Origin of the sequence: Mycolicibacterium sarraceniae, from assembly GCF_010731875.1 — a bacterium.
GTDB classification, from domain to species: domain Bacteria; phylum Actinomycetota; class Actinomycetes; order Mycobacteriales; family Mycobacteriaceae; genus Mycobacterium; species Mycobacterium sarraceniae.
This window is the reverse complement of record NZ_AP022595.1, coordinates 3,524,529-3,639,871: the sequence shown is the minus strand read 5'-3', so window position 1 is coordinate 3,639,871 and position 115,343 is coordinate 3,524,529. Positions and strand designations below refer to the sequence as shown.

107 protein-coding genes, 7 pseudogenes and 1 riboswitch (1 of these 115 only partly in view) are annotated in these 115,343 nt (G+C 65.3%); of the genes and pseudogenes, 48 read left to right on the top strand and 66 right to left on the bottom strand.

The window, feature by feature from the left end; translation table 11 throughout:
- Positions 1-12: 12 nt before the first annotated feature.
- Positions 13-135: pseudogene (locus tag G6N13_RS25340) on the bottom strand (hypothetical protein); the annotation flags it as partial.
- Between the two features lie 361 nt (positions 136-496).
- Between G6N13_RS25340 and istA the strand changes: the two are divergent.
- Both istA and istB read left to right on the top strand, forming a co-directional pair.
- Positions 497-2,030: pseudogene (gene istA, locus G6N13_RS18185) on the top strand (IS21 family transposase).
- Between the two features lie 50 nt (positions 2,031-2,080).
- Entirely contained in the window at positions 2,081-2,836 is a 756-nt protein-coding gene (gene istB / locus G6N13_RS18180; RefSeq protein WP_163699217.1) for an IS21-like element helper ATPase IstB, read from the top strand.
- 431 nt (positions 2,837-3,267) lie between these two features.
- Here istB and G6N13_RS18175 read toward each other — a convergent pair whose 3' ends face one another.
- The 5 genes from G6N13_RS18175 to rpmB are packed head-to-tail and all read right to left on the bottom strand — an operon-like array spanning position 3,268 to position 4,634.
- Positions 3,268-3,657: a hypothetical protein gene (locus tag G6N13_RS18175; RefSeq protein WP_163699215.1), complete on the bottom strand. Its 390-nt coding sequence runs from the start codon at positions 3,655-3,657 to the stop codon at positions 3,268-3,270.
- Entirely contained in the window at positions 3,654-3,920 is a 267-nt protein-coding gene (gene rpsR, locus G6N13_RS18170) for a 30S ribosomal protein S18 (RefSeq protein WP_163699213.1), read from the bottom strand. Before rpsR ends, G6N13_RS18175 begins: the two co-directional genes overlap by 4 nt.
- Before the next feature lie 2 nt (positions 3,921-3,922).
- Positions 3,923-4,228: a 30S ribosomal protein S14 gene (gene rpsN, locus G6N13_RS18165; RefSeq protein WP_094483526.1), complete on the bottom strand. Its 306-nt coding sequence runs from the start codon at positions 4,226-4,228 to the stop codon at positions 3,923-3,925.
- Positions 4,229-4,230: 2 nt separating this feature from the next.
- Positions 4,231-4,398, bottom strand: a complete 168-nt coding sequence (gene rpmG, locus G6N13_RS18160) for a 50S ribosomal protein L33 (protein WP_094483525.1) — start codon at positions 4,396-4,398, stop codon at positions 4,231-4,233.
- A complete protein-coding gene (rpmB, locus tag G6N13_RS18155; RefSeq protein ID WP_094483524.1) occupies positions 4,398-4,634 on the bottom strand; it encodes a 50S ribosomal protein L28 in 237 nt (78 codons plus the stop codon). The genes rpmG and rpmB overlap by 1 nt, the downstream gene beginning before the upstream one ends.
- 114 nt (positions 4,635-4,748) lie before the next feature.
- On the opposite strand from rpmB, the gene mrf reads away from it, so the two are divergent.
- From mrf to G6N13_RS18140, 3 genes are read left to right on the top strand one after another with little or no spacing between them, the layout of a single operon-like run.
- Positions 4,749-5,930 carry a ribosome hibernation factor-recruiting GTPase MRF gene (mrf, locus tag G6N13_RS18150; RefSeq protein ID WP_163699211.1) on the top strand — a complete coding sequence of 394 codons (1,182 nt, stop codon included), beginning with the start codon at positions 4,749-4,751 and terminating at the stop codon, positions 5,928-5,930.
- An 11-nt stretch (positions 5,931-5,941) separates the two neighbouring features.
- Positions 5,942-6,241, top strand: a complete 300-nt coding sequence (locus G6N13_RS18145) for a type B 50S ribosomal protein L31 (RefSeq protein WP_163699210.1) — start codon at positions 5,942-5,944, stop codon at positions 6,239-6,241.
- Positions 6,238-6,516: a WhiB family transcriptional regulator gene (locus G6N13_RS18140; protein ID WP_163699208.1), complete on the top strand. Its 279-nt coding sequence runs from the start codon at positions 6,238-6,240 to the stop codon at positions 6,514-6,516. Before G6N13_RS18145 ends, G6N13_RS18140 begins: the two co-directional genes overlap by 4 nt.
- A 12-nt stretch (positions 6,517-6,528) precedes the next feature.
- Here G6N13_RS18140 and G6N13_RS18135 read toward each other — a convergent pair whose 3' ends face one another.
- Entirely contained in the window at positions 6,529-7,233 is a 705-nt protein-coding gene (locus G6N13_RS18135; RefSeq protein ID WP_163702280.1) for an Rv3717 family N-acetylmuramoyl-L-alanine amidase, read from the bottom strand.
- A gap of 351 nt (positions 7,234-7,584) precedes the next feature.
- Here G6N13_RS18135 and G6N13_RS18130 point away from each other — a divergent pair, with 351 nt between their 5' ends.
- The 5 genes from G6N13_RS18130 (at position 7,585) to G6N13_RS18110 (ending at position 11,890) form a co-directional block, all read left to right on the top strand.
- A complete protein-coding gene (locus G6N13_RS18130) occupies positions 7,585-8,343 on the top strand; it encodes a hypothetical protein (RefSeq protein ID WP_163699206.1) in 759 nt (252 codons plus the stop codon).
- A 403-nt stretch (positions 8,344-8,746) separates the two neighbouring features.
- Entirely contained in the window at positions 8,747-9,742 is a 996-nt protein-coding gene (locus G6N13_RS18125; protein WP_163699204.1) for a metal ABC transporter solute-binding protein, Zn/Mn family, read from the top strand.
- Positions 9,729-10,511 carry a metal ABC transporter ATP-binding protein gene (locus G6N13_RS18120; protein ID WP_163699202.1) on the top strand — a complete coding sequence of 261 codons (783 nt, stop codon included), beginning with the start codon at positions 9,729-9,731 and terminating at the stop codon, positions 10,509-10,511. The genes G6N13_RS18125 and G6N13_RS18120 overlap by 14 nt, the downstream gene beginning before the upstream one ends.
- A 69-nt stretch (positions 10,512-10,580) precedes the next feature.
- Positions 10,581-11,447 (top strand): metal ABC transporter permease, encoded by an 867-nt coding sequence (locus G6N13_RS18115; RefSeq protein ID WP_179965164.1) that lies wholly within the window; start codon positions 10,581-10,583, stop codon positions 11,445-11,447.
- 71 nt (positions 11,448-11,518) lie between these two features.
- Positions 11,519-11,890: a Fur family transcriptional regulator gene (locus tag G6N13_RS18110; protein WP_235678102.1), complete on the top strand. Its 372-nt coding sequence runs from the start codon at positions 11,519-11,521 to the stop codon at positions 11,888-11,890.
- Here the strand turns inward: G6N13_RS18110 and G6N13_RS18105 are convergent, their stop codons facing one another.
- The gene (locus tag G6N13_RS18105) at positions 11,891-12,301 is read right to left on the bottom strand and encodes a Fur family transcriptional regulator (protein ID WP_163699196.1); all 411 of its coding nucleotides are present in this window, start codon (positions 12,299-12,301) and stop codon (positions 11,891-11,893) included.
- A 189-nt stretch (positions 12,302-12,490) separates the two neighbouring features.
- Between G6N13_RS18105 and G6N13_RS18100 the strand changes: the two genes are divergently transcribed.
- From G6N13_RS18100 to G6N13_RS18090, 4 genes and pseudogenes are all read left to right on the top strand, one after another.
- Positions 12,491-13,117 (top strand): class I SAM-dependent methyltransferase, encoded by a 627-nt coding sequence (locus G6N13_RS18100; RefSeq protein ID WP_163699194.1) that lies wholly within the window; start codon positions 12,491-12,493, stop codon positions 13,115-13,117.
- Positions 13,118-13,401: 284 nt separating this feature from the next.
- A pseudogene (locus G6N13_RS25945) lies at positions 13,402-13,467 on the top strand (zf-HC2 domain-containing protein); the annotation flags it as partial.
- Between the two features lie 267 nt (positions 13,468-13,734).
- Positions 13,735-14,130 carry a hypothetical protein gene (locus tag G6N13_RS25940; RefSeq protein ID WP_322789338.1) on the top strand — a complete coding sequence of 132 codons (396 nt, stop codon included), beginning with the start codon at positions 13,735-13,737 and terminating at the stop codon, positions 14,128-14,130.
- Between the two features lie 147 nt (positions 14,131-14,277).
- Positions 14,278-16,239: a cytochrome c oxidase assembly protein gene (locus G6N13_RS18090; RefSeq protein WP_163699192.1), complete on the top strand. Its 1,962-nt coding sequence runs from the start codon at positions 14,278-14,280 to the stop codon at positions 16,237-16,239.
- 23 nt (positions 16,240-16,262) lie between these two features.
- Here G6N13_RS18090 and G6N13_RS18085 read toward each other — a convergent pair whose 3' ends face one another.
- Positions 16,263-16,724 (bottom strand): BlaI/MecI/CopY family transcriptional regulator, encoded by a 462-nt coding sequence (locus G6N13_RS18085; protein ID WP_163699190.1) that lies wholly within the window; start codon positions 16,722-16,724, stop codon positions 16,263-16,265.
- 166 nt (positions 16,725-16,890) lie between these two features.
- Here G6N13_RS18085 and sigC point away from each other — a divergent pair, with 166 nt between their 5' ends.
- Both sigC and G6N13_RS18075 read left to right on the top strand, forming a co-directional pair.
- Positions 16,891-17,442, top strand: coding sequence for an RNA polymerase sigma factor SigC (gene sigC, locus G6N13_RS18080; protein ID WP_163699188.1), 552 nt, complete (start codon positions 16,891-16,893; stop codon positions 17,440-17,442).
- Positions 17,443-17,463: 21 nt separating this feature from the next.
- A complete protein-coding gene (locus G6N13_RS18075) occupies positions 17,464-18,054 on the top strand; it encodes a DJ-1/PfpI family protein (RefSeq protein ID WP_163699186.1) in 591 nt (196 codons plus the stop codon).
- Here G6N13_RS18075 and G6N13_RS18070 read toward each other — a convergent pair.
- A complete protein-coding gene (locus tag G6N13_RS18070; RefSeq protein ID WP_163699184.1) occupies positions 18,051-19,397 on the bottom strand; it encodes a hypothetical protein in 1,347 nt (448 codons plus the stop codon). The genes G6N13_RS18075 and G6N13_RS18070 overlap by 4 nt on opposite strands.
- Positions 19,398-19,680: 283 nt before the next feature.
- Here G6N13_RS18070 and scoE (G6N13_RS18065) point away from each other — a divergent pair, with 283 nt between their 5' ends.
- From scoE (G6N13_RS18065) to G6N13_RS18055, 3 genes are read left to right on the top strand one after another with little or no spacing between them, the layout of a single operon-like run.
- Complete coding sequence (gene scoE, locus G6N13_RS18065; RefSeq protein WP_163699182.1) at positions 19,681-20,568, top strand: (3R)-3-[(carboxymethyl)amino]fatty acid oxygenase/decarboxylase; 888 nt, start codon at positions 19,681-19,683, stop codon at positions 20,566-20,568.
- Complete coding sequence (locus G6N13_RS18060) at positions 20,565-21,107, top strand: FcoT family thioesterase (RefSeq protein WP_163699180.1); 543 nt, start codon at positions 20,565-20,567, stop codon at positions 21,105-21,107. The genes scoE (G6N13_RS18065) and G6N13_RS18060 overlap by 4 nt, the downstream gene beginning before the upstream one ends.
- A complete protein-coding gene (locus G6N13_RS18055; protein ID WP_163699178.1) occupies positions 21,107-22,624 on the top strand; it encodes an AMP-binding protein in 1,518 nt (505 codons plus the stop codon). The genes G6N13_RS18060 and G6N13_RS18055 overlap by 1 nt, the downstream gene beginning before the upstream one ends.
- On the opposite strand, the gene G6N13_RS18050 is transcribed toward G6N13_RS18055, so the two are convergent.
- From G6N13_RS18050 to G6N13_RS18015, 8 genes are read right to left on the bottom strand one after another with little or no spacing between them, the layout of a single operon-like run.
- Positions 22,617-23,576, bottom strand: a complete 960-nt coding sequence (locus tag G6N13_RS18050) for a GlxA family transcriptional regulator (protein ID WP_163699176.1) — start codon at positions 23,574-23,576, stop codon at positions 22,617-22,619. The genes G6N13_RS18055 and G6N13_RS18050 overlap by 8 nt on opposite strands.
- Positions 23,573-23,935: a heavy-metal-associated domain-containing protein gene (locus G6N13_RS25935; RefSeq protein WP_163699174.1), complete on the bottom strand. Its 363-nt coding sequence runs from the start codon at positions 23,933-23,935 to the stop codon at positions 23,573-23,575. The genes G6N13_RS18050 and G6N13_RS25935 overlap by 4 nt, the downstream gene beginning before the upstream one ends.
- Positions 23,932-28,140: an AMP-binding protein gene (locus G6N13_RS18040; RefSeq protein WP_163699172.1), complete on the bottom strand. Its 4,209-nt coding sequence runs from the start codon at positions 28,138-28,140 to the stop codon at positions 23,932-23,934. The genes G6N13_RS25935 and G6N13_RS18040 overlap by 4 nt, the downstream gene beginning before the upstream one ends.
- Positions 28,127-28,360 (bottom strand): phosphopantetheine-binding protein, encoded by a 234-nt coding sequence (locus tag G6N13_RS18035; protein WP_163702276.1) that lies wholly within the window; start codon positions 28,358-28,360, stop codon positions 28,127-28,129. Before G6N13_RS18035 ends, G6N13_RS18040 begins: the two co-directional genes overlap by 14 nt.
- Positions 28,361-28,364: 4 nt before the next feature.
- Positions 28,365-29,951 (bottom strand): fatty acid--CoA ligase FadD10, encoded by a 1,587-nt coding sequence (gene fadD10 / locus G6N13_RS18030; protein WP_163699170.1) that lies wholly within the window; start codon positions 29,949-29,951, stop codon positions 28,365-28,367.
- Positions 29,952-29,977: 26 nt separating this feature from the next.
- Complete coding sequence (locus G6N13_RS18025) at positions 29,978-30,520, bottom strand: FcoT family thioesterase (RefSeq protein WP_163699168.1); 543 nt, start codon at positions 30,518-30,520, stop codon at positions 29,978-29,980.
- A complete protein-coding gene (gene scoE / locus G6N13_RS18020; RefSeq protein ID WP_163699166.1) occupies positions 30,517-31,386 on the bottom strand; it encodes a (3R)-3-[(carboxymethyl)amino]fatty acid oxygenase/decarboxylase in 870 nt (289 codons plus the stop codon). Before scoE (G6N13_RS18020) ends, G6N13_RS18025 begins: the two co-directional genes overlap by 4 nt.
- Positions 31,364-32,839, bottom strand: coding sequence for a PPE family protein (locus G6N13_RS18015; protein WP_163699163.1), 1,476 nt, complete (start codon positions 32,837-32,839; stop codon positions 31,364-31,366). The genes scoE (G6N13_RS18020) and G6N13_RS18015 overlap by 23 nt, the downstream gene beginning before the upstream one ends.
- 117 nt (positions 32,840-32,956) lie before the next feature.
- Here G6N13_RS18015 and G6N13_RS18010 point away from each other — a divergent pair, with 117 nt between their 5' ends.
- A complete protein-coding gene (locus G6N13_RS18010) occupies positions 32,957-33,766 on the top strand; it encodes a class I SAM-dependent methyltransferase (RefSeq protein WP_163699161.1) in 810 nt (269 codons plus the stop codon).
- On the opposite strand, the gene G6N13_RS18005 is transcribed toward G6N13_RS18010, so the two are convergent.
- From G6N13_RS18005 to eccA, 11 genes are read right to left on the bottom strand one after another with little or no spacing between them, the layout of a single operon-like run.
- A complete protein-coding gene (locus G6N13_RS18005) occupies positions 33,683-36,619 on the bottom strand; it encodes an MMPL/RND family transporter (protein ID WP_235677809.1) in 2,937 nt (978 codons plus the stop codon). The two genes, G6N13_RS18010 and G6N13_RS18005, sit on opposite strands and share 84 nt — an antisense overlap.
- On the bottom strand, positions 36,616-37,560 hold the full coding sequence (gene eccE, locus G6N13_RS18000) for a type VII secretion protein EccE (protein WP_220096762.1): 945 nt from the start codon (positions 37,558-37,560) through the stop codon (positions 36,616-36,618). The genes G6N13_RS18005 and eccE overlap by 4 nt, the downstream gene beginning before the upstream one ends.
- On the bottom strand, positions 37,557-38,939 hold the full coding sequence (gene mycP, locus G6N13_RS17995; protein ID WP_163699155.1) for a type VII secretion-associated serine protease mycosin: 1,383 nt from the start codon (positions 38,937-38,939) through the stop codon (positions 37,557-37,559). Before mycP ends, eccE begins: the two co-directional genes overlap by 4 nt.
- A complete protein-coding gene (gene eccD / locus G6N13_RS17990; protein WP_163699153.1) occupies positions 38,936-40,360 on the bottom strand; it encodes a type VII secretion integral membrane protein EccD in 1,425 nt (474 codons plus the stop codon). The genes mycP and eccD overlap by 4 nt, the downstream gene beginning before the upstream one ends.
- A 14-nt stretch (positions 40,361-40,374) precedes the next feature.
- Entirely contained in the window at positions 40,375-41,223 is an 849-nt protein-coding gene (locus G6N13_RS17985; RefSeq protein ID WP_163699151.1) for an ESX secretion-associated protein EspG, read from the bottom strand.
- Between the two features lie 24 nt (positions 41,224-41,247).
- A complete protein-coding gene (locus G6N13_RS17980) occupies positions 41,248-41,535 on the bottom strand; it encodes a WXG100 family type VII secretion target (protein WP_163699149.1) in 288 nt (95 codons plus the stop codon).
- Positions 41,535-41,828, bottom strand: a complete 294-nt coding sequence (locus G6N13_RS17975; protein ID WP_163699147.1) for a type VII secretion protein EsxS — start codon at positions 41,826-41,828, stop codon at positions 41,535-41,537. The genes G6N13_RS17980 and G6N13_RS17975 overlap by 1 nt, the downstream gene beginning before the upstream one ends.
- Positions 41,829-41,881: 53 nt before the next feature.
- Positions 41,882-42,193: a PE family protein gene (locus tag G6N13_RS17970; protein ID WP_163699145.1), complete on the bottom strand. Its 312-nt coding sequence runs from the start codon at positions 42,191-42,193 to the stop codon at positions 41,882-41,884.
- On the bottom strand, positions 42,190-46,134 hold the full coding sequence (gene eccCa, locus G6N13_RS17965; protein ID WP_163702274.1) for a type VII secretion protein EccCa: 3,945 nt from the start codon (positions 46,132-46,134) through the stop codon (positions 42,190-42,192). The genes G6N13_RS17970 and eccCa overlap by 4 nt, the downstream gene beginning before the upstream one ends.
- Positions 46,131-47,630 carry a type VII secretion protein EccB gene (gene eccB, locus G6N13_RS17960; protein WP_163699143.1) on the bottom strand — a complete coding sequence of 500 codons (1,500 nt, stop codon included), beginning with the start codon at positions 47,628-47,630 and terminating at the stop codon, positions 46,131-46,133. Before eccB ends, eccCa begins: the two co-directional genes overlap by 4 nt.
- Positions 47,627-49,459: a type VII secretion AAA-ATPase EccA gene (gene eccA, locus G6N13_RS17955; RefSeq protein ID WP_163699141.1), complete on the bottom strand. Its 1,833-nt coding sequence runs from the start codon at positions 49,457-49,459 to the stop codon at positions 47,627-47,629. Before eccA ends, eccB begins: the two co-directional genes overlap by 4 nt.
- A 225-nt stretch (positions 49,460-49,684) precedes the next feature.
- On the opposite strand from eccA, the gene G6N13_RS17950 reads away from it, so the two are divergent.
- From G6N13_RS17950 to G6N13_RS17935, 4 genes are all read left to right on the top strand, one after another.
- Positions 49,685-50,413, top strand: a complete 729-nt coding sequence (locus tag G6N13_RS17950; protein WP_163699138.1) for a YcnI family copper-binding membrane protein — start codon at positions 49,685-49,687, stop codon at positions 50,411-50,413.
- 2 nt (positions 50,414-50,415) lie between these two features.
- On the top strand, positions 50,416-51,954 hold the full coding sequence (locus G6N13_RS17945) for a copper resistance CopC/CopD family protein (RefSeq protein ID WP_235677808.1): 1,539 nt from the start codon (positions 50,416-50,418) through the stop codon (positions 51,952-51,954).
- A 259-nt stretch (positions 51,955-52,213) separates the two neighbouring features.
- Positions 52,214-52,345, top strand: a riboswitch (cobalamin riboswitch).
- A gap of 26 nt (positions 52,346-52,371) precedes the next feature.
- Positions 52,372-52,605 (top strand): CbtB-domain containing protein, encoded by a 234-nt coding sequence (locus tag G6N13_RS17940; RefSeq protein WP_163699136.1) that lies wholly within the window; start codon positions 52,372-52,374, stop codon positions 52,603-52,605.
- Positions 52,606-52,618: 13 nt separating this feature from the next.
- Positions 52,619-53,380: a CbtA family protein gene (locus tag G6N13_RS17935; RefSeq protein ID WP_163699134.1), complete on the top strand. Its 762-nt coding sequence runs from the start codon at positions 52,619-52,621 to the stop codon at positions 53,378-53,380.
- Between the two features lie 22 nt (positions 53,381-53,402).
- On the opposite strand, the gene G6N13_RS17930 is transcribed toward G6N13_RS17935, so the two are convergent.
- The 3 genes from G6N13_RS17930 to G6N13_RS17920 form a co-directional block, all read right to left on the bottom strand.
- A complete protein-coding gene (locus G6N13_RS17930; protein ID WP_163699132.1) occupies positions 53,403-53,972 on the bottom strand; it encodes a (2Fe-2S)-binding protein in 570 nt (189 codons plus the stop codon).
- A 261-nt stretch (positions 53,973-54,233) separates the two neighbouring features.
- A complete protein-coding gene (locus G6N13_RS17925) occupies positions 54,234-54,497 on the bottom strand; it encodes a hypothetical protein (protein ID WP_163699130.1) in 264 nt (87 codons plus the stop codon).
- A gap of 19 nt (positions 54,498-54,516) precedes the next feature.
- A complete protein-coding gene (locus G6N13_RS17920) occupies positions 54,517-55,137 on the bottom strand; it encodes a superoxide dismutase (protein WP_094483489.1) in 621 nt (206 codons plus the stop codon).
- A gap of 294 nt (positions 55,138-55,431) precedes the next feature.
- Here G6N13_RS17920 and G6N13_RS17915 point away from each other — a divergent pair, with 294 nt between their 5' ends.
- Complete coding sequence (locus G6N13_RS17915; protein ID WP_235678100.1) at positions 55,432-55,749, top strand: ArsR/SmtB family transcription factor; 318 nt, start codon at positions 55,432-55,434, stop codon at positions 55,747-55,749.
- A gap of 70 nt (positions 55,750-55,819) precedes the next feature.
- Positions 55,820-56,959 carry a Nickel transporter NicT gene (gene nicT / locus G6N13_RS17910; protein WP_163699128.1) on the top strand — a complete coding sequence of 380 codons (1,140 nt, stop codon included), beginning with the start codon at positions 55,820-55,822 and terminating at the stop codon, positions 56,957-56,959.
- 151 nt (positions 56,960-57,110) lie between these two features.
- Here the strand turns inward: nicT and G6N13_RS17905 are convergent, their stop codons facing one another.
- From G6N13_RS17905 to G6N13_RS17895, 3 genes are all read right to left on the bottom strand, one after another.
- A complete protein-coding gene (locus G6N13_RS17905) occupies positions 57,111-57,815 on the bottom strand; it encodes an ApeA N-terminal domain 1-containing protein (protein WP_163699127.1) in 705 nt (234 codons plus the stop codon).
- A 62-nt stretch (positions 57,816-57,877) separates the two neighbouring features.
- Positions 57,878-58,141: a hypothetical protein gene (locus G6N13_RS17900; RefSeq protein ID WP_163699125.1), complete on the bottom strand. Its 264-nt coding sequence runs from the start codon at positions 58,139-58,141 to the stop codon at positions 57,878-57,880.
- A gap of 9 nt (positions 58,142-58,150) precedes the next feature.
- On the bottom strand, positions 58,151-58,912 hold the full coding sequence (locus tag G6N13_RS17895) for a hypothetical protein (protein WP_163699123.1): 762 nt from the start codon (positions 58,910-58,912) through the stop codon (positions 58,151-58,153).
- A 222-nt stretch (positions 58,913-59,134) separates the two neighbouring features.
- On the opposite strand from G6N13_RS17895, the gene G6N13_RS17890 reads away from it, so the two are divergent.
- The 14 genes and pseudogenes from G6N13_RS17890 to G6N13_RS25315 all read left to right on the top strand — a co-directional run bounded on the left by G6N13_RS17890 (position 59,135) and on the right by G6N13_RS25315 (position 76,269).
- Entirely contained in the window at positions 59,135-59,920 is a 786-nt protein-coding gene (locus G6N13_RS17890; protein WP_179965010.1) for a P-loop NTPase family protein, read from the top strand.
- Positions 59,921-60,040: 120 nt separating this feature from the next.
- Positions 60,041-60,700, top strand: a pseudogene (locus G6N13_RS17885) (helix-turn-helix domain-containing protein).
- A pseudogene (locus G6N13_RS17880) lies at positions 60,697-62,214 on the top strand (DDE-type integrase/transposase/recombinase). The pseudogenes G6N13_RS17885 and G6N13_RS17880 overlap by 4 nt, the downstream one beginning before the upstream one ends.
- Before the next feature lie 38 nt (positions 62,215-62,252).
- Positions 62,253-63,024: pseudogene (locus G6N13_RS17875) on the top strand (ExeA family protein).
- A gap of 212 nt (positions 63,025-63,236) precedes the next feature.
- A complete protein-coding gene (locus G6N13_RS17870) occupies positions 63,237-63,890 on the top strand; it encodes a nucleotidyl transferase AbiEii/AbiGii toxin family protein (RefSeq protein WP_235677806.1) in 654 nt (217 codons plus the stop codon).
- Positions 63,877-64,170: a hypothetical protein gene (locus tag G6N13_RS25325; RefSeq protein WP_235677805.1), complete on the top strand. Its 294-nt coding sequence runs from the start codon at positions 63,877-63,879 to the stop codon at positions 64,168-64,170. The genes G6N13_RS17870 and G6N13_RS25325 overlap by 14 nt, the downstream gene beginning before the upstream one ends.
- Before the next feature lie 1,143 nt (positions 64,171-65,313).
- Positions 65,314-66,552 carry a PecA family PE domain-processing aspartic protease gene (locus G6N13_RS17865; protein ID WP_163699121.1) on the top strand — a complete coding sequence of 413 codons (1,239 nt, stop codon included), beginning with the start codon at positions 65,314-65,316 and terminating at the stop codon, positions 66,550-66,552.
- A gap of 349 nt (positions 66,553-66,901) precedes the next feature.
- Complete coding sequence (locus tag G6N13_RS17860) at positions 66,902-68,413, top strand: TIGR02677 family protein (RefSeq protein WP_163699119.1); 1,512 nt, start codon at positions 66,902-66,904, stop codon at positions 68,411-68,413.
- Positions 68,410-69,555, top strand: coding sequence for a TIGR02678 family protein (locus G6N13_RS17855; RefSeq protein WP_163699117.1), 1,146 nt, complete (start codon positions 68,410-68,412; stop codon positions 69,553-69,555). Before G6N13_RS17860 ends, G6N13_RS17855 begins: the two co-directional genes overlap by 4 nt.
- Positions 69,552-73,685, top strand: coding sequence for a TIGR02680 family protein (locus G6N13_RS17850; protein ID WP_163699115.1), 4,134 nt, complete (start codon positions 69,552-69,554; stop codon positions 73,683-73,685). The genes G6N13_RS17855 and G6N13_RS17850 overlap by 4 nt, the downstream gene beginning before the upstream one ends.
- Positions 73,682-74,920 carry a TIGR02679 domain-containing protein gene (locus G6N13_RS17845; RefSeq protein ID WP_163699113.1) on the top strand — a complete coding sequence of 413 codons (1,239 nt, stop codon included), beginning with the start codon at positions 73,682-73,684 and terminating at the stop codon, positions 74,918-74,920. Before G6N13_RS17850 ends, G6N13_RS17845 begins: the two co-directional genes overlap by 4 nt.
- 182 nt (positions 74,921-75,102) lie before the next feature.
- Positions 75,103-75,312 carry a type II toxin-antitoxin system RelB family anti-toxin gene (locus G6N13_RS17840; protein ID WP_163699111.1) on the top strand — a complete coding sequence of 70 codons (210 nt, stop codon included), beginning with the start codon at positions 75,103-75,105 and terminating at the stop codon, positions 75,310-75,312.
- Positions 75,309-75,602: pseudogene (locus tag G6N13_RS25320) on the top strand (HipA N-terminal domain-containing protein); the annotation flags it as partial. The gene G6N13_RS17840 and the pseudogene G6N13_RS25320, both read left to right, overlap by 4 nt.
- Before the next feature lie 202 nt (positions 75,603-75,804).
- The gene (locus tag G6N13_RS25315; RefSeq protein ID WP_322789277.1) at positions 75,805-76,269 is read left to right on the top strand and encodes a HipA domain-containing protein; all 465 of its coding nucleotides are present in this window, start codon (positions 75,805-75,807) and stop codon (positions 76,267-76,269) included.
- A gap of 22 nt (positions 76,270-76,291) precedes the next feature.
- Here the strand turns inward: G6N13_RS25315 and G6N13_RS17830 are convergent, their stop codons facing one another.
- Together G6N13_RS17830 and G6N13_RS17825 are read right to left on the bottom strand one after the other, a co-directional pair.
- Positions 76,292-77,275, bottom strand: coding sequence for a TerC family protein (locus G6N13_RS17830; protein WP_163699110.1), 984 nt, complete (start codon positions 77,273-77,275; stop codon positions 76,292-76,294).
- Positions 77,276-77,293: 18 nt separating this feature from the next.
- Positions 77,294-77,497: a universal stress protein gene (locus G6N13_RS17825; RefSeq protein WP_163699108.1), complete on the bottom strand. Its 204-nt coding sequence runs from the start codon at positions 77,495-77,497 to the stop codon at positions 77,294-77,296.
- Positions 77,498-77,562: 65 nt separating this feature from the next.
- On the opposite strand from G6N13_RS17825, the gene G6N13_RS25310 reads away from it, so the two are divergent.
- Together G6N13_RS25310 and G6N13_RS17815 are read left to right on the top strand one after the other, a co-directional pair.
- A complete protein-coding gene (locus G6N13_RS25310) occupies positions 77,563-77,772 on the top strand; it encodes a hypothetical protein (protein WP_235677804.1) in 210 nt (69 codons plus the stop codon).
- 26 nt (positions 77,773-77,798) lie between these two features.
- Positions 77,799-78,512: a type 1 glutamine amidotransferase gene (locus G6N13_RS17815; protein WP_163699105.1), complete on the top strand. Its 714-nt coding sequence runs from the start codon at positions 77,799-77,801 to the stop codon at positions 78,510-78,512.
- 246 nt (positions 78,513-78,758) lie between these two features.
- Here G6N13_RS17815 and G6N13_RS17810 read toward each other — a convergent pair whose 3' ends face one another.
- The 22 genes from G6N13_RS17810 to G6N13_RS17705 form a co-directional block, all read right to left on the bottom strand.
- Positions 78,759-79,586, bottom strand: a complete 828-nt coding sequence (locus tag G6N13_RS17810) for a C39 family peptidase (RefSeq protein WP_163699104.1) — start codon at positions 79,584-79,586, stop codon at positions 78,759-78,761.
- A gap of 243 nt (positions 79,587-79,829) precedes the next feature.
- Positions 79,830-81,185 (bottom strand): TIGR01777 family oxidoreductase, encoded by a 1,356-nt coding sequence (locus G6N13_RS17805; protein ID WP_163699102.1) that lies wholly within the window; start codon positions 81,183-81,185, stop codon positions 79,830-79,832.
- A gap of 31 nt (positions 81,186-81,216) precedes the next feature.
- Positions 81,217-81,684: a hypothetical protein gene (locus G6N13_RS17800; protein WP_163699100.1), complete on the bottom strand. Its 468-nt coding sequence runs from the start codon at positions 81,682-81,684 to the stop codon at positions 81,217-81,219.
- A 25-nt stretch (positions 81,685-81,709) separates the two neighbouring features.
- A complete protein-coding gene (gene wag31, locus G6N13_RS17795; RefSeq protein ID WP_163699098.1) occupies positions 81,710-82,525 on the bottom strand; it encodes a DivIVA-like cell division protein Wag31 in 816 nt (271 codons plus the stop codon).
- A 201-nt stretch (positions 82,526-82,726) separates the two neighbouring features.
- Entirely contained in the window at positions 82,727-83,017 is a 291-nt protein-coding gene (locus tag G6N13_RS17790; protein ID WP_163699096.1) for a YggT family protein, read from the bottom strand.
- Between the two features lie 101 nt (positions 83,018-83,118).
- Entirely contained in the window at positions 83,119-83,790 is a 672-nt protein-coding gene (locus tag G6N13_RS17785; protein ID WP_163699095.1) for a cell division protein SepF, read from the bottom strand.
- Positions 83,791-83,854: 64 nt separating this feature from the next.
- On the bottom strand, positions 83,855-84,601 hold the full coding sequence (locus tag G6N13_RS17780; RefSeq protein ID WP_163699091.1) for a YggS family pyridoxal phosphate-dependent enzyme: 747 nt from the start codon (positions 84,599-84,601) through the stop codon (positions 83,855-83,857).
- The gene (pgeF, locus tag G6N13_RS17775; RefSeq protein WP_179965009.1) at positions 84,598-85,305 is read right to left on the bottom strand and encodes a peptidoglycan editing factor PgeF; all 708 of its coding nucleotides are present in this window, start codon (positions 85,303-85,305) and stop codon (positions 84,598-84,600) included. Before pgeF ends, G6N13_RS17780 begins: the two co-directional genes overlap by 4 nt.
- Before the next feature lie 31 nt (positions 85,306-85,336).
- Positions 85,337-86,494 carry a cell division protein FtsZ gene (gene ftsZ / locus G6N13_RS17770; RefSeq protein ID WP_163699086.1) on the bottom strand — a complete coding sequence of 386 codons (1,158 nt, stop codon included), beginning with the start codon at positions 86,492-86,494 and terminating at the stop codon, positions 85,337-85,339.
- Between the two features lie 249 nt (positions 86,495-86,743).
- Positions 86,744-87,715: a cell division protein FtsQ/DivIB gene (locus G6N13_RS17765; RefSeq protein ID WP_163699084.1), complete on the bottom strand. Its 972-nt coding sequence runs from the start codon at positions 87,713-87,715 to the stop codon at positions 86,744-86,746.
- Entirely contained in the window at positions 87,712-89,172 is a 1,461-nt protein-coding gene (murC, locus tag G6N13_RS17760) for a UDP-N-acetylmuramate--L-alanine ligase (protein WP_163699082.1), read from the bottom strand. The genes G6N13_RS17765 and murC overlap by 4 nt, the downstream gene beginning before the upstream one ends.
- Positions 89,172-90,275, bottom strand: a complete 1,104-nt coding sequence (murG, locus tag G6N13_RS17755; RefSeq protein ID WP_407663747.1) for an undecaprenyldiphospho-muramoylpentapeptide beta-N-acetylglucosaminyltransferase — start codon at positions 90,273-90,275, stop codon at positions 89,172-89,174. Before murG ends, murC begins: the two co-directional genes overlap by 1 nt.
- Entirely contained in the window at positions 90,272-91,951 is a 1,680-nt protein-coding gene (gene ftsW, locus G6N13_RS17750; RefSeq protein ID WP_163699080.1) for a putative lipid II flippase FtsW, read from the bottom strand. The genes murG and ftsW overlap by 4 nt, the downstream gene beginning before the upstream one ends.
- A gap of 5 nt (positions 91,952-91,956) precedes the next feature.
- Entirely contained in the window at positions 91,957-93,411 is a 1,455-nt protein-coding gene (gene murD, locus G6N13_RS17745; RefSeq protein ID WP_163699078.1) for a UDP-N-acetylmuramoyl-L-alanine--D-glutamate ligase, read from the bottom strand.
- Between the two features lies 1 nt (position 93,412).
- Entirely contained in the window at positions 93,413-94,492 is a 1,080-nt protein-coding gene (gene mraY, locus G6N13_RS17740) for a phospho-N-acetylmuramoyl-pentapeptide-transferase (protein ID WP_163699076.1), read from the bottom strand.
- A complete protein-coding gene (locus G6N13_RS17735; protein ID WP_163699074.1) occupies positions 94,489-95,967 on the bottom strand; it encodes a UDP-N-acetylmuramoyl-tripeptide--D-alanyl-D-alanine ligase in 1,479 nt (492 codons plus the stop codon). Before G6N13_RS17735 ends, mraY begins: the two co-directional genes overlap by 4 nt.
- On the bottom strand, positions 95,964-97,505 hold the full coding sequence (locus G6N13_RS17730; RefSeq protein WP_163699072.1) for a UDP-N-acetylmuramoyl-L-alanyl-D-glutamate--2,6-diaminopimelate ligase: 1,542 nt from the start codon (positions 97,503-97,505) through the stop codon (positions 95,964-95,966). The genes G6N13_RS17735 and G6N13_RS17730 overlap by 4 nt, the downstream gene beginning before the upstream one ends.
- Positions 97,506-97,542: 37 nt before the next feature.
- Positions 97,543-99,426 (bottom strand): peptidoglycan D,D-transpeptidase FtsI family protein, encoded by a 1,884-nt coding sequence (locus tag G6N13_RS17725; RefSeq protein WP_163702266.1) that lies wholly within the window; start codon positions 99,424-99,426, stop codon positions 97,543-97,545.
- A 62-nt stretch (positions 99,427-99,488) separates the two neighbouring features.
- Positions 99,489-100,625, bottom strand: a complete 1,137-nt coding sequence (locus G6N13_RS17720) for a cell division protein FtsL (protein WP_163699071.1) — start codon at positions 100,623-100,625, stop codon at positions 99,489-99,491.
- Positions 100,625-101,782 carry a 16S rRNA (cytosine(1402)-N(4))-methyltransferase RsmH gene (gene rsmH / locus G6N13_RS17715; protein ID WP_163699069.1) on the bottom strand — a complete coding sequence of 386 codons (1,158 nt, stop codon included), beginning with the start codon at positions 101,780-101,782 and terminating at the stop codon, positions 100,625-100,627. Before rsmH ends, G6N13_RS17720 begins: the two co-directional genes overlap by 1 nt.
- Positions 101,757-102,188 carry a division/cell wall cluster transcriptional repressor MraZ gene (mraZ, locus tag G6N13_RS17710; RefSeq protein ID WP_163699067.1) on the bottom strand — a complete coding sequence of 144 codons (432 nt, stop codon included), beginning with the start codon at positions 102,186-102,188 and terminating at the stop codon, positions 101,757-101,759. The genes rsmH and mraZ overlap by 26 nt, the downstream gene beginning before the upstream one ends.
- 269 nt (positions 102,189-102,457) lie before the next feature.
- A complete protein-coding gene (locus tag G6N13_RS17705; protein WP_163699065.1) occupies positions 102,458-102,865 on the bottom strand; it encodes an SCO2097 family morphological protein in 408 nt (135 codons plus the stop codon).
- 272 nt (positions 102,866-103,137) lie between these two features.
- Here G6N13_RS17705 and G6N13_RS17700 point away from each other — a divergent pair, with 272 nt between their 5' ends.
- The 4 genes from G6N13_RS17700 to G6N13_RS17685 all read left to right on the top strand — a co-directional run bounded on the left by G6N13_RS17700 (position 103,138) and on the right by G6N13_RS17685 (position 107,176).
- On the top strand, positions 103,138-103,737 hold the full coding sequence (locus tag G6N13_RS17700) for a GNAT family N-acetyltransferase (RefSeq protein WP_163699064.1): 600 nt from the start codon (positions 103,138-103,140) through the stop codon (positions 103,735-103,737).
- 23 nt (positions 103,738-103,760) lie between these two features.
- Positions 103,761-104,447: an LppM family (lipo)protein gene (locus G6N13_RS17695; protein ID WP_163699062.1), complete on the top strand. Its 687-nt coding sequence runs from the start codon at positions 103,761-103,763 to the stop codon at positions 104,445-104,447.
- A gap of 112 nt (positions 104,448-104,559) precedes the next feature.
- Positions 104,560-105,618 (top strand): bifunctional (2E,6E)-farnesyl/geranyl diphosphate synthase, encoded by a 1,059-nt coding sequence (idsA2, locus tag G6N13_RS17690; RefSeq protein ID WP_163702264.1) that lies wholly within the window; start codon positions 104,560-104,562, stop codon positions 105,616-105,618.
- Positions 105,619-105,622: 4 nt separating this feature from the next.
- A complete protein-coding gene (locus G6N13_RS17685) occupies positions 105,623-107,176 on the top strand; it encodes an alpha-(1->6)-mannopyranosyltransferase A (RefSeq protein ID WP_163699059.1) in 1,554 nt (517 codons plus the stop codon).
- Here the strand turns inward: G6N13_RS17685 and G6N13_RS17680 are convergent.
- Positions 107,094-107,498, bottom strand: coding sequence for an Rv2175c family DNA-binding protein (locus G6N13_RS17680; protein ID WP_197746805.1), 405 nt, complete (start codon positions 107,496-107,498; stop codon positions 107,094-107,096). The genes G6N13_RS17685 and G6N13_RS17680 overlap by 83 nt on opposite strands.
- 38 nt (positions 107,499-107,536) lie before the next feature.
- Between G6N13_RS17680 and G6N13_RS17675 the strand changes: the two genes are divergently transcribed.
- Positions 107,537-108,745 carry a protein kinase domain-containing protein gene (locus tag G6N13_RS17675; RefSeq protein ID WP_163699054.1) on the top strand — a complete coding sequence of 403 codons (1,209 nt, stop codon included), beginning with the start codon at positions 107,537-107,539 and terminating at the stop codon, positions 108,743-108,745.
- 60 nt (positions 108,746-108,805) lie between these two features.
- Here G6N13_RS17675 and G6N13_RS17670 read toward each other — a convergent pair whose 3' ends face one another.
- Genes G6N13_RS17670 through G6N13_RS17660 form a run of 3 tightly spaced genes read right to left on the bottom strand, consistent with a single transcriptional unit; the run spans position 108,806 to position 111,608 of the window.
- Entirely contained in the window at positions 108,806-110,203 is a 1,398-nt protein-coding gene (locus G6N13_RS17670) for a class II 3-deoxy-7-phosphoheptulonate synthase (RefSeq protein WP_163699052.1), read from the bottom strand.
- A gap of 33 nt (positions 110,204-110,236) precedes the next feature.
- Positions 110,237-110,767 (bottom strand): polyadenylate-specific 3'-exoribonuclease AS, encoded by a 531-nt coding sequence (locus tag G6N13_RS17665; protein WP_163699051.1) that lies wholly within the window; start codon positions 110,765-110,767, stop codon positions 110,237-110,239.
- A 10-nt stretch (positions 110,768-110,777) separates the two neighbouring features.
- Positions 110,778-111,608 carry a hypothetical protein gene (locus tag G6N13_RS17660; RefSeq protein ID WP_235678097.1) on the bottom strand — a complete coding sequence of 277 codons (831 nt, stop codon included), beginning with the start codon at positions 111,606-111,608 and terminating at the stop codon, positions 110,778-110,780.
- A 146-nt stretch (positions 111,609-111,754) separates the two neighbouring features.
- Between G6N13_RS17660 and G6N13_RS17655 the strand changes: the two genes are divergently transcribed.
- On the top strand, positions 111,755-113,077 hold the full coding sequence (locus G6N13_RS17655) for a glycosyltransferase 87 family protein (RefSeq protein WP_163702261.1): 1,323 nt from the start codon (positions 111,755-111,757) through the stop codon (positions 113,075-113,077).
- Here G6N13_RS17655 and G6N13_RS17650 read toward each other — a convergent pair.
- The 3 genes from G6N13_RS17650 to G6N13_RS17640 form a co-directional block, all read right to left on the bottom strand.
- Positions 113,019-113,750 carry a lysophospholipid acyltransferase family protein gene (locus G6N13_RS17650; protein WP_163699047.1) on the bottom strand — a complete coding sequence of 244 codons (732 nt, stop codon included), beginning with the start codon at positions 113,748-113,750 and terminating at the stop codon, positions 113,019-113,021. The two genes, G6N13_RS17655 and G6N13_RS17650, sit on opposite strands and share 59 nt — an antisense overlap.
- Positions 113,751-113,857: 107 nt before the next feature.
- Positions 113,858-114,268 carry a hypothetical protein gene (locus G6N13_RS17645; protein ID WP_163699045.1) on the bottom strand — a complete coding sequence of 137 codons (411 nt, stop codon included), beginning with the start codon at positions 114,266-114,268 and terminating at the stop codon, positions 113,858-113,860.
- On the bottom strand, positions 114,265-115,343 hold the 3' portion of the coding sequence (locus G6N13_RS17640; protein ID WP_179965008.1) for an ArsA family ATPase. The gene runs 208 nt beyond the window's last position; the window shows 1,079 of its 1,287 coding nt (coding positions 209-1,287); its start codon lies off the right edge, out of view; it ends in the stop codon at positions 114,265-114,267. Before G6N13_RS17640 ends, G6N13_RS17645 begins: the two co-directional genes overlap by 4 nt.

Genomic DNA, 115,343 nt, shown 5'->3' with positions numbered 1-115,343 from the left:
TTGGCCCTTCGCTCATTCCGTACGGTGGTTCGGGCGCACGGGCCGGGCAGCATCGCGCGGTAGTCGTAGTCCATCGATGCCGACGATTATGGTGGAGCCCTCATGGCTGGCTACTCCGAGCGGCAGCGGCAAAGACGTGCAGGCGGTCCTTTGGGCGAGACCACCTACGTTCGCGTTCTCAGCGGCTGAATTGTGCCGGCCGAATCGGGATCACCGGGGATCTGCGCTGTTTGGCGGAGCCGAAAGCACCTATCGTGTCGAGGAATTGCTTGAGATGTCCGAGATCGGTCAGATCGCGCTGGTTGACTGTCAGCGGTCACGTAATTCCCCAGGTCTGAGGGGTTGTCCGTCACGTAATTCCTCACCCTCGGTCACGTAATTCCCCACCCCGTGGGGCGTGTCCGGTGGGGGTTGGGGCGCTGTTCAGGTTCGCTCCGTTCAGGTGCCCCGCCAGGGGTCCTGGAAGGGGCCTTGAGTGGCGAGGAGATCGTGGGACGTGACTGATTTCGTGGAGATGTTCCGGCACTGGAATGCCGGCCGATCCCAGGTGCAGATCAATGAGGCGCTGGGCATCGACCGCAAGACCATCCGCAAGTATCTGGCCCCGGCGCTGGCCGAGGGTCTGGCACCGTGCCCGGAGGAGTTTGACGAGCAGCTATGGCGGGCACGCATCGGGCGTTGGTTTCCCGAGCTCATCGATCCGGTGGCGCGGGCACTGACATGGCCCCAGATCGCCGTGCATCACCAGTGGATCGCCGAGCAGCTGAAGGTTCCGGTGACAGTGGCGACCATCGCGCAGCGCCTCCGCGACGACCATCATGTGGATGTGTCCGAATCGACGGTACGTCGTTACGTGGCAACCGCTTTCGCCGAGGAGCGACTCGAAGGCAAAGTCACGGTACCCCGCGGTGCGGTCGAACCCGGCAGTGAAGCGCAGATCGACTACGGCAAGCTCGGGATGTGGTGGGACCCGCAATCGGGGCGCCGCGTCGCGGTGTGGGTATTCGCGATGATCCTGTCGTGTTCACGGGCGTTGTTCGTCCAACCGGTGTTGCGGATGGATCAAACATCCTGGAATGCCTCGCATGTCGCGGCGTTCGAGTTCTTCGGCGGCGTGCCGGCGCGGCTGGTGTGCGACAACCTCAAGACCGGAGTCGAGCGACCCGACCTCTACGATCCGCTGATCAATCCGGCCTACGGCGAGCTCGCCGCGCACTACGGCACCCTGATCGATCCGGCGCGAGCCCGCAAGCCGAAGGACAAACCTCGCATCGAGCGGCCGATGCCCTACATTCGGGACTCGTTCTTCGCCGCCGCGAGTTCACCTCGCTGGCCCAGATGCAGGCCGAGGCGATCAGGTGGTCCACGCAGGTATACGGGTCCACAAGCACCGCGGTCTGGATGGGCAGACCCCGGCGTCGGTGTTCGCAGCGATCGAACGCGATGCGCTGATGGCGTTGCCGCCCAGAGTGTTTGAGTCGGTTATCTACTCGATCGGGCGGGTCGCCGCGGATTGCCACGTCAAGTCCGGCAAGGCGCTGTACTCGGTGCCGTGGCGGCTGATCGGCCAGCAGGTCACCGCCCGCACCGCCGGTGACGTCGTGCAGATCTTCCACAGCGGGACCGTGGTCGCGACTCACGTGCTGCATCTGGCGGGCCGCTCGACCAATGTCGAGCACTACCCGCCCCACAAGATCGCCCACACCCTGCGCACCGTGACGTGGTGCCGCACCCAGGCCGAGCAGATCGGGCCCGGCGCCGTCGCGGTCGTCGCCGAATTGTCCACGGTCAACGCCATCCACCGGCTCCGCGCCATCCAGGGGATCATCCGCCTGCGCGAGAAGTACGGCGATCGCCGACTGGACGCGGCCTGCACTCGAGCACTGCAGGTCGGGGACCCCGGCTATCGCACCGTCAAAGGCATCCTGGTCGCCGGCACCGAAGCAGACCATGCCTCGCCCGCCGTCGTCCCGCCACCACCGGCGATGCTGCGAGGACCTGACGCGTTCGACACCGACCTCACTGCCTGAGCGCACGAAAACACCTCCACTGCAACCACTTCAACTCCAAGGACATAGTCATGACCATTCACGATCCCAGCCTGCGGGCCGCACTGAAGACCCTCAAACTGACCGGCATGCTCGACACCCTCGATGCCCGCCTGGCTCAAACCCGCGACGGGAAACTCGGACACCTGGAATTCCTCCAAGTACTCTGCGAAGACGAAATCGCCCGCCGGGAGACCGCCGCCCTGGCCCGACGGGTCCGCCGCGCCCGCTTCGAACAGCCCAACACCTTCGAGGACTTCGACTTCACCGTCAGCCCGAAACTGCCCGCTGCGATGCTGCGCGACCTGGCCGCGTTGCGCTGGCTCGAGGCCGGTGAATCAGTGATTCTCTACGGACCCGTCGGAGTCGGGAAAACCCATGTGGCACAGGCACTCGGGCATCAAGTCGCACTCCGCGGCGGCGACATCCGCTTCGTCAAATGCTCCCGCATGCTCGCCGACCTCGCCGGCGGCCACGCCGACCGCACCATCGGACAACGCATGCTCGAATACACCCGCCCCCTGGTCCTGATCGTCGATGACTTCGCGATGCGTGAGCACACCCCCACCCAAAGCGACGACCTCTACGACCTTGTCTCCGACCGCGCCATCGCCGCCAAGCCCCTGATCCTGACCAGCAACCGGGCCCCGAAGGACTGGTACCCGCTGTTTCCGAACCCGGTCGTGGCCGAATCGCTGCTCGACCGACTCATCAACACCAGCCACCAAGTCCTCATGGACGGCCCGTCCTACCGACCCCGGAAACGACCCGGCACCAAGACCACCTGACACCCACTTAGCGGTTCGCTACGCTCACCGCAGCAGCACCTGAACCTGGGGAATTACGTGACGGCAACCCCTGGGGAAATACGTGACCGTGGACAGTTGACCGCGGCATACCAGCCACCGTGCCGTCGTCTCAGCAGCAGCTCCGGAATGGGTTGACGAAAAACGAGCGACACCGCCGACGCGGCGGGCATATCACGTTGACCGAGGATCGCGACTTGCAGAGACCTGCCGTCAGTCCTCTCCACGGTGGCCGCTCCCCGTCGCTTCAAGACGAGCAATGTACCCCGCTGCGGTGTATCGCGGGCCCCGATCTGGATGATGTCGTCACACATTGGAACACTCAGAGTGACAGTGCCACAACATATTTGATCGAATGACTCCGATAATATCGGGATGGTCGGATCACCCCACGACGCCGACACGGCCATGGCTCAATTTGTTGTGACGGCGCGCCTGCTCGCCGGCAGAGCAAAGCACAGCCGCTCGGGTAAGCGGTCGCTTTCCCAGCGGCCTCGCGCCACCCATGAACAGGCGGCGTGAAGATCGTCGAGGTTGTCGATCGGCCCGATCCATCGGGCCGGGCCGAGGGCAACACGGCTGGTCGAGCAGGGCTGAAACATCAGGATCGCACCACCGCCGTCATCGCGGGCCAGGCAGGTGTACTCGCCAAGCGGGCAGCCCGCCGTGACCAGCATCCCGTGTCGCGCTCGCCGAACCGTGGCCCGTAACTGGTCAAGCAGTACCGGACCCAACGATGAGTCGCACGCGGCACAGAGCACCAACGTGAAGGGGCGGGTGGTGAGCCGGGGCGAGCCCGTCATCGACGCTCCTGACCCGGGTACGGCAGCAGCGCCATTTCGCGGGAGTTCTTGATCGCCTGCGTGACGTTGCGTTGCCGCTGAACCGACAGACCGGTCACCCGACGGGAACGAATCTTGCCGCGCTCGGAGATGAACAGTCGCAGCGTCGAGGTGTCCTTGTAGTCCACGGCCTGCAATCCGAGTGACTTCAGCAGATTCTTCTTGGCCGATGCCGGCTTATCGGGCGCACTGCCTTGGCGGCGCCGGTTGGTCTTGCTCGGCATAGTCACCAGCTCGCCTTCCGAATCCCGGGCAGATGGCCGTCGTGAGCCATCTGGCGCACGCGCACACGCGAAAGCCCGAACTTGCGTAAGTGGCCCCGTGGACGCCCGTCAACCACGTCGCGATTCCGCAGCCGCACCGGGCTGGCATCCCGCGGCTGTCTCGCGAGGGCCTGCTGGGCGGCGATGCGCTTTTCAGCGGTACTCGCGGGCGATCTGATGATCTCCTTGAGTTCCGCGCGACGCTGCGCGAAGCGGGCCACGGTTGCCGCACGCTGTTGGTTCTTCACGATCTTGGATTTCTTTGCCACAGTTAGCGTTCCTCACGGAATTCGACGTGCCGCCGCACGATTGGGTCGTACTTGCGCAAGACCAGACGGTCCGGGTCGTTGCGGCGGTTCTTACGGGTGGTGTAGGTGTAGCCGGTACCTGCGGTCGAGCGCAGTTTCACAATCGGCCGGACGTCGGTAGCGCGTGCCATCAGATCTTCTGTCCTTCACGGCGCAGCCGGGTCACGACCGCCTCGATGCCGTCGCGGTCGATGACCTTCATGCCCTTGGTGGACACTCGCAACCGGATGCGTCGCCCCTCCGAAGCCAGGTAATAGGTCCTGCGCTGGATGTTGGGCGTCCACCTGCGGCGGGTGCGCCGGTGCGAGTGCGACACAGAGTTACCGAATCCTGGTGCACGGCCGGTGATTTGGCAGTGAGCAGACATGGAAACCTCTCCTTGAACCGTAGCAAGCTTATTGATAATCGTTTTCGACAAGTCCCGCTTGGCACTGTACCGTCAAGACCGCACTAATGAAAATTGTTATCGATAAGGAGAGCGATGCGCACTGCGGTGATCCTGGTGACGGGACAGGAGGGCACAGCCGCGGTCTCACACGAACTGCTCCAGCGCCCTGGAACGGTGGTGATCGAGCACCATGTCGATGGCAACGTGGTGCTCCGTCGGGTGGTGACGGTGCAGCACGGTGTTGTGACAACAGCACAGGACGCGCTCGAACTGCAGCATGGCTGCCTGTCATGCACCGTTCGCAACGACCTACTGGTGCTACTGCGCCGGATGAGTCGCCGCCGCGACGTCGAGCGTGTCGTGGTCCGCCTGGCGCCGTGGTTGGAGCCCGAACCCATCTGCTGGGCGATCCACCACGTGCGCGTGGCAGCGGCGGGCTTCGAGCCGGGCCCTGCAGCACGGGATGTGGAGATCACGGCAGTGATCACCACCGTCGACGAGATGGTGTGGCTGGCCGAGGCGCTCGGCGACGAGGAACTGCCCGACGGGCGGACCGTGGCTCAGGCGGTGGTCGCCCAAGCGGAATTCGCAGACGTGCTCGTCTGTGGGCAGCCGCCAGCGCAGCTGACCGAGGTGATCGCCCGGCTGAATCCGCGGGCGCGCGTCATCGCGAACGCCGACGCCGTCGAGGACGCATTACGAAGACTGCCCGCAGGCTCCCGACGCGGGCGCAGCGACGACCCGCATGATTCGCTGTTGACGGGACTGCCACCCCTGCATGCAGCTGAGGCAGTGCAGTTGTTCGAGTTTCACGCCCAGCGCCCATTTCATCCCGAGCGGCTCCACGACGTACTGGATACGTTGTTGGACGGTGTGATTCGCTCTCGCGGGCGGCTGTGGCTGGCCAGCAACAGCCGCGACGTCATGTGGCTGGAGTCGGCCGGTGGGGGTTTGAGGGTCAGCTCAGCGGGCCCATGGCTGGCCGCGATGAGCACCTCGGAACTGGCCTACGCCGACGCCGAGCGACGCGCAATGTCCGGTGCGTTCTGGGATGACCGCCACGGCGATCGGCATACCGCACTAGTGGTGCTGGTATGTGGTGCCGACCCGGACGCGATTCGCCAGGCGCTGCGGGGTGCCGTCCTCACCGAGGACGAGATGTCCGATCCGAGTAGGTGGTCGGCGCTGCACGATCCGTTCGGTGATTGGCACCACGATCCCTGCACCGAACCGGTTTCCGCGCAGATCCTCAGCGGCGAGTCGAACGAGAACTAAGGAGAACTCCGATGAAACCTGGCATCCACCCCGACTACCACCCCGTCGTCTTCCAGGACGCGAACACCGGTACTATGTTTCTCACCCGCTCGACTGCCACCAGCAACCGGACCATCGAATGGGACACCCCCAGCGGACCACGCACGTATCCACTGATCGTCGTCGAAGTCAGTTCGGCGTCCCACCCCATGTGGACCGGCCAGCGCCGCATCGTCGACAGTGCTGGACAGGTGGAAAAGTTCAACCGTCGATATGGACGACGCACTCGGGATGCACCGGGATCATCCGGCGGCGATGTCCAGCCGTCATGAGGGCGCCCGTTGGTCACGATCGGGAATGGCACTTGCAGGCGCGCTGCCGTGGGCTGCCTTCGGCGGTCTTCTTCACCGACGACCATCACCGGGGCCGCCGACGGCTTGATCACGAGAACAACGCTAAACGCATCTGTTCCAGCTGCCCCGTGCTCTCCCGGTGTCGCGAGTATGCGCTCGATGCGCAAGAGCCATGTGGAATCTGGGGTGGAATGGCACCCCGGGAGCGGGCTGCCCTGATGCACATGAACCGCGGCGGGAGGTCGTCGGCCTGACCCCGGCAGTGCTCAGGTGCTCGACAGGTAGGCGGCGATGCCGCGGACGACGGCGGTGGCGTACGCGGCCTGCCCCTGCTGGCTGGCCAAGACCTCGGCATCGCCGGCATGCTTCATGTTGCCCATTTCGATCAGGATCGACGGGTAGTCCGCCATGTTGAGCCCGGTCAGATCGGCACGTCCATAGAGCCCGTCACTGCCCATGTAGGTGGACGGTTGCATGCCCGATGCGACGAGTTGATCGCGCATAGTGTGAGCAAAGACCACCGCCGGGCCGGCCTGGGCGGAATTCAACGCTGGGGCAGAGTAATTGACGTGAAAACCGTGACCACTGGCCGGACCGCCGTCGGCGTGGATGCTGACGACCGCGTCGGGGTGAAGCGCGTTGGCCATGGCGGCACGCTGATCGACACATGGCCCCAGGGCGTTGTCGTCACCGCGTGACAACGCGGTGCGCACTCCGAGTTGCGTGAGCTGCTCGCGAATGAGCAGCACGGTGTTCCAGTTGAAGGTGTGTTCGGGATAGCCACTGTCGGTGGCGGTTCCGGTGGTCTGGCAGTCCTTGGTACCCCCTCGACCGGTCGGCACCTGGCGGCTGATCGACGCGTCGTTGGCGCCGTTGTGCCCTGGGTCGAGGAACACGATCTTGCCCGCGATATTCGAGACGCTGTGTGCCCGTGGCGGATTCACCAGGGGCACCGAGAGCAGGCCGAGCATGACGGGGGTGCCGACCGCGTAGCGCAGCACCTCACGCCGAGTGGTGCTGCGCGGCGCGCACGGTTTGTCTTGCACGGCGCGACCGTAACGAATGAAACTGGGAGCAGGCTCACAGACTCGACAAGTGACCAGATCGACGCAAAGGTGTTGCCGTCGCGCAACTGTGTGTTCGCTGTGTCGGTCCCCGCCTGCTCGGACGTGCTCCCCGCGCTATGGCATCGTGACGGGATGCTATCCGAGGAGCCCGCTGGTAGTGCTGCGCCTCGCAGTCGCCGGCGGGCCCTGTTCGACCTGGCCTTGGTGACGACAATGATCGGCTCGCAGATCCCCGTACCCGCAGCTGTGCGAGCAGTGAAAAATTTGCACGAAACCCACTCGTCGACCCCGACACCGATGCCGCTGGCCGATGGACGCACCCTGCACTTCCTGGGATTCGACAGTGCACCAACGACTGGACTGCTCACCCGGGTCGCCGCCGAGATCGACAGCGCCGTCGCGGCCGTGGTGTCGTTTTGGGGAGACGACTGGTCACGCGAGGTCGTGATTGCCGGTGCGGATTCGGCCGCACAGTTCACCGCCTGGACGCGTTGGCCCAGCGGACCGCAATGGGTCGATGTCGCCGCGGCCGCCGTCGCCGACACGGTGGACCCGGCCCGTCGGATCGCCACCGGGCAACGGATGGTCTTCGCCCCCGGGGCGGCCCGCATGAGCGATGCCGCGCTACGAATTGTCTTGCGCCACGAGCTACTCCACTACGCCACCCGGGCAGACACCGCACTGGACGCACCGCGCTGGCTTGCCGAAGGCGTCGCCGACTTCGTGGGACGTCCCGCGGCACCTAAGCCCGGGCCGGCCGCGGCGGACACGCTGGCCCAGCTACCCGCTGAGGCGGACTTCAACGGCGTCGGATCGGCCCAGTCGCTCGCCTACGACCGAGCCTGGTGGTTCGCACGGTTCATCGCAGACCGATACGGCACCGCTACGCTCAAACAGCTGTACATCCGTGCCGGAGGCGCTGCCCACCTGAACAGCGCCGCGGCTCTACGCGATGTGCTCGGCGTCGAAGAAGGACAGCTGTTCTCGGTGTGGCGACGGTGGCTGGCCCGCTGACTGGCATCGTCGCTCAGGCGGGGCGGTCAACGGTGCGCTGCCAATAGGCGATGGTGTCGGAATTGGCGGCGGCCGATGGCCATCCGATCTCGAGTCGCGAGCAATATTCGTCGGCACGCCTGCGGGGTTCCCCATATATGTCATGTGCCATTGCGTATTCGCATCAGGACGTGAAAGATCATCTACAGCAACCACATTCATGGGCACAGCCACCCGCGTCCTCGGCGATGTTGGGCGCGCAGCACCCTTGCCCCTTCCACGCGTTGACGCCCTCGCCCACAGCGATCACCGCGATCAGCAGCGCCGCCGACATTGTGGCGGCAAAGGATCCCGCAACGTTGGTGGATCCCAATTTCCGAACCCGGTGTCGCGGCGTTAAACGATAACGATTATCGTTTGCCTTATGACGCCCACTTCTTACCGCTTTCGCGGCGCAGCCGCGGCCCTCTTCATCGTCCCGCTCGGTCTCGCGGCCTGCAGTTCTCATCCCGCGAGCGCTCCGTCGGCAACCAGTTCGGCGACGTCCGCGTCGAGCTCCGCAACAGCGGCACCAGCCACCGGCGGCACCGCGGCGCCAGCGGCGTGCCCGACCACTCCGGTCAACGTCGTCGTCAGTGTCGATCAGTGGGGCGACATCGCCTCAGAGCTCGCCGGCAAATGCGGCAACGTCAAGACCATCCTGGCCAGCTCCTCGGTCGACCCGCACGACTACGAGCCCTCCCCCTCGGACGGCGCAGCGTTCACCGGCGCGCAACTGGTGGTCGTCAACGGTGCCGATTACGACCCCTGGGCCTCCAAGCTGGCCGCGACATCAGCCCCGAACGCACCGGTGGTCGACGCCGGTAAGGTCACCAACACCGCCGAGGGCGGCAACCCGCATCTGTGGTACAACCCGTCGGCGGTCACCGCGGTCGCCGACGCGGTCACCGCCGCGCTCACCAAACTCGAGCCCAAGGCCAGCGATTACTTCACCACCCAGCGGGCTAGCTTCACCACCGCGATGAAGCCGTACGACGACCTGATCGCCAAGATCAAGGCAGGCGCGTCCGGAAAGTCCTATGCGGCAACCGAAACCGTGTTCGACTACCAGGCTCAAGCGCTGGGATTGGTCAACAAGACCCCCGCCGGCTACATGACCGCCTCGGCCAACGAGACCGACCCCTCGCCTGCCGACATCGCGGCGTTCACCCAAGCGCTGTCCAATCGCCAGATCGACGTGTTGATCTACAACACCCAGACCGAGGGATCGATCCCGCAGCAGCTCCGCGACGCGGCCACGAAGGCCGGGGTGCCGGTCGTCGACGTCACCGAGACCGTTCCGCCCGGCAAGACATCATTCGAGGGATGGCAGGACGGCCAGCTGACCGCCCTGGCCAAGGCGCTCGGTGTCGCGGTCTGATTCTGTCGCCGTCGCGGCGCTGACGTTTCACGACGTCAGCGCCGTGCGCGGTGGCCGGGTGATCTGGTCACAGGGCACCTTCGAGGTTCCCGCCGGTGACATCGTCGCGGTGATCGGCGCCAACGGCGCAGGTAAGACCACGATGCTCCAGATGATCCTCGGACTGATCCCGGTCGGGCACGGCGAACTTCGGGTCTTCGGTCGCCGTCCCGGCACCGACCGCGACCGGATCGGCTACGTCCCACAGAATTACGCGGAAAGCGCTGGCGAAGCGATCCGCGCCCGCGATGCGGTTCTACTCGGACTCAACGGGGGCCGCTGGGCGTTCAGCCGGACCTCGGAGGCTGACCGTCGCCGCGTCGACGGAGCGCTGGCGGCGGTGGACGCCGGCTCCTTCGCCGATGACCGACTCGCGACGCTGTCGGGGGGTCAGCGGCAGCGGGTGGCGATCGCCGAAGCTCTTGTGTCCCAGCCTGATATGATCATCCTCGACGAGCCGTTGGCATCGTTGGATCTACGCAGTCAGCACGAGATCGTCACGTTACTCAAGGACCTGCACCGCGAGCTGTCGGTCACGGTCGTGGTGGTTGCCCACGACCTCAACCCGTTCCTTCCGATCCTCGACGGCGCGATCTATCTCCTCGACGGGCACCCACACTACGCCGGGGTGAACGACGTGATCGAAGACGAGTTGCTCACTCATCTGTACGGCACACCGATCCAAGTCGTCCGCACCCCACAGGGCGATCTCTTCGCCAGGAGCGTCTGACCGATGGCTCAGCACTTCGTAGCCCTTGGCTACCAAGAGAATTGGTGGTCGATTCTCACAGCACCGTTCATGCGCAACGCCGTGCTCGGCGGGACGATCGTTGCCTTGGCCGCCGGACTGATCGGGTACTTCATCGTGGTACGCCGCACGGCGTTCGCCGCACATGCGTTGGCACACATCGGGTTGCCCGGCGCGACAGGCGCTGTGTTGATCGGGCTACCGGTGACCTTTGGCCTCGGGGTGTTCTGCATCGGCGGCGCACTCGTGATTGGCTACCTTGGGAAACGGGCCGCCGAACGAGAAGTCATCACCGGAACCGTGTTGTCATTCGCGATGGGGTTGGGCCTGTTCTTCAATTCGCTGGCCACCAAAAGCTCGTCGACGATGACCAACGTGTTATTCGGCAACCTCCTAGCCATCTCCTACGACCAGCTGCTCACTTTCGGGGCCCTACTGGTCGTGTTGGCACTGTGCATCGGATTCGTTTTTCGGCCGCTACTTTTCAGCTCGGTGAACCCAGCCCTCGCGGAGGCAAAGGGTGTGCCGCTGCGCCCCTTATCGATCATCTTCATGGCGCTTCTAGGGGTAACGGTGATGATGGCGGTACAGGCCGTCGGCACACTGCTGTTGTTCGCTCTTGTCGTCACCCCGGCGGCGAGCGCGATCATGCTCTCTCCGCGCCCTGGGCGCGCGATGTCGATCTCGGGAGTCATCAGCGTTGTATCGGTCTGGGCGGGCTTGGTCGTATCGGCGATGTTCGACGTACCGCCCAGTTTCGTCATCGTGACGATCGCCTGCGCGGTCTGGCTGGTCGTGTGGCTGGGTGATCGCCGCCAGCGCACGATCGCACGCGTACTCGACGACGGTGCACCAGCCATGAGGGGCCCAGCGTTGTCAGATCCCGCGAAGGTGAGCACCTCGACGGCAACACCGTGAGTATGGAAAGCCTGGCAGTGGAATCACATTCGCATCCGCGGCGGCGGGCCACCGAGAACCAGCGAGCCGTACTGCACGTTCTCGGCGAAACCGACCGATTCCGTAGCGCCCAGCAACTGTATGTTCTTCTACACCAACAGTATTCACTACCTGTGGGGCTGACGAGCGTCTACCGGATCCTGCACACACTCGCCGAAGATGGAGTGGCCGAGACTCAGCGCGCGGAGACTGGCGAACATCTGTATCGCATCCGTAACGGGTCAGACCACCGGCACTACCTGTTGTGCCGGCACTGCGGTCGAGCGGTCGCATTCACTGTGCCCGCTCTGGAAGAAAACGCCCACCAGTTGGCCAAGCAGCACCACTACACAGACGTCACGCACTATGTGGATATCTACGGCATCTGCCCTGGTTGCCGCTCCAATTTCGGGGATCGACAGTGATCACTGAACCGAGCATTCAGCGCACACGCCGAAGATTTCGACGGTGTGGGTAGTGTCGGAAAACCCGTGTGTTCTGGCAACATTCGCCGCCCACGCCTCGACTCCTCGAGCTTCCACTTCCACCGTCGCACCGCATGACCGGCAGACAAGATGGTGGTGATGGCGCGGAGAGCAGCGCCGATACAGTGATTCGCCGGTATCGGTACGGACGCTATCCACTAGTCCGGCGACGACCATCGATTGCAATGCGCGATACACCGTCGCCAGACCGATCTCGTCGCCGCGCTGATGCAGTTCCACATGAAGCGCCTGCGCCGAGCGAAACTCTGGAGAATCGTCCAGCAGCGCAGCGATCGCCGCACGCTGACGGGTCGCGCGTACCCCGGGCACGCTCGACTGCCTACTGGGCATTCGAACCTCCAATGCGACCGCACACAGAATGCCCAACGGTACGGCATCACCTCGGACCAACACATTATGCGTAGTGCATACCAAGCTGTACTAACGGGTGAAGCGGGAAGACCCGAGGCTGGTCACGCCGGTTTGCCCGATCGGCAAACATGCTTGCTCATCACACGACGCTGCAGTGATTGTTGATTCATGAGCCAACCATCTGACGCCGCCGCCCTCGCTACTGAATGGGATACGCGTTACGCCAGTTTCGCCGACAGCATTCCCGATCTCGCCCCCAACAAAGTACTGATCGACGAGGTCGGCGCCATGCAGCCAGGACGGGCGCTCGACATCGGATGCCGAGTCGGTGCCGAAGCCATCTGGCTTGCCTCCCGAGGATGGACAGTGATTGCACTGGACGTCTCGGCAGTGGCACTCGAGCACGCGGCCCAGCGCGGCAGGCACGCCGGCGTCGAGGTGCAGTGGGTGCCGGCATCGCTTGAACACTTCGCGATCCCCGTCGGCGGGTTCGATTTGGTCACGACCTTCTACCCCGCACTACGTCACTCGGACACCCAAACCGCACAACGAGCGCTGCTCACCGCGGTCGGCGGGTCGGGGACCCTTCTGGCCGTGCACCATGCCGACGTCGGTGCCGAGAAAGCGAAATCGTACGGTTTCGACCCAGCCGACTATCTCAGCCATGATGACGTCGTCGAACTACTCGACGATAGCTGGGAGGTACGCATGCAGCGGCGACTCCCCCGCGCGATACCGGCCGGCCCGGAAGGTCAGCACACACACGACGATGTCGTGATAGCCCGCCGACGGTGAGGCCGTGGATTGAGACGCTCAATGAGCTTCTCGCACAATGGAATGCGCACACGGACCACCGTCATGGATCGGGCACAGGCCATCACGAGATGGCGATCGCGGGCATAGTCGACGATGCCTCCATCACTGGGCTGCTCGCCTGATCGTGCAACAGACCCGTTCACTTTTCGTGCTTTCGACTGAAGGCAGACCGCTCAGTCGTGCGCGTTCGAGATTCCCAAAGGCCGACATCGCCCCACGTGGCACGTTGGAACAACATGGCCCGAATGCGCGACTATTGAAGCGTGCACTTGGACTGTGACGTCGCCCGCGAGGCGCTGTCGGCTCGGATCGACGGAGAGCGTGAGCCCATTCCAACCCGCCGCGTGGACGAACACCTCGAGTTCTGCGCTGGCTGTAGCGGTTGGTATTCGCGAGTAGTCGAGGAGAGGCGGCAATTGCGCCTGCTCGCCCGCCGATCACAGGTGTCCTCAGTGCCAACGGCATCGGACCGATTGCTCGCGACGACGCGACATCGGCATTGGGCACCTGCGGCGTGGGCACGCTGCACGCTAGCGTTCGTCGGCGGGCTGCAACTTGCCTTGGCCGCCGCCCAAGGGCTCGCTGCTGACGTAGGTATGCCAGCTGGCCATGGCGCGATGATGAGCGGGCATCTGTTGAACGAGTCGACGGCGTGGTCGACCGCGCTGGGTGTGGTGATGGTCATCGCCGCGCTGCGGCCGGCCGCCGCAGTGGGCCTGTCTGGGGTGTTGGCAGTATTCACCGTCATCCTCACCGCCTACGTCATTCATGACGCCACGGCGGGTGCGGTAACACTGACACGCGTCCTGAGCCATTTGCCGGTGTTGATCGGCACCACATTGGCGTTCCTGGTCTGGCGCGGTACGCGGCCCACCGAACCCGATCCACGGTCGGATGACGCGGCAGCGACCGCAAACGTCACGCTGCCTGATAACGCAACCCGAGGACGCCGCCGCGGGCATCTCTATCCGACCGACGGCTCCGCGGCCTGAGCACCGAGGGCATCCGCCCGGATTTCGGATGCTCTACACGAGCCAATCGAGATAGCGAAGCTTGCCGCTGGCGCGACTTCGTTACGACCAACGGTCGTAGACTGGCCCGGCTGGGCATTCGCTGGAGTGCGGAAGACGACGACGAAAATGCGATCGCGCCAAGGCGCGCGGTTGGCGAGACGATGGGTGCTTCTCACCGGCTACCTGGCCATGGCGGCCGCGATCGCAGGCTACGCGATGATCTCAGGCGACCGGCGTTTCCGCGCGACCGGCGACGCGTTCCCGGGACTGCTGACCAGCATCGCAGAGGGGGTCGGCTATTTCACTGCCACGTTGTCCGGTGCGGTAGTTCTCGGCGTGCTGGTCTACATCGTGGCGATGGCGTGCCCTGATGAACTCGGTGTCCTCGACGCCCGCTCGTTCCGGCTGCATCTCCTGGCAGAGCGCGTGTCACAGGTCTGGTTGGCCTCGGCCGCAGCGATGGTGTTAGTCCAGGCGGCAGACGACTCGGGCTTGGCTGTCGCGAGGCTGGTCGCCTCCGGGGCGATCGGCGACGCCATCGGCGCCTCCGAAATGTCCCGGGGATGGATTGCCACAACCATCTTTTCCGCTGTCGTCGCGGTAGCGCTTCGGCTCACCGTGCGCTGGATATGGCACGTTGTACTGCTGATTCCATCGCTCATCGCTGTGGTCGCCGTGCCCGTCACCGGCAACGCCGGGCAGGGTCCACATCACGACTTCGCCACCAGTTCCATGATCGTCTTTATGCTCGCCCTCACCGTTCTCACGGGAGCGAAGGTGTGCGCGGTGCTCGCGCCCCCAAACGCGCAACTGCTGCGGCGAATCGTTGTGATCGAGGTGACGAGCGGTTCCGTGTCGCTGCTGTACGGCGCTCTTCTCCTGTGGCTGATGCTGTCGCCGACTGCGCTCACCGCCTCCGACTACGGGCGGCTCGGCATTGTCGCCTCGGCTGCGCTGATATCGGTTTGGCTGGTCGATTTGACGACCCTCCTCCGATCACGAAACCGCGCTATTCAGCGGGGCAAAAGAATCGCGATGGCAGGCGCGGTGGCGATGATCGCCGCAGTCGCAGCGATCTCCGCGATGGCGATCCAGACCGCACCCGGGCTTCTGGCACATCAGTTCACCGCCTGGGATGTCTTCCTGGGCTATGAGCTTCCCGGTCCGCCAACTGTGTTGCGGTTATTGACCTTCTGGCGGTTCGATACGTTTATCGGCGCGGGAGCATTGGTGCTGACCGCACTTTATGTTGCCGGCGTCATGCGGATGCGACGCCGCGGCGACCGCTGGCCGCCGGGCCGTACCTGCGCCTGGCTGGCCGGCTGTCTGACGCTGTTGTTCGTCACCGGTTCGGGTGTCAGAGCCTACGGTTCAGCGATGTTCAGTGTGCACATGGCCGAACACATGGCGCTGAACATGTTCATCCCGGTGTTCCTCGTCCTCGGCGCACCGCTGACGCTCGCACTGCGCGCGCTACCGGCGGCGGGCGCCGATCAGCCCCCCGGGCCGCGGGAATGGCTGCTGCAGCTAGTGCATTCGCCTGTGACGAGCTTCATCGCGAATCCGATGACCGCCTTCGTGCTGTTCGTCGGCTCTTTGTATGCCGTCTATTTCACCCCGCTGTTCGACACTCTGGTGCGGTATCACTGGGGCCACGAGCTCATGAGTATCCACTTCCTGATCACTGGATACCTGTTCTATTGGGGCATCATCGGCGTCGACCCCGGCCCGCGCCGGTTGCCCTTCGTGGGTCGTCTGGGCCTACTTTTTGCAGTGATGCCGTTCCACGCCTTCTTCGGCATCGCGACGATGACGATGGACACAGCCATCGGCGGCACCTTCTACCATAATGTCGACCTGCCATGGGTCTCTACCCTCACCGATGACCAACACTTGGGTGGTGCAATCGCCTGGGGGTCAAGCGAATTGCCCATCATCGTTGTTGTCGTCGCGTTGGTGGCGCAGTGGGCTCGGCAAGATCGCCGCGCCGCGACTCGCAGCGATCGCCACACGGATGCCGCCTACGGCGATGACGACCTCGACGCGTACAACGCGATGCTCAGAGAGATATCGCGGTCCCGCCGCTGATCGATCGCGAGTTCAGCATCGCATCACCATCCGCTCAGAAGTTGTTGCGGCGCAACGGGACCGCGTTCTCGACCCTGCCCGCGGCGGTGATCGCCGGCATGGCTCGATGGGTTATTGCCGGCCTCGGCGAGTGCGCGGCGCAGCGCATCTACCTCATCGACTCCGACCTGCCCGACGAAATGCATGAGCGCGGCTTGCCGGTCACCGCAGTCGGTGACCTGATCCAAGACGTCGACCATGAGACCGGCCACCAGTTCGTCACGGTTGTGGGTCGGAATGTACTGATACGCGCGATCCTCACGTATTTGGACGACCAGATCCTTATAGGAAAGCCTGTGGAGAACCGTCATCACGGTGGTGTAGGCCAGTTCGCGCTGGGTGCAGAGGGCATCGCGGACCTGGCGCACGGTCTGTGGCCCACCGACGTCCCACAGATGGTCCATCACGGCGCGTTCGAGGTCGCCGAGACGTTTCAATTTTGCCAAAGCCGATCGCCTCCATCACCTTCACACGCGCGCCTAGCTATTCAGTCGTGCGGCGGCACGCTCTGGTTCCCCAGCGCGGCGCTTGCGGTGGATCGCCCGACCCAGGAGCGACTGGATCTTTCGCCGGTGGAGAGTTTCTCCAGCCAATCCCCTAAGGTGGCTCTTCGTGAGCGCACGCGACGACGACCAGATAACCAGGCTGGCGCTCGCGGCCGGTCGGGGCGACGCTGCCGCACTCGAACAGTTCATCAAGGCAACCCAGCTGGACGTCTGGCGGACCGTCGCGTTCTTGGGTGACCCCGGTTCTGCGGACGATCTCACCCAGGAGACCTTCCTGCGCGCGCTCGGATCGCTGCCGCGGTTCACCGCCCGGTCCTCAGCGCGGACGTGGTTGCTGTCCATCGCTCGTCGCGTTGTCGTAGATCAGATCCGCCGTAACCAGAGCCGACCGCGCACCACCTCGACCGTGGATCTGGAGCCCGTGCTCGACACCCGACGCAGAGCAGCCAGTTTCGAAGACATCGTCGAGATCAAGATGCTGCTCGACGGCCTGGATCCCGATCGGCGTGATGCCCTGATGTTGACGCAGGTGCTCGGGCTGTCCTACACCGAGGCCGCCGCGGTCTGCGGTTGTCCGGTGGGCACCATCCGCTCCCGTGTCGCGCGGGGCCGCGAGGATCTACTCAAGGCCGCAATCCGCAACGATCGTGCGGGCTGAGCATTCAAGGACTCGGCGTCCATGACCAAGAACATCGGGATCGTGCTGTTTGACGGAGTCGAAGAACTGGACGCGATCGGCCCGTGGGAGGTCTTGTCGACCTGGACCCACCACTTTCCCGACGATGGATATGCCGTCTCTTGCGTGTCTCGATCGGGTGGTCCGGTGCTATGCGCCAAGGGCCTGGTCGTGCAGGCTCACCGCTCCTTTGATGACGCGCCGCCGCTCGACGTTCTTGTGCACCCCGGGGGCCATGGGGTGCGCCCCCTGGTGCAGGACGACGACTGGCTAAATTGGGTCCGGCGCCAACGCGATGTCGTGCCCCTGATGACCAGCGTGTGCACCGGTTCTCTGGTGTATGCCGCAGCCGGGCTGCTGTCACATCGACCGGCCACCACTCACTGGGCCTCGCTGGACTGGCTGACCACGCTCGATCCGACGATCGATGTCCGGCGTGAGGAACGGTTCGTCGACGACGGCGACATCATCACCGCGTCGGGAGTCTCGGCAGGAATCGACATGGCGCTGCATCTCATCAGCCGGCTTGCCGGCGTCGACCGCGCCCGTGAGATCCGCCGCTACATCCAATACGACCCTGCACCACCGGTTTAGGATTCGATCGTCGCCGGCAGACCGAAATCGTCGAGGGCGGCACGCACCACATCGGAGACTGCCGCTTTCGTATTGATCCTGCCGGACTCCCACGACGCAACGCTGAACCACACCTTGTCACGCAGCGATGCCGCCGACACCAGCAAGTGCCCGCCCAGACGCTCCAAAATCGGTGCCGTGACACCAGCTTCACCGCCACGGGTGCCGAAAAAGTCCGCATCAGTACCATCGGGCCGATTCACCTCGGGTGGCATCTCACCAATATTGGTGCAGCCCACGGGTTTACCCACCTTCAACACGAGGTTCTCCAAGCGGCGGACAGCCACCTTCGGAGTGAACGGAATCAATGCCAACGGTGCTAGCAGCGAATTCCCCGATTCCGCGAGCTCGACGAGCGCCTGTTTCAGGGCCGCCCGAAGCCCGGCGAGATCGTCTGTGACCTCATTCGGGTTAGCAAGCACCGTAATGGAATTGAGTGGATTCGCTCGTGTATCGCCCTCGGTACGCTCACTCACCGGGACCGATAACACGATGCGTCCTGCGCCGTCCGCGCGACCGAGGCGATAGCCGACGCGAGCGGAGAATCCGGCGAACAGCACATTGCGTGTCCCGCCGAGGGCTCTGGCCCGCTCGTCCCACTCCTTCGCCTCGACGTAGCCGTAGATCCTGGGTACCACCAGCCGCTCGGCGCCCGTAGACGCCGATGACGCGGGAGACGCCGACCTGGCCGAGGTCGACAGGTCATCCTGCTGTTCACGAGCGACCCGCATACCGCCGGTGATCGCGGCGGGGACCTGCAGCGCCGAGCGGGCGGTGACGACGATGTCCTGCCGAAGCGCTTGTCTACGGCTGCGCGCCCCTGGCGGCGGAAATCCGAAGTTCCGGCGGGTGCCGTTGACGGCGTCGGCGATGGCCAGCATCCCGGCCACCGCGTCGCCTGTGGTGTGCGAAATCGCCAGCGACACAGCGGCACCACCACCGATGAGCGGCTGCACCCCGAGATGCCAGGGCGGCCCGAATTCCGGATCGATCGCGACGAAGGACCTCTCATCGACCCAGTCCCAGACCTCGTCGCGGCTCCGCAACGAGACGGCGACATCGAGATCGGCGGGTCCGTCGTACGACACCCAACGATGCCTGCCGAACGGCAGTGGCGATCGTTCGATCAGACGCGCCACCAGCGTGTGCTTTAGGTTGCGCTGGAACCGTCGCAGACCGTCGAGATCGACGCCGTTCTCGTAGATCCAGATGTACTGGATGACCGGTCCTCGGCCAAGCGCGCGTAGGCCGAGAAACGAACCCTGATCCATATAGGCCAGAGTGTTGTCGATCGGGGTGTTCATGTGGGCCCTTCTTCCGAGCCGATCCAGCGCCACGAGAGGCTATCGGTATCCAGGGTGCGCGGCGCTCAATGTACATCCCGCCGTTCACGGTTCCTATGCGAAGAAGACATCGTCGATCGTCGGGAACTAAGCGTCAATATCTGCCGACAAATACCTCGACCGACCAACGAGAGGGTGGCAGGCGTCTACGCAGCCTTCGACGCCGCCGTCCTAATCCGTTGGCCCACTGGCAGAACGGACATGATCGCACCGGCCGACGCCCTCCGCGACAGGAAGACCCTTGATGCAACTGACGACCAGATCCGACGACCACGCCGGTATCGAGGTACACCACTTCGACCAGGCGGTGGCGACCAGCGATGACATCCAACTACTTCGGCACCACATTTATACGAACAAGGTCGTCATCCTCAAAGCTCAAGAGCTCAAGCCCGCCGCATTCGTGGAACTCGGACGCCACTTCGGGACGCCAGTGTCCTACTACGAGCCGATGTACCACCACCCGGAGAACGATCTGATCTTCGTCTCCTCGAACCTCACTCGCCCCGAGGGACAGATCGGTGTGCCGAAGACCGGCGGCTTCTGGCATGCCGACTACCAGTTCATGCCGGAACCGTTCGCGTTCACCCTCTTCTATCCGCAGAAGCTGCCCCACGGTACCCGCGGTACCCGGTTCATCAATATGGCCACCGCCTACGAGCGCCTGTCTCCGCGACTCAAGGAGGCCGTCGGCGGTACCGTCAGCAAGCACAGCGCCCGCCGCTATGTGAAGATCCGGCCGTCGGACGTCTATCGCCCGATCGGCGAGGTTCTGGCCGACATCGAACGGGTGACACCGCCGCAGACCTGGCCGACGGTGCTTGTCCATCCGGCGACCGGCGAGCGGATTCTCTACATCTCCGAGGCATTCACCTACGCCATCGAAGATGCGCACGGCAACGCGTTGCCGACATCCCTGCTCGACGATCTGCTCGACGCTTCAGGACAATTGGACGACTCATACGAGCACCCGAACATCTTCGTGCAGACCTATGAACCCGGCGATCTGGTGCTGTGGGACAACCGGACCTTGATCCACCGAGCCCTGCACAATCCGACCAACGAACCCACGGAGTCCTTCCGCGTGACTGTCACCGACGAACACCCCCTGAGCGCCGAGGTCGCCGCATGACGCAGACATCGCAACCGGGCCTGGCCGAATATTTGCACGACGACGCGGTTCTGCTGAATCGCACGATGACGCCGTATGTCGGCAAGGACACCATCTACCTCAAGAGCGCGATAGTCGCGCGGCGCGGCGCGGCGATCGTCGGCGACGGGGAACTGGGGTTCGAGCAATCGTGCTATATCGAAGAAACCGGCCATTTCAACGCGGTCGAGTTCATCATCTCCTACAACCAGCTCTTCTATTACACGCTCGCGGCATCGGTTCGTGACCAATTGATCCCCGAGCTGACCGGCTGGACGATGGACGACTATTGGCAGCGCCAACTGCCCTCGGTGCTGATCAGCAAGATGGCGACCCGGTTCCGGCAGCCGATCAATGCGCGGGCGTATCACGGAAGACTGTCGATCACCGACATCGAGTTCCGCAGGCGGACCCGACCGTTGTTGGCTCTGCAGACCACCATCGAGTTCACCGACGACGGTATCGGCAGCGCGCTGGGAGAGTTCGAAATCGTGTTGGTGGATCTGCCTACGAATTCATAATGGGTGGTAGTCATTTCGACCTTGTCTCGACCCTCGAGCGCAACGTCCGTCTCAGCGGGGACCGCACAGCCCTGATCTTCGGTGCGATGCGGGTGTCGTTCACCGAGCTTGCTGCGCGGTCGGTTTCGGTGTCCCGGGCGCTTGCCGGGGCCGGCATCACGGCCGGAGACCGAGTGGTCTACGTCGCCACCGATTCACCGGTCCTGTACGAGTTGCTGTACGGCTGTGCACGTCTCGGCGCAGTCCTGGTTCCGGTGAACTGGCGCCTGGCTACCGACGAAGTCGACTACATCATCGATCACGCCGGCGCCCGGATACTCGTCACCGACCGAACCGATCTGACGGCCGACGTTGTGATAGCCGCCGAGGATTTCACCGCCTGGCGCGACGGGGCATTCGCACTCGACATCCCAGAATTCGCCGCCGACCGCGACACGCCTGTCGTGCAGATGTACACCAGCGGTACCACCGGCCGCCCCAAAGGGGTTGTGCTGGCACACCGTACCTTCACCGCGATACGGGAACTCCTGGACGATGCCGGCCTGGATTGGGTCGATTGGCGCGACGACGACGTCAGCCTGATCGCGCTTCCAGGGTTTCACATCGGTGGTATGTGGTGGGCGACGCAGGCCCTGAACCGCGGGATACCGAGCGTGGTGATCCCGCGATTCGGTGCATCGGATGCGGTGACGACGATCCGTGAGAATGGTGTCACCGTCAGCTGTTTCGTTCCCGCGATGCTGTTGATGATGGTGTCCGAGCCCGGCGTGGCCGCGTCGAACTTCGTCACCATCCGCAAGATCGTCTACGGTGGCTCTCCTATCGGCCCAGAGCTGCTTGCCCAGGCGATCGATGTGTTCGCGTGTGACTTCGCGCAGATCTACGGTCTGACCGAGACGGGAAATACCGCGGTATGTCTGCCGCCGAGCGAGCACCTGCCGGGACGGGAGCGCCTATACGCCGCGGGTCGCCCGTACCCGGGAGTTGCTGTCGCCATCCGCGATCCCGCCGGGACCGATCTTCCGCCCGGATGCTGCGGCGAGGTCTACCTGCGGAGCCCGGCGCAAATGCTCGAGTACTTCGGCAACCCGGCGGCGACCGCGGAGACCATTGTCGACGGCTGGATCCGCACGGGTGACGCGGGATATCTGGACGACGACGGGTTTGTGGTGATCCGCGACCGCGTCAAGGATCTCATCATCGTGTCCGGTGAGAACGTCTATCCCGCCGAGGTCGAGAAAGCGATCAACGCTCACCCGTCAGTGCACGACAGCGCGGTGGTCGGCGCCCCTGATGTCCGCAGGGGTGAATGCATTCACGCGTTCATCGTCGCCAAACCCGGTGCGGATCTTCGAATCGACGACCTCGAGCAGTTCCTGATGCGGCGCGTCGCCCGATTCAAGCTACCGGGAACGTTCCACATCGTCGACACGATCCCGAGGAACCCGAGCGGAAAGATCCTGCGCCGAACCCTCCGTGAACAGTTTTGGGCCGGCCGCGAACGGCAGATCAACTGATCGTCCACGAGAAGCTTCTGCGGTATTGGTCGGGCGGGATACCGATCCGGCGAATGAAGGTCCGCCGCATGGTCTCTGATGTACCAAATCCACACCGCTCGGCAATGGTGACGACGGTATCGTCGGTCTCCTCGAGCTGACAGCGGGCGGCTTCGGTGCGGACACGTTCGACGTAGGCACCCGGCGATTCGCCGATCTGCTCGGTGAACACCCGGGTAAAGTGACGCGGACTCATCGCGGCCTGCTGTGCCAGCCCGGAGATGCTGTGGGCGGCACCGGGTTCGGCTTCGATCGCTTCCTGCACATCCCGGATGGACTGGCGGCCCGCGCGCGGTATCCACAGGGGCGCGGCAAATTGCAGCTGGCCACCGGGCCGACGCAGATACACCACCAACCAGCGCGCAACAGCCTGGGCCACTTCGCCGCCGTAGTCCTCCTCGACGAGCGCAAGCGAGAGATCGATGCCTGCGCTCACACCTGCCGCCGTCCACACACACGCCGAGCTGCGCACGAATATCGGCTCGGGATCGACAGTGATGCCCGGAAATTCGCGGGCCAGCTGATCAGCGAACGCCCAGTGGGTTGTCACCCGGCAGCCATCGAGCAGTCCTGCCGTGGCGGCCAGAAACGCGCCGGTACACACGCTGACCACCCGGCGGGAGTTGCTGGCCGCCGTTTTGATCCAGGCCACCAGGTCCCGATCTTGCCTGGCCGCATCGATCCCGGGGCCGCCTGGTAACACCAGGGTGTCGATATCGCCTGGATCAGGCATCGCGTGCGCGACGACGGCCAGGCTGGTGGACGTCGAAATCGGCTGGCCGTCCTGCGATACCACGCTGACCCGGTAACCACCCTCGGTCAGCAGCGCCGCGCCGGTGAACACATCATGCGGCCCGACGATGTCCAACCCCTGGACTCCGGGAAAGCCGACGATCACCACCGAGCGGGTCATATGCCCGGTTTCGGCCGTCGACCGCGAATGCCGAGCCACCCGAGGAATAGCAACGCGAATTCGATCAGGTGCCGCACGGGACTGCGTGTGGCGCTCTCAACCACGGAAACGTCGTCGAGGATGGTGATGGAACGTTCCGTCGCTCCATAGCCGGCCTTCTCGACGACGGCACAGAGATCGGCGACGTCGACGTCACCTCGGACATCCGCGGTCGCGATCTTGGTGGCGAGGTCGACGGACGCCCGGACTCCTTCGATCTTGTTGAGCTGCTTGGCAACGCGGGCCGAGCACATTCCGCACGTCATGCCGGTCACATCAAGCTGGATGCGTCGGTCCTGATATTCGGATACGTCTGTCATTGCCATTCCTCACTGGTCAGGGTGTGGGTCGCCATCCGATAGGCGAACTCGGCGGTCAATAGCTCGCGCAGCGGCTGGGGTGTCGTCTGGACTTCGGTGATCGATGTCAGATCGAGGCTGATAGTCGGGTAGTCGGCCAGAAATTCGGCGTAGGTGCGCTCGCCGATTCGCAAGCCCAGCGTGATCCACGCGTCGATGACCGACCACCGCTTCGGGTTGCGCTTCGCCCAATCACTTTGGTCCAGAAGCTCCTTCCAGGACCTCGCACTGAGTTCATCCCGGCCATAGTCGCTCAGGAACTCCGCATATGGCACGGCTTGCCCGCGCAGGACAGTGATCCCGCAGCCCAGCTCCGCTGGTCCCCCCGCTCCGGGCAACAGGCCAAGGATCGCGGCGCCGGCCGCATGCGCGGTGGTCACGTCCTCGGTCAGTGTGATTGCCGGATAGGCACATAACGCTCCGCACGCGTCGGCGACGGCAGTCAGGATGTCTGCTGAGCCGGCCAGCTGCTCGGGTTGGCCGAGCACCCTGGGCAGTCGGACGATAGTGAAATCCAGTTCAGCCGGTGACCGTGCCACGATCAGCTCGGCGACCGCCTTGGAAGCCGCATAGGGATACGGCGCTTCCCTGGGGTCGATGACGTGTGGCGCAGTGACGTCCCCGGTGACCACGAACGTCGACAGGTGTACGAATCTGCTGCCCCGCCGGGCACATGCCCGCACTGCCGCGGCGACCAGTTCCACGTTCGCGGTGCGAAGGTCGCGATACGGCACGAGGACGTTGGTATTGCCGATGCAGTTCAGCACCGATCCGGGATCCGTCTCGTCCAGTACGCGCTCAAGCTCGGCGCGGCCGAAACCTGTCGGGACGACCTCGATCCGGACCCCGGCCATGTTGCGTAAGGAGGACCACGGATCGCCTTCGGGCAGTGACGATCTCGTGACGATGACGACGTCCGCAGGTAATCGCCCGGCCTGCTTGGCCGACAGAATCGCCTCGGCGAAGCCGGTTCCGAGAATCCCGGATCCGCCGAGCACGACGATCGGCCGAGATCCGCGCTCGACCGGGTGCCGAGCATCGCGCGTCCGGCTCTGCGGCAGGTCCGCGAGGTCGTTCTCGATCGCAGCCGCGGTTGCGCTATCGAGCCAGCCGAACCCGGGGCCCGCATCGTCGACAAGGTTCTGCGCACTGTCAGTGCTGATCAGATCGAGGATCGACAGATGCCGAGCCAAATGCCGCCGGGTGTCTGGCAGGATCCTGATGAGATCCAGCGAGCCGATCCCTTCATCGAGAAGCGATGAGTCCGGTCGGATCGTCCTGCCCAACTGACGGCTCCACATCTGGGCCAGCGCAACCGCACGGGGGTCGGTGCTGTGATCACCGGGCGGGGCCTCAGTGACCTCCGTTGGCGCGGGAAGCTTCGCGCTGTCGACCTTGCCACCGGCCTTGCGTGGAATGATCGGCACGGCCATCACGACGAACGAAGGCACTCGCAAGGTGCTCAACATCGACCTGATCCGTGCCACTACCACGGCTTCGTCGTTGCCGGAGCGGGTTTGGAACCAGATCGCGAGACAGCCATCACACTGTTCGACAGCCACGTCGGTGACCCCGGATTCTGCACTGACCAGTTTGGCGATCTCGGCGGTATCCACTCGCCTGCCGCCGATCTTGACGATCGCGTCGCGGCGGCCGGCGAGAACCGGAAACCCCCCGGGGTCCGCGACAGTGCGATCAGCTGTGGCAAAGGCCCGGCGACGGGGGCCGCGGCCGTCGGCCACCCAGCCGAAGCTCGGGTTATCGGTCTCCAGGTAGCCGGATGCGACCAGGTCGCCGACGATGACGACTTCGCCGAAGGCGGTGAACACCGTGTCCGGGACCATCGGGCGCCCCAGGCGTGACCGCGTGTCCTCGCCGACGACCACCCCTGCTGAGACTATCGGCAGATAGGTTGCCACGACGGTGGTCTCCGTCGGCCCGTAGGTGGAGATGAGCGAGATCTGCTGTGAACCAATGGCATCGACCCATCTGTCGACTGCGGTCGACCGGATCGCTTCGCCCCCGACGATGACCTGGCGCAGCCGGGAGCCGCGCAGCGACGTCAGGGCTTCCGCGTCGTCGCACAGCAGGTGCCAGATCGCGGTGGGTAGGTCGACGACGGTCGCCTGCCGGGCCACAAGGTCGTCAGCGAGAGCCTGGAGATCACCGGCTTTCACCGCGGTGCTGCGGACCAGACGCACCCCGCAGTGGGCCGCGCCGAAAATCTCTTCGACACTGATGTCCGATGTCAGCGGGGCGCATTGGAGGATCGTGTCGTCTGCTCGCCAGCCATACGCAGTGCGCACCGCCGCACAGAACACCGCGAGCGAGCCGTGTGACACTTCGACGAGCTTCGGCTGCCCCGTCGAACCGGAGGTCGGCATGATGTAGGCCGGCATATCGGCCAAACCAGGGTCGGTAGCCACCTCCCGCACCCGTCGATCGACGAGTGAGGCAATGCCGGCGATCCAATCTGTGGGAAGATGCGCTGCGGCCACGTCGATCACGTGCACCGAGGCGCTATTGCCCTGCTGTGCAAGGGATTCCGCCCTCACGTGCAGCTCCTCGCCGGTATCGCACGCACTGTACGCGCACCCGGCCAGGTGACAGGCGATCATCAGGTCGACGGTCTTGTCCGTATCGTCATCGGTGAACACCGCGATGTCGCCTGCGGCGATGCCGTTCGTCACCAGCCAAGCCACCCACCGGTCGATGTGCTCGTGTCGCCGCACGCGCGGCGCGACCTCGCCGCCGGCGTCCAGAAACCAGGCCGGCGGTGCCGGTTGCGCTGGGCGGATCGTCGAATCGGCTTGGCGCAGTGCACCGTCGGGGCCGATTTCGAGCCAGTCGTCGACCGCCAGAGCCATGGGCTGATGCCACATGGCCGGTATCGCTTCGAGTGTCGAGGCAATCCGTGCCGCGACGCCGGCACCTTGCTCCGGCAGATCGGCCCGATTCCAGATGGCGATCTCGAGACAACCCCGCTCATCGTCGACAACGCAGGCCACCGCCATGCTCTCCACCGGGCCGATCGCCGTCGTCACCGGTGTGTCGGTCAGGTGGGGACGGAGCGCGGGCGCGCAGGATTCGGACAGGAAGTTGAGGGTCAACGCCTCGACGTGGGTCGTGCGGTTGGTCGCGATGTACAACCGGCGGTAGTGCTCTTCTCGAAGCCATTTGCGGCGTACCGCACGGACATAGCCGCGGTCCAAGGTGCGCACCACCTCCTCGACCGAGGCGAACGGGGCGAATCGCGACGGTTGGGCCACCGAGTTGACCAGACAGGTGGCGACGTCCAGGCCTGGCTCTCCGAACCGGTTGTCCGCGGCGTGGATCAACAGGCTGACGGTGCTCTGCCGGATACTCGCATCGACGGCGGCGGCCGCGGCGGTCACCAAGACATTCAGCGGAATATGCTCGGCCTCCCCCAACGCGACGAGCTCGTCATACGCACGCCCGGAGATCCGCACCGTTTCACCGCGAACGCCGCGGCTTGCAGTCCCCGGCATGTCGCTGGAATTCTGGCCGTATCCGCCGCTCCGCGCATCCTCGGCCAGCTCTCGTCGAACGGCCTCGGTGAGCCGTTCGTGAGCTTCGGCCACGTTGCTCGCCTCACGCTGGTGTGCTGCCGCAATTTTAGTGAGACCGTCTCTGATACAGGGGATTTCGGGAGGAAAGCGAGCTGAGAGGTAGTCCCCGAGGTCGGACTCGATGAGGCCCGTTGCGCCGCCGTCGAGCAGGATGTGATGGGTGAACGCGTCGAGACCGCAGACCTGCCCGCCCGAGTCGGTACGGACGATGTATCGAACCAGGGGCGTGTCCGCGATGCCGTACACCCATAGCCGTTGCAGATCGTTCGCGCCGCTGCCTGCGGCCGGGCTGCCGTTGCGGACTGTCACGATGTCGTCGACCGAAAGCCGTGGGACGAGAACCGGGTAGTCGCCCGCGATACCAGACGGGCTTAGAACGCAGAGTTGGATGGGGTGTTTCATGATCGTTGCGTGCAGCGCGGCCAGGAATTGCCGCGGCGCCAGCGGGTGAAACTGGTAACTACGGCCGACTAGATACAGCGCGGGATCGTCATCCTGCAGCACCCCGTTGTAGATGTTCCGTTGAGAACTGGTCAGGGGGATCGCGTCGACCGACGCCTCGTCAAGCGAGGTCATCGGGATTCCCCAGCACGCGGGCCCAGGCCGCGATCGTCAACTCGTTGGCCAACCGGGGTGGGACGTCTGATTCCCGTTCCACACCAAGCTGTTTCATGAGCAGGACGAATCGGACCGAGTCCAGACCGAGTTCCCTCAAGTCGGTGTCGTCGCCATCGGTGAAATCCGAGTCGTCGACGTACAGCACGTCTCGAACGGCGGCAACGATCCGGTCCCGCAAGGCCTCAGCCACGAACGACCGTTCCGGTCCTGTCCTCGCTTATCGATGTCGACAGCGACGAGCGCATCACCTTGCCGGACTGCGTTCGGGGAATATCGGTGACGATCACGATCGATGTGGGTCGCGCCATGGATTCGGCCTCGCGCCGAAAGGTCGCCGCGATCGTCTGCTTGAGGGCGCGGGTTCCGAGTTCGTCCAGCGTCGCCGCTGGCACCACGGCCAGGCCGACGAGCGACCCGAATTCGGGATCGGGAATTTCGTAGCAGGCGGCCTCACGAACACCGGGGACGTTCTCGGCGATGCGGTCGACATCGTCGGGTGCGACGTTCACCCCACCCGAGATGATCATCTCCGACGAACGGCCCCTGATGTAGAAGAAGCCGTCCTCTCGGCGCTCCAGGATGTCGCCGGTGTTGATCCAACCGTCCACTAGGGTCTCACTGGTGCGGTCGGGGTTGTTCCAATACCCGAGCATGTTCGCCCGAGACTTGATCCACAGCGTTCCCGAGGTCGCCGAGCCACCGGCACGAGGATCAGCCGGCGGGCCGGTACCCGCAGCATCAAGGTAGACCTCGACCCCCGGGTAGGGCCGCCCGACCGCACCGGCTTCGATCTTGGCGATCGACCCGTCGGCCGTCGGTAGACACAAGGCGGTGCAACCGGTTTCGCTGAGACCATAGACCTGCGCGGTCTTGACCCCCGTCGCTTCCAGCGAACGTACATCGGCGGCGATCGCACGCGAGCCGCCATATCCCAGAAGTCGCAGCGACGGAAGGGCCGCACCTGTGGTCTTCAGTTCGGCGACCAGTCGTGCCAGTAGCGTCGGCACGACGCAGGTCGTTGCGACATCGTTGTCGGCGAGGATCGTCAGCAGCGACGCCACGCCCTCGCCACCGGTGATGCACTGCCCGCCTCGCATCAAACACGTGATGATCCACCACAGTCCGCCGATATGGGTGGCGGGCAGGGGCGAGTAGGTCGTCTCTCCGTCGACCCAATCCACCCAGTCGAGTTTCTCCTCCCGCAGGATGTCCTGCACCGCATAGAACGTACGGTTCGCAAGCAGAACCGCCTTGGGCTCGCCGGTCGTGCCGCTGGTGAATATCATCGCCAGCGGGTCTTCGGCGCCCAGGGCAGGCAGCCCGGGCAGATCCTGCGACGGCGTTGACTGACCGGGCGTGCGGACCCGCACACCGATCGCCGGCAGTTCACCGAACCCACCCGCCAGCTCTTCGGCAGACAACGCGCTTCCCGGTGTCAGCAGAATCGCTGCAGGTTCGGTGATGTGCGCGAATCGCTCCATGGCGGCCACCGGGAGTCGAGCGTCCGCCATGACGGCGATCGCGCCGAGTCTCGCGCAGGCCAGTACCGACAGGTAGGTCTCCGGACCGCTGTCGGAGACGATCAGCACTCTCGATCCCGGGACCACCGACCTCGCGGACAACTCGGCGGCGAGGGTGTTCATCTGGCTGACGAGCTCACGGTAGGTCAACGCACTCATACCATCGCAGCGCCGAAGGGCGATGCCGTCAGGTCGTTGCCCGGCCTGTTGGAGTACCCGCTCCACGACGGTCGGCGATAAATCAGACATGGTGTAACTGCCTTCCCAACAACGAATTACGGGATGTTGAGAGCCGCCAGCTCGACATCACCAGAGGCAGCACCGCCGTCGGAATCCCAGAACTCTATGGTGCACGGGACCTTCAGGTAGCGCCAGCTTCGTTCGATGATTTCGAAGTCCTTGCACAGCAGTCGCGCGGAGAAGTTGTGCGCATTGATCGGCCTCCTGAATCGCGACGAGGTGGTCTTGATCAGCATGCTGGGCAGTTGGTAGTCGAAGTAGTCCTCGATCGACCAGCCCACCAGCACCGGGATTTCCTCCTTGAGGATCGCCGGTGCGAACGCGGTGTACGCGAGCTGGTTGAAGCACAGCAAGAGCTCCACCGCGTTGAAATGACCGGTGCTGCGGATGTATGCCGATTCCGGAATGCAGAAGTTCCCGAACGCCAGAACCGAATCCTCGGTGGCCTTGTACTCGGCGTCGAGGAGGTAGCGACACCCCTTGTAGGAGTAGGGCTCCAGAACCTTGACGACCAGGTCCTCCGGTATGGGTGTCGTCGTCGCGCGTTCCTCGACCAGCGTCAGATCTGCGGTGCTCATACGGCGTAGCCCGGTGTCTCGAGCCCGTCCAGCATGGTGAGTCGATAGCTGGTGAGCGTGCCCGAGGAGGTGCCGTGCTTCGCACGGTGCATCAGAACTCTGTTGTCCCACAACATGATATCCCCGACCTCGTAGTGCTGGGTGTAAATGAACGGCGAGACGAAGTCAGGATCCAACTGCCCGGTCGCGGTCATGAGTCCGTTCAGGATCGCCGGATCGAAAACGTTGCCGTCCTTGTCCTCGATCTTGGTGGTTCCGGAGGCACAGATGTAGAGGATCTCCTCTCCGGTCGCGGGATGGCGAATCACCGTTGGCCACTTGATCGGTGGCGTTGTCTTGCTGATCTCGTCCCACAGTTCCCCGATCGGCCGGTAGACATCCGTCGGCCGGATCTTGATGTGGCGGCGCGGGTCGTGCGTGCTGAACGTCCCGCGAGCAGGCGCCTGTATATCGGCGGGCAGTGATTCCCAGACCTTGTTCAAATCGATGAAGTAGGTGCCTCGGTCGGGCCCTGGAACCGTGAGCGGTAACACCATCGAGAAGGCGAAAGGTTCGGGCATGAACATGTAGTCGATGTGCCAGAACGCACCGGTTTTCGGCACTCCGCGACCTTGTTCGGTCGAGGACACGAAAATCTCCGGATACTCGGCGTGGTGATACATCGACTCGTAATAGGGAACGATGTCGCCGAGAATCTGCCCGAGGCGAATGAATGCCTCCGGAGACGGATGGACGTCTTTGAGGACAACGAGCTTGTTCCGGTACACCGCATCGCGGATCTCGTCGGTGGCGATGTCGTCCAGATTCTCGGGATCGATCCCAGTGATCTGCGCACCGAGACCCTCACCCTTCACATTGAGTGTCATCTTGCCTCTCGTCTCTATCCAATTCGCGCTCCTGAGTGCCGTTCTCGTCGGCCAGCCAACCGCTGGGAAGCATGGGCACCGTGGTGGTTTCACCGTCATCGGAGAGTTGCGCCAGTCCGGCCGCGGCGACGCCTGTCTTCGGCGCGGCGCCGGCGAAGCCGAGCGGCCCGGCCCCGTGGCTGCTGGCAGTGGAGGAGGGTGGCTCGACGCCGCCGGGGTCGGCGTTCATAGTGGCCGGCTGCTCGATGAATTCGTAGCGGTATCCGCGTGCCCCAGAACGGCTTCGGTTCGTCCTGCGTCCGCGGCTGCGAGCCGCCGCGGCGGCTCGCGCCGCCGCAATGGCCGCTGCCGCCTCGCTTATGGAGTCCGACGCCTTGGCACCGGATTTGGGTCCGGTCCCCACCGCTGGCGGGGGCAGTGGCGGAATGGCGTAGCTGAGCACGGATGACGGGACAGGGTTCACCGGCGCGGCCGGGGCCGATGTGTTCGGCGCGGGGTTGGCGGTCTGTGGGGCCGCACTGGGGGCCGCCGAGGGCGCCAGAGCTATCCCGGTGGTGACATTCGCCTCTGCCCGCGGACCGATATCACCAGCAACCGGAACAGGAAGCAGATCGGCCGATGGCTCCAGGTTGAACAATAGAGCCAGCGCGCTCAGGGCGCTCAGGGCACTCAAAGCGGGAAGGAAGAACGGCAGCAGCAGAAGGCCATACGAGGCGTAGTACGGGTACCAGAGAAAGTCGTAGAGCTGTAGTGCGATAACGGCGAGGATGACGGCAGCGATCGGGCTGAATCCGAGTCGCTGAAAGAAGTCGAGGAAGTATTGATACGGATCGGCGATGAAGTCGAGGATGTCCTTGATGAGCTGGCTGATCGAGCTCACCGAAGTCTGTTGCGCGCTGGCCGCTTCGCCGCCGGGCGCGAGGATGGTGGGTGCCGGAACAGCAGGCGGTATGGTCACCGTCGCGGCGTCCGCGACGGCTTGGTAGACCATCATCGTTTCCGCGGCCTGAATCCACATGCGCACGTAGTCGGCTTCGTTGACGGCAATCGGGATCGTGTTGATGCCGAAAAAATTCGTGCTGATCAGCACGCCATGGGTGATGTGGTTGACGGCCAGCTCGGCCAGCGTCGGCATGGTCGCGAGTGCGGTGCTGTAGGCCGCCGCAATCGTGCCGTGCGCGGCGGCGGTGGCGGCGCTGTCGGCCGACGCTCGCTCGAGCCAGGCGAGGTACGGCAGGTGTGCGGCCGCATATTGCGCTGCACTGGGCCCCTGCCAGCTGGTGGCCTGTACTTCGGCGAGGAGTCGTGCCAGTTCAGCCGCGGCGTCGCCGTAGGCAACGCTGAGCCCCTGCCATTGACCGGCGGCCGCGATCAGTGATCCTGGTCCAGGACCTCCGCTCAGCAGTGCCGACTGCACTTCGGGCGGAACTGCCATCCAGACCGGGGCTGTCATGCTTCACCTCCTTAGCGACCGTCGCGTCGATCCGTCAGGTAGTCGGCCAGACCCGCGGGATAGTTCCCACCGACCCGTCGGCACTGTCAATAAAAGACAAACCAGTACGGTGAGGCCATGCCAGCCATCGACGCCCGCCACCTCGACGGAGTCTCCGAGACAGCGTTACTCACGCTGTACCAGCGTTCAGCGGAGGCGGCCCGGTCTGACGGCATCATCGACGATCCAATGGCGATCGCGCTGCGCGACCGCCTCGACTACGACTACCACCATTTCGGCCGTACCCACCAAGCCACCGCACTGCGGGCCCTGGCGTTCGACGAGTGCACCCGCGCGTTTCTGGCCGTACACCCGCGCGCCACCGTGGTAGCCCTCGCCGAAGGACTGCAGACCAGCTTCTGGCGAGTCGACAACGGTCAGATGACCTGGCTTTCAGTCGACCTCGCGCCGATCGTCGAACTACGCGAGCAATTGCTACCGACGTCGAACCGGCTGCACTACCGCGCCCAGTCCGCTCTGGATTACTCCTGGATGGATCAGGTCGACGACACCGACGGAGTACTGATCACCGCCGAAGGCCTGTTCCAGTATCTGCAGCGAGAGCCAGTACTCGATCTGATCACCGCGTGCGCCAAGCGGTTTGCCGGAGGCCAGTTGGTTTTCGACAGTGTGCCACGGCTTTTGAGCGCCTACTCGAAACGACGTGGTATCAAGCTCAGCCCGAATTACACCGCACCGCCGATGCCGTTCTGGTTCACCGCCAAGGACTACGACGACCTTCGCAGGAGCCCCGATATCCGGGCAGTGCACGAGCTGCCGATGCCAACCGGACGCGGCACGGTGTTACGCTGGGCCGCCCACGTCGTTTACCGGCGTCCCATGTTCAGCAGGTTCCGCGCCCCGACGAACCTCGTCGAGTTCGCCTGACGGCCGGTCAACGGCGGCAACAGGTTTCGGCCACTGAGCCGGCACAGGTTTGGGTCGAACGATCTGTGGCCACCAGAACCACTTGCCTAGCAGGGTCGCCACAGCGGGCATCATGAATGCCCGGATGACCAGTGTGTCGAACAACAGGCCCAGGGCTATCGTGGTCCCGATCTGGGCGACCACCGTGAGTTCGCTCACTGCCATCGACATCATCGTGAACGCGAAGACGAGGCCCGCCGACGTCACCACCGATCCGGTTCCGCCCATGGCCCGGATGAGACCGGTCCTCAGCCCGGCATGAATCTCCTCCTTGAACCGGGCCACCAGCAGAAGGTTGTAGTCCGCGCCTACCGCCAGCAAGATGATCAGCGCCATCGCCATCACCATGAAGTGCAGTTCGAGGCCGATGATGTACTGCCACAACAACATCGACAGACCGAATGACGCCCCCAGCGAAATCACCACCGTTCCGACGATCACGATGGCCGCGACGGCGCTGCGAGTGATGATCAACATGATGACGAGGATCAGGCAGAGTGCCGCGATTCCCGCGATGAGCAGGTCGTAGTCATTGCCCTCCTGCATGTCCTTGAACACCGAAGCGGTGCCGCCGACGTACACCGCGGAACCTTCCAGCGGGGTGCGTTTCATCGCCTGCTTGGCCGCCTGCCTGATGCTGTCGATCCGTGCGAGACCCTCGGGAGTAAGGGGGTCGTCGTCAAGACTGATGATGAAGCGCACCGCGTGACCGTCCGGTGAGATGAAAAACTTCATACCCCGCTTGAGGTCGTCGTTGTCGAAAGCCTCGGGCGGGAGATAGAAGCTCTCATCGTTGCGCGATGCGTTGAACGCTTCACCCATCGCCGCCTGGTCGCTCTGCATCGCCGCCATCTGCTTCAACAGCCCGCTCTGCGTGGCGTACATCGTCAGCATCATCGTCTTCATCTGCGTCAGGGTCTCGATCTGGGCCGGCAGTTGCTGGACGAATTGCGGGAGTACATGGTCGATACGGTCGAGATTGGGCAGCAGACCATCGATGTCGCTGGTCAACTTGTCAGTGCTGTCGAGCGCGTCGAACACCGAACGCAACGACCAGCACATCGGAATGTCGAAACAATGCGGCTCCCAATACAGGTAGTTCCGGACGGGCCGGAAGGAGTCGTCGAAGTCGGCGATGTGGTCGCGTAATTGCTTGACGTCGGCTGACATTTGGTGGCTTCTCGCGGTGATGTCGTGGGTGTTGGCCGTCATCTCCGACATCAAGCCCTGCATCCGGGTCAGGGCGTCGATGGTGGCCTGCATGAGGTCGGCCTGCGCCAGCACATCCTTCATTCGATCCTGCAGGTAGCTCTGATTCAGGGTTTGAACAGAACCTGCCATGCTCAGCTGAGCCGGAATCGTGCTGAACTTCAACGGCATTCCGTCCGGCCGAGTGATCGTCTGCACGCGGCTGATCCCCGGCTGATCGCCGATGTCTTTGGCAATCTTGTCAATCACCATGAAGTCAGCGGGGTTGCGCAGGTCGGAGTCCGTCTCGATCAGCAACACTTCGGGATTGAGGCGAGCACTCGAGAAATGCCGTTCGGCTGCTGCATATCCGGCAGTCGACGGAAGATCCGGAGGCAGGTATCTGCGCTCGTTGTAGTTGGTGCGGTAGCCGAGTAGGGAAACCAGGCCGATCAATGCGATCACGCTGGTGGCGATGAGTACCGGCCCGGGCCATCGGGCGACCAGCGCGCCGACCTTGCGCCAACTCCGAATTCGCATGGCGCGCTTGGGTTCCAGACGCCCGAGCCGGCTGGCCACCGTGACCACCGCCGGTCCGAGTGTCAGCGCGGCCAGTACTGCCACCAGCATGCCGGCCGCCAGCGGCACCCCGAGGGTCTGGAAGTACGGCAACCGAGTGAAATGAAGACACAGCGTCGCGCCCGCGATCGTCGAACCGGATGCCAGGATCACATGGGCGGTGCCATGGTACATCGTGTGATACGCCGCTTCTGGGTCCTGACCGTTCGACCTCGCCTCCTGATAGCGGCCTACCAGGAAGATCGCGTAGTCAGTCGAGGCCGCGATAGCCAGTGTGACAAGAAGATTGGTGACGAATGTCGTCAATCCGATGACATGGAAGTAGGCGAAAGCGGCGACCACACCACGTGCCGCGGCCAATTCCACCAGCACCATCCCGAGCACGATCAGCACGGTGCCGAGAGCTCGGTAGACCAACAACAGCATGGTGGTGATGACGAGGAAGGTCAGGCCGACGATGACCGCCGCGCTGCGGTCGCCAGCCGCTTGCTCGTCGGCGGCCAGCGCGGCCGGGCCGGTCACGTATGTGGTCACCTCTGGCGGGGGTGGGACACTTTCGACGATCGTTCTGACCGCCTTGATCGATTCGTTGGCGGTCGCTTCACCCTGGTTTCCGACGAGGTACACCTGCACATAGGCGGCTTTGCCGTCGATACTCTGCGCCCCCGCCGCGGTCAGCGGGTCTCCCCAGAAATCCTGAACGTATTCGACGTGATTCCTGTCCGCCTCGAGACTGGCGATGACGGAATCGTAGTAGCGATGGGCGTCAGGGCCCAGTGACTCGCGACCTTCCAGGACGATCATCGCCGAACTGTCGGAACTGTATTCGCCGAACACCTGGCCGACGCGTTTCATTGCGACGACGGATGGAGCGAAGTCCGGGCTCATCTGCACCGAACGCATGGTGCCCACGATCTCGAGCTGCGGGATGGCAGCATTCAGGACGGCGACGGCAGCAATCCACCCGATGATGATCGGGACCGCGAGCCGCCGGATCCAGCTCGCGAGCGCCGAACGTCTGGGCTGCTCGATCACGTCGGAGTTCACGACCTCACCGCGGCACCGTTCACCATCCACCGCAAAACCGAATGCGAATCGACCTCCGACACCTCGGCGTCGAGTGCTTTCGTCGAGGTCGGGATCAGAGCGTGCAATGCGGCCCACTGTCCACCACGGCGCAGGACCAGCCCCTCCACCGGAGCGCCCGCGTCCGGCAAGTCCGGGGTGCGGATCGCACACGCCATCGCGATACCACCCCTGCTCACTTCGGCTGCAGTCCATAGCTCGTCGAATCCATGCGAACGCAACGCAGCAAGCGAATCCGGCGCCGAATCGCCGTCGACACCGTAGGCGGCCAGATGGCCGGATTGGCCGTCGGCCACTGCGCGCCAATGTTCGGTGACGTGTGGCCCGAGCATGTCAGGGATCTTCAGATCGGCGGACGTGACCGCCCACCCGTGTTCCCGAAGCTCGTCAGCGAAGCGCCGCGCGGTGAGATCAGCGGTCTCGCGCAGCGGAATTGTCGTCGAACGGGCTTGTAACGCTGTCAGATTCGCCCTCGCCGACATGGTCAGGCCGATCCACATGGTGCGTCCCGCCGGGGTGTCACGAGTGGTGAGCCGCACAGTCTCGCAGCGAACACCGTAACGATCCAGATAACCGGTGATCAGATCGACCGGAAGTTCCTCGGCGCCGGCAGCCATCACCCGTAGCACCATCGTGGTGCGCGCATCGGTGCCGCTGTGCTCCACCGGCTGAAGTGCCCCGTGCTCGCGGCGTCGAGTCCGAGTCGCTAGCACCAGGCGGCGCCACAGAATTGTGGTCAGGTGCAATCCGCGCCACCACCCGAAAAGTGCCAGCACCACGGCAGCCGCTACCCCGAGCGCCCATCGCTGGGTCTGCGTATGCCATGGGTAGGCCATCACTGCCGGGACGACAACCACAAGTGCCAACGCCACTCTGCCGCTACCGGGCCAGACGATCCTCACTCGTGCCGGTCCTCTCGTCGATGTGCCGCGTACGCCGCGCCGATCACCGCCAGTGCGAGTGCGGCAGTGCCGCCGAATGCGATCGTGCGAGCCGAATCATCCCGGGCCGCAGGCACGGTCGGCGCAGCGATCCGGGCAGGGGCGTCACTCGCCGGATCCGAGGCCGGCGGCGGCAGCTCCCACGTCAATGCCGCCACCGGATCGAGCGTGCCTGCACCCACCAGATTCGACGGAGTCCGGGCACCCTGGTGGGCGGTCGCTCGCAATCGGTGGACGACCTGCGTAGCGGGCATGGCGGGGAATCTGCTGCGAACCAATGCCGCGACACCGGAGACGTACGCCGCCGCGTAGCCGGTACCGCTGAGGCCGACCCATTGCCCGCGGGGACCGGGAATTCCATTGACCAGGCCTGCGGCGGGGCCGTTTCCGACCGATACGACGTCCTCGCCCGGCGCCGCGATACCCAACCATGGCCCGGGCATCGAGAAGGCGGAGGGCATGCCGGTGGTCGACAGAGATCCCACGGAGAGTACGTAGGGTTGCCACCATGACGGCACCGAGATGGACGTGGCCGCCTGCCAGTTCCGCGGGTCGTCACGGCCGCCAGGACCGCTGATCGGGTTGGCCTGGCAATCCTGGGCACCGTAAAGCGAAGGGAGACCGACGTCTCCAGCCGCGGCGACGATCACGGCGTCTTTGTCGACGGCTGCGTAGCGCAGCGCCGCGCCGAGTGCTTGTTGGTCCACGTCGGTGCCGGCACGCGGGCACACGGGCAGTGAGATGTTGATGACTCGCGCCCCCAGGTCGGCCGCGCGCACAACGGCGCGTGCCAGAGCCGAGATATCGGTTGTCACCTTGACGACCGCCGGGTCGTCGCCCGATTCGCGCGGAGCGTATGCGGCCGAGGACTGCCTGATCGATAGGAGCCGAGCCGCGGGCGCCACGCCCGAGAAAGCATCGGTGCCGGGTTGGCCACCGATGATCCCGGCGACCGCGGTGCCATGACCGTCACAGTCGGTCAATCCGTCAGTCGTCGAGACGAAGTCGCCGCCACCCTCGACATCAGGCAGTCGCGGCCCGGGGCTCACTCCGGTATCGATCACCGCGACGAGCTGGCCCTCTCCCCGCGAAAACATCCAAGCCCCAGCTAAATTCAACGTCTGCTGATTCGGCGAGAGAGCACCTGGGCCGGTGCCGGGAATTACACCGGTCGTCACACACTCGGTACGTTGGACCATCGGGACGACTGGTCCTGCGCTACCGGACGGGACCGCGGCGCCGGGTTCGACGGACGGGGGGGTAACCGCCCCCGCCGCGGGGCTCATGACGAGAAGGACTGCCGAGCCCGCGGCCACCACGCGCAGCCCGGGCCGGGTCATCGGTCGAGCACCCAAGCGAACAGTCCCACCAGGTAGGCCAAGACCGGAATCAAGGACGCATCGATCGCGGCGGCGAGAAACCCGACAAGCCGGCGGACGGGCAGTGAATACCTCTCTGGATCGACGAGACCCGGATTCGTCGAGGCCGCCACAAACGCCGCGGTCAGGACACCCAAGGCGATCAGAGCGCCCCCTGCCTGCAACGCGGTGCCCGTGATGAGGAACAGCACAAGCAAGCCGATCGACACGAGGAAGGGCTGGAGCAGCAGCCATGCCTTGCAGGCAGCGATGTCCCACACGCGGGCCCGCAGCACAGCGGCGGCCGATGTTGCGATCACCGCGTACCAGGCCAATGTGGCGACGGACTCCGGTCGTGCGAGCAGCGCCAGCGACCCTGCGACCGACAGCACCACCGAACTCGCGACGAACCCGGTCTGGTGCGCCTCGCTGAGCCGAACACGGCGAGGCAGGTCCTCGAGCACACGCATCGCCGGTGCCGACGGAGTCGGGTCACCCGGCGCCGGCAGGACCGGAAGCGGCAGATGCGCTGTCAATGCGGACAGTTGGGCGGCTTGAACCGCGAGCAGCAGTGCCGCCGCCAGCAGACCGCAGCCCAATGTCGGCAACGGCAGCGCCCAGGTCTGGGCGACTGCGGTCGTAACCAGAATGGCCACGCCGATGACACTGTTCGCGGCGAAGAACGCGATGTACCGGTCGGCGGTGATCAAGCAGATCAGCGACCAGGCGGCAACGCCGGCGGCCGCGAGCATGACCTGCGCCGGGCCGAAGCCGCCGCCGACAGCCGACGCGAGGCCCGCGCCGATCGGCACGAGAGCAGCCACCGACAACTCAGCGGCGCAACGGTTCTCGCGTGCGCGCGCCAGAAGTGTTGCAATGATCGCGGCGGCAGCTACGCCGCTCACCGCATACAACCCGGTGACACCGCCGGTGGTGATCCGGTGAACGGCCGCTACTGTTGTGGCGGCCAGGATGAGCGCGACGACAGCGACACGGGCGATCACCCGGATGTCAGCGATCCCCCACGGCCGCAGGCGCGAGGCGGAGAAGATCACGGCTGCGTCGGCGATGTCCTCCACGACACCGGGAGCTGACGGCCCCGACGGAACGGGCTGGAGAGCAAGAAGATCACCGTCCACCACACCCACTGTGTTCAGGCTGGCGTCCAGTGAAAATGGGGCACCACCGACAGTCGCCAGGCTCAGCGGTCGTGGTGCGGGAGCCTCGGCCTCCTCCCCGGATTCGACGCTCGGGGGCAGCAGCCGGCGAACCGCAGGCAAGATCTCTCGCAGGGGCACCTCCGCCGGCAACGCTACGTCCACAATCCGGCTGTCGGCCAGTATCGCGACTCGCACGATCGGCAGTGCCGGGATGCTGTCGGTCGGCACCGAGATTTGAGTCATCTAGTCGTTCTCTTTCAGATTGTTTGAGCGGTGAAGTCACGGACCGATTGGAGCGGAGAGAACCACGGCCCGTCAGGCAGGGTGGCGGTCAGCCGTTCGATGGCCAGGGCGACGGCCATGTCCGTCCCTGGCGCGAAGACCGACACCCACTCACCGTCGAACGCCCGAGTGGGGCTCACTACGAGACGTTGACTGGCGTTGTCCACCACAGCAATACCCACCTCGGACGTAAGTCGAGCCGCATCGCAACGTTGGCCGGCAACGATCTCGACGTAACTGGTCGGCCCCTCGAAGACACCTCTGACGACCGCGCGAGCGGATTCTGGGATCCCGAGGTGACACATCACGTCGCACAGTTCCGCACCATCGCGCAGTTGCTGGTCGGCTCGAGCACCGACCCGTAACGGAAGCGCGAAGTCCTCGAAGTGTGCCGGCGGACGCCCCGGCAGCCCGGCGGTGACGACCCGTGACATCGCCAGTCCAGTAGCGATGTCCAGGGCTGTGAAGGTGACCAATTGGGCGTTGCGCAACGCCACCACCATGTGATCGTCTGCGCGAGCAACGATGCCCCGAAGCTGGTCGGCTGACGAACCGGTCCCGCTGACGTAGCGCAGTTCCAGCCATCGCTCGGGTTGGCATACGACGTAGATCCACCGACGCACGGCTGGGGCGATCTGTCCGTCGACCATCACCCCGAATCTCGTCAGTTCCGCGATCTGCCGCGATGCGAACACCCCGCGTTCGGACGCGTCGCGATACGGTGGCGTGATCGCCAGCACCCAGGGAAACGGTCCGACACCGGCTTCGTCGGCGATGAACCAGGCCGCGTCTACCGACAGCTCGATGGCATCAGCCGCAGGCATGAGCCGCCCGGCATCGTCGTCGGACTAGCCCCACTTAGCACCTTCGGCCTGATCACGCGCCTGCATTGCGAGCGTGTTCGTTTCGTGCGTCGAGGCCATCGCGCGATAGGCGCGCACCAGTTCCTCCATCGCGCTGTTCCATTGCGCCTGCCATACCTGGTAGGTCATTCCGGTGTCGCCCTGCCAGGCACCCCGCAAGGCGGCCTGTTCGGTGGCGATATCGGCCCCCACCGCCTGCAACGTGCCGGCATAGCCGGCCATGTCACTGGCGTGGCCGAGCATGGCGGGATAGTTGTACATGATCTGAGACATCAGATACCCCCGTAAGTGCCTGCGGCAGCGGCATCTTGCGCTACATACGTGGCGCCGGCCTCGCCCAGATTCGCCTGAGCGAGGTCCAGCAGGGCATTGACCTTGGCTGCCGCTTCGACAAAGCGTGCGTGTGCGGCCTGGTAGGCCGCCGACGACTCGCCCATATGGAATGCCTGCGCGGCAACCGCTTCCTGTTCGGCCTGGGCGAGCGTGCTCCGCATCAGAGCCGTCTTGGCTCCGAATGCCGATTCGGATGCGATCAGCTGCGGAATGTGTGCATCGAGAAGACTCACTTCACTATCTCCAATCAAGTTATACAGCAGTATATTTCGTGATCCGAGGAGCTTCAGCTGACCCCCTGCCCGCCGTAGGAAACCGCGGCAAGTGCGTCCCCTGCGGCATAGCTCGCCGCCGATTGCGCCACACCCGTTCCGGCGCGCCCCAATTCGACAACACCGTCGGCGGCCGCGACAGTGTGCTCGGATCCCTTCGTCGCACAGGCCAGCGCCGCTTGCACTGACACGGCATCGGCGGCCGGGGGCAGCACGGAGCTGATGAGCGGTGCCGCGGCGGCGTGCGTGGCAGCCAGCCGTGCGCTCAAAGCCTCGACCGCCGCGCTGGCCGCCGACAGACCCTCGGGGACGACATTGAGTGTCATGACAGACTCCCATCGATAGTGTCGGGGCCGCCGACCGGCGATCCGATCAACGGATTGACAAGCTGCAGATACGTCGGCGCGTCGCTCTCATCGAGCAGCATTCCGCGGCCCGGTGCCGACCTGCTGAACCGGTGCCCGCGAATCTTGGCACTGTCCTGCGGATTACCCGACAACATCAGCGTCGTGGCCTGTAGGTCGTTCATCCGGCGCAGCAACGGATTCGTCATCAGGATGTGGGCGGAGCCCGACGCACGCGCGGTGACGATCACCCGAAGCCCCAGATCGGCGGCTTCGGAGAGTAAGCCGATCAGCGGAGTCCACGGTCGCGCTCCGGCGTAGGGCCCCGACATCGCCGGCCCATCGGGCAGTTGATCGACGTCATCGACCAGCAGGTAGTGCGTATGGCCCGTGAAGCTCCACGTCCTCAGCTCTGCTGTCGACAACCCGGCCGGCGGGCGGCGGCCTTCGACAATCGCCGACAACCCCAGCACTGCCGGGACGATGCGGTCGGTATTCGCTGTGTACTCGTTGTCGGGAAACAGAGCCTCGTCGACGAGCCGCAGTCGCCGGTCCAGCACGGTGAAAGCGAGCCGGTCCGCCGTCGAATTCTCACGCAGTGTCCGGATTATGTGGCGCAACAGGGTCGTCTTGCCGGACTTGCTGTCGCCCAAAACCATCAGCAACGGATGCGTGCCGAAGTCCAGTGCCACCGGGGTGAGATCGCGCTCGCGCTGGCCGATGACCACCTGTTCGGGCCCGACATACAGGGGTGCGATCTGGGCCGGTGCGAGCTCGGTCGGGAGCAATCGCACCCGTGGTGCCGACTGCCCTGGATCACGAGCGTTGAGCTGTTGGATCTGACTGAGCTCGGGTTTCGCAAAGAGAAAATGTTCGGCCGCCATGGTCAGACCACGGCCCGGCTGATCGTAGGGCACCGATTCCGCAGGCCTGCGCAGTGCACCGGCAACTCGAACGTTGCTGTCACGCGAATCCGGCAGTCGCAGCTCCAGGCGCAGGCCCAGCCCGTCGCGCATCGCCAACGGCACCTCGAGCCAGTTCGGAGTGGTCACGACCACGTGGATACGGTATGCCAGACCGGCATTCGCCAGTTCGGTGACCTTGGCCAGGAGTGGGTTGCGGGTGTTGAACTGGTCGGTGTTGTCTCGACTGAAGGCGTAAAGGTTGTCGATGATGAGAAAGACGTGCGGATAGCCGGCGCCGTACCCGGCACGTTGCCTATCCTCCAGGAGCTGGTCGAGTTCGCCGAACGTGCGGCGGATTCGCTCAGCCTCCAGCGGAGACGCGACACTGCCGACATGGGCGAGATCTTCCAGCGCCCGAAGCTGGCCGCCCCCGTAGTCAATGCAGTAGAACGACACCTGGTCCGGTGAATGCAGCGCCGCCGCGGAGAGAACGAATGTCTGCAGCGCAGTCGATTTCCCCGACTTGGCGCCGCCATGGATCACCATGTTCCCCGCGGAGGAGGTGCCATCGAAGACGAGCGGGTCCCGGCGCATCTCGAACGGGCGGTCGATCTCGCCGAGCGGCCACTGTCCCAGCCCCATCGGAATGTGGGCTCCGGCGAGGACCTCGGCCAGCGGGATCGGGTCATCGAGCGGTGGCAGCCACAGTCGCGGTGCTCGTGGGCCGTAGTCAGCCAGCTGCTCGCCGATCGTCGCGATGAGCTTCTTGGGTGTGGGTCTCGGCAAACGATCGTCACCGGACACGATCACCACATCCTCGTCGAGTCCGACCTCCGCCGCGGTGAACAACTGCGGGTGGGGATCGGCAGGCACCACATAGGATCTGGGCCGCGCAGGCGGGTCGTAGATGCCGTCGACATATGTGCTGCGAAATTTGACCGGCTCCGCACCGGGTGCCGGCACCAGGAATCCGACGCCCTTGTGCTCCTTGCCCGCCTCGATGTGAAATGCATCCTCGACGCCGATGATCTGACGTGACGCGGCCGGGCTGGCGACCTTCAGGCCGATCCGGTACGACGTGTTCTTGTCGATGTCCTTGATCCGCCCGACGTCCAGAGTCTGCGATGCGAACAGGATGTGGATCCGAAACGACCGGCCTTTGCGCGCAACATAATCGAACAGCTCCGCGTATTCCGGATGGTCGGCGAGCATCAGTGTGAATTCGTCGGCGACCACGAAAAGCGTCGGCAGCGGGGGTAGCTCGTGGCCGGCCGCGATCGCGGCTTCGTATTCGGTGACCGAGTTGAACGCGCTGCCCTGCACGCGGCGTCCCGCATCGCGAAGCAGAATCTCTCGGCGCGCGACTTCACCACGCAATGTGTCGGCGAATCGATCCGCCAGCGATTTCTTTTCCGCCATATTCGAAATGACCGCCACGACTTGGGGAAAATGGCGGAATATGTCGGCGCCGGCCTCGCCCTTGAAATCGGCGTAGATGACGATCAGTCGCTCAGCGGAGTGAGTTGTCAACAGGGACAACAGGATCGACATGAGAGTCTGGGACTTGCCGGAGCCCGTCATACCGATCATCAGACCGTGCGGGCCCATCCCGCCCTCGGCCTCGTCCTTGAGGTCGAAGTACAACGGCTCGCCGGTCGTCCTCACGCCGATCGGTACTCGCAGCTCGCGGTCGCGCTCGCGCGGCGCCCACAGCTCGGGTACGTCCAGCTGCGTGGCGTCATCGATGTCGAGCAGGGTGGTGAATGTGGCACCGCTGACGGCCGCCGAGCGCAAACCGGCGTGGCTGGGATTGGAGTCCCAGCGCGCCAGTTGCCGGGCCAGGTGCGAGGCCTCATCGGTGGACAGCTGATCGGCGCTGTCCACGTAAGTTTGCCACCTCTGGGTGCCCCAACGCTGGATGCCGCCCTCGGAGATCCTCAGCACGGGCCGTTCGGGATCCGAATACTGCTCCCGGTGCGGTTCGGTCGCAGTGACGTGAACGACGGTGACACCGGCCCAATGGGCCGACAACACCGACGCCGAGAGGTCATAACCGGGATCGTCGACCACGATCAAGAGATGGCGCAGACCGCGGCCCAACTCGTCGCCGAACTCGGGGCGCTCGGCCAGCGCCGGCCCGATCTTCGAGACCAGTTCATCTGGGTCGGAGCTGAGATAGCGGGCCGAGCCAACGCCGTCGAGAGCACCCGGAATATCCACGTGAGCAAGCCATTTGAGCCATGACCAGTTTTCGCCGTCCACGTCAGGGCTGGCCAGGGCAACGCCGAGCAGGCTTGGGTCGTGCCAGGTCACAGCCTGTGCAATCCATGCCCGCAGCGCCGAGCGCGCCGCATCGCCGTCCCCGACCAGCGTGAGCCGCGAAATCGACGCGAGGTCAATTCCCGTCGGCGCGCGATGGACCGTTCGCTGGACATCCAGCAGGCCGCGAAGGGCACTGTGCGCCACGGGCTCCAAATCCACTTCGTCGGCAATGTCCTTGACCCGCAACGCCGTATCCAGCGCCACGTCGTGCAGGCCGGTGCGCACCACGAGGAAGTCCCGGTCCCCCGGATCGCGCTCCCACTGTCTGCGAGAACCTGGAATCGAAGCCAGCACAGCGGGATCGGGATGGGACCACTCAAGGCTGGCCCGCTGCTCGGCGGCCTGAGCACGCACGTTGTCACGCACGACGGATAAATAGCGCAAATAATCGGCGCGTTCGGCGTCGACTTCCTCGGTACGCAACTTGTTGTCGTTCCCGCGATACAAGGCTGTCGCAGCCAGCAGGAGGACGAATGGGAAGAACAAGATCTGTGGTGAGATCAGCCGCATCCCGGTCGCGAAGAGCGCGACGATCATGCCGACGATCAGCATGACGATCAAATACGGGAGGGCTCGCCGCAGCAAGGAAGCCGGCACAGCGCGCGGCAGTTCCGGCGGGGCCTCGATCGTGATCGCACCCTTGCGCACGGGAGGTGGGGAAAGTCGCCTGCGTGCCTCGAAGATGAGCCTGCTCAACGGTTCTCCGTTCCTACAAACACGGCCAGCGCGCCAGCCTTCGACAACGGGGGCCCCGCGGCGAACAGGGTGAGCACTGACCACGGAATCGGCGTCGCGGGTGACGTCAGGCCCAGGGCCGTCAGCGTCTGAGTCAGCTCATCGGAGTTCGCGGCCTCGATGCCGTATCGCATTCCAGCATCCGACAGCCAAAACAACGAGCCGGCAGGCGGCGAGGCCGACTCCTGGCCCACGGTCTGCGCGAAGTAACCCTTGCCGACGGGAAGTACCACGCGCGCGGCCGACGTGCCATTGCCGGGCAGATCGACGGGTTGTTTTCCCTCAGCGATCGGCAACGCCGCACCCGACAACAGGACCAACGAACTGGCGCTCGCTCCGGCAGCCTTCGACCACTGGGAGCAGACAACTGGTGCGGCCGCCGGATCGACCAGGCCGACGCTCTTGGCGGGGAACGCCGCCGTATCGATCATTCGAGATACCGGAAGACGAGAGATCTCATCCGCACCGAGCCGCGGAGGTTGTTGCAGCCCATAGGAGTTCGTGTTTCGCAGCAAGTCAGCAACAACCGGTGACACCGACTGCAGGCCGTCGGGCAGCACTGCGTAGTACGCCAGCGTCCCGTCGGGACCGAACCCCGCCACCACCGCACCCACCGGTGCGGGAACCGACATCGCGAATTGCGGCGGCGCCCCCGAGCCGGGGATCACCGGGGCCACCAGCGGCGCACCCTCGGGGATCGAATTGAACAAACCTGGTGCGATCTGGGTCGGGGCGGGAATTGTCGTACCAAGACCCAAGGCATCGGTGGCGGCATGGTCGGCAAGGTCTACTCGGCTACGCCGGCCCTCCCACAACAACCAGGTCGTCGGAGCATCAGGTGTACCGGCGACGACCAGGACCGCCTTGTCCGGCGGCAGAGCAGAGGCGCGGACACCTCCACCGGCCACCCGGCCGCCGATGACTGTCACACCCGGATTTTTGGATGCGGCGCTGTCGCAGACCGTCCAGTCCGTATCGCCAGAACTGTTCTGCACCATACGTTCTGGTGCGCCGGGTATGCCGACCGTTGCGCCGCGGGCGAGCTTGTCCAGGGCCGCGCTCCCCACGCTGGTCGGTGTGACGGGATGACCCGCGATCAGCCGCGCCGAGGTGAGATTGAGCACCGGGTGCAGACGATCATCGACCCGCACGTATAGCGCTGCGGTGTCACGGTCTGCCAGCACCGCGTTATTACCCACCGAGCCACCGGGTTTGAGCAGGGAGAAGACGAAACACCCGATCAGTCCGGTCACGACGATCAGGACACCCATGACGACCGAGCGTGATTGGGTGCGCAGCGGATCCGTGAGCATGCGAGTGTCGTGCAGTGCCACACCAGAGGCGATGCGCCGCATCAGAAATCGCCAACCCGTGACTTGGTGCCTGGTGACGAAACCCCGGCGATAGGTGACCTGATCGGCGTTGTGGTTCACCGGTGTGCGGGACGTGAAGCTCATTTCGGCATCTCCAGACCCAGACCGCGCAGCAGCGGAATCACCGAGTGCCTCACGTCGTCCGCGGTGATCGTCATCAGCTGCTCGTCAGAGAAGTCTCCGGTACTCGCCGCCTCGGAATGGTCGAGTCGAAACTCACGTTCCTCTTCGGAGCGTTCGACCACGTTGCGGACGAAGCGCCCGTTGCCTGCGATGTCGAGGCTGCGGCGTTCGACCCCGTTCGCATCCGGTGTCGTCATCGATGCCAGCCGCCCGAACAGAGTCGCCAGATCATCCAGCGCGCGCCGGTCGAAGACACTGTCACGCTGTTTGGCCATCGCGCTGGCGATCTCGACCAGTTCGCCAGGGACGTACGACGGGAAATCGATACTGCGAGTGAAGCGTGACCGCAACCCCTCGTTGGTGTCCAGGAATCGATCGAGGTCCGCGCGATACCCGGCGACGATCACCACCAGACGATCGCGATCGTTCTCCATCCTGGCCAACAGCGTGTCGATAGCCACCAGGCCGAAGTCGTTCTTGGCACCGGTGGCCACCAACGCATAGGCCTCGTCGAGGAACAGCACGCCGTCGAGCGCACTGTCGATGATCGCGTTGGTCTTGGCTTCGGTCTCCCCGATGTGCTGGCCGATCAGATCCGCCCGGTGCACCTCACGGACGTTCTCCCGCTTCAAAAGACCCAGACCGCAATAGATCTTGGCCACCACCCGCGCGATCGTGGTCTTGCCCGTGCCAGGCGGGCCGGCAAACACCAGATGATGCGAGCGCTGGGCGACCGCGAGACCGCGGTCCTGACGCAGCAGCGCCATGGCGACCGAGCTCTTCAGCCGCGACACCTGGTCTTTGACCTGCTCCAGCCCGATGAACTGGGCGAGTTGGTCTTCGGCTTCGGCCAACAACACGGCCTTGCGCTGATGGGTTCCGGGATCAACGAAGTCGTCTTCACCCGGTTCGGTGACAGGATCCCACGGGTCGGTGCGTGCCTCGATCCGGGCCGCGGATGTCGTGACGATGCCATAGGACGGGTTCGACAGCGCTTCTTCGACTTCGACATTCGCGGGGTTGGCGGCGTAGAGCTCCTGGAGCACCTCGGCCGCGGCCTCCTCCTCACCTTGCGCCCTCAATACCAGCGCCTTGGCCAATGCCCCGTCCACGGCCGCCACAGTCAAGGGACCGCCGGACTCCTCCAGATACGACAGCGCGGGAGCGAACATCCCCAACCGAGCCAGAGCGACGCCGAGGGCAATCCGCACGGCATGGGCGAACGACTGGTCCAGCGCGGTGTCCGTGACCAGCGTAGTCAGAAGTTTGACGACATCCGACCACCGTTGGCTGCGGTACTGAATGGTCGTCGCCACCCACCGCGAGCGGTGGGTTTCACCGGTGCGGGCGACGACGTCGGCAACGATCGCATCGGCCTCACCGAATCGCCCAGTGGTCGCGAGCGTGGCCGCGTGGGCCAGCTCGAAATCGTCGGGGCCCGTGGCCCGGAATTGCAAATACAGCCCAGTGTCGTAGGTGAAACCCAATGCGCCAGGTTCCAGTTCGATCATGCGTGCCAGTACACCGGCGGAGCCGCGGGTGGCTGCGATCGCTTCGATCACCGACGCAGAGGTGTCGCCGGCAGCGGCCAAGCCGGCCCATGCGTCGCATTGGTCTTGGGCAAGCCTTGTCAGCGCAGAGAATCCGATTCGGGCGGCAGCCAGATCCGCGGGCCGCCGACGATCGCGCACCTGCAGGCCCAGCGCCCTGCAGCACGTTCTGAAGCGGCTGACCACATCGACATCGACGCGGGCGATCACACCCGGGGCGGCACCGTTGCCCACTGTCATGAGCACGCCCATGCGGAACCTGACCTACCGAACAACGGGTTACTCACGGGCCTTTAGTCGGCAACCGGCCGTCCCTGGTTCCCGGTGGATTCCGTTCACGTGCGCGGTCAACGCCGGCGCAACCCCGATTCACAGCATATTGGCAGGTAAAGCCGGGAACTCGGGGCTCGCCAGATCCGACTGCGTGGGCGTACCTCGACGCCGCCGACGAAAGGGCTTCCGGAGATGAAGAGACCACTGCGCACAACACTTACTGCCGCGGCGGTGACTGTCGCCAGTATTGCGCTCGCCGCGCCCGCATGGGCACACGTGGAGGTCTCGGGAACCGACGCGACGCAAGGCGGCTACGGGGTGCTCACGTTTCGTGTTCCCAGCGAGTCCGACACCGCGTCGACGACGGACCTCGTGGTGACTTTGCCCGATGACCAGCCGATCATCTCGGTCGACACCCAGCCCAAGCCCGGCTGGACGGCGACGGTGACGAGGAAGAAGCTCACGACGCCGCAGAAAGACGACGACGGCAACGAGATCACCGACTACATCTCGACGGTCGAGTGGAAGGCAGTGAATCCCCAGGCGGGAATCCCGCCCAACCAGTTCGACATGTTCAACATCTCCGCGGGCCCGCTTCCCAAGGAAGCGATGATCTCGCTACCCGCCGTGCAGACCTACAGCGACGGCAAGGTTGTCCATTGGGATGAGAAGGCGGCCATGGGTCAGCCCGAGCCTGAGCACCCGGCTCCGATGCTGATGCTTTCGGCGGGAGGCGACGAGGCGACCCGGGCACCCGCTGCAACGCCGACACCCGTCGCTTCGGCAGCACCCAGCGCTTCGGCAGCCAGCACCACGAGCGGTAGCCCGGCGTGGCCGGGCATCACCGCGCTGGTCGTGGCTGTCGTCGCCGTCCTGCTCGGCATCGTGAATTTGGTGCTCGTGCGGCGCCGGTCGTCCTGACCTTGCGGCGGCTCGCGGCGCTGCTCGGTATGGCGCTGGCTGTGCCGGTGCTCACCGTGCTCGCCGCAGCCCCCGCGGCCGCCCACGCGGTGCTAGTCTCCAGCGATCCGGTCGACGGCGCGCGGCTGACCGCACCGCCCGCACAGGTGCGACTGACGTTCGATGAGCCGATCCGGCTGGTGCCCAACGGGATACAGGTGATCTCCGACGCCGGTATCAGGGTGGACACCGGCCCGTCCGTCGCGGCTGACGGCGTGACGATCACCCTGCCCCTGCGGGCTGACCTTCCCGACGGCAGTTACACCGCGACCTGGGAGGTCATCTCCGCAGACACCCACGAGGTGGCGGGGTCAATCTCGTTCGGCGTCGGCCGCGATGCCCGTGCCAGCCCCGCAGGACTCACCGGGCAGGAGAACCGGGCCGCCGACGTCGCGGCCGGACTGCTCCGCGGCGCCCAGTTCATCGGACTCGTTCTCGCTGTCGGCGTTGCACTGGCCTGTGCCGCCCTGTGGCCGTGGACGTTGAACGTGCGAAGAACCCGCACACTGTCCGCGGTCGGGCTGACGCTACTGATTCTGGCGAGCCTGGGCGAGATGGTCCTCACCGCCACCCAGGACCCAGCAACGGCGGCGCCCAGCCGTCAGGAGATCGTGGCCTTAGCCCGCATCGTCCTCACAGCGTTGGTGGTGGTGTTCCTCCCCCGGCTGTTCAACGGTTCCCGGCGATTAACAGGGCTCATCGCCGCGCTGGGGGTGGCGTTGTCGGTGTCGATAGCCGTCGATGGCCATGCCGGGGTGGGGGCTGATGCAGCATTAGCGACGCTGGTGACCGCAGCGCACGTCAGTGCGATGACCGTGTGGTTGGGCGGTCTGATGGCGTTGTGCGCGATCGTCTTACCTTCTCGACACACCGACAACCTGCGTCGCTGGTCGGTGATCGCGCTCACCTGTGTCGGGGTGTTGATTGCCACGGGCGCCTATCAAGCCTGGCGACAGATCGCCCCGGTACAAGCGTTATGGACAACCGGGTACGGACAGACGTTGTGCGTCAAGGTCACAGCGGTGGGCGTGATGCTCATACTTGCGTACCTGGCGCGTCGCCGACTCAACCCGCAACAGTTACGCCGGACCGTTCCGATGGAAGCCGCGATCGGATTGGTGGTGCTGGTCGTCACGACAGTTCTGATCTCGCTGCCGCCTGCGCGGACGACGTACGGACCTGCTGTGACGCTAGAGGCGCCGCTGGACGACAGCAGGCATGTTGTCGTCGACATCGCCTCGACTCGGCGCGGACCGACAACCGTCCACGTAACGGTGCTCGATGCGTCAGGCCGACCGGTCCCGTCTCTCTCCGTGACCGGAAACTTGTCCAGCCATGAGGCTGAGATCCCTTCTCTGCCAATCGACTTCGCACGCCACGAGAATGATTGGGTGAGCACGTACGCGAGCACACCTCGGCCCGGGTTGTGGACGCTGCGAATCACCGTCCGCTTCGGACAGACCGACGCGGTCGTCACGGGTGTGGAATTCCGGGTCTGGTAAAGCCCTACCCCGAACTGACCATCGGCTGATCGCAGCACATTTCAGCATGCTCGGTGGGCGAGGTACAGGGGCATGGCTTCTCGTAGACCAGCACCGACCCACAGACTGTGCATTCGTATCGATCTCCGGCATTGCGGGACATGGCATCTCCTCAGTCGACTATCCGGGGCACCCAGTCCATTGTGCCGCCAATCTTGGCCGGAAATAATGCATTTACGGACAGGATTCACTGCAATCCTTGTGCAGCTCAACCCCGGCAAATTACTATCTGATCAGCGATCAGGGGAACACCGGTGCGATACCGGGGCTGTCCCGCAACTGTGACTAGCTCGACGTGCCGGACGCACGCAGGGTTGGAAGCCAGATACCCGGTCGCTGCAACCGCTTGGTTGCTCACCACGAGAGATGGAATATGTAATGACCGCTATTCTGACCGCCCCGCCATCGGTGCCCGTTGCCGCGCCCAGCGCACCTGACACGGCCGCTCCGGCAGCTATCCGGATCCCCACCATCGCATGGATCGCGGTGGTGATCACCCTGCTCTGGATCACCTACGCGTTCCTCGGCCAGGACATCGCCCCGACCGTCTGGAACCATATGCACGAGTTCTTCCACGACGGCCGTCACTTCCTCGGCATCGCCTGCCACTAAAGGAACTGACCACATGACTTACGGCGCCGTGATCAAGCGATACCTGCTCGCGGGTCTCGTTAGTGGCATCCTTTGTGCGTTGTACCTGCGGATCTTGGGCGAGCCCGTGATCCGGGCAGGGCTCGACTTCGAGGATTCGCTGCCTTCGGAAGGCCCGGCGGACCCCGAGCTGTTCACCCGAGACCAGCAAGTACTCGGCGGGATGGTGGCATTGGTGTTCGTCAGCCTCCTGTTGTCATTCCTTTTCGGGACTCTCTACGCGTTCCTTCGCCACCGGATCATCAATGGCCAGGGTGACGTGCGGGCTTCTACCACGCTTGCAGCACTCGCATTCCTGCTCACTGTGGTGGTCCCCTGGATCCGCTATCCCTTCCTGCCGCCCGGAATGGGCAACGGCGAGACGGTATGGAAACGCGGCTTCTGGGAGCTGCTCCTGATCGTGACGGGCATCGTCGCGTTTGTTCTCATCCAGTTCGGGATCGCGCGTCTCAAGGGACGCATGTCCGGAGATGTTCGGTGGATCCTGGCGATCGTGGTTCCGGTCGTCGTGATCGGCCTCATCATGTTCATCTTCCCGAGCGTCAGCGACCCCTATCCGGACGGGATCCCCGCGCAGTTGATCTGGAGTTTCCGGATCCGCTCCCTGGGAAGCTACGCGCTCTTCTGGGCCATCATCGGAATCTTTGGCGGCTGGCTCGTAAGCCGCGCGGCGGCGACATCCTCCCCGGGGAGCCCGCCGTCCATCCCGCTGAAGGATCCGGTCCCGCAGGGCTGAGTTAGGACCGTTGCACGTGGCCTCAGCCGGTTGGTCGAGTCTTACCACCGGCTGGGGCCACTGCCGTTCGCCACATCTCCAGCCGCTGGGTCTCCGGGGTCAGCACGCAGTCACCGCATGTGCCACCGCCGTGGACTCGATAGAACATGCAGCAGTTGTGCCGGACGAAAAATCGGTCCGCCCGATCATCGAACGGGCGTTCATAGTGCCCGGTATCGGTCAGTGACGGAAGTGCGAGCATTGAGCGGACAACCTCCACCGGGTCGAGGTTGAGCGCTGTCCCAGCCCGAACGAGCATCCCGGCCGCACCGGCGAGCGCGGAGGCGACGTTTCCTCGCAACACCCGCTTCGACAGCTTGAACTCTCTCGAGTAGGCCGCCAGAACCGGCTCGACGCACGGCAGCAGCACATCGTGCTCCAACTGGGCGGCGGCCTCGGTGGCGGTTTCCACCGTCGTGCCGGTCGCAGTGGCGATGGCGATCGGAACTGGGCCCCCTAATGCGGGGCGCCAGTACATCTGCCGCGGATCCAGCCGGGGTATCACGCCCGCCAAGCAGGCGGTAGCCAACGCGGGCGATACGAGCCGCGACATGAAACCAAGCGAGCTTATCGAGGCCGACGCCCGGAGGTCGACTTCCGTATTGGTGCGCGAACTCAGATACTCGCATGCGGTATTCACGCGTTCTGACAAACACCCCGCACGAGTCCACAAGTCGGCAACAGCGCACCATTCACCTTGTGACGCAGCGAATTCCACCGCAAAGTACGGTCCGATCTCGCCTGCGGAAACAAGAGCTGTTCGCACTTGATCAGCCTGTACCGGCACCGCCATGTGCTCAGCTTGCCAGATTTTCTACGAGGGGCTGGGCGGTTGCCCCTGCCGTGACAGCGTCGAGGCGATCGCTTGAAGGATCTCAGGTGTGGTCTTGCCTGTGGTTGCTTCCATGCCCATCAACAACAACCCTGAAAGGTTGATCAGCCCGGTGATCAACCCTGGACAGCCGTGCGGTTCGCCGAGGTAGGAATCGACGCGATCATGGACGAAGCCGGTGTCACCGCCTTGCGCCCACGCGGTCATCACGTCGATTGCCCACCGCGTCTTGTCATCGTCGGCCATCACGAAACCCTGGATCGGATTAGAAGATCAGGCCCGCGGTCTTCGTTGTAGCCGCGGCGTAGCGATCTTGCACGTCGGCCCAATTGACCACATTCCAAAAGGCTTTCACATAGTCGGCTTTGACATTCTTGTACTGCAAATAGTAGGCGTGCTCCCACATGTCGACCTGCAGCAGCGGAATGATGCCGAGCGGCACATTGGCCTGCTGGTCGTACAGCTGGAATGTCAGCAATCGGTTTCCGAGGGTGTCGTAGCCCAGCACTGCCCACCCAGAGCCCTGCAAGCCGTTGGCCGCCGCGGTGAACTGGGCGCGGAACTTGTCGAACGAGCCGAACTGGTCGTCGATGGCCGCGGCGAGATCCCCCTCTGGCTTGTCGCCACCGTTTGGGGAGAGGTTCTTCCACCAGATCGAATGATTCACGTGCCCGCCGAGGTGGAAGGCGAGGTTCTTCTCGTTGAGGAAGATCGCGGCGTGATCGTCGTTGGCGCGCGCTTCCTCAAGTTTGGCGATCGTGTCGTTGAGACCTTTGACGTACGTCGCGTGGTGCTTGCTGTGGTGAATCTCGTTGATCTGCCCAGAGATATGGGGCTCCAACGCGCCGTAATCGTAATCCAGCTCGGGCAAGGAGTACTCAGCCATGAATTCCTTCCTGCGTCCTCATGGACGTCACCGATGGGCTGCCGGCCCCGGTGGTCGACCAGATAAGCAGACCACCACTGGCCAACATCAGTCTAGCTGTTCAGATGTTCATCTGTTAGGTTGGACTGGTGAGCGGCCGCGGGCGCCGAAGTCGATGCAGCACATCACTCACCCCCCCAACGGGATGGCAGTGCGCCACGGCCGCTCACACGACATTCTCTGTGGTTAAGAGTGATTCGCGATAACTACCGACATGCTCGACAGGCCCACGCGGGTGGCGTCAACATTCGATAGATTGCAAAGCATGCAACGATCGGGCGCGAGTCGGCCGTGACCGAGGTAGATACCGCCACATGGGCGGCGCGCTTCGACATGCTGTCCGACCCCAACCGGTTAGAGATCCTGCTGGCAATGCACCGCACACCAGACATCTGTGTCAGCGATCTGGCGGAAGCGGTCGGCCGTACGGAGAACGCAGTGTCGCAGGCTCTCCGGGTTTTACGCCGCCAGGGGTGGGTTAGGTCGGTCCGAGTCGGACGCACAGTGAATTACCAGCTAGACGAGGGCACGGTGCATGACCTGCTGCATTGGATCGGCGCCCGCCGAAGCTAAGGTTCTTCCGTCGCTTCCGCCCATCTTTTCACATAGACAGACGATCAGGTGGGGCATACGCTCGCCATCCATGGCCACATCGGAGACCACAGATTCGCCTGCCGGCGGTTTTGCTCAGTTTCGGCGCTCCTTGTCCCATGCAGACAAGCGGTCACTTTTTGGCATGTACGGCTTCATCATCGCGCTTCACCTGATCGGCTTCGGGGTGCTGTTCGCCTTCGTCGTTCCCGAGCACTACCGCCTCGGCGGCGACCATCCCGTCTTCACCGTCGGCGTCGGAATCCTGGCCTACACCTTCGGATTACGCCACGCATTCGATGCCGACCACATCGCGGCCGTCGACAACACCACTCGTAAACTCATCGCCGACAACCTCCAGAACCGCGTCGACCGCAAACCCCTATCGGTCGGGTTCTGGTTCTCCCTCGGCCACTCCACCATCGTGTTCACTCTGGCATTCCTACTGTCCGTCGGAGTGCGGGCCCTCGTAGGCCCGGTCGAGGACGAGAACTCCCCGCTGCACACCATCACCGGCATGATCGGCCCGTCAGTGTCCGGGGTGTTCCTCTGGATCATCGGCATCCTCAACCTCATCGCCCTGCTGGGCATCATCAAGGTGTTCCGCGAACTGCGGCAAGGCCGATACGACGAGGCCGAACTCGAAAAGCAGCTCGACTCGCGCGGATTCATGAACCGCTTCCTCGGTGGGCTGACCAAGTCAGTGACCAAGCCGTGGCACATCTACCCCATCGGCGTTCTGTTCGGGCTGGGCTTCGACACCGCCACCGAAGTCGGTCTGTTGGTCTTGGCCGGCGGCGCCGCAGCGTTCAATCTGCCCTTCTACGCCATCCTGGTGCTACCGATCCTGTTCGCAGCCGGTATGTCCCTGATGGACACCACCGACGGCGTCTTCATGAACTACGCCTACGGCTGGGCCTTCGCCAAACCCGTCCGCAAGATCTTCTACAACATGACCATCACCACCCTGTCGGTGGCCGTCGCCCTCATCATCGGCACCATCGAACTCGTCGGCGTCATAGCCGACCGGCTGCACATCGAATCCGGCCCGCTGGCCGCAATCGCCAACATCGACCTCGACTACGTCGGCTACATCATCGTCGCCCTGTTCGTCATCTCCTGGCTTCTCGCCATCTCGATCTGGCGATTCGGCCGCATCGAAGAACGCTGGTCCACCAACCTCAGCGGGTGACCCGCCGCGTGGGTCTCCCCTGGTAAGCGCTGCCGAGTCGGCGTACATCCAGCCACTCAGCCTTGGTTGAGACACGCGCCTCAACATTGCTTCTCCTCTGCTTAATTTGTTGTGCTGCAGCACCATTCGCGCAGTTACCACGCGGGTCTGTTTAGCCGGCTAGGCACATACGCAAGGACCTTTTGCACCATCGCTTCGGTTCTTGCGCCCCAAACAGCGTCAGGCGTCCCAGTCGCACCAACCAGAAACAGACCGCGTCGCTATCCCGTGTCATCGTGCCGCGCACCTCTGAGCCAAACACCCCAGCGGACACCGGCGGGTACTGCCAGGCGCCAAATTCATCTTCGAGCCGTTCGACAAACGTGGCGAAGAGCTTTGCCAACTTCAGGATCGACTTCCCCGCGTGCGTCAAGCGCTCCCGTTTCCTCAGTCGAGCCAGATATATAGCAGACCCCGGATGTTCAACACCTTCGATCTTCGCCCACTGCGGCGCGCAGAACCGGCCGTCGTCGGTGAGATAGTAAATTTCGTCGATGGTGACGGTTGCTTTGACCAATGCCGGCTCTTGCGGGCTGATGATGTGCGCACCGACGCAAATCCACGAGGAAGGCCAGAACTCCTCACGCACCCCGCCGCCGAAACCCACCGTGTGGCTGCCTCGCTGAGCATCCCAGATGGAAATCAGTTCTCCGGCAGCCGATTCCCCGTAGATCGTCCCAGGCCGCACGTCGCCCACGATCTCAGTAGCGACCCATCCGCCGGCCGGATTCTCGCGGAACTCGGGTCCCGGGGAGAAGCCACCGATCAGCTCCAGGGTCGCACCGTCATCGGGCTCCCAGCAAAGCACTCCCGGCACACGATCACCGCGAGCCTCGGGAAGGTAGAACCAACCGGTGATCCGTTGCGGCTCAGACTGTCTCATGACCGGCCTCCGCTTGTCGTCGAGAGCATCGGAATGGGTTCCCCCAGTGCTGGTGCGGGTAGGCGGTATCGGTCTGCCCACAGGGAGACCGTAGGCTCCAGATTTTCGGGGTAGTTCTTGCGGCGCACTCGGGTTCGGGCCGGGTGGGTCGCCTGGGCCTCGTAGAGCGCCACGGCGCACTCGGTCATGATGACCGCCGCAGCAAGACTGTCAGCGAGTTGGGTGAGGACGTCCTCTTCGGTGCCGAGGTAGGCGGTCATCCATTTGTATCAATGCACGAAGCTCGATCCGACAGTGTAGAAGCGCTCCGCCCCAATCGACATCCCATACGGCAATCCGTCAGCATTGGTGATGTGTGGGGGCGGATTCTGGTCGATCCAGTCCCCGGCCCAGCGGACAAAGAACTCATAGTCTGAGGGTGGCCGCTGTCGGGCCGCCTTCGGTAGCGACGTCAGGAAATTCAACCGCTCTCGAAACTGCTGCTCCGTCTCGGCGAAACTCTGGCGCGCTGCGTCGCGGCGGTCGTCAGTGCGCACATTGAGAAAGCGCGTCTCGACGGCGATGCACTTCTTCTGGTACCCGATCTCACGTTCGGTATAGCCCAGAGAGCGGGCGCGCCGGACGGCGCGGTTGGAATCGGCGAGAAGCCAGATGGTTTTGGCGGCGCTCTCGATGGCGCTGCGACACAAGATACCGGTCGAGAGTGTGCTGGTTCGCCTCTGCTCCAGCGACGCCCCGAACGTCTGGGATGCCCCCACGAGGCACTCGGCCGCGTTCATCACCGGAAACCGCGCCGTCGAGCTGACGAAGTTCCCGCCAAGCTCGGGTAAGAAGTGCGCGTCGTCGAGGTCGAGGCTGCTTCCCCTGTCCGGAACGAACTGGGACGGATCGCGGGGCTTGCTGCTGCCGTCGGCGCGGACTCGGTGCAGCAGCGCCCACTCGCCCATCCGCCACGCCCGAGTGGCGCGGTCGGCGTTGCTCCACATCAAGCCCGCCATCCGCAGAAGGCGCTCCCTCGGGTCGGTGGTCACAGCCCCCACGGTATTCCCTGCCTACGACACGGTTCGCCAACTGATGGGCAGGTCAAGATGTCACCGATTCGTCCACCAGACCGGGAGGCCGCGGCCGGGCTTGCACCGAGGAAAGCTGCAGTTCAGGCGGCTGCTTTTCCGAGTAATACGGAACTGATTGAGAGTTTCTCGTAGGATGATGTAGAGACGATTGAGAGTTTCTCGTAGCAGGATGTAGAACGGATGGAGGTGACTGAGATGCCGACCCAGCGCGGCCAGTACAACCGGAGCGGCGTCGAGGCCGCCCGGCGTTCCATCCTGGAATCCCACAACCAGTTCTGGCGCACCGCCGACATCGACACCGCCCCCTCGACCGCGCAGCGGCTGCTGGCAGACCTGGTGAAGCGGGGGGAACTGCGCCATATCCGCAGAGGGCTGTACTGGCGTGGCACCAAGACTCCGCTGGGAATGGCACCGCCTGCCCCACAGGCCTTGGCCATCGAGTTGGCCGGCGGCCCAGGTGCCGGCCCGGCGGGCCTGTCGGCGGCCAACGCACTGCGACTGTCCACCCAGATCCCCCGCCGCGCCGATTACGCACTGGTGGGGCGCCCACCCACCAGCGCCCCTACGGTGCGTTTCGTGGACCGTTCCACCCGGCGAGGCCGCGCCGAGCACGCCTTGGCGCCCACCGAGGTGGCGGCGCTGGAAGTGCTAGACGGCTGGGACCGGCTGATCGAAACCGGACCGGAGGAAGCGATGGACCGATTGTCGGAACTAATCAAATCAGGCAGCATCGACGCGCCCCGCATGGCATCGGCCGGCGCCACCGAGCCCGGACCATCTCGAGCACGATTGCGCCACCTCATGCACCGCGCCGGGCGCCCGGATCTCGCCGACGCGGTTCCGGCTGCCGACCCGCGCACCGCGGCACAGGCGCTGTTCGGTCTAGCAAGTGTTGACCGTCGCTGGGAACGACGACCACGGGGTGGGCCTTCGTCGTTGAGCGTGCCGATGTGGTCGTTGGTGTGACCGGGGTTTGATCTTGGTGGTCTGCACCGTCAGTGTGTCGAGGAACTGATGGTGCGCGGCACCCCGCTGAAGTCTTGGCCGGCTTGGCGGGGTGCCGCGCTGTAGTGCTCGGAGGCACTGATGGTGACCGTAGAGGTCGATCTTGTTCGCGTCGAGTCCCGGTTGGCGGCTGGGGAGCTGTCGTGTCCGTCGTGCCCGGACGGGGTGCTGGCCCGGTGGGGTTTCGGGCGGTCGCGGCGGGTGGTCGGGCTGGAGGGTCCGGTCCGGCCTCGCCGGTCGCGGTGCCGGGGGGTGTGCGGTGACTCATGTGTTGTTGCCGGTGTCGTTGTTGCTGCGCAGGGCGTATGCCGCGGAGCTGGTATGGGCGGTGTTGCAGGCCCGGGCGGCCGGTGTCGGGCATCGGCGGATCGCCGCGGCGGCGGGTATCCCGGCGTGCACGGTCCGGCGCTGGTTGCGGGTGATCGGTCGGCGGGTCGAGGCGGTGCGCCAGTGGTTCATCGGGGTCGCGGTGACCGCGGGGGTGGAGGTGTCGATACCTCCGGCGACCGGCACAGCTGTCGGGGATGTTCTGGCTGCGGTGGGCGCGGCGAGGGCGGCGATGGTGTCCCGGTTCGGGCCGGGACGGCTGGTCGGCGCGGTGACGGCGGTTTCAGTGGCGGTGGCGTGCAGCGGTGCCCGGCTGCTCGCGCCGGAGTGGCCGCCGGTGTCGGGGTGGGTGGGTGCAACACCAGTTGCCCTCTGATGCGCGGTGGGGTCGATGGGCCATCGTCGCGGGGATGACTGCCCTGGCAACGGGTTTGGGCGGCATCGCCAGCGGTGAAGGAGTCAGTGCGGTGTTGGGTGAGGATGAGAAGCGCCGGGCGCGGGCCCAGGCGGTGGGGTTGTTCCGCTACCAGTTGATCTGCCCGGCGTTGGATCAGGGCCTGTCGACGAAGGCCCGGGGCCGGCTGGTCCGCCAGATCGCCTCCGGTGAGCACACCGACCCGTTCGGGACCCCGGTGCGGTATTCCCGGGACACCCTGGATCGGTGGATCCGCCGGTATCGGGCCGGCGGGTTCGTCGAGTTGGTGCCCAGCCCCGGACGTGTGCCGCGCACCGATACCGCAGTGTTGGAGATGGCCGCGGCCCTCAAGCGGGAGAACCGGCCCGGACCGCCGCGCAGGTGGGCAGGATCCTGCGCACCGCGACCGGGTGGGCGCCCTCGGAATCGACCCTGCTGCGGCTGTTCCACCGCCTGGAGCTGATCGGCCCGGCCGCCGGGGATGCCCCGGTGGTGTTCGGCCGGTTCGAAGCCGCCAACCCCAACGACCGGTGGACCGGGGACGCCCTGCACGGCCCGCGGATCGGCGGGAGGAAAACCTATCTGTTCGCCTTCCTCGATGATCATTCCCGGCTGGTCTGCGGCTACCGTTTCGGCTTCGCCGAGGACGCCGTCCGGTTGGGTGCCGCGCTGCAACCCGCACTGGCCGCCCGCGGGGTCCCGGCCAGCGTCTATGTCGATAACGGGTCGGCCTTCGTCGATGCCTGGCTGCTGCGGGCGTGCGCGAAACTCGGCGTGCGCCTGGTCCATTCCACCCGCACCGCCCCCAGGGCAGAGGCAAGATCGAACGGTTCTTCCGCACCGTGCGTGAGCAGTTCCTGGTCGAGATCGTCGATACCACCGCCGAACAGCTCGCCGCTACCGGGGTTGATCACCGCACCGCGCTGCTGGAACTGAACCGGCTGTTCACCGCGTGGGTCGAAACCGAGTACCACCGCCGCACCCACACCGAGACCGGCCACGCCCCGCTGGACCGCTGGGAGCAAGGCTGGACCCGGCTCGGCCGCGGCCCGGCGGTACCGACATCCGCGGATCTGACCGAGGCGTTCCTGTGGTCGGAGCACCGCACCGTCACCAAAACGGCCACGGTGTCGTTGCACGGCAACACCTTTCAAGTCGATACGGCCCTGATCGGGCGGCGGGTGGAGTTGGTGTTCTCACCCTTCGACCTGGAAACCATCGAAGTCCGCTACCGCGAGGTCCGCTACGGCCGGGCCGTGCCGCACATCATCACCCGCCATACCCACCCCAAAGCCCGACCCGAAACACCGAACCAGCCCCGGCGGCGACCGGGATCGACTACCTGGCGCTGACCGCCCAGACCCACCACGAGCAGATCCGCGCCGATCACCGCATCGGATACAACGCCCTGTTCGCCACCCCCACCACCGCGCGTACCGACGGCCAGATCCCCGGACAACTCAGCATCGACGACATCGCCAGCCTTGACGACCAGGATGGGGTGTCGGCGTGAGTATCGAACGGCTGCAACAGTATTACGGCTTCACCCGGATGCCCTTCGGCCGCGCTCTGGCCCCCGGGATGCTGCACCGCCACCCCGGCCACAGCGAAGCCGTCGCCCGGATCTCCTGGTGTGTGGACCAGCATGCGATCGGGGTCATCACCGGGAGGTCGGTGCCGGTAAGACCGTCGCGATCCGGGCCGCGACCGCCGCGCTCGATCCGGCCCGCCACGTCATCATCTACCTGCCCAACCCCTCGGTCGGGGTCCGCGGCATGCTGCACCACATCGTCACCGCGTTGGGGCGGGTGCCCAGTTTCTACACCGCCACCCTGGCCCCCCAGGCCGCCGAGGCCCTGGCCGCTGAACACGCCGAACGCGGCCGAACCCCGTCGTGGTCATCGACGAAGCCCACCTGCTCGACAACACCCAAATGGAAGCGATCCGCATGCTCACCAACCACGACATGGACTCCGGGTCACCCTTCGCCGCCCTGCTCGTCGGGCAACCCACCCTGCGGCATCGCCTGCGTCTGGGCGTGCTGGCCGCACTCGATCAGCGCATCGCGATGCGCTACGCGATCGCCGGCATGGCCCCCGCCGATACCGCCGACTACATCGGCCACCACGCCACGATCGCCGGCCGCACCGACACCCTGTTCTCCGACGACGCGATCACCCTGATCCACAACGCCGCCCGGGGCTACCCCCGGGCGGTCAACAACCTCGCCGTGCACGCACTGACCGCGGCGTTCGCCGCGAAAGCCGCGATCGTCGATGAGAAAGCCGCCCGGATCGCGGTCACTGAAACAGGCCACGACTGAATCACCGACCATGCGACGTCACCGCACCGAGGACGCCGTCACCATGCAGACGAAGGCCCTGCCCGCTACGCGGACAGGGCCTTCGCTACATCAACACCATCGGCATCCACGATGACGCCATCAACTGCATCCACAGCGACGGTCAACAGCAAGCGGCTAGTCCCGTGGCACCCTGGCGCAAGCACGACCCCGAAGTGTTCGCAGCGACCATCATGACTGCAGCCGAACAGCTCGGGGTGCAGCCCCTGGTCGTGGAAAAGGACTATTGGGTCTGCGAAGTGTTACGAGCCCTCGTCGATGCGTACGGCGGGGAGATCGTGTTCAAGGGCGGCACCAGCCTGGAGAAGCTGCGGCTCATCCAGCGGTTCTCTGAGGACCTCGACCTCCTCGTGATCGGCGAGTACACCTCGATCCGTGCACCGAAAAGAACGATGAAAGCAATGCTGGAAACCGCCGAGCAGGTGGTCGGCGGACAGTGCACAGGCGAGGAATCAGGCGGCAAGCGCGGCGCCAGGTGGCAGAAGGCCTACCTCGAGCTGCCCCTCGTGCACGGCGATTCCATCGGTGTGTTGGCCGACCCCAAGGCAATTCTGCTCGAGCTCGGCCAGACCGGCGGACCGCGGCCGTCCCACGTCACCTCAGTGGAATCGCTCCTGTACCGCCAGCTGTCATCGACCACGCTGGCCGGAAAGTGGGATGACCTGCGTCCGTTCGACGTGAACATCCTGCATCCGGGGCGCACGTTGATCGAGAAACTGTTGCGGGTCAATAACTTTGTCGGTCGATCCGACCCGGCGCACGGGTCCACACGGGCTTCCCCGGATTGGGCGTCAGTTCTACGACATCTGGGCGTTGCTCGGCGATGATTCGGTCACTGCGCTACTGGTCGACACTGTGGTTGTTGGTGAGATTCTGCGCAGTGCTTTCGAGGTCTCGCTGGCCTTCGGCGGCGACCATCCCGTACCCGCCGGAGGCTTCGCGACCTCTGCTCCTTTCGACTCTGCTGGTGTGTTCACCGCGGATCTTCGCCGGGAGCACGACACCGCGATGCGCAGTCTCTACTTCGGCGCCGAACCGGCTCCGACCTTCGACGACGTACTCGACCGAGTTCATTCCTCCGCGGAGTTGCTCGACCCGCAGCGGTAAGCGCCGCACCCCGGGCGGCCGCAGACCACATCGCGCCGAAGGTCGCCGCGCAGATCGCGACTGCGGCCGTGTAGGAACGGGATGTCGACGCCGGCGCTCGATCACGCGATCCACCAACTCATCGCACCAACCGTCCTCACCATCCGCGACGTCTGAGGCGCTCAAGAAACCGCGAAGCCCGAGCGCCACGGTCGTCCGGCCGGGTCTCGGGCTCACTTCCCGAAGCTCAACGCTCCAAGCAACCCAAGTCTAGAGCCCTGTCCCGCCGGTCCGGAAGCGTCTACATTTCAAGCACGTAGCTACCGGGATCGACGCGTGCTCGACTGTAGTAATGAGCGGAAGCATCCCCACGCCGAGTACCTTGTCGAGCTCTTTCAGGTCGCCACTATGCACGAAAACACCCCTTCACCAGCGGTGAGAGTCCTGTTCAACGACTGAGTTGAAAGGTCTCGACTCGTGTCGTAAGTGGCGAAGTCCCCCCTCGGACACATCCAGCGACACGAGGTAGGTCGGCCGTCGCGGTCACCTGACGCAAGTGCGGGTCATACTCAAGACGCAGACCCAACCCACCTAGGTGGGCCCGCTGACTTTCGACAACAGGGTCCGCCCCCCGCATCGCGTGCCAGCCCCATCCGCGCGCGAGCCGCTGAGGGTGCCTTCGACAGAAGTTTCCATCGGTTGGGGCCACAATCAGCCCCAATCGCCGGGGCCGATCCACTTGACGAAACCAGTCGACCGGGTAACGCGTGACAGGCCCTAACGCGATGCGGTCGCTGCTATGTGACTACTGGTCATTGGTAACCGGACGGGGATCGATCATCTCGATTCAGCACGCGGATTCTGAGTACCCCGCTGCGAGAGTGGGAGATACGCGGCGAAGCTTCAGATCGTGCCGCGAGCCCAGATGATGAACTGTGGGTGAGCCGCCGCCGCTGTCTTTCACCTGTCACCCCCGCGGGTGAGACTGACGCATGTGAGTGACACCGAGCCGCAGTGGCGGCACATTTGCGAAGTATGCGGGGTCGGGGAAATCCGCCTCACTCGTGGTGCAGGCGCCTGTGGGCGAAATCAAAGTGCGAGCACACGCTAGCAACCCGTGATATACCTGATCACCAGCGCTGACATCGTAGGAGGCCCGGAACTATGGAACAACAGCAAACCGTGAACCTCCGCATGGGCAGGCGGCCCGCAAACATGCCGGGCGAGCAGGATCTTTGCACGCGCCGCCCCGTCGTGTTCGGCGGATGGCTGGCCGCCGGTGCTATTGCGCTCGGCCTCGGTGCGGCGCTGTCCACTGGTTGCGGGACAGCCCAGGCCGATACAGCGACCAGTGGGAACACCGGGTCCGCGGGAGTCCACCAGAGCCACAGCGGCCTTGGCTCTGATCGCAGGACGACGGCCAACGGCCCCCTAGGGGCACGACCTGCCAGCGCGGCGGCGGCGACGGCCGTGCGCGGGCAGATCAACCCGGTCAAGCGTCCGGCAGCAGGCATGAAGCCCGCCGCCGTCAGCGCCAGCCAGCACGCAGCCCCGGCCACCGTGGTGCCGGCCGCCCAGGAGTCGGCAACCAGTTCGGCGTCGGTCCCTCTGCACATCTACGGCGATACCGAGCCGCTGGTCGACGTCTCCGTCGGTGGTGGACCGGCCAAGCCGGTATTGGTCGACACCGGCTCGGAGGGACTCGTGGTCGGGCTCGGGAATATAGGCCTACTCCACCTGTTCAGCATGGGCTTGCCCACTGGGCTCGGTGTCAGCGCCTACAGCGGTGGGTTGACCTATCTCTACGCGACCTTCAAAACGACGGTGAATTTCGGAAACGGCATCGTGACCAAGCCGACGAGCGTCGATGTCGCCCTTCTGTCCTACCCAGGATCGTTCGAGAGCTTCGCCGCCGGCAACGGTGCCACCGGCATCTTGGGAATCGGACCGAACGCGACTGGGCCTGGGCCTAGCAGTGTCATCTCAGCGTTACCAGGCGATCTCAGCGATGGCGTGCTCATCGACGAACCGGACGGCGTGTTGGTGTTCGGCCCCAACCCCAAGACCGCTCGCGTGTCAGTCAGCGGGGCACCGAACACGCAGCTTCAGGTAAAGGTCGGCAGTGGATCGCTTCAACCAGTTTCCGCGATCATCGATTCCGGTGGTGTCTACGGCACCGTGCCGTCGTCGATAGCACCCAATGTCCCTGTTGGAACGGTCATTTGGGTGTATAGCGCCGATGGCCAGACACTGCTATACACCTACACAACCGACGCGACCAACACTCCAACGGTCACGTCCGACGATCTGTTGAACACCGGATACGAGGCCTTTGTGCAACAACCGGTCTACATCAGCTACAGTCCCACCGCGGTCGGCACGACGATCTTCGACTACCGATGAGCCAGAGCGTCGTCGGCAAATAGGGCGTCGGAGCGGCCGGCGATTATGGTGGTGGTTGATGTAGTCGGCGGCCGACCAGCACGACGGCGAACGGTAAGTCCGAACAGGTTTGCGATGCCTCCGTAGCCCCTCAAGTATCAGCCCGTGGACACACTTTGGACACAAACTCTGGTTATCGGCCGAAGGTTCTGGTCAATTACAGTCGTGTATTTTAGCAGCTAGGGCACAGTTTAACGCCGTGGTAAGGCAGCTCTGTGGGGTTCAAGTCCCCCTCGGACACTTTTACTGCGACGACAAGTGTCGTACCGCCCCGATACCCTTATTTCCCATCGTCGGGGAGGGGTGTTGCGTGGCAGGTATCGACCACGAGCCACCGCCTCATATCGATTTATTTCGGTATCTTTCGGCCGACGAACGTGTTGACTACATCGCCATCATGACGCGGTTCACTTCGTCGTTGCTTGCCGACATGTCGGCGACAACCGTGGCCGAGCAGCTGCGGACCGTCGGGTACGCCCTGGATACCGATCTTGTGGAAGCCCGATGCAAACAGCTAGTGCGGTGGGGCAACCTCGTGCCGTCCTTGCGAGACGCGCGAGTGAACACAGTTGCCGACTACCTTCGAGCTCGATCGCGTTTCCAGGTCACTAGCCTCGGTGGTCGCGTTCACCGCGGTGCCATCGAGATAATGGCAGCCGCAGATGGCGCACGGGAGGTGGCCAGGGAGCTCTTGGGCCAGATCGCAGAGCTTCTCGGACAGATTCCGCCGTTGGTCAACCAAGGATCGAACGTAGAGCACGCAGATCAGCTCGCGGGAATCGTCACGACGATCTTCAACAACCAACGCCTATTCACCGCCAGCGTGACCGATTTCTATGCCTACCTCTCGGGGGTGTTGAGCCGGTTCGATCTCGCCGCCAGCGAGTATGCCGAATTCAAAAGTCTGCTACTCGATTACATCGATCTCATCACCGCCGACGTCAATCGACACTCGCCGATCATCGCAACCGCGCTCGATGCCGTCATCGGCAACCTCGACACGATGCTCGAAATCCTCGGTGGTGTCCAAAGTCTGAACCTCGGCCCAGGCGTCCAAGTGGAGCGATCCTGTGGCCGAACCCGAACCGAGTGGGAAGAGCTCCATCGCTGGTACACCGACGCGGGAACCGAATCGGGTCCGGCGCAGCTCAGGGCGGCGGCCGGCGCTGCGCTCGGGCAGCTCCTCGCGAATGCGAAGCGAATGCTCGACGCGTCGGCGACTGGCTATTCGCGCCGTGCCGACTTCCTTCGTCTGGCAACGTGGTTCGACACGGCCTCGGATGGTCTTGCGCACCGCATATTCGACGCGACCTTCGGCGCATACCCTTCCCGTCATCTTCTGATGGGACCCGAAGAACCTGATCCACGCGCCAATCCCAGCAGCTCGTGGCTTGAGACTGATCCCATCGACGTGCCGGTATCTCTGCGTGAGCGCGGTGAACGCTCGCTGCGCGGCCGCAGCTCGCGCGTGCCTGACGAGACATCAGATCGTCGTATGATCGAGGTGGCGGCCCGGGAGGAGGCCGATCGCAGTGCGGCAGCCGCTCGTGAACTACGCATGACCAACCGCCTTGACGGCGCAACACTCTCGCCTGCCGCTCGCGACCTCCTACTCGATGAGCTTGCCCGATTGTTGGCCTTGCAAACCGAGTCCGCCGCCTCCTGGGTAGTCGATAACCAGGACCTCGGTTTCAGCCTACGTGCTGAGCCAGGCGACCGCACGTCTGTCACATCGAGCGACGGTTCGCTGACGGTTTTCGACTACCGACTGACCGTCCTCTCACACGAAAGCGCTTCCTCCGCAGAACAGTTCGCCTTATGACTGCGCTCAGCACACGTGCACAGGAGATGTCAGAACAGCGGGAGGCGGCGCGGGCGTTGTTGCTCACACCAATCGTGACAGCGGCGCGCGCGCCAGAGACTCTCGCCAAGATTCGGCTACATGCCCCGGCGCTGAAAGCGCTGTTCGCCGGCCAGCTCGGCTATACGCTGACCGTCGAGTCGTCTTTTGCGCGCCTCACGAAGGCACCATTGGAACAGAACGCCCCACCCCGAGCATTGTTGCGCCGCAGTGAAACCCCCTTCGGCGCCTCACAATACGCAGTCCTCGCCCTGACCTGCGCCGCTCTACTCGCGCCGGGCCTTGGCGATCAAGTACTGCTGTCACAGCTGGTCAGCCAGGTGCGGTCCGATGCGGCCGAGAATGGCATCACGTTGACCGACAACATATCCGACCGTCGACGATTCGTTGCCGCCATCACAGCCCTCTTAGACTGGGGTGTAGTCACCGAAACGGACGGATCGGTCTCACAGTGGGCCGAGGGCTCGGGAACCGAAGCGCTGCTGACCGTTTCCCGGCCAATGTTGCCGCATCTGCTGGCACGGAGGTTGGGGCCCAACGCCGACCCGATGAGTGTCCTGACCAGCGAGGCAGATCAGCCACGTCGGCGTCTCCGCCGCCGGCTTGTGGAGAATCCTCTCGTTGATCGTCGTGACCTCTCCGCAGGAGAGCTCGACGTCCTTTCCAGAGAGCGCACCGAACTCACCCGACATCTAGAGGAGAACTTTGGACTCACCGTCGAAGTTCGCGCAGAGGGCATTCTCGCTTACGACGCCGAAGGCCACCTCACGGACATTGACTTTCCCGGCAACGGAAGCCTCAAGCAGGCAGCCCTGCTCCTGATAGGCGCGCTTGTCACCCGCGCCGAAAATGACTCCACCAAGCTCCAGATCACCTGGGCCGAAGTCGATTCCGCCCTGGAGGAGCTCGTCGCAGGCCACGCCCGTTCGTGGAAAGCAGACTACAGCGATGGAACGACCACGCTCCGAGACGATGTCGTAGCGTTCCTCGAGGCACTGTCGCTTGCCAGAAGCGACGAACTGGGGATAACGGTTTCCGCCGCAGCGGCACGCTATCGGCCGAGTATCACGAAGACGGCGGTTGCCAGGGAGGTTTCATCGTGAGCCCTGGCCAGCCTGCAAAGCACTTCGATCATCGTTGGCGGCTGAACCGGGCTGGCGTAATCAATGTCTGGCACTACTACGAGACGGAGTTTCGGATCGGCGGCGGACGGCTTATTCTCCGGGGCGCCAATGGATCCGGAAAGTCTCGCGCTCTGGAGATGTTGCTTCCATATCTCCTTGACGCCGATCGACGCCGAATGGATGCGACTGGTTCCAACAAAGTGAGCCTCGATGAGCTGATGCGCACTGGGGCGCGAGAGCAGACCAATCGAACTGGCTACCTATGGATCGAACTCGTTCGGGGCTCCGAACACCTCACCCTCGGTGCGCATGTCAAATACAGTGCATCAGCGCATCGAAGCGATGTTCACTTCTTCAATACGCCACTGCGCGTCGGGCATGAGCTGCAGTTGATTGAAGAGAACCGGACCACCCTGACTCGCGATGCGTTGAGCGACCTCGTTGGCATCCACAACGTGACGGATGCCGAAGGGCATCGAGAAGCCGTGCGGAACATAGTTTTCGGTCTTCGCGGCGAAGCAGGTCGCGACCGCTACACCGGTCTCATCCAATTGATGCACACTCTGCGATCACCAGACGTCGGCAACCGCATTGATGAGGGCAACTTACCTCTGCTCATATCGTATGCGCTGCCGCCACTGAGCGAGCAGACCTTGCATGATGCTGGCGAGCGGCTCGACAACCTCACCGAAACCCGCATTGCCCAAGAACGACTCGCCAGCACCCTCGATCAAGTACGGACATTCCATTCTGCTTATCGGTCGTATGCGGCCACAGTTCTCACCACCGGTGCGAAGAACGCAATCAGCGCGGCAAGTGCCGTTCTCCGATCCGACGAACACCGAGAAGAGCTGAGGATTCAGCTACAGGATCTGAAGCAGAGACGCGACGGCAAGCAGACTCTTCAGACCTCACTCCAAGACCAATCAGCGGAGTTGAATGCGGCCATCATCGCACTGAAGGAGCACGATCTCTTCAAAAGGGCCGATGATCTCAAGCAGCGCGATGACGCAGTCGCAGCACTCAGGTCACTTGCGGAGACCAGCCTCGCGTCGGCCCAATCCGCACGCCGTGGCGAGACCAACGCCGCCGACAGGTTGGACGAGCGGTACGAGGAGCTACGCGAAGCAGTGAGGTCGGCGAGCAACTCCCTCGTCTTGGTGTCAGCAACGTTGGCGGGCGGCGGCGTCCCGCATCCCGGGCTTCCCGCTGCCATCGCGTATTCCGACTCGACCGCGATCAGCGAGAACGCCGTCGTTATGGACACTCTTGACGGCAAACCTCAGACCATCGAGCGTCCGACTGTGACAAGGGTCGCCGTGCAGCCAAGCGATTTCGAACCCGTAAGGACGATGTCGGAAAAATATGAAGCCGATGTCCACCAACGCAGCAGACAGGCTGAGCGACGCGAGCAGGAGGCTCGCCGACTCGACGCAGCATTGGAATCAGTACGAGAAGTAGAAACGGCCGCCGAGATCGCGGCCGCGCAGGCCGAACAGGACCACGAAGCAGCGGGAGCCTCCGCAGTCCACCGAGACGACACAGCCATTGCATTGAACCAAGCTTGGCGGCAATGGATCTCACGCTCGGACACGCAAGAGCTGATGCCCGGAGCTCTCTGGAATACGGATGCGACGGTAGGTGTGCTGCAGGCCGATATCGAGGCACTTAGTGGTGACGACCCCGCCGTTGTCGACCACCTGGAACTGCTGAATCTGTTACCAAGCAGAACCGCCAAACCATTTTTCGACGCACACACCGTCGAGCTCAACAACATCGGTATCGAGGAGGCGGATGACGAACGCGCACGTGCCGCACTCGTCGCCGAACGAGCCGACCTCGACGCAGCCCGCGACCCCTCGCCGACCAACGCGCCCTGGCACACCGTGCAACGCGGAGTCCCTTTTTGGCAGACAGTCGACTTCCTGCCGGACGTTCCCCTAGCCGATCGAGCAGCGCTGGAATCGGCCCTGCTTGCTTCAAGCATCTTGACCGCAACCGTGCAAGCGGACGGGTCGATCCACGCCGCTAACGGCGAAGTTGTTCTGCAGCCCGGACTTTCCGAAGCCGACCAACCCCTTACTCGGGTGCTGCAATACGACCCTGCCTCTGATGTGCCGGCAGATGTCGTCGCCGCACTCCTGCGGTCCATTGGGTATGCGGACCCAGACGCTGCCACAGCGATCGACGCCGAGGGCAACTGGCGTAATGGGCCACTGGCAGGTCGTTACGTGACTGCCGAAGCACGTCACATCGGTGCTGCTGCCCGGGCTGCCGCACGGGCAGCTCGTCGAGAACAGATTTCACAACGCCTTGAGGAACTCGCCGAACGAAGTCGAAGCCGGGCCGCTAGGCGAGACGTGATTGAGAGAGCCGGGCTCCGACTGGCGGATCACGTGGCGACGGCGCCCACATCAGCTGCACTGATCGAGTCTCGTGCAGCGGCCTCGACGCTAGCCGACCGTGCCTCCGTCTCCGAAGCGTCCGCTCGCCGGTCGGCCGATACCGCTGTGCAACGACGTAACACGTGGGCGGAAGAATTTGATCGCCACAAGAAATACTGCGGCAGCCTCGATCTACCCGTCAACGCCAGCGATTTGCGGACTACCGTCACACGTTGCCGAGAGGCGAGCGAAGCGTGTCGGCGACTTTTCACCGACTGTGGTGCCGTCATGGGCCGCATCGAGAAAGCCAATCGTGCGGCCACGGAATTCGATGCTTCGATCGACGCGCGAAGGAACGCGGAATCCGAAGCTGAAGCGCGACGCTCCAACTGGCTCGCGGCGGCGGCAAGACTCGCGGCCCAGCACGCGGTGCTCGACGTGCCACTAGCCGAACTGACCGCAGAACTGCGCCGCACCGAGTCAGCTCAGTATGAAACCAACCGCCAACTGACTGACGTCAACAATGCGCTCGAGAAGGTGAAGACCGACATCGCAGAAGTCGAAAAGCTAGACGCGGTGGCGGAATCGACCGCGAGCACGCTACGCGGCACACTTGTCGAGCATGCAATTCGCTTCAACGCGCAGTTAGATCTGCCAGGACTTGCGCGAGCTGCGACAACTGAACCGATAGAAAAGGTTTCAATCGCGGATGACGCGGAGGCGGTTTCCGCGGTCGCCAACTCGGCGTTGTTGTCGATCGGAGCCATCAAATCGTTTAGCGTGACACAACTTCAGCATGCGTTGCAGCGTTTTCAAGCCGATACGTCAGGTCAGCTCGACGTGATCGCGGAGTTCGAACACGAAGCGTATTCGATTCGGATTGAAGGTGCCGAAGACCGCCACGAACCCACCGCCGTTTTGACTTACTTGGAGCGCCGTGTGGATGAGGGCAAACAAGCTTTAAGCGCCCGCGAGCGTGAGGTCTTCACAGCATTCGTCCTTGGCGGCGTAGCCGACGAACTGAGGCGGCGAATCAGCCAAGCGGCCAATCTAGTTCAGGCAATGAACAGGAGTCTGTCGTCGATTGAGACCAGCCACGGCATCGGTGTTCGCATCGGATGGCTGCTGAACAAGGAACACGCCGAGCTGGCACGCATCATGCACTTGGTTTCGATTGCTGACGCCGTTCGCTCTGCAGAGGACAATGACGAACTCATCACTCTGCTACGCATGCGCGTGGAAGGCCGGCACGCGCTGGACCCGACGGCCGGCTACGCCATGCATTTAGCCGAAGCGTTGGACTACCGCAAGTGGCACAATGTCGAGGTCACCATCGTCGGGCCAGAACCAAATCAACAGCGTCGAATTTCACGGCGCGCCAAGATTTCACAGGGCGAAACCAGATTCGTCTCCTACGTGACCCTTTTCGCCGCGGCGGACGGTTACCTGAGCAGCCTTCCCGAGCCGGAGGGTGCGCTGCGCTTGGTGTTACTCGATGACGCGTTCGCGAAAATCGATGACCGAACCATCGGCGAACTTCTTGGTCTGCTAGTCCGATTCGACATCGATTTCGTCATGACAGGTCATGCGCTGTGGGGCACTGTCCCGGAGGTTCCCGAGTTGGATATCTACGAGATCCGTCGGATGGGCGATAGCGCGGCGATTGCGACTCGTATTCACTGGGATGGCAAGCACCGACACATTCATGCGTTGAGCGCGACGTGACTCTCCCACCGCCGCTGCATGAATATCTGGCTAGCTCCACCTTAGTACCTGTCTGGCAGCGAATACGAGATCGACTGGAACGCAACGGACATGCGGTTACCGGTTCGATTCGCCTCGATCTGGATCTAGACGCCGCCGAGCGGTTGTCCGGTCTGCTGGGTAAATCAATTCAGCCGGGTGGACGCAACATTTTGCTGGCCGATATCGACGATGCGTTATTGCGCAGCACCGCCAAACGGGGTCTGGTCGCAGTCGTAGCCGAACTTACCGGAAAATCGTTGCGGGATAGGCCTTCCGAGAGACGACTTCGAGCCGAAGTTGCGACCTCGTTGTGGGCGCAGGTCGAGGAAATCGTGGCGCGGACCGGCCTCGGCGCGTATCCATGGACCCGTGAATGGATTTCGTGGCTCCATACGTCCGGATTACTCGTCCGCGCCGGACTCGATCGAGGTGTGAGCCAATTCGAAGTCGCGGCGCGCGCGATCGCAACGGTCATCACCCGGCCTGTTACCCACGTTCGCGTGCTCGGCGAATTGGCGTCCGACATTGCCGGCGATGCTCACGCGTTGGATACCGACAGGTTGGCGGGGCGACTGGCCGTGCGCGCCCTTGGTTTGGCCAGCGATACGAAAGAGCCGTCTTCTCCGCACGATCGGATGCTGTTGTGGGAGTCGGTCGGCGTCGCAGTCGACACGATCTCGGGGACAGTGATCACGTGGGCACTGCGGCCCCCGGGCGATGATCCCTGGGCGGCGATGATGCGCCTGCGCGCTGACCTTGGACTGGTGACCCACTTGACGATTCGGGAGCTCTTGGCGAACGCTGTGCCACTGGTGAGTTCAGGAACGCTCGTGAACGCCTGCGAAAACCCGCAAGTACTCCAACGCATCGCTGATGCGTGCATCGATCGACCACTGGTCTGCTTCAGCGGCAACCCATCGATAGCCGGCCACCTCTTGGCCGGCCGCGTCACGCTTCGATATCACGGTGACTTCGATTGGCCGGGGATTGCCATTGCTTCACGACTCATCGACGCTGGAGCGCTGCCGTGGCTGCTCACAGGGCAGGACTACCTCCATGCCGTCCGTACGTGCCGCCCAGGTCTGCCACTTACTGGTAATGCTGTGCCAACAGCGTGGGATCCCTCGTTGGCCTCAGCAATGGCAAGGATGGGGGTAGCCGTACACGAGGAGGCTCTGGTCTCACTGCTGATCGAGGATTTGACCAAGAATTAGCCGTTGAGAGGGTGCCAGCCGCCACCTGAACGACGAAACCAGTCATCCTTATGCCTGATCCATCAGGCCTAAGGACTTGACGGCACCCGATTGGGAGCCCATCCTGGCTTATGCATGAATAATCAGGCATAAGGAGAGTCATGGCTCCCCCAAGGCGCACAAACCCGCGACGCGATGGCCTTATGCCTGAACTAGCGGGCATAAGTAGAGCCTTCGTCGAGCGAAGGTTGGCGCTGCGACTTACCCAGCAAACGCTCGCCGACCTGGCCGGAGTGTCGCGCTACAGCGTCCAGACGTTGGAAGCGGGAACTGGTGCAACCAGGATTGACTCGGTCCTAGAGATCGCCAACATCCTTGGCCTGCGTCTCGACGTGCGTCCGGATGAGGAATGACACACCGTATCGGGCTTGACCTTCGTGAGATCGAAGACGCCGACGTTTACATCGGCGAGGCGCTCGCGGCCCAGCTGACACGCGAACGGGGCGACTCGATTCGCTTCGAGTATCTGGCTGAGGAAGGCGATATCGGCCGTGTACGAGATCGATCGGTTTCCTGGTCATTGCTGCGGTCTGGCGGATACCCGGTCATCACCGCGGGTGGGGCCGTCCCACCCTTTTTCGCCGGACTCTTGCCAGAGGGTGTTCGTCTTGGCGTAGTCACCTCTTCAACGAAAACATCGGCGGACGACCATCTGACATTGTTACTTGCCATCGGCGCCGACACTATTGGCAACATTCGCGTATTCCCCGCCGGCGCGGAGCCCCTCCTGCCGCTACCGCTGTTCGAACCGGAGCGAGACAACGATTTTCACGCGGTCTTTTCAAGGCTGACAGGTTCCGTCGAGGCCGACCCCGTCGGTTTGGCGGGCGTCCAACCCAAAGTCAGTGCTGGCAAGATGTCGGCTCCGACCCGGACCCGTGCTCGCCGACGCCTGCGCGCGGGGAGGCGGGTCGCGAGTGATAGCACTCGCGGAGTTATTGAAAGTTGTTGTCTTCAGCTGGCTCATCGGAAATGGGGACCTGCACGGAAAGAACATGTCGATCTACAACCCAGACGGGGTGTGGGAACCCACGCCCTCCTACGACTTGCTCTGCACCCAGCCTTACGCCAGGTGGAACGATCCGATAGCGCTCAATCTGTTTGGGAGAGCGAACACGCTGACCCGCAACAATTTCGTCGAGGCTGGCGCACGGCTAGGAGTCCGCACACGTGCGACGATGAACATGATCGACAGGATCATCGACAGCGCGATTGAGTGGCCGGACCGATGCGGCGAGATCGGCTTCGACGACCTACAGACGGAACATCTCAAACAGATGCTACGCACAAGGCTTGCCAGCCTGAAGTGATCGGGTGGGAAATCGAAGCGCTCTACGTTGACCTGGCCTGCCCCCGCGTCTTGGCCAAACTCGCCACCGTCGTCACCAACAACACCACACCGATCACCCCGATCGACATGCCTGTGGAGATCACTGGCACCGCAACGTGTTGGCCGCCATTGATGAACGGCAGGGTGTTCTCGTGCAGCGCGTGCAGCACGAGCTTGACGCCGATGAACGCCAGGATCAGTGACAGCCCATAGGACAGGTAGATCAGCCGGTCCAGCAGACCACCGATGAGGAAGTACAACTGGCGCAGACCCATCAACGCGAAGGCGTTGGCGGTGAACACGATGTAGGGCTGCTCGGTCAGGCCGTAGATCGCCGGAATCGAGTCCAGTGCGAACAGCACATCGGTGAACCCGATCGCGATGAGCGCTAACAACATCGGCGTGACGACTCGTTTTCCATCCAACGAGGACAGGAACTTGTCGCCGTTGTAATCGTCGGTCGTCGGGACGAACCGGCGCACCAGCGCGATGATCCGGCTGTCGCGTTTCTCCTCGACCTCCTTCTCGTGCCCGGCCTCCTTCGCGAGCTTGACGGCGGTGAGCACCAAGAAGATTCCGAACAGGTAGAACACCCAGCTGAATGAGCTGATGGCCGCCGCACCCACGGCGATGAACCCCGCGCGCATCACCAAGGCCAGCACGATGCCGATCAGCAGCAGCTTCTGCTGGAACTCCCGCGGCACCGCGAACGTCCCCATGATGACCGTGAACACGAACAGGTTGTCGACGGACAGTGCCTTCTCGGTGACGTACCCGGCGAAGTACTCACCGGCGAACTGGCCACCCCATAGCCACCAGACGACGAACCCGAAAACCACTGCCAGCCCGATGTACACCGATGACCAGATGGCCGATTCGCGAAACGTCGGTTCGTGGGGCACCCGCACGTGGGCGTAAAAGTCGAACACGAACAACCCGAGTATCACCGCGCACGTGACCACCCAGACCAGCAACGAGACGCTCATGGCCTCCATTATTCTTTATTAGCCAGGCTTGACCGCGAGTACAGGTTTTGGGCATTCCATCAGCAATTGCTGCGCGACGCTACCGAGTAGCAGTTTGCCGACCGGGTTGCGGTGCCGCAGGCCGATCACCAGCAGATCGGTGTCGCGTAGCGCGGCTTCGGCGATACCGGCATCCACCGCGGCCGCGCCGAACTGGTCATTGGTGTATCCGACGACGATCATGATGCCTGCGCTTTCTCTCGCTGATCCCTGTCGTCCTCGACGACCAGCAGCGTCTCCTCGTCCCGGTGCATACGCCGTCGGCCCAGAAGCCGTCAGCGCAGACCTGGTGGAACTTGCCGGTGCCGCCGCCATCACTGACCGCGCCCGCGCCCATCGAGACGGCGATGACCGAACCCATGCATGCCGTGCCGGCCATCGCATTCCTGTGCACCGCGCAGAGCAGCTACATCAACGGTGCGGTGCTGGTCGTCGACGGAGCCTCGGACTGCAGATAGCGGCCTTCCTGCCGTACCGTGTTCGAGTGCCCCGTCAGGTCCTTTTCATCTACAACGATCCAATCGCGCCCGAGGCGCTACTCGGCGAGACGTTCACCGAACTCGGTTTCGCCGTGGACACATTCGAGGTGGTTCCGGCCGCGCGGGCCGGCGACCCGGCCCTCGAGGTGACCTTCCCCGACCCAACCCGCTACGACGTGATAGTGCCGCTGGGCTCGCGGTGGGCGGTGTACGACGACAGCCTTCCGTGGGTGGCCGCCGAGATCCAGACCGTGCGGCACGCGGTCGACGCCGGCGTCGGCGTGCTCGGGGTGTGCTTCGGCGGTCAACTGGTGGCCACCGCGCTCGGCGGCTCCGTGGCTCGCTCGACCGACCCCGAGATCGGCTGGCACACGGTGCGCAGCAGTGATGCCGATCTGGTGCCCGACGACGGGCCGTGGTTCCAGTGGCACTTCGACCGGCTCACTCCCCCGCCCGGTGCCACACTGGTGGCCGAAAACGACCGCGCTGCGCAGGCTTTCGTTCTCGGCCGGGCAATGGCCCTACAGTTCCACCCCGAACTCGACCACAAGCTGCTGGAGCTGTGGATCGACGACGACCGCAACCGCGACGGCGGTGACCTGGTACGGCTCGGCCTGAACGCCGACGACCTGCGGGCAGACACCACCATCCACGTCGATGACGCCGCCCGCCGCCTGCGGCTGCTGGTACGGGGGTTCCTCGACAAGGTCGCCGGTTAGCCTTCATGGCCCGAGTCCGGTCCATCGCCACAGCGCTGTTGAGGTATGCCCTCGATAAGCCACTGCTCTACGAACCAGGCGCGAATGGGAGTTACGCCCACACCAACGACGCGCTCCTGGGCCTGGCCTGACATCCCACAGCGCGATCCAGACCACTGACATCTACGACCTGGCGGCCAACGCCGATCGGCAAGCAACTGGCCCCCCGACGACGCCCCGCCGCCCCAGCCTTCGAGATGAGCCCGGTCAGCCGGCCAGAAGGATTTCGTGACCGCCTGCCGCCCAGGCCTTTTCGAAGATATTGATGCTGACCGTCTCGCCGCGGGTGTCGTCGCCGCCGCTGTCGCCGAGGTAGACGAGGTCCTCCTCGGTATCGATGGCAGCGACCGTCACCAGATGCCCGCACCGGCTGCGGTCGCCGTCGGTATCCCAGATCCACGCGGAGCTGACGCACACGATGGCCTGCTTACCGTCCCCGAGGTAGCCCTCGAGCGCATTCAGACCGGTGGGCAGGCCACGTTCACTGTCGCTGGTGTACTGCGACGCGACGCCGTATTGACTCAGCAGCAGGGCCAGATCCGTTGTACACGTGCCGTGCCCGGTCCCTCCATCCGACGGGTCGAAGCTGTCGTCGTACACCGGTTCACCGGGGCTGCACTGACTCGGCGTCTTTTTGGCCAGGTCGATCATCTGCGCCTCGGTGGGCACCTGGCCGGTGAGTTCGGCAATGGCCAGCCGGGTCGCCATCAGGCCGCAATCGCTTTGGCTCTGCTGCGCCCAGTAGCGGCTGGCCGCCTCCGGGTCGCCGAAGACCTCTCCGCCGGAACCCGATCCGTTCTTGGCCTTCGGGCGCGCAGGGGCGGGAGGAAGGACATCGGGCGGTGCGGGATCCACCCCGCGGCATCCCCAGTTCAACACCGGTTTGTCCGGAGCCGGAGCCGCCGCGGGTGCGGGCTGTTGCGTCGAGGTCGCCGCCGGGCTGGATGCCTTGGGCGCGTCCGCCGTGTGCTTCGCCCCCGAACACCCCGCAACCAGCAACATAACAATCGCCGCTGAACAGCCCACCTTCCGCATCTGGCGAAGATAACACATCGCCGCGACGCGCGCGGCGGTTGCATGGCCCCAACCGTTCACTCGCAACCTGACCTCGATGAAACGGCCCGCCCACCCGCCCGAGCCCGGGCTCGTTACGCGACTGGAACCCGGCTCGGGGCCGGCAAGATAGACTCCACCGAGCTCGGCGAGTTGCCCGCCGTAGAACAGAGCATCCCGCTGGCCGCCGGTGACGGCGTGAAGCTGACTCGGGACTGCAACTAATCAGGCCGGATCGTGCCCCAACTGGTGGGCCAGCGCGTCGGCGATCGTCGGCTGCCGGAATCGATGCCCGACGGCCTGCAGTGTGGCGGGTAGCACGCGCTGACTGGCCTCGGCCAGTTCGCGTGCGCCTTGGGCGCCCAGCAGTATTCTCGGGCCGATCGAAGGCACCGGCAGCACGGCAGGGCGATGCATCGTGGTGGCCAACGCCGTCGTATATGCGTTGTTGCGCAACGGGTTTGGCGCAACGGCGTTGACAGCACCGGTCAGCCTGTCGTCGTAGGCGGCGCGGTAGTAGATGTCGAGTAGATCGTCGAGGCCGATCCAGGACAGCCATTGCTGGCCGCTGCCCAGCCGGCCGCCCAGTCCGGCGGCGAACAGCGGTCGCATCAGTCGCAGAGTGCCACCGCGGGCGGCCTGCACGATGCCGGTGCGCACGCAGACCGTGCGCATCCCGGCGCGGGCGGCGGGTTCAGTGGCGGCCTCCCACTCGGCGACCACATCGGCCAGGAACCCGGCACCGCGGGCACTGTCCTCAGACAACACCGCGTCACCTCGGTCATAACCGTAGATCCCGATCGCCGATGCGCTGACGAACGCCCGCAGCCCACCCGACGCGGCAGCCACTTCGGCCAACCGACGGGTCGGTTCGATACGCGAATCTCGGATCGCCCGGCGGTGAGCCTGCGTGAACCGGCCGGCAATCGAGGCACCCGCAAGATGGATGACAGCATCGATGCCGTCGAACAGGTCAGGAGCCGGATCGCTTGGCTCCCAACGCCGTTCATCGGGCCGGATAGGATCGCGGCGCACCAGTTTGATCACCCGATGCCCGCCGGTGCTCAGCAGGGCGGTCAACGCGTCACCCACCAGGCCGGACGAGCCGGTGATCGCCACGGCCAGTGTGCCCGCGCCCGCCTGCGCGGCATCGCGATGGGCGGCAAGATCATCGGCCAGCTGCCGATGCCGGTAGGCGAACGTCGCGCGCAGCGCCGCGCCCGGCACCGTGGTGTCGACCTCGTCGTGCACGGCCGTGCTGCCCGCGCCGGCATCACTGAATCGGTGCGTATGACGCCACCAGCCGATCACCCGGGGCGGCAGGGTCATCAGCCCGTCCGAGGACAGCACGTCCACGAACTGGTGCGGCGGGTCGAAGCCGGCTGGATCGTGGCGGGCGATCCAGCGCAGCCCGCCGGGCAGCCCGAGGACCGCGCGCCCGTCAGCCAGCGACTCGGTCTCGGCGACGATGTGCATCGGTTGCCACGGCGGAATCAGCCGTCGCATCGCACCGGGACGAGTGTGCCAGGCGAAGACCTCATCGATGGGATGGTCGACGACGCTGGCGTATTGGATGCTCATGATGGTCTGTACCCACCGGGTACAGAAAAGATCAGCGTGAGCCGGACTCGCCGCAAGACTTTTCCTCCGACGCCTTCTCAGGCTCCTCGGCCGCAGGCTCCTCGGCCGCAGGCTCATCGGCCGCAGGCTCATCGGCCGCCGCGGGTTCCAGAGCCTCGTCGATCGCCGGTTCCTGATCGACCGGCACTTCGGCCGTCGCATCGTCGGGGTAGTCGGCATCGAACGTCGAGTACGTGGAGTCGACCGCCTCATCGGTTTCCGAATAGGCGGTGGTCTCGGCCGTCGCCGACGACTCCGTGGCATCCGCGGCCACTGTCGTCGCCTCGGAATCGGTGCCACGACGGCTCTGCCGTTCCCGGATCGCGTCGATGACCAGCAGGATGACACCGATCACGCTGGCCGCGATACACACCCAGGCGACAAGCTCATTGCTGGTGACAACCGCGGTGACCAGCGCTGCGAGGCCGATCACCGCCAATACCAGGGCAACGATCAGCATCGATCAACCTTCGGTCGACAAATGATTAGTTATTGCCCCGGTTGAACTGGTTGAACCCGCCGCCGTCGCTGTTCGCACCGGAATCGACCGGCGCGGCCGACCCGCGCTGCCCGAGCTCTTCGAGCTGGGACTCCAGGTAGGTCTTGAGGCGGGTGCGGTATTCGCGCTCGAATGTCCGTAGCTGCTCCAGCCGTCCCTCGAGAACAGTGCGCTGCTGGTTGATGGTGCCCATGATCTCGGTGTGCTTGCGCTCGGCGTCGGCCTGCAGGGCGTCGGCCTTCTCCTGCGCCTGCCGCAGCTGCGCTTCGGCGCGGGTCTGCGCATCGGCGAGCTGCGCATCAGCGCGCTGCTTGGCATCGGCGACCGTGGTCTCGGCGGTATGCCGGGCCTCCGACACGATCTGGGCGGCGTTCGCGCGGGCGTCGGCCAGCAGCTTATCGGCCTCGGCCTTGGCGGTTCCGGTCAACCGGTCCGCGGTGTCCTGGGCCAGGGCCAGCACTCGAGCGGCCTTGATGGCCTGCTCTTCGCTGACCACCGGGCTCTGGACCGGCTGCGGGGCAACCTGCACGGGAGCGGGAGCCGGCGTGGGCTCCGGTTCCGGCTGGTAGAGCGGAATCGCTTGCGTCGGTTGCGGTACGGCACCACCGGCGCGCGCGGCACCCAGCTCCTGATCCAGCTCGGCGACCCGCTGGCGCAGATCGGAGTTCTCCTCGATGAGGCGAGTCAGCTCGTGCTCCACCAAGTCGAGGAAGGCGTCAACCTCGTCCTCGTTGTAGCCTCGCTTGCCGATGGGCGGCTTGCTGAATGCCACATTGTGCACGTCTGCCGGTGTAAGCGGCATCATCTGCCCCCTCGGGTCTGGGCGGTTATGCGTCTGCAAAGTGTAGAACGCGTCGCAGGTTCGGTCCGTACTGTAACTGGCGTCCATCCTGTCACACCAGAACCGTCGGTCTGATAATTAAGAGCTAATTTCAAACTTTCGATACCACGACCACGGCGTGGCTAATCGTGTTTGACGAAGTATCGAGGTACCTTGCCGCCCCTAGACCGCGGCGCCGAAAGCCAGCTGCATCCCGATGAAGGACACCAGCAGCAGCACCATGATCGACAAGTCGAACCGGACGGCGCCAATCGTCAACTGTGGGATAAGACGACGTAGCAGCTTCACCGGCGGGTCGGTGATGGTCATGATGAACTCGAGAACCACGACGGTGAATCCCCGTGGGTGCCAGTCTCGGCTGAATGAGCGGATGAACTCGACGACGACCCGGGCGATCAACAGCAGCCAGAAGACGAACAGGACGAAGCCCAGGATTTCGAAGAACAGCGACAACTAGAGCCTGTCCTTAATCAACAGCGGATGTGACGTTGGCGATACCGCTGGGTTGCCCCAGTGCGCCACTGTCAGCGTACCCAGTCTTGCCGGGCGGCAGACTACTGGTAGCTGTAGAAACCCGCCTCGGCGATCCGACGGCGCTCCTCGGCACTGACGTCGACATCGGCAGGCGACAGCAGGAACACCTTGGTGGCCACCTTGTCGAAGGATCCGCGCAGCGCGAATGCCAGACCGGCGGCGAAGTCGACCAGCCGTTTGGCGTCGGCGTTGTCCATAGACACCAGGTCCATGATCACCGGCTGACCGTCGCGGAAGCGCTCGCCGATGGTGCGGGCCTCGCTGTAATCCTTAGGGCGCAGCGTGGTGATCTTCGACAGCGGGCTGCCGGCTTCGAAGAGTTCGGCCATCCGGCGAGGGTCCATCGCCAGCGCGCCGCGGGTCGAGCCGCGCAGTGAGCCGAAGCGGGACGCGCGCGGTATGTCGTGGGGGCGATCGAACTCGCGCGGGCGGAACCGCGGCTCGTCACCGTACTGGGCGCGGAAGCCACCGGTCGGCGCGTATTCGGCGTCGCGCGGGTCATCGTATTCACGACCCATCCGCGGCTCGCGGTCGTCGTAGCGTCCCGGGCGCTCGTACTCGTCATCGGCGAAGCGCTCCCGGCGGGCATAGCTGCGAGCAGCGCCGCGATCGTCGTCGTCGTAGTACTCGTCGTCGTAATCGTCCGAAGGCGCCATGCCAAAGTAAGCCTTGACCTTGTGGAGAGTGCTCATCGCTGGACCCTTCTGAATGCGTGAAGTTCGGTGTCTGTGATGAAGATGTGACTGGAGTGACTACTCAGGGAGACGTTAGAGGACGTTGTCCCATAAGCGCGGTACCGACACGCACACACGTCGAACCGTGTCGCACTGCAGCTTCCAGGTCACCGGACATCCCCGCCGACAGCCCTGTCGCGTCGGGGTGGTCGTGCAAAACGCGTCGATGCTCGGCCTCCAGCACCGCGAAGGCGGCGTCGGGGTCCGCACCCAGCGGCGGGATCGCCATCAGCCCTGCCAACGTCAGTGCGTCGGCATCGGCGACCTCGGCACACAGCGCATCGACGGCGCCCGGGTCGCCCACGTCCACCCCGCCGCGCGAGGTGTCCCCGTCCAGGCTGATCTGGATGAACACCCGCACGGGTACAGTCCGGATACCGTCCTCGATGGCGTGGGCGGTGCCGCGATCCAGCGCAGCGGCTACCTTGGCCGTACTCAACGAGTGCACCGTATCCGCCCATGCGGCAACGGCTTTGGCCTTGTTGCTCTGAATCTGGCCGATCATGTCCCAGCGCACGTCCGGCGCGCCGGTGAGCTCGCCGAACTCAGCGATCTTAGCTTTGGCTTCCTGTTCGCGGGATTCGCCGAACGCCCGACAGCCCAGCTGCCACAAGATCGCGACGTCGGTGGCCGGGAAGAATTTGGTGATCGGCAGCAGTTCGATGCCGTCGACATCGCGACCGGCGGCGTCTGCGGCATCGGCCAGCCGGCTCCGCAACGCGGCCAGTGCGGTCGCGAGATCGGTCTCCCTGCGTGCCGTGTCCGTCATTCCATCCACACCAGACAGGCCAGCCGGCCGGTCGGCGCGTCGCGCCGATGGCTGAACAACTTCTTGTCGGCCACCGTGCAGCGCGGGTCGACGTCAATGGCCTTTACTCCGGCACCGCTCAATTGCCGTGCGATTCCGGCTCGCAGGTCCAGTCCCGGCGTGCCCTTGGCGGTTGTGGTTCGGCTGCCCGGCAGCCGGGCGTCGACGTCGGTGGCCATCTGCGCGGGCACCTCATAATTGGCCCCGCTGACGGCCGGGCCCAGCAGCACCGAGATGTCCGCGGCACGAGCACCCTTGGCCAGCATGGTCTCCAGGGTGCGCAACACGATTCCGTCGGCCGCGCCCACCCGACCGGCATGCACGGCGGCCACCACACCGGCGCGCGCATCGGCCATCAGTACGGGGACACAATCGGCGGTCACCACTGCCAGCGCCAGTCGCGGCGTGGTGGTCACCAGGGCGTCAGTGTCGTCGACGGCATCGGCGCGCGGCCCATCGACGAGCGCGACATCCGAGCTGTGCGTCTGGTTCATCCAGATCACGTGGTCCTCAGGCAGCTTGATCGCCGCGGCCAGCCGCTTGCGGTTCGCCGCGACCGCCTTGGGATCGTCACCGACGTGGTCACCGAGATTGAAGGTGTCGAACGGCGGCGCCGAGACGCCACCGGAGCGGGTGGTGGTCACACGGCGGATGCGAAGAGTCACAGACCCAGTATCGGCGGCGGTGACTGCGGGATCAGTGCCGCATGAACGGTGGCACGTCGACGTCGTCATCAGAGATACCGTCGTCGCCGCCGCCGATCCGCACCGTCGCGCCGTTGGTGTGCGCCGGCACGCTGGCGGCATCGCTCGGATCAAAGAGCGAGGAACTGAGCTTGCCTGCCGCACCTGGTGCGATGGGCTGGGTGCCGGTGGTCGTTCCCCCGACGACGGGCTTGCGGCTCGGGCTGGCCGACTCAAAGCCGGCGGCGATGACCGTGACCCGAACCTCGTCACCGAGCGAATCGTCGATCACTGTGCCGAAGATGATGTTGGCCTCGGCGTGCGCGGCCTCCTGTACCAGCGAGGCGGCCTCGTTGATCTCGAACAGACCGAGGTCGCTGCCACCGGCCACCGAGAGCAGCACGCCCTGGGCACCTTCCATCGAGGCCTCCAGCAGCGGGGAGTTGATGGCGATCTCGGCGGCCTTCAGCGCTCGCCCGTCGCCCCGCGCCGAACCGATGCCCATCAAGGCGGTGCCCGCCCCGCTCATGACACCCTTGACGTCGGCGAAGTCGACGTTGATCAGGCCCGGGGTGGTGATCAGGTCGGTGATGCCCTGCACGCCGTTGAGCAGAACCTCGTCGGCGCTGCGGAACGCGTCCATCAACGAGACCTGGGCATCGCCCATCTGCAGCAACCGGTCATTGGGGATGACGATCAGGGTGTCGCAGCTTTCGCGCAGCGATTGGATACCGTTCTCGGCCTGGTTGGAGCGCCGCTTGCCCTCGAAAGAGAACGGGCGGGTCACCACGCCGACGGTCAGCGCGCCCAGCTTGCGGGCGATGGTGGCCACCACGGGTGCGCCGCCGGTACCGGTGCCGCCGCCCTCACCTGCGGTGACGAACACCATGTCGGCGCCGCGCAGCAGCTCCTCGATCTCATCCTTGGCGTCCTCGGCGGCCTTGCGCCCGACCTCAGGGTCGGCGCCGGCACCCAATCCGCGGGTGGATTCACGGCCGACGTCGAGCTTGACGTCGGCGTCGCTCATCAACAGCGCCTGGGCGTCGGTGTTGATCGCGATGAACTCCACACCCTTGAGTCCCTGCTCGATCATTCGGTTGACGGCGTTGACGCCGCCGCCGCCGATGCCAACGACCTTGATGACGGCGAGGTAGTTATGCGGGGGGGTCATCGTCTGTCTTCCTCCCAAGTGGGGATCGGGTCCTTGCGACTCTCCTGGCAAAACCCTCAACCTCAACCAGAGACTTAGAGTTATGTCAAGTAGTGCCGCGCAAACAGAACGGTATGGCCGGTAGGTGCTGGATTGGGGAGGCGCGCCGACGTGTCGTGGCGAATTTGTCCCTCATTATCTCGCCGAATGTCCTACCCGCGTCACTCTGGGTGCCAAACGTCACTCTGGTGTGACAGTCGGTGCCCTGAGCTACTTGACGGTCGGCAGATCCGGGCTCGACACGTCGTAGACCTTGCCCGGTTGCGTCAGCAGCGCGGCCAGCTTCTCGGCCTTCTCTTCGGTGCGGTCGGTCGTCCCCCACACCACCGTGCGGCCATCCGTCAGCGTCAGCGTCACCGACGCGACTGACGGCGCGGCCACCCGGCTGACCTGAGCCACCACCTCCGGGCGCAACGCCGTCATCACCTCAAGTGCGGCCCCGGTCGGCTTATCGGTGGGGCCGGGGTGGTCGACGTCGATATAGGGAAGCCCGGGCGGCGGCGGCGCGGTCGCGAAATCGACGCCGTCACGGTCGAACAGGTGCGGACCGTCGGGATAGTCCTTCACCACGATCGGAATGCGCTCGACGATCGTGATCCGCAGCGTCGACGGATACTCCCGTTGCACCCGAGCGCTGGCCACCCGCCGAATACCGGCCACCCGGTCGGCAACCTGGTCGGTGTCGATCTGCAGCAGCGGGGTGCCGATCGTGACCTTGGCCGCGTCGACGACCTCATCTCGGGTGACCGCGCCGGTCCCGGTGATCACCAGCGAGCGGGCCGACATGACGGGAGTGAAATAGAGGATCAGCCCGAGCGCGACGCTGACGACGGTCAGCGCAATCAGCCAGGTGATCAGCTTCAGGCCGCGAATGGCCCGCTTACCCAAGGCTTTCGGGGCTTCGACGGTCTGCCCGCGAACCTTTCGCTTGGCCTCGCGGCGGGCGTCTTCGATCGCGGTGGCGCGGGCCTGGGCGGCGCGTCGTTCCGCGCGCTCGCGGCGTTCCCGCATGCGGGGGCCTTCGAGGTCTTCCTCGGGCTCGGGATCGACATTCTGCACGTCGTCACCCGTGCTTTCGCTGCCGGGTGTCGGTTTGGCCAGGATGGGGGCGTCCTCGGCGGGGGCGTTCTCGGCCACCTCGGCGGGCGCCTCACCCTCGCCGTCGCCCTCATCCGGAGTCATCGATTCCTCTTGGCGTCCAACGCCGTCAGGATCTCCTGGCCGAGCATCGTCACATCGCCGGCACCCATGGTGACCACGACATCACCCGGGCGGGCCGAGGCCGCCACCTGTTCGGCGACCGCGGAGAAGTCGGGAATGTACGTCACCTCGACGTTGACGTGGTCGGCGATCGTCGCACCGCTGACGCCTGCAATCGGTTGTTCACGGGCACCGTAAACATCAAGGACGAAGACCCGGTCGGCATCGCTGAGGGCCTCACCGAACTCCCGCGCGAAAATCTTTGTCCGCGAATATAAGTGGGGCTGGAAGACGACGATGGCGCGACCCGCCCCAGCATGGGTCGTCTCACCCTGGCGGGCCAGTGTGCGCAACGCCGCCAAAGCGGCACGGACTTTCGTAGGATGATGGGCGTAGTCGTCAAAAACCCGCACGCCGTTGATTGTGCCCACCAACTCGAATCGCCTGCGCACACCCTCGAATCCGGCAAGCCCATCGAGGGCGCCTTCGACAGAAGCTCCCGCTTCGATCGCCGCCAATAACGCCGCCAGTGCGTTCAAGGCCATATGCCTGCCCGGCACCGCCAGACGTATCGCCCGCGGATACGGTTCACCCGCGAGTGCAACGTGCGCCAACGCACTGGTGCCCTGTTGCTCCCAACTGAGCAGTGTCGCCGCCAGGCCCGGAACCGGGCTGCCGTCCCGGGAGCTGCCGTAGCGCAACACCGGGATACCTTGCTCCGCAGAACGATCGGCCAGTGCGGCGGCACCGTCGTCGTCAGCGCACGCGATCAACACACCTCCTTCCGCCAGTCGCTCGACGAATGCGTCGAAAACCGCGGTGTAGGCCTCGGCGGTACCAAAGAAGTCCAGGTGATCGGCCTCGATATTGGTCACCACCGCGACGTCCGGCGTGTATTCGAGTAACGAGCCGTCACTCTCGTCGGCCTCGGCCACGAAACACGTGCCGCTGCCGTGGTGGGCGTTGGTGCCGGCCTCCCCCAGATCACCGCCGATCGCGAATGAGGGGTCAAACCCGTTGTGCTGCAACGCCACAACAAGCATCGAGGTCGTGGTTGTCTTGCCTGCCGTACCGGTGACCATCAGCGTGCGGTAGCCGGCCATCAGCTTGGCTAGCACCACGGGCCGCAAGATCACCGGGATACCGCGGCGGTGCGCCTCCACCAGCTCGGGGTTGGTCTTCGGGATCGCGGCGTGCGTGGTGATCACCGCGGTGACTCCCCCGGGCAGCAGGTCGAGATTGGCCGCGTCGTGGCCGATGCTGATCGCCGCGCCGCGTGCCCGCAACGCCACCACCCCGCGAGACTCCTTCGCGTCGGATCCCGACACCATGCCACCGCGGTCCAGCAGGATCCGGGCGATACCGGACATTCCGGCGCCACCGATGCCGACCATGTGCACCCGCTGCAGTTCGGGTGGCAATCCCTTGTGGCCGCTCATCACCGCTCCTTCCGCGTGCGCGCGACGGCCAGGGCTACCTCGGCGACCCGCTGCGCGGCGTCGCGGTGACCGACCGATGCGGCGGCCGCCGTCATCGCCTGCAGCCGTGGCGCGTCGGTGAGCAGCCCCGCCACCTCGCGGGCGATGAATTCTCGTGTCAGCAGGGCATCTTCGACCAGAAGTCCGCCACCGGGGTTGACCACCGGCAGTGCGTTGAGCCGTTGTTCACCGTTGCCGATCGGCAGCGGTACGTAGACCGCCGGCAGCCCCACCGCGGACACCTCGGCCACCGTCATCGCTCCGGACCGGCAGATCGCCAGGTCGGCGGCCGCGTAGGCCAAATCCATCCGGTCCAGGTAGGGCACCGCGACATACGGCGGATCGCCGGCCTGCGGGGCCCGCAGGTCGAGGGTGTTCTTGGGGCCGTGAGCGTGCAGCACAGAGACTCCGGCGGCGGCAAGGTCAGCGGCGGCGGCCGACACGGCGCGGTTGATCGAGGCCGATCCCTGCGAACCGCCGAACACCAGCAGCACCATGGCGTCGTCATCAAAGCCGAAGTGCTCCCGCGCGGTCGCCCGCAGTGCGCCGCGATCCAGCGCGGTGATCGACGCCCGCACCGGCATGCCCACCACCTCGGCGCGCCGCAGCCCCGAATCGGGAACGGCGGCAAGCACTCTGCGGGCGCTGCGGGCGCCGAGTTTGTTGGCGACACCGGCACGCGCGTTGGCCTCGTGCACGACGACCGGGACGCGGCGCCGGGCAGCCAGGTAGGCCGGAACGGAGACGTATCCGCCGAAGCCGATCACCACGTCGGCCTCGACGCTGTCGAGGACGGCCCGGGTCTCGCGCACAGCTCGGCGCACCCGGATCGGCAGGCGGACCAGGTCACCGTTGAGTTTGCGGGGTAGCGGCACGGGCGTGATGAGTTGCAGGTCGTAGCCACGGTCGGGCACCAGCCGGGTCTCCAACCCGCGCGCGGTGCCCAGCGCGGTGATGCGGATGCTGGGGTCAAGAGCCCGCAGCGCGTCGGCGACCGCCATGGCCGGTTCGACATGTCCGGCGGTGCCTCCACCGGCAAGGACGACCGACACCGAGACACTCACCCGTAACGCTGACCTTCCAATGTGCGGGACCGCCGTGCGCGGCTGCTTCCCTCATTCGGATGCGCCACGCTGTTGCGCGGAGCGTCACCATGATGCCCTGCACGCCGGGTCGGCCGCTCGGCCGTCCGGGTTTTAGCAGGTACGGCCGCACGTTCACGGGTCGGCTGAGATGTGCGGGCCGGTTTCCTGGCCGGCTTGGCGGTCTTGGCCGCCGGCCGGGCAGCCCTGGCAGGCTTGACGGACTTAGTGGGTTTGGTGGGTTTTGCGGGCTTATCCCCCGGCGTGCGCAGCCGGTCGCGCAATGCCTCCACCCGCGACGGCACGTAAGGCTCGGGCAGGGGCAACCGCAGCACGCGGTTCACCCGGTCCTCGCGGCCGGCGCGCAGCGCGGCCACCGCTTCAGGTTCGTGCCGAGCGGCGTTGGCCATCAGCCCGATCATGAATAGCGTTGTGGCCGTAGATGTTCCACCGGCCGAGATCAGCGGCAGCTGAATGCCCGTAACCGGCAGCAGGCCAATCACGTAGCCCACGTTGATGAAGACCTGGCCGATCACCCACATGGCGGCGGCGGCGGTCAGCAGCTTCAGGAACGGGTCGGCCGAGCGCTTGGAGATCCGCATGCCGGTGTAGGCGAACAGCCCGAACAGCGCGAGCAGCCCGAACGCACCGACGTAACCCAGCTCTTCGCCGATGATCGCGAAGATGAAGTCGTTGTGCGCGTTGGGCAGGTAATTCCATTTCGCGGTGCCCTGTCCGAGCCCGTCGCCGAACACACCGCCGTTGGCCAGCGCGAACTTGGCCTGCCGGGCCTGGTAGCCCGAGCCCTGAGCATCGGCACCGGGGTCCAGCCACGACCGCACCCGGTCGGAGCGGTAGCCCTCCGAGACCGCCAGCACCGCGGCCGCACCGACGGCCGCGACCAGCGAGCTCACGAACACCTTCAGCGGCAGGCCCGCGTACCAGAGCAGAGCCAGCAGGATGATGCCCAGGGACACGGTCTGGCCGAGATCGGGCTGGGCCACGATCAGCACCAGGGCGACCACCGCGGCCGGGATCAGCGGAATGAGCATTTCCCGCAGCGACGCTCGTTCCAGACGCCGGGTCGCTAGTAGGTGCGCGCCCCAGATGGCGAACGCAATCTTAGTGAGTTCCGAGGGCTGCATCGACAGGCCCGCGACGACGAACCAGCCGCGGGAGCCGTTGGATTCGTGGCCGATGCCGGGAATCAGCACCAGCACCAGCATCACGATCGTGACGGCGAACGCGGCGAACGCGGTGTTACGCAGGAAGCTCACCGGCACCCGCAGGGCGATCCAGAATCCGATCAGCCCCACGACGGTCCACAGAACCTGACGACCGAAGATCGCCCACGGTGAACCGTCCTCGTCATAGGAGTGCACACCGGACGCGGACAACACCATCGTCAGACCGAGCGTGACTAGCAGTGCCGACACCGAGATGATCAGGTGGAACGAGGTCATCGGCCGGCCGAGCCAGGCGCCGAACTTCAGCGGCACGTGGAACCTGGGTTTGGCAGGGGCCGCGACGGCGGTTTGGGCTTCAACGGGCTCGGTGGTGGCCTCGGCGCCGTCCTCAGCGACGACGTCGTCGGTCTCCGGAGTTTCTGGGGTGTCAGCTGGGCCGCGACGGCGCAGCCGGGACAGGAGCTTGGCCACGGCGACTACCGGGCCGCGGCGCGCACAGCGGCGGCGAACGAGTCGCCACGCTCGGCGTAGCCGGCGAACTGGTCGAACGATGCCCCGGCCGGGGCCAGGAGCACCGCGTCACCGGTTCGGGCCAGACTGGCGGCAGCGGCGACGACCTCGGTCATCACCCGGGCGCCCAGGTCGGGCCCGGAGGCATCGACCACTCGAGCCTCATGAGTAACAGTGGTCTCATGCACCACAGCATCCTCCCGCGTCACAACCTCGATGACGGGGACATCGGCCGCGTGTCGCGATAACGCCTCGGCAACCACCGCGCGGTCGCGGCCGATCAGCACCGCTCCGACCAGCCGATCCGCGACCCGGGCGACGAGATCTTCGACGGACGCGCCCTTGAGCAGGCCGCCGGCCACCCACACCACCCGCGGGTAGGCCAGCAGCGAGGCCTGGGCGGCATGCGGATTGGTGGCCTTGGAGTCGTCGACGTAGGTGACGCCGTCGACAACGGCCACCCGTTCGGCCCGATGCCGGCCGACCTGGAAGCCGGCCAGCGCATCCGCGATCGAGGCGGGTGCGACGCCGACGGCCCGAGCAAGCGCGGCCGCCCCCAGTGCGTCGAGCACGCCGACCGGCCCGGCAACGGAAATCGAGACGACTGGGGCGAGCTGCACGTCGTCACCGAAGGCTCGGTCGACGAGCATCCCGTCACGCACCCCCAGCTCCCCCGCCGCCGGCTCACCGAGCCGAAAACCCGCCTTCACCGGAGCGGGCGCGGCAGGAAGCAGTCCGGCCGCCGGCGCGTCGTCGAGTCCGACGACGGCCACCCGGCCGGTCAATGCGACAGCCTTGGCCGCCGCGTAGGCGTCGAAGCCACCGTGCCAGTCGAGATGGTCTTCGGCGACGTTGAGCACGGCGCCAGCATCCGGGCGCAGCGACGGCGCCCAGAACAACTGGAAGCTGGACAGTTCCACGGCCAGCAGATCGGCCGGCTGAACGAGCACGTCGAGCACCGGGTCACCGATATTGCCGCACAACACCGCGCGGCGGCCATCGGCGACCAGCATCGCGTGCAGCATCGAGGTGGTGGTGGTCTTGCCGTTGGTGCCGGTGACTACCAGCCAGCGCCGCGGCGGCCCGTAATGCCCGGCAGCATCCAGGCGCCAGGCCAGCTCGACGTCACCCCAGATCGGGATGCCGGCCGCGGCGGCCGCCGCCAGCACCGGGGCGCCCGGCGGAAACCCCGGACTGGTGACCACCAGAGCGAAATCGTCGATCGCGATGACCGCGTCAGCGGGCGTGATGGTCGCAATACCGTTGTCCGATACGGCTTTCAACATGTCAGGGCTGTCGTCGCAGACCTTGATGCGCACATCGAAGGAGGCCAACGCCGCCACGATCGCACGCCCGGTGACCCGGGCGCCGGTCACCAGCACCTGCGCCCCCGAGGTCAGCTCCCCCAGACCGGGCTGCATGTCAAGCCCCGATGGCCGACAGCCACTCGCCGTAGAACAGGGCCACGCCGAGCCCGCAGGCGATTGCGGTGAGCAGCCAGAACCGAATGATCACCGTCGTTTCGGCCCAGCCGACCAGCTCGAAATGATGGTGGAACGGCGCCATCCGGAACACCCGGCGTCCGGTAGTGCGGAAGGCCAGGATCTGCACCACCACCGAGGTGACCTCGGCGACGAACAGCGCGCCGAGCACCACGGCCAGCACCTCGGTGCGACTGGTGACCGACAGCCCGGCGATCATGCCGCCCAGCGCCAGCGAACCGGTGTCACCCATGAAGATCTTGGCCGGTGCGGCATTCCACCACAGGAACCCTATGCACGCCCCCGCGGTCGCGGCGGCCAGCAGCGCCAGGTCCAGCGGGTCGCGCACGTTGTAGCAGCCCAGCCCGGGGGCGGTGGCGCAGGCATTGCGGTACTGCCAGAACGTGATCAGCACGTAGGCGGCGCTGACCATCGCCATGCTGCCGCCGGCCAGCCCGTCGAGACCGTCGGTGAGGTTCACCGCGTTGGACCAGGCGCTGACGATGACCACGCAGAACAGTACGAACACCGCCGAGCTCAAGGTGACGGTGGCGATCTCGCGCACATAGGACAGCTCGGGGCTGCCCGGGGTCAGCCCGTCGGCATTGCGGAACTGCAGTACGAGGATGCCGAACAGCACCGCGGCGGTGAGCTGCCCGACGGTCTTGGCGGTCTTGTTCAGACCCAGGTTGCGGGAGCGCCGGATCTTGATCAGGTCGTCGACGAAACCGACCGCACCCAGCGCGGTGGCCAGGCCCAGTACCAGCAGTCCCGACGCCGACGGACCGTCGCCGTCGAGCGCGAGGCCGACCAGGTGGGTGCCGAAATAGCCGGCCCAGATGCCGGTGAGAATCGCCACCCCGCCCATCGACGGTGTGCCGCGCTTGCTCTTGTGGCTCGGCGGGCCGTCCTCGCGGATCTCGTGGCCCAGGCCCTGACGGGTGAACAGCCTGATCAGCGCGGGGGTCAGCAGGATCGACACCGCCAGCGCGATGCCGACGGCAATCAGGATCAGTCTCATTGGCTGCCGCCCAGGAGGGCCTCGGCCAGCGTGCCTAGACCCGCGGAGTTCGACGCTTTGACCAACACGACGTCGCCGGGCGCCAACTCGGCGCGCAACAGTGCCAGGGCAGCGTCGGCGTCGTCGACCATGGTGGATTCCGAACCCCAGGATCCCTCCATGACCGCGCCGTGATGCATGGCGTTCATGGGCCTCCCGGTTCCGACAACGACGAGTCGACTGATATCTAAGCGCACGGCGAGCCGTCCGATGCGATCATGTTCGGTTACCGAATCGTCCCCCAGCTCCGCCATCTCACCCAGCACGGCCCAACTTCTGCGGTTCTCCCCCGAGCGCGCCATCACCGCCAGCGCCTGCAGACCGGCCTTCATCGAATCGGGGTTGGCGTTGTAGGCGTCGTTGACGACGGTCACCCCGTCGGCGCGGGTGTGCACCTCCATCCGATGCCGCGACGCCGGGCCTGCGGCCCCCAGCGCGACCGCCACCTGCTGGGGTGTCGCCCCGCACTCCAGCGCCACGGCGGCCGCGCTCAACGCATTGCCAACCTGGTGTTCACCGTGCACGGCCAGCTGTACATCGGCCGTGCCGGACGCGCTCACCAACAGGAAGCGGGGCCGGGCCAGGTCATCGAGTTCGACGTCGATGGCGCGGATGTCGGCGCCCTCGGACTGCCCGACCCGGACCACCCGCGCGGCGGTACGCTGCGCCATCGCGGCCACCATCGGGTCATCGGCGTTGAGGATTGCCACCCCCGAGGCCGGAACCGCCTCTACCAGTTCGCCTTTCGTGGCCGCGATGACCTCACGCGAACCGAACTCACCCAGGTGCGCGGTGCCGACGTTGAGCACCACCGCGATCGACGGCGGGGCGATCGCGGCCAGCGCGGCGATATTGCCGGGATGCCGCGCGGACATCTCCAGAACCAGATAGTCGGTGTCCTCGGTCGCGCGCAGCACGGTCCATGGATGGCCGAGCTCGTTGTTGAAGGAACCCGGCGGGGCCACCACCTCGCCCAGCGGGCGCAGCACCGCCGCGATGAGATCCTTTGTCGACGTCTTACCCGACGATCCGGTGACCCCGACGATCGTCAGCCCGCCGGCGACCAGCTTGGTGGCCACCGCCGCGGCCAGTTTGGCCAGCGCGGCGAGCACCGCCGCACCGGCCCCGTCGACATCGTGTTCGAGCACTCCGGCGTTGGCGTCGATGGCGGCCACCGGCGGCACGATGATCGCGGGCACCCCGACCGGCCGGGCGGCGAGCACCGCCGCAGCACCGGCCTCGACGGCACCCTTGGCGAAATCGTGGCCGTCGGAGCGCGCGCCGGGCAACGCCAGAAACAGTCCACCCGGGGTCACGGCCCGCGAGTCGAACTCCACCGTCCCGGAGACCACTCGCCGGGCGGCCTCCTGCGGGCTGATATCGGCCAGTTCCCCGGAGACGAGCTCGGCGATCTGGGCCACGGTCAGCGCGATCATCGGCCCGCCCCCCGGTCATCGAGGGCCGCCACGAGCTCCTCACGATCGTCGAACGGCCGGGTCTGCCCCGCCGCGCTCTGCCCTGTCTCGTGGCCCTTACCGGCGATCACCACGACGTCCCCGCTACGGGCCCAGTCCACCGCGTGCCGGATCGCCGCGCGCCGGTCACCGATCTCTATGACTTCAGCGCCATCAGCCCGTGAAGCGCCGGTGACGATGGCCGCCCGGATGCGTTGGGGATCCTCATGGCGGGGGTTGTCGTCGGTGACGATCACCAGGTCGGCAAGCTCAGCGGCGATGCGGCCCATAGGTTCTCGCTTGCCGGGGTCGCGATCACCGCCTGCACCGAACACCACCGCAAGCCGGCCCTGCGGACGTTTGAGCGTCTCCAGAACCGCCTGCAAGGCGCCAGGCTTGTGCGCGTAGTCGACGACGGCCAGGAAGTCCTGGCCGCGCTCGACGGTTTCCAGCCGGCCCGGCACCGAGGCGTCGCGCAGGCCCGGCGCGGCCTGCTCCGGCGATACCCCGACGACGTCCAGCAGCGCCAGCGCCAACAACGCGTTGGCCACGTTGTAGCGGCCCGGCAGGCGAATCCGAAGCCGGTGGTGCACCCCGGCGGGGTCCACCGCGGTGAACTCCTGCCCGCCGCCGTCGAGAACCACCACGTCCTCGGCCTGCCAGTTCGCCGGGTGCCCCTCGGCCGACACCGTCACCGGCTTAGCAGCGCGGCGGGCCATATCGCGGCCCGCCTCGTCGTCGACACAGATCACCGAGACAGCGGCGTGCGCGGGTGAGGCCGGGTCGAACAGCCGGGCCTTGGCTTCGAAGTAGGCCGCCATCGTGGGATGGAAGTCGAGGTGGTCGCGGGACAGGTTGGTGAACCCGCCCGCCGCGAACCGGATGCCGTCGGTGCGGCCCAATTCGAGCGCGTGGCTGGAAACCTCCATGACCGCAGTGTCGACGCCGCGCTCGGCCATCACGGCCAGCAGCGCCTGCAGTGCCGGGGCCTCCGGGGTGGTCAGGGCACTGGGGACGTCGGCACCGGCGATCCGGACGCCGACGGTGCCGATCAGGCCGGGGATACGTTCCGCCGACTGCAGACCGGCCTCGATCAGATGGGTCGTCGTGGTCTTGCCGGACGTTCCGGTGACACCGAGTACCACGACCCGGTCAGAGGGGTGGCCATAGACCGCCGCGGACAGTTCACCGAGCACCGAGCGGGGCACCGGATGCACCAGCACCGGGACGGGCGGCGTGTCGCCGAGGAGGCGGTGGATGACGGCCAGACCCTCGGCGTCGGTGAGTACCGCGACGGCCCCGCCCCCGAGGGCGGTCGCGGTGTATTCCGCGCCGTGCGCCGACGAGCCGGGCAGCGCCGCGAACAGATCCCCGGGCAGTGCGTCCTGGCCACGCAGGGTGATGCCGGTGATCGCCACGTCGGGCGCGACACCGCCGGCGGCAGGCACCGCACCGACGTTGGCGGCCAGTGTCGGCAAGGTCAGCGCTGGGGTGGTGCGGGGCCGCAGGGCATTGGTCATCGGGTTGTCACCCTACCCAGCGATCGGGCTCGGTCGGCTACGTGGCCTGCAGGATCAGCGGCGCGCCGGGATCGGCCGACAGCGGGATATTCTGCCGCTGCAGCAACCACGCGGCGATGTTGTGGAACAGCGGTGCGGCCGAGTGGCCCGGTGTGCCGTCCGGATTGCGCTGCGGGTTGTTCATCATGATGCCGATGACGTAGCGGGGATTGTCGGCGGGCGCCATACCGGCGAAGGTGATCCAGTAGACATCGCTGTAGTAGCAGCCGCAGGCCGGGTTGATCTGCTGAGCGGTGCCGGTCTTGCCGGCGATCTGGTAGCCGTCGACCGCCGCGGGTGCCCCGGTCCCCTGCTGGTATCCCATCGGGTCACGCTGAACGATGGCGCGGAACATGTTGCGCACCGTGCGCGCCGTCTCGGGGGCGACCACCCGGATGCCGGCCGGCTGCGGCTCTTCGGTGCGGGTGCCGTCGGAGGCGATGGTGGCCTTGATTATTCGCGGTGGGATACGCACCCCGTCATTGGCGATGGCCTGGTACATCCCGGTCATCTGCAGCAGGGTCATCGAAAGGCCCTGCCCGATGGGCAGGTTGGAGAACGTACTGCCCGACCATTGGTCGATCGGCGGTACCAGGCCCGCGCTCTCGCCGGGCAGCCCGACATTGGTGCGCTGGCCGAGCCCGAACTTGCCGAGCATGTCGTAGTAACGCTCCGGCCCGATCCGCTGCGCGAGCATCAGGGTGCCGACATTGGAGGACTTCCCGAACACGCCGGTGGTGGTGTAGGGCATCACGCCGTGGCTCCACGCGTCGCCGACGGTCACACCGCCCATATTGATCGAGCCGGGTACCTGGAGCACCTCATCGGGGTTCGACAGCCCGTACTCGATCACCGATGAGGCGGTGACGATCTTGTTGACCGACCCGGGCTCATAGGGCGAGGTGACCGCCAGGTTGCCCATCTGCTTGTCTTGCTGGCGCCCGATGTCCTGGCTGGGGTCGAAGGTGTTGTCGTTCGACATCGCCAGCACTTCACCGGTTTTCGCGTCCAGCACCACTGCCGAGACGTCCTTGGCGCCGGACATGTCCTTGGCCTGCTGGACCTGCTGCTGCACGTAGTACTGGATGTCGTCGTCGATGGTGAGCTCAATGGTGGAGCCGTTCACAGCGTCGTGCTTGTTGCGATAGCTGCCGGGGATGACGACGCCGTCGGAGCCACGGTCGTAGGTGATGGAGCCGTCGGTTCCCGACAGCTTGCCGTCCATCGAATCTTCGAGACCGAGCAGTCCGTGGCCGTCCCAGTCGATACCGCCGACGATATTGGCCGCCAGCGCACCACCGGGGTACTGGCGCAGGTCCTGGCGTTCGGCGCCGATCTCGGGGAACTTCTTGGTGATCGCGTCGGCGATCGCGGGATCGACAGCGCGCGCGAGGTAGACGAAGGTCTCGTTGCTGCGCAGCTTCTTCAGCAGGGTCGCCGCATCGGGCTTGTTGTTGAGTTTGGCGGCCACCTCGGTGGCGATCTGGGTGAGCCGCTTGTCGGGATCCGGTGCGGTAGGCGACTTTTCCTTGGCCTCGGTCAGCTGCTTACGAATCTTGACCGGCTGAAAGGTCAGCGCCCTGGCTTCGATGGTGAAGGCGAGCTTGTCGAAGTTGCGGTCGACGATGCTGCCACGGACCGCCTTTTCGACATCGGTCACCTTGAGCTGACTGGCTGCCTCCGCGCGCAGGCCCGCGGCCTGGGGTACCTGAAGGTTGAACAACTGGACGGCGGCGATCCCGAGCGCAAGGAAGATGACGATATTGCCCGCCCGGTGGCGGAAAACGAATGACGCTGTCCAGCTGCCACTTTCAATGGGCTCGCGGGTGCGCCGCGACTTGGCGGACCGTCCTTGCCCGGCCTCCGGCTGGGTGTTGACCACGCGGGAGCGTCCCCGGGCGGCCTTGGCGGGTCCGGTGGTCTTATCGGACTTGTCCCGACGGCTCACTGCCCAGCACCGACGGGCGCGACCGGCGCTGCGGGCACAACGTCAGGCGTCAGAGCCGGCGGGGCGGCGTCAGCGGGCACAGGCAGTACGGCCGGGGCCTGGGCGGGCACTGCCAGCGCACCCGGCGGCGGCGCCGGAAGCGGGGCCGACAGCAGCGCGCCGGGAATTGGGGACACCCCGGGTAGCGGCGCTGCGCCGGGCCCAGTCGGCAAAGTCATTGCCCCGGGCGGCAGCACGGTGCCGGGCGGGAGAACCGTTGCGGGCGGGACGCTCAGAGCACCAGGTGGCAGGGTCACAGCACCATTGAACGGCAGCCCACCCGGGGGCGTCGGTACGACACGCACGGGAACCTCGGGCGAACTGCCCGGCTTCGGTGCGGCAGCGCCGGGCGGCGCGGGCGCGGCCGGCGGCGCAGGCACAGCGTCGGGCAGCTTGTTGTTCAGCGGGGGCGGCGGGGCACCCTCGGCGGGCTTGGGCTTGCCGACCACCGTCCAGTTGCCCGTCGGGTCCTGCACCAGATGGGCGGTGTCCTTGGACGGGATCATGCCCAGGTTGCGTGCGGACTCGGCCAGCGCGGGCGCGGACTCCGCCTCCAGCACATCCCTTTCGAGGGCTTCCTTCTGCTGCGAGAGCGCCTGATTGGTCGAACGGGCGGCGCCCAGCTGATAGGACCGCTGTGCGGCATCGGTGGACAGCCACAGCGTGACAGCCAGCCCGATCCCGAGTGAACCGATGACCAACACCACGAACGGAACCTTCGCCATCATTGTCTGCGGACGTAGATCGATGGCGACCAGCCTGGCGATCATCCGATCGCGTAATGGCGGCCGAATGACTTTGGGGGCCTTAGCCTTGCGCGCCTTTGCCCGGGCCTTGGCCTGGCTGACGTTCTTGGCCCGTGCCGGGCGTTCGGCCGGCCGGGCGACAGGTGCGGTCTGCGGTCCCTGTCGCAGCCCACGCGGCTCGTGGGGCCGGCGAGCGGTCGCGCGACCACTGCGCGCCGTACTCTCCGCGCTGCGGCGCCGCGCGGTGGCGGTACCGGTCTTCTTGGCCGCCTTCTTGGGGTTTTCTTTCTTGCCGCGCTTGGCTTCTGCTCGATCTCCCGGACCCGCTGGTTTGCGCCCGACCTTCATCAGCTCATCCCTCCCCGTTGCGGGTTGTCCGGCGTCACTCGTTGCAGTGCCCGTAGCCGGACCGGCGCACTGCGCGGATTACGTTCGATTTCCTCGGCGTCAGCACGTTCGGCACCGCGGGTGATCGCGCTGAATTCCGGCTCATAGCCCGGCAATTCGATCGGTAGGCCTTCCGGCGACCGGGAGGCCGTCGCCGCGGCGAACGCGGTCTTGACGATCCGATCCTCGAGCGACTGATAGGACATCACCGCGATGCGCCCACCGGTCCGCAGGGCGGCCAGCGCAGCGGGCAGCACCTCCGACAGCGAGTCCAGCTCGGCATTGACCGCGATCCGCAGCGCCTGGAAAGTCCGCTTGGCGGGGTGACCGCCGGTCCGCCGAGCCGGTGCTGGGATGCCGCGGTAGATGATCTCGACGAGTTCGCCGGTGGTGGCCAGCGGCGCCTGCTGACGCTGCTCGACGATCAGGCCGGCGATCCGATGAGCGAACTTCTCCTCGCCGAAGCGGCGCAGGATGTCGGTCAGCGCGCGGCGGTCATAGGTGTTGAGGATCTCGGCCGCGGTCAACGGGGCGTCGGTATCCATCCGCATGTCCAGGGGCGCGTCCTTGGAGTAGGCGAACCCGCGCTCGACCTGATCGAGCTGCATCGAGGAGACGCCGAGGTCGAGCAGCACGCCGTCAATCGAATCCGTTGTCGCGTAACCCGCCTCGACCAGCGCATCGGCGATGCCGTCGTAGCGGGTGTGAACCAGGGTGAGCCGATCGGCAAACGGGGCCAGCCGCTCCCCGGCGATCGCCAGCGCGCCAGGATCTCGGTCGAGGCCGATCAGTCGCAGCCCGGGGAATTCGGTCAGGAATCGTTCGGCGTGCCCGCCGGCACCCAGCGTGCCGTCCACCAGGATGGCCCCGGGCCGGGCCAGTGCGGGTGCCAGAATCTCGACACAGCGGTCGGGCAGGACGGGGACATGCCCGTGGTCGGATTCGTCAACCACGACGGGACCTCCGAGATCAGGGTGAGCTCCTGCAGCGAGGTCCCTGCCCGGGACGGCGAACCTGGCGTTGGGGAAGTACGTCAGGGTCGGTTCGGGCAGAGGCCACGATGCACGGGCTACCTCCGGCTGAGCGACCAGCTCAGATGATGTCGCTGAGTGCTTCATCGCTGGCCGCGGAGAAGTTCTCTTCGTGGGTCTCTTGGTATTCCTGCCAGGCCTGGGCGTCCCAGATCTCGAGGAAGTCGACGGCGCCGATCACCACGCAGTCCTTGGACAGGTTGGCGTAGCGCCGGTGATCCGCGGACAGCGTAATCCGGCCTTGGGTGTCGGGGTGCTGTTCGTCGGTGCCGGCTGCCAGGTTGCGCAGAAACGCACGCGCCTCCGGATTGCTGCGCGAGGTCTGAGTAGCCCGCCGAGCCAGCTGTTCGAACTCCGCACGCGGATAGACGGCAAGGCTGTGATCTTGGCTCTTGGTGACCATCAACCCTCCTGCCAATGCGTCGCGGAACTTGGCGGGCAGTGTCAGCCGCCCTTTGTCGTCGAGCTTGGGCGTGTAGGTGCCGAGAAACATGCTGCGCACATCCCTTCACGCCTACCGCCCCGGAGCCGTCGCTCCGTTAACCGCCACAATACCCCACAATCCCCCACTTTGCTCCACAGAATCGTCTTGTTTCAGCCACCGCTCACCACTTTCTGCCACCGAAAGCACACCCGGGCACCACAAAGCCCCACCGCTGTCGACAAAAGACCAGGTCAACGCACAGTGGGGCCAAGTGGGGGGGTTTGGGCAAACAAAAACGGGGCAGCCGGTTGGCTACCCCGTAGGCGAGAAGTTCGCGCTCACTCGTCGAAACGCCGCCGGAACCGATCCTCCATACGGCTGGTGAACGAACCGCCAGCGCCCTTGGCCTTGCGCTGACGCGGGCCCGACGACGAGGACGGACCGGACTTGTCCCGTCCGCCGACGACGCGCGGGCCGGTGATCGCGAACACGACGCCACCGAACATCACCATGAAGCCGACCACCGACAAGACCGGGAAGCTGCCGATCATGGTGGCTTTGAACGCGACCCCGGCGACCAGCATCGCCAGGCCGATCACGAACAAACCGGTGCCTTGCAGCCGTCTCCGCGTCGAGGGAGCCCGCAGAGTTCCACCTCGTACGCTCGAGGCAAACTTGGGATCCTCGGCATAGAGTGCGCTCTCGATCTGATCGAGCATGCGCTGCTCATGATCGGAGAGTGGCATTCGTCCCTCCTTGCCGATGCGACGGTCACGATTCCGATAAAACTTGGCTGCCCAGCGATTACCGGGGCGACTAACCAGATGATACGAGCTGAACGTGCGCCGTACCACCTAGTTGGTCCACCCGATTGTAGCTGTGTCCAGGGGTTGTTCTGTTCCCGCCATCATCACGTAAGGGGCTCGTCAGCACCTCACCCGAAACGTCGGGCCGGGCCTGCCCCGATAATGGCGATAAACCCATGACCGATCAGCAGACGACGAAGGGCACCTAGGCGTTGGCGACTTTCCTCATCGATCTGTCGCCCCATGCCATGGCGCAGCGTCTTCACGACGCATTGACCGTGTACGTCGACGCCATGCGCTACCCCCGCGGCACCGAAGGCCAACGGGCGGCGATGTGGCTCGAGCACACCCGCAGACAGGGCTGGAAGGCCGTCGCGGCCGTCGACACCGAGACCGCGCCCGGTGAGGAGGCCAGCCCCGAGGCATTGGCTGCCGCTCCGCTGCTCGGTATCGCCTACGGCTATTGCGGGGCCCCGGACCAGTGGTGGCAGCAGCAGGTGGTGGCCGGGCTGCACCGTATCGGGGTGCCTGCCGACGAGGTCGGCGCGCTGATGAGCAACTACTTCGAACTCACCGAGCTGCACATTCACCCCAGCGCCCAGGGCCGGGGACTCGGTGAGGCGCTGGCCCGCCGGCTGCTGACCGAGCGTGGCGAAGCCCACGTGCTGCTGTCCACGCCGGAAATCCTCGGCGAGGCCAACCGCGCCTGGCGGCTGTACCGGCGGCTGGGCTTCACCGACGTGATGCGCGGCTACCACTTCGCCGGCGACCCGCGGGCATTCGCGATTCTGGGCCGCAGCCTCCCGCTTTAGCCCGAATCTGGCACGATACCGGAGTGCGCGACCGATCCCGCCGCCTGCGCTTACGCGCCGTGGCGCTACTGCTGCTACTCGTGGCGCCCCTGGCGGTCGGCTGTGTACGGGTACACGCCTCGATCACGGTATCGCCCGACGACCAGGTGTCCGGGCAGATCCTCGCCGCCGCCAAGCCGCGCGATTCCAGCGACCAGGGACCGCAGTTCGATCTCAATGTGCCCTTCAGCCAAAAAATTTCGGTATCGAAGTACGACACCGACGATTACGTCGGCTCCCAAGCGGTGTTCTCGAACCTGAGCTTCTCCGAGGTGCCGCAGCTGGCCAACCTCAACCGTGAGGCGGCCGGGGTCGACGTTTCGCTGCGCCGGGCGGGCAATCTGGTGATCCTGGAAGGCCGGGTCGATCTGACCAGCGTCAGCGACCCCGATGCCGATGTGGAGTTGACGGTGTCCTTTCCCGGCGAGGTGACCTCCACCAACGGCAACCGGATCGACACCGACGTCGTCGAGTGGAAGCTCAAGCCGGGCGTCGTGTCGTCCATGAGCGCCCAGGCCCGCTACACCGACCCCAGCACCCGGTCGTTCACCGGCGCGGTGATGTGGCTCGGGCTCGGCGCGCTGGTCGTCTGCGGTGTCATCGGTTGGCTGGCCTGGGTAAGCCGCGACCGTGCACCGCGGTTCGCAGGAGCCGATCAGTCCGACAGCTAGCCGCTGGGTGGAGCAAATTACTACCAACGCTCTACTCTGGGAGCACCCACCCTCGTTCACAGAAAGGGGCGCCGCGCTGAGCGTCCAAGCAGCAGCTCCGTCAGCCGTCCAGCTGGCCGGCGCCGTTACTGATCAACTGCGGGGATATCTGGCTGGCCGCCGCGCCGACGCCGCCTATATCGGCACCGACTACGACGGGCTCATCGCGGCCCTGGAGGACTTCGTCCTGCGCGGTGGCAAACGAGTGCGGCCCGCGTTCGCCTACTGGGGCTACCGCGCGGTGACCGCCGAGCCCGACGCAAGCGTGGACGACGGGATCCTGCTGCTGTTCTCGGCGCTGGAGCTGCTGCACGCCTGCGCGCTGGTCCACGACGACGTGATCGACGATTCGGCGACCCGGCGCGGCTGGCCCACGGCCCACGTCCACTTCACCGACCTGCACCGCAGCCGTGGCTGGCGCGGCTCTCCCGAGCAGTTCGGCCGGTCGGCGGCCATCCTGCTGGGCGACCTGTCGCTGGTGTGGGCCGACGATATCGTCGCCGCGGTGGATCTGTCGGCCGACGGGCGGCGCCGCGTCCAGCGAGTGTGGTCCGATATCCGCACCGAAGTCCTCGGCGGTCAGTATCTCGACATCGTGGCCGAATCCAGCGGCGCCGAGTCGATCGAATCGGCGATGAACGTCAACACGTTCAAGACCGCGTCCTACACCATCTCGCGGCCACTGCAGCTGGGCGCCGCGGCCGCCGCCGACCGGCCCGATGTGCAGAGCATCTTCCATGAGCTGGGCACCGACCTGGGTGTCGCGTTCCAGCTGCGCGACGACGTGCTCGGCGTGTTCGGGGACCCCGCCGTGACGGGTAAGCCCTCCGGGGACGACCTGCGCTCCGGGAAGCGCACCGTGCTGCTGGCCGAGGCCGTCGAGCGGGCCACCGCCACCGATGCGGGCGCCGCCGAAAGGCTGCGGGCCGGTATCGGCACCGAGCTGACCGACGCCGACGTGCGCCAGCTGTGCGATGTCATCGAGTCGGTCGGTGCACTGGCTGCGGTGGAGGCCCGCATCGAGCTGCTCACCAACCGCGCGCTGGGCCTGCTGGGCAGCGCACCGATCAACGCGCCTGCCAAGGCCGGGCTCACGGAGCTCGCCAGATTGGCCGCGAATCGGTCGGCCTAGGCCCATGTCCGCTCGCGCATCCACCCCACCAAAACCGCAGGCCGGCGCTGCCCGCCTGGCGGCGTTCACGGCCGGCGACGAGGGCCGGCCGGCGCTGCTCGGTTTTCTCGGCGCGGTCCTGATCACCCTCGGCGGCCTGGGTGCCGGGAGCACCCGCCAGCACGACCCGCTGCTCGAGTCGCTGCACCTGTCGTGGCTGCGGTTCGGCCACGGCCTGGTGGTGTCGTCGGTGCTGCTGTGGGGCGGCGTGGTGGTGATGCTGGTGGCCTGGCTGTGGGTGGGCAGACGCGTTACCCAAACCGACGCCGAGGTCAGCGATTACTCGATGATCGCGACGACGGGGTTCTGGCTGGCGCCGCTGTTGCTGAGCGTTCCGCTGTTCAGCCGCGACACATACTCGTATCTGGCGCAAGGTGCACTGCTGCGCGACGGCCTCGACCCCTACGCCGTCGGGCCGGTGGAGAATCAGAACTCGTTGCTGGACAACGTCAGCCCGATCTGGACAACCACCACCGCGCCGTACGGGCCGGCGTTCATTCTGGTGGCCCGCTTCGTCACCAGCGTGGTCGGTGACCATGTGGTGGCCGGCACGATGCTGCTGCGGCTGTGCATGCTGCCCGGACTGGCGATGCTGATCTGGGCGGCCCCGCGGGTGGCCCGCCATATCGGCGCCAATGGTGCGGTGGCCCTGTGGATTTGCGTGCTCAACCCACTGGTGATCATCCATCTGATGGGTGGCGTGCACAACGAGATGCTGATGGTCGGGCTGATGATGGCCGGTATCGCATTGACGTTCGCCCGTCATCACGCCGCCGGCGCGATGCTGATCGCCATCGCCGTCGCGGTGAAGGCCACCGCCGTGCTGGCGCTGCCGTTCATGGTGTGGGTGTGGATGCGGCATCTGCAAGAATCCCGGAAGCTAGGCGCGATAAGGGCTTTCGTGACCGCGTCGGCGGCGTCGGTGGCCATCTTCGTCGCGGTGTTCGTGGTGTTGTCCTGGGTGGCCGGCGTTGGTCTGGGCTGGCTGACAGCATTGGCCGGCTCGGTGAAGATCATCAACTGGCTGACCGTCCCGACCGCGATCGCCAACCTCACCAACGTCGTCGGCAGCGTGTTCCTGCCGGTGAACTTTTACGCCGTCCTCGAAGTCACCCGCATCGCCGGGATCGTGATCATCGCGGTGTCACTTCCGCTGCTGTGGTGGCGGTTTCGGCACGACGACCGCGCGGCCCTGACGGGCATCGCGTGGGCGATGCTGATGGTGGTGCTGTTCGTGCCCGCCGCCCTGCCCTGGTACTACACCTGGCCACTGGCGGTGATCGCGGCGCTGGCCCAGTCGCGGGCGTCGATCGCGCTGATCGCTGGGTTCTCGACGTGGATCATGGTGATCTTCAAACCGGACGGCTCGCACGGTATGTACTCGTGGATCCACGTCCTGCTGGCCACCGCCTGCGCACTGGCGGCCTGGTATTCGCTCAGTAAGCCATGGCCTGAGCGCGCCGAATCACCTCGCGGGCCTGATGCGCGTGCAGCGCGTCGACCGGACGGGCATTACTGATCGACTCGCGTGACCCGTCGCGGGTGATCGTCAGCGACGGATCGGCGGTGAACAGCCAGCGCAGGATCTCGGTGTCGTGATAACCGCCATCGCGCAGGACGGCCAGCAATCCGGGCAGGCTCTTGACCACATCGCCGTCCTGGTTGAGGAAGGCTTTGGGGATCATCGGGACACCGCCGCGCCGCACTGCCACCAGGTGGCCCTCACGCAGCTGCTGGTGCACCTTCGTCACGGGGATACGCAACAGCTCGGCGACTTCGGGAAGGTTGTAGACGGGCTCATCGGGATCCAGTACGTCCTGGCCGGCCGGAATGCTGCTCACCCGCATGATTCTAGGACGATCCAGCCCGCGGATACCATGTGGCGGTGACGTCGGACCCCTTGATAAGCGTGTTGCTGGAAGGCCGGTACCGCGTCGACGCCAAGATTGCCACCGGCGGAATGTCGACGGTGTACCGCGGCCTGGACGTCCGCCTGGACCGGCCGGTGGCGCTGAAGGTGATGGATTCGCGCTACGCCAGCGACAGCCAGTTCCTGACCCGTTTCCAGCGCGAAGCCCGCGCGGTGGCCCGGTTGAAGGACCCGGGCCTGGTGGCGGTGTACGACCAGGGCCTGGACAGCAGTCACCCTTTTCTTGTCATGGAGCTCGTCGAAGGCGGTACGTTGCGCGAGTTGTTGCGCGAGCGCGGCCCGATGCCCCCGCACGCCGCGGCCGCGGTGCTGCGCCCGGTGCTCGGCGGTCTGGCCACCGCGCACCACGCCGGGCTGGTGCACCGCGACGTCAAACCCGAGAACGTCCTGATCTCCGATGACGGCGAGGTCAAGCTCGTCGACTTCGGCCTGGTGCGCGCGGTGGCTGAAGCCGGTATCACCTCGACCAGCGTCATCCTGGGCACCGCGGCCTACCTGTCCCCCGAACAGGTCAGCAGTGGCGCGGCCGACGCGCGCAGCGACGTCTACGCCGTCGGGATCCTGGCCTACGAATTGCTCACCGGCACAACACCGTTCACCGGTGACAATCCTCTGACAGTCGCCTACCAGCGGATGGACAACGATGTCCCGTTACCCAGCACGGTGATCAGCGGGGTGCCACGCCAATTCGACGAGTTCATCGCGAAGGCCACCGCCCGCACGACCGTCGACCGCTTCGCCGATGCCGAGGAGATGGCCGAGGATCTCGACGCGATCAGCCAGGAGTTGGCGCTACCGAAATTCCGGGTGCCGGCGCCGAGCCACTCCGCCCAGCACGCCGCCGCGACGGCGTTTCACAGCCGGCCCACTGAGGACTACCGGGCTGCCCTGCCGGTACCCCCGCCGGCGCCGCAGGGGGTCAAGAATCCCACTCGTGCGCTCATCCGCGATCCGCAAGACTGGCAGCCCGCCGAGGCCGACGACGAAAGCCTGGACATACCAGCACAATTCGCCGGTATCGACATCGGCGAATTCGTCTGGGAGCGGCAGCGCGCCCGGCGGTCGCTGGTGTTCTGGATGCTGATCGTGCTGCTGCTCACCGCTGGGGTGGCCGCCGCCGGCTGGACGCTGGGGACCAATCTGGGCGGCCTACTGTAGCCCGATTGTCGGACTCCTCAACGCGGCTCGTTCCTCGCCGCTCGATCGTCGTCCGACGAGCTAGTCGCGCAGCATCTCCGCGACCAGGAACGCCAATTCCAGGCTCTGCTGGGTGTTCAGCCGCGGATCGCAGGCCGTCTCGTAGCGACCACTCAGGTCGGAGTCCGAGATGTCCTGCGCGCCGCCAAGGCATTCGGTGACGTTCTCGCCGGTGATCTCGACGTGCATACCGCCGGGATGGGTGCCCAGCGCCCGGTGCACCTCGAAGAAACCCTGCACCTCATCGACGATGCGGTCGAAGTGACGGGTCTTGTAACCCGTCGAGGATTCGTGGGTGTTGCCGTGCATCGGATCGCACTGCCAGATCACCCGATGACCGGAGGCCTGCACCTTTTCGATGATCCCGGGCAGCACGTCGCGCACCTTGTGGTTACCCATCCGGCTGACCAGCGTGAGCCGGCCGGGCTCGTTGTTCGGATCGAGTCGCTCGACGTATTCCACCGCCAGTTCCGGCGAGGTGGTCGGGCCGATCTTCACCCCGATGGGGTTGGCGATCACCTCGGCGAACGCCACATGGGCGCCGTCGAGCTGACGGGTGCGTTCCCCGATCCACACATAGTGCGCCGACAGGTCGTAAAGCCGAGGCGGACCATCAGCTGCTGGATCTCCCATGTCCATCCGCAGCATCGCCCGCTCGTAGTCCAGCACCAGCGCCTCATGGCTGGCGAAGATCTCGGCGGTGTCCAGATTGCGGTCATCGACCCGGCACGCGCTCATGAATCGCAGACCACGGTCGATTTCACCGGCCAACGCCTCATAGCGGGCACCGGCCGGCGAGGTGCGGACGAATTCGCGGTTCCAGTCGTGCACCTGGTGCAGCGAAGCCATGCCAGAAGACGTCAACGCCCGCACGAGGTTCATCGCCGCGCTCGCGTTGGCGTAGGCGCGCACCAGGCGGGACGGATCATGTTCGCGCACAGCGGCGTCCGCGGCAAACCCGTTGACCATGTCACCGCGGTAGGACCGCAGCCCCAGCGCGTCGGTGTCCGAGGAGCGCGGTTTGGCGTACTGGCCGGCGATGCGGGCGACCTTGACCACCGGCATGCTGGCGCCGTAGGTCAGGACGACGGCCATCTGTAGCAGCGTGCGGATGTTGGCGCGGATGTGGGGCTCGGTGTTGTCGACGAACGTCTCGGCACAGTCACCGCCCTGCAGCAGAAAAGCCTTGCCAAGCGCCACATCGGCCAACTGGGACTTCAGCTTCTCGATCTCGGTGGGCACGGTGACCGGCGGCACGCTCTCGAGCACCGTGCGCATGGCCGCAGCCTGCTCGGGGTCCCAGCTGGGCTGCTGTAGTGCCGGCTTCGTCAGTGCCGCATCGAGCCGTGCGCGCAGGTCAGCCGGCAGTGGCGGCAGCGACGGCAGCTGGTCGATGGGTACATCAACGGTCCAGTTCACCCGTCTATGGTAACGGGGCCGCGCACCCCCCTTTCACCGCTCCGAGGCGGGGGGGTACCGCTCGGCAACGGCGGGGCCACCGTCGACGCCGGAGGTCATCAGCACGTACCGGCGCATGTTGTGCCGGGCGTCGACGAGCGCATCATGGGTGTCATGGGGACGAGGTGGCATCCGCGGGCAGCCGCGCTCTTCCCAGAACTGGCGCAACTCGCGGGTGAACCGCGGGATCTGGGGCGGCAGGCTGGTCATCGGTCCCCACAACTGGCACAGCGCTACATGGTCGTAGGCAGCCACCCAGGCCCACAGCTCGATCGGCTCGGCACCGTCGATGCCGAAGAATTCCTCCAGGCTTTCCCGGATCTGGCGCCGGGACTGCCACAGCTGCGATGACGGGCTCGGCAGTTTCGGGAGCACGTTGGTGCGTACCCACTTGCCGGCAGACTCGGGGTCGAATTCGGTTGAGATCGCGTAGTACTCGCGCCCATCCTCGGCCACCACCCCGATTGAGATCAGGTCGATGATCCGGCCGTTGTCGATGAACTCGGTGTCGTAGAAGAACCGCACTTGCCGCACCCTATCCCGTCGAAACCGCTGGCTCGGTCTCACCGGCGGACTGCGGTGGCGGTGCCGCGTGGATCTCGCGGTCGAGCTCGGCGTCCACCTCGGCATCGGCCGGGAAGCTCGGCTCACCGGCGATGAAGTGCTGCAGCCACAGCTTGGCCTGCACCACGGGCCGGCGCATATAGCGCTCACGCTCCAGAGCGCGGTGCATCTTGTGGGGTTTGTCCTGGTAGTGCCAGCGCGCCCACGGGGCATGCGGTCGGGACAGCCGGATCGCGCCGACGAACAGCAGGGGCGTGATGAACATCCCGATCAGGCCGGTCCAGACCTTGCCCTTGAGCAACACGACCACCGCCAGCGCCAGGGTCAGCGCCGCGAGGACGACGACGACCGCGCGGGCCGCAAGTGAGTCGTCCGCGCGCCAGATCCCGATATCGAAGAAGGACAACGGGTTGAAGCCCATGATCAGCAGGCCCGCGACCGCGACCGCGGCGAACACCGCGTCCACCGAGGCCCGCCCGTCCTCGGCCCAGTACACGTCCTCCACATGCAGGATGAGCGCGAACTCGTCCAGAACCAGAGCCGCACCGATCCCGAAAACGGTTGCCGCCGCGGTGAATTCGCCGACTCCCCCGTCGACCGCCAACGTCACCATGGTGATACCGGAGATCATCACCAAGACGATGCCGATCACCACGTGGTGGATGTGCAGCCCGCCGCGCCCGGAGATATTGCGGGGCTGCCACCACTTGCGCGGGATGTCGTTGCCGGCGTTGTGGCGGATGTAGCGCACGATCGTGCGCGTCACGAAGAACGTGAGGATGAACGCGATCAGACACCACATCAACGGCACGCGCCCGGGGGCGACGACGTCGAAGTGCAGGTGGAAGGGCACGGGGACAGAACATACGCCCGATGACCGCCGTGAGGGGCCGGCACGGCCGGGATGAGTCCCGGCGCGTCGCAGCACACCGATACTCTGGTGGCGACATGAGTATGCGGCGGTTGCCCGATCTGGGCAGTGTGGGGAAGCCCCGGCTGACCACGGGGTGGCGGGTGACGCAGGTCGCGATCGTCGCGCTGCTGGCGAACGCCGGCTGGATATTGTTCGCGAAGATCCCCTACCGGATCGATATCGAGGTCTACCGGATGGGCGGTCAGGCCTGGCTGGACGGGCGGCCGCTCTATGCCGGTGATGCGATGTTCCACACGCTGGTCGGGCTGGATCTGCCGTTCACCTATCCCCCGCTGGCCGCCATCGTGTTCAGCCCGTTCGCCTGGATGCCACTGCCGGTGGCCAGCGTGACGATCACGGTGATCACGCTGCTGCTGGTGCTGCTGTCCACCTGGATCATGCTGAGCCGCCTGGCGGTGTGGCCCTCCTCGGCGATCACCCGGGAACCGGCGTGGTTGCGTCGGGCCTGGCTGGCCGCCGGCATCGTGGCGCTGGCCGTGATGTACCTCGAGCCCATCGACGCAAATTTCGACTTCGGCCAGATCAACGTGGTGCTGATGACGCTGGTGATCGCGGACTGCCTGCCGCGGCGCACCCCCTGGCCGCGCGGGCTGCTGCTGGGTATCGCGATCGCGCTGAAGCTCACACCCGCGGTGTTCCTGCTGTATTTCCTGCTGCGCCGCGACGGCCGTGCCGCGCTGACCGCGGTCGCCTCCTTCGTCGTCGCCAGCCTGCTGGGCTGCGCCCTGGCCTGGCGCGACTCTGCGGAGTACTGGAGCACGACGATCATGCACACCGATCGCATCGGCAGCGCGGCGCTGAACACCAACCAGAACATCGCCGGCGCGCTGGCCCGCCTCGGCATGGACAAGAGCACCCACTTCGTGTTGTGGACGCTGGCCTGCTTCGCCGCGCTGGGCCTGACGATCTGGGCGGTGCGGCGGGTGCTGGGTGCTACCCGCGCGGATGGCGGGAATTCGGGAGAAGAACCGACGCTGGCGCTGATGTGCGTGGCCCTGTTCGGCCTGGTGGTCTCGCCGGTGTCGTGGTCGCACCATTGGGTGTGGGCCTTGCCGACGGTCATCACCTGCGCGGTGATCGCCTACCGCCGCCGCAACGTTGCATTGGGCACCGTCACCGCCACCGGGGTGGCGTTGATGATGTGGATTCCGCTGGAGCTATTGCCCAAGCATCACGAGGACACGGCGTCCTGGTGGCGCCAGCTACTCGGGATGTCCTACGTGTGGTGGGCACTCGCGGTGATCGTCGTCGCGGGACTGACGGTGGCCACAGCGGGCACTAGCCCGCGGCGCTCGTCGGGATCCGAGCCGGCGGCTGATCTGGTCCACCCGGCTTAGGGTCGACGTTCTTCAGCGTCGCGGCGTAGATGTCGACGTACTCCTGACCCGACAGCTCCATCAGCTCGTACATGACCTCATCGACGACGGCGCGCTCGATGAACCGGTTACCGGCCAGACCGTCGAATCGGGAGAAATCCATCGGCTTGCCGAAGCGCACCGTCACCCGGCCGAAACGCCACCTTTTCGTTCCGGGCGGGTTGACCACGTCGGTTCCGATCATCGCGACCGGAATCACCGGAACCTGGGTTTCCAGGGCGAGCCGGGCCAGCCCGGTCTTGCCTTTGTAGAGCCGGCCGTCGGGTGACCGGGTGCCCTCGGGATACATGCCGAGCAGCTTGCCCTGCTTCAGCAGGCGCTCGGCGGTCGTGAGCGCGGCCTGGGCGGCATCGGCATCGGCGCGGTCGATCGGCACCTGGCCGGCCGCGGTGTAGAACCACCGGGTGAAGAAGCCGGTGATGCCCGTACCGGTGAAATATTCGGACTTCGCCAAGAACGTGATCCGCCGGCTCACCACCAGCGGCAGGTAGAAGCTGTCCGCCACCGCCAGGTGATTGCTGGCCAGGATCACCGGTCCGGAGCTTGGAACGTGTTCCAGCCCTTCGACTTTCGGCCTACCGAGCAAAGCCAGCAAGGGACCCATGAAGATGTACTTGAACAGCCAGTACCACATGGGGCCTCCCGATCGGTCACGCGCTTTGGGCTAACTCTACCCAGGGGCGCCGACCACGACGACAGGTCAGGCCCGGTTCACATCCGATCGACAAGGCTTGCGGTGGATCACTCCTCGACACTGACCGCAATGTGTTGGTAGCGGCTCGGCCCGGGACCGGGCTCGTCGGGTCCGGGGTTATCGGGTCCGGGGTTATCGGGTCCGGGGTTATCGGGTCCGGGGTTATCGGGTCCGGGGTTATCGGGCCCGGGTTCGCCGAGCCCGTCCTCGGCGACCATCGCGCGGATCATCGTCACCAGGGCCACGCTGTGCTCGGCGACCACCGTCAGCAGCGGGTGCTGCTCCCCGTTGACCAGCGCGGCCAGCGCGCACACCGGACACCACACCTGCTGGCATGGGCCCGGCGCGGCACCCGCAGTCATCGCGGCGCCGGCACGGACGGCGGGGTCGAGCCGGTCCAGGATGGCCTGGGCCAGCGCACGTAACTCGGGCCCCAGGTCGGGATGCGGGCCGTTCACGCGGGCCACACCTCCGGATTGGGTCGGAAGCGCACGGTCAGCTCGGTACCGCGCAGCGCGGCGTCCACCACGATGCACCGCCGAAGTACCGACGCCAGCCGCACGCGGCGCCGCATCCCCGCGGCACCGATGATCAAGTCGTCGTCGACCCGGCCCAGCGACAGCGTTCCCGGATCGATGTGCGACAACTCTAGCCGCATGCGATAGATCGCATCGACCCCCGAGCCCGATTCCCGATCCACCACCGGCTTCAGCGGCCCGGGCGGCGGCGAGCCGTCGCGCCGGCGCGCACTGTCGAGCAGCTGGCCGAGCGCCTTGGCCCCGATCGGCTCCCCAGGCAGGTGCGGTGCCAGCACCAGCTGCACGTCGCCGATCGCGGCAGTGAGTTCGTCGAGAACCGCCCGCTGCTCGACGATCCGCTCGGAGTACCAGTCGAAGGCGGGATGCTCGGGAAGATTGCGGTATTCGTATGAATCGTCCTGGACCAGAACCTGATTGACGAGAAGCTCGGCCACCCGCACCCCCATGAGCACCAGCGAGCCGAGGGTGCGCACGGCCTCGGCGGCGACCACCCGCTCGGCGGTGAGCACCAGGTGCGCGCTGACCCGCAGCCCATCGGTGAGCAGCGCGGACAACCCTTCGACCCCGCCGCTGATCCCCTCGATCACCGCCACGGTCGCCGCGGCGTGCGCGCTGTCGAGGGCCGCGCTCAGCCGGCGGTGCCGCGGCCAGGCCCGTTCGATGTACATCGCGAACGCCGCAGGCAGCGTCAGCATCCGCATGGCATCGGCGGTCGAGGCGCAGTCGACGACGACATAGTCCCAGCGGCCAGAGTCGGCCAGTGCGGCCACCTCGGCAAGGCCGAGCACCTCCTGAATACCCGGTAGCGCGGAAAGCTCCTCTGGGGCAATATTTTTGAGATCGGAATCCGGGAACCTGGCGGCCAGCACCGGCGCTATCGCGCGCCATCTGCCCTCCAGCAACGCCAGGGTGTCCAGGGCAAGCGCATCGAGGTGGCCGCCGCCGACGGCGTCGGTACCTTCCTCGGTGAAAATCCGCACCGGCTCGCGCCCAC

Bases quoted from the DNA above. Each gene is read 5' to 3' on its own strand.
- G6N13_RS17855 (WP_163699117.1), top strand. From the start codon at position 68,410: ATGACTGCGCTCAGCACACGTGCACAGGAGATGTCAGAACAGCGGGAG.
- G6N13_RS17655 (WP_163702261.1), top strand. From the start codon at position 111,755: ATGAGTATGCGGCGGTTGCCCGATCTGGGCAGTGTGGGGAAGCCCCGG.
- rpmG (WP_094483525.1), bottom strand. From the start codon at position 4,398: ATGGCACGCGCTACCGACGTCCGGCCGATTGTGAAACTGCGCTCGACC.
- G6N13_RS18175 (WP_163699215.1), bottom strand. From the start codon at position 3,657: ATGACGGGCTCGCCCCGGCTCACCACCCGCCCCTTCACGTTGGTGCTC.
- eccD (WP_163699153.1), bottom strand. From the start codon at position 40,360: ATGACTCAAATCTCGGTGCCGACCGACAGCATCCCGGCACTGCCGATC.
- G6N13_RS17970 (WP_163699145.1), bottom strand. From the start codon at position 42,193: ATGACACTCAATGTCGTCCCCGAGGGTCTGTCGGCGGCCAGCGCGGCG.
- G6N13_RS25940 (WP_322789338.1), top strand. From the start codon at position 13,735: ATGCCAGCTGGCCATGGCGCGATGATGAGCGGGCATCTGTTGAACGAG.
- mycP (WP_163699155.1), bottom strand. From the start codon at position 38,939: ATGACCCGGCCCGGGCTGCGCGTGGTGGCCGCGGGCTCGGCAGTCCTT.
- G6N13_RS17800 (WP_163699100.1), bottom strand. From the start codon at position 81,684: ATGCTGATCGTTGCCCTGGTATTGGCGGTGATCGGCCTCGCAGCGCTG.
- G6N13_RS18100 (WP_163699194.1), top strand. From the start codon at position 12,491: ATGAGCCAACCATCTGACGCCGCCGCCCTCGCTACTGAATGGGATACG.
- rpmB (WP_094483524.1), bottom strand. From the start codon at position 4,634: ATGTCTGCTCACTGCCAAATCACCGGCCGTGCACCAGGATTCGGTAAC.
- G6N13_RS18090 (WP_163699192.1), top strand. From the start codon at position 14,278: ATGCGATCGCGCCAAGGCGCGCGGTTGGCGAGACGATGGGTGCTTCTC.
- G6N13_RS17735 (WP_163699074.1), bottom strand. From the start codon at position 95,967: ATGATCGCGCTGACCGTGGCCCAGATCGCCGAGCTCGTCTCCGGGGAA.
- G6N13_RS18025 (WP_163699168.1), bottom strand. From the start codon at position 30,520: ATGAGCACCGCAGATCTGACGCTGGTCGAGGAACGCGCGACGACGACA.
- G6N13_RS25935 (WP_163699174.1), bottom strand. From the start codon at position 23,935: ATGACAGACGTATCCGAATATCAGGACCGACGCATCCAGCTTGATGTG.
- scoE (WP_163699182.1), top strand. From the start codon at position 19,681: ATGCAACTGACGACCAGATCCGACGACCACGCCGGTATCGAGGTACAC.
- G6N13_RS17765 (WP_163699084.1), bottom strand. From the start codon at position 87,715: ATGACTCCGGATGAGGGCGACGGCGAGGGTGAGGCGCCCGCCGAGGTG.
- G6N13_RS17925 (WP_163699130.1), bottom strand. From the start codon at position 54,497: ATGGCCGACGATGACAAGACGCGGTGGGCAATCGACGTGATGACCGCG.
- rsmH (WP_163699069.1), bottom strand. From the start codon at position 101,782: ATGAAGCACTCAGCGACATCATCTGAGCTGGTCGCTCAGCCGGAGGTA.
- G6N13_RS18070 (WP_163699184.1), bottom strand. From the start codon at position 19,397: ATGAACACCCCGATCGACAACACTCTGGCCTATATGGATCAGGGTTCG.
- G6N13_RS18125 (WP_163699204.1), top strand. From the start codon at position 8,747: ATGACGCCCACTTCTTACCGCTTTCGCGGCGCAGCCGCGGCCCTCTTC.
- G6N13_RS17870 (WP_235677806.1), top strand. From the start codon at position 63,237: ATGACTGCAGCCGAACAGCTCGGGGTGCAGCCCCTGGTCGTGGAAAAG.
- G6N13_RS17935 (WP_163699134.1), top strand. From the start codon at position 52,619: ATGACTTACGGCGCCGTGATCAAGCGATACCTGCTCGCGGGTCTCGTT.
- G6N13_RS17940 (WP_163699136.1), top strand. From the start codon at position 52,372: ATGACCGCTATTCTGACCGCCCCGCCATCGGTGCCCGTTGCCGCGCCC.
- G6N13_RS17650 (WP_163699047.1), bottom strand. From the start codon at position 113,750: ATGTGGTACTGGCTGTTCAAGTACATCTTCATGGGTCCCTTGCTGGCT.
- murD (WP_163699078.1), bottom strand. From the start codon at position 93,411: ATGCAGCCCGGTCTGGGGGAGCTGACCTCGGGGGCGCAGGTGCTGGTG.
- ftsZ (WP_163699086.1), bottom strand. From the start codon at position 86,494: ATGACCCCCCCGCATAACTACCTCGCCGTCATCAAGGTCGTTGGCATC.
- nicT (WP_163699128.1), top strand. From the start codon at position 55,820: ATGGCCACATCGGAGACCACAGATTCGCCTGCCGGCGGTTTTGCTCAG.
- G6N13_RS17930 (WP_163699132.1), bottom strand. From the start codon at position 53,972: ATGTCGCGGCTCGTATCGCCCGCGTTGGCTACCGCCTGCTTGGCGGGC.
- fadD10 (WP_163699170.1), bottom strand. From the start codon at position 29,951: ATGTCTGATTTATCGCCGACCGTCGTGGAGCGGGTACTCCAACAGGCC.
- G6N13_RS18050 (WP_163699176.1), bottom strand. From the start codon at position 23,576: ATGACCCGCTCGGTGGTGATCGTCGGCTTTCCCGGAGTCCAGGGGTTG.
- G6N13_RS18060 (WP_163699180.1), top strand. From the start codon at position 20,565: ATGACGCAGACATCGCAACCGGGCCTGGCCGAATATTTGCACGACGAC.
- G6N13_RS17685 (WP_163699059.1), top strand. From the start codon at position 105,623: ATGTCCGCTCGCGCATCCACCCCACCAAAACCGCAGGCCGGCGCTGCC.
- G6N13_RS18135 (WP_163702280.1), bottom strand. From the start codon at position 7,233: ATGCTCGGCCTGCTCTCGGTGCCCCTGGTGAATCCGCCACGGGCACAC.
- G6N13_RS17780 (WP_163699091.1), bottom strand. From the start codon at position 84,601: ATGACGGACACGGCACGCAGGGAGACCGATCTCGCGACCGCACTGGCC.
- G6N13_RS17890 (WP_179965010.1), top strand. From the start codon at position 59,135: ATGGAGGTGACTGAGATGCCGACCCAGCGCGGCCAGTACAACCGGAGC.
- G6N13_RS18145 (WP_163699210.1), top strand. From the start codon at position 5,942: ATGAAACCTGGCATCCACCCCGACTACCACCCCGTCGTCTTCCAGGAC.
- mrf (WP_163699211.1), top strand. From the start codon at position 4,749: ATGCGCACTGCGGTGATCCTGGTGACGGGACAGGAGGGCACAGCCGCG.
- G6N13_RS18140 (WP_163699208.1), top strand. From the start codon at position 6,238: ATGAGGGCGCCCGTTGGTCACGATCGGGAATGGCACTTGCAGGCGCGC.
- G6N13_RS18115 (WP_179965164.1), top strand. From the start codon at position 10,581: ATGCGCAACGCCGTGCTCGGCGGGACGATCGTTGCCTTGGCCGCCGGA.
- G6N13_RS18075 (WP_163699186.1), top strand. From the start codon at position 17,464: ATGACCAAGAACATCGGGATCGTGCTGTTTGACGGAGTCGAAGAACTG.
- wag31 (WP_163699098.1), bottom strand. From the start codon at position 82,525: ATGCCGCTTACACCGGCAGACGTGCACAATGTGGCATTCAGCAAGCCG.
- eccA (WP_163699141.1), bottom strand. From the start codon at position 49,459: ATGACAGTGGGCAACGGTGCCGCCCCGGGTGTGATCGCCCGCGTCGAT.
- G6N13_RS17840 (WP_163699111.1), top strand. From the start codon at position 75,103: ATGCCTGAACTAGCGGGCATAAGTAGAGCCTTCGTCGAGCGAAGGTTG.
- G6N13_RS17720 (WP_163699071.1), bottom strand. From the start codon at position 100,625: ATGAAGGTCGGGCGCAAACCAGCGGGTCCGGGAGATCGAGCAGAAGCC.
- G6N13_RS17985 (WP_163699151.1), bottom strand. From the start codon at position 41,223: ATGCCTGCGGCTGATGCCATCGAGCTGTCGGTAGACGCGGCCTGGTTC.
- G6N13_RS17705 (WP_163699065.1), bottom strand. From the start codon at position 102,865: ATGCCACTCTCCGATCATGAGCAGCGCATGCTCGATCAGATCGAGAGC.
- G6N13_RS18055 (WP_163699178.1), top strand. From the start codon at position 21,107: ATGGGTGGTAGTCATTTCGACCTTGTCTCGACCCTCGAGCGCAACGTC.
- G6N13_RS18010 (WP_163699161.1), top strand. From the start codon at position 32,957: ATGCCAGCCATCGACGCCCGCCACCTCGACGGAGTCTCCGAGACAGCG.
- G6N13_RS17865 (WP_163699121.1), top strand. From the start codon at position 65,314: ATGGAACAACAGCAAACCGTGAACCTCCGCATGGGCAGGCGGCCCGCA.
- G6N13_RS17920 (WP_094483489.1), bottom strand. From the start codon at position 55,137: ATGGCTGAGTACTCCTTGCCCGAGCTGGATTACGATTACGGCGCGTTG.
- G6N13_RS17825 (WP_163699108.1), bottom strand. From the start codon at position 77,497: ATGATCGTCGTCGGATACACCAATGACCAGTTCGGCGCGGCCGCGGTG.
- murC (WP_163699082.1), bottom strand. From the start codon at position 89,172: ATGAGCGGCCACAAGGGATTGCCACCCGAACTGCAGCGGGTGCACATG.
- G6N13_RS17980 (WP_163699149.1), bottom strand. From the start codon at position 41,535: ATGTCTCAGATCATGTACAACTATCCCGCCATGCTCGGCCACGCCAGT.
- G6N13_RS18105 (WP_163699196.1), bottom strand. From the start codon at position 12,301: ATGCCCAGTAGGCAGTCGAGCGTGCCCGGGGTACGCGCGACCCGTCAG.
- G6N13_RS17900 (WP_163699125.1), bottom strand. From the start codon at position 58,141: ATGACCGCCTACCTCGGCACCGAAGAGGACGTCCTCACCCAACTCGCT.
- rpsR (WP_163699213.1), bottom strand. From the start codon at position 3,920: ATGCCGAGCAAGACCAACCGGCGCCGCCAAGGCAGTGCGCCCGATAAG.
- scoE (WP_163699166.1), bottom strand. From the start codon at position 31,386: ATGACACTCAATGTGAAGGGTGAGGGTCTCGGTGCGCAGATCACTGGG.
- mraZ (WP_163699067.1), bottom strand. From the start codon at position 102,188: ATGTTTCTCGGCACCTACACGCCCAAGCTCGACGACAAAGGGCGGCTG.
- mraY (WP_163699076.1), bottom strand. From the start codon at position 94,492: ATGAGACTGATCCTGATTGCCGTCGGCATCGCGCTGGCGGTGTCGATC.
- G6N13_RS17950 (WP_163699138.1), top strand. From the start codon at position 49,685: ATGAAGAGACCACTGCGCACAACACTTACTGCCGCGGCGGTGACTGTC.
- G6N13_RS17805 (WP_163699102.1), bottom strand. From the start codon at position 81,185: ATGAGCATCCAATACGCCAGCGTCGTCGACCATCCCATCGATGAGGTC.
- G6N13_RS18015 (WP_163699163.1), bottom strand. From the start codon at position 32,839: ATGACAGCCCCGGTCTGGATGGCAGTTCCGCCCGAAGTGCAGTCGGCA.
- G6N13_RS17810 (WP_163699104.1), bottom strand. From the start codon at position 79,586: ATGCGGAAGGTGGGCTGTTCAGCGGCGATTGTTATGTTGCTGGTTGCG.
- G6N13_RS18040 (WP_163699172.1), bottom strand. From the start codon at position 28,140: ATGACCTCGCTTGACGAGGCGTCGGTCGACGCGATCCCCCTGACCAGT.
- istB (WP_163699217.1), top strand. From the start codon at position 2,081: ATGACCATTCACGATCCCAGCCTGCGGGCCGCACTGAAGACCCTCAAA.
- eccB (WP_163699143.1), bottom strand. From the start codon at position 47,630: ATGAGCTTCACGTCCCGCACACCGGTGAACCACAACGCCGATCAGGTC.
- G6N13_RS17730 (WP_163699072.1), bottom strand. From the start codon at position 97,505: ATGACCAATGCCCTGCGGCCCCGCACCACCCCAGCGCTGACCTTGCCG.
- G6N13_RS17660 (WP_235678097.1), bottom strand. From the start codon at position 111,608: ATGTGGTGTCTGATCGCGTTCATCCTCACGTTCTTCGTGACGCGCACG.
- G6N13_RS17785 (WP_163699095.1), bottom strand. From the start codon at position 83,790: ATGAGCACTCTCCACAAGGTCAAGGCTTACTTTGGCATGGCGCCTTCG.
- G6N13_RS17830 (WP_163699110.1), bottom strand. From the start codon at position 77,275: ATGAGCGTCTCGTTGCTGGTCTGGGTGGTCACGTGCGCGGTGATACTC.